Origin of the sequence: Haemophilus parainfluenzae (assembly GCF_014931375.1) — a bacterium.
Classification (GTDB): Bacteria; Pseudomonadota; Gammaproteobacteria; order Enterobacterales; family Pasteurellaceae; genus Haemophilus_D.
On record NZ_CP063117.1, the window covers coordinates 1,879,212 to 1,994,554 of the forward strand.

At 39.2% G+C, this 115,343-nt stretch carries 101 protein-coding genes, 3 tRNA genes, 3 rRNA genes, 2 CRISPR repeat arrays and 1 riboswitch (1 of these 110 only partly in view); of the genes, 27 read left to right on the plus strand and 80 right to left on the minus strand.

Annotation, left to right across the window (positions count from 1 at the left end; genetic code table 11):
• The first annotated feature begins 131 nt into the window (after positions 1–131).
• Positions 132–590 (plus strand): methylglyoxal synthase, encoded by a 459-nt coding sequence (gene mgsA / locus INP95_RS09050; protein ID WP_197560591.1) that lies wholly within the window; start codon positions 132–134, stop codon positions 588–590.
• Between the two features lie 71 nt (positions 591–661).
• Here mgsA and INP95_RS09055 read toward each other — a convergent pair whose 3' ends face one another.
• The gene (locus tag INP95_RS09055; RefSeq protein WP_197560592.1) at positions 662–2,164 is read right to left on the minus strand and encodes a YdgA family protein; all 1,503 of its coding nucleotides are present in this window, start codon (positions 2,162–2,164) and stop codon (positions 662–664) included.
• Between the two features lie 289 nt (positions 2,165–2,453).
• Between INP95_RS09055 and dnaK the strand changes: the two genes are divergently transcribed.
• The 3 genes from dnaK to dnaJ all read left to right on the plus strand — a co-directional run bounded on the left by dnaK (position 2,454) and on the right by dnaJ (position 7,157).
• Positions 2,454–4,355: a molecular chaperone DnaK gene (dnaK, locus tag INP95_RS09060; protein WP_197560593.1), complete on the plus strand. Its 1,902-nt coding sequence runs from the start codon at positions 2,454–2,456 to the stop codon at positions 4,353–4,355.
• Between the two features lie 256 nt (positions 4,356–4,611).
• Positions 4,612–5,880, plus strand: coding sequence for an O-acetylhomoserine aminocarboxypropyltransferase/cysteine synthase family protein (locus INP95_RS09065; protein ID WP_197560594.1), 1,269 nt, complete (start codon positions 4,612–4,614; stop codon positions 5,878–5,880).
• Between the two features lie 140 nt (positions 5,881–6,020).
• Complete coding sequence (gene dnaJ / locus INP95_RS09070) at positions 6,021–7,157, plus strand: molecular chaperone DnaJ (RefSeq protein WP_197560595.1); 1,137 nt, start codon at positions 6,021–6,023, stop codon at positions 7,155–7,157.
• Between the two features lie 59 nt (positions 7,158–7,216).
• Here dnaJ and modC read toward each other — a convergent pair whose 3' ends face one another.
• From modC to modA, 3 genes are all read right to left on the minus strand, one after another.
• A complete protein-coding gene (gene modC / locus INP95_RS09075; protein WP_197560596.1) occupies positions 7,217–8,272 on the minus strand; it encodes a molybdenum ABC transporter ATP-binding protein ModC in 1,056 nt (351 codons plus the stop codon).
• A complete protein-coding gene (modB, locus tag INP95_RS09080) occupies positions 8,259–8,975 on the minus strand; it encodes a molybdate ABC transporter permease subunit (protein ID WP_269475385.1) in 717 nt (238 codons plus the stop codon). Before modB ends, modC begins: the two co-directional genes overlap by 14 nt.
• A gap of 95 nt (positions 8,976–9,070) precedes the next feature.
• Positions 9,071–9,835: a molybdate ABC transporter substrate-binding protein gene (gene modA / locus INP95_RS09085; RefSeq protein ID WP_197561044.1), complete on the minus strand. Its 765-nt coding sequence runs from the start codon at positions 9,833–9,835 to the stop codon at positions 9,071–9,073.
• Positions 9,836–9,969: 134 nt separating this feature from the next.
• On the opposite strand from modA, the gene modE reads away from it, so the two are divergent.
• Positions 9,970–10,737, plus strand: coding sequence for a molybdenum-dependent transcriptional regulator ModE (gene modE, locus INP95_RS09090; RefSeq protein ID WP_197561045.1), 768 nt, complete (start codon positions 9,970–9,972; stop codon positions 10,735–10,737).
• A gap of 51 nt (positions 10,738–10,788) precedes the next feature.
• Here the strand turns inward: modE and yfbR are convergent, their stop codons facing one another.
• From yfbR to INP95_RS09135, 9 genes are all read right to left on the minus strand, one after another.
• Positions 10,789–11,385 carry a 5'-deoxynucleotidase gene (gene yfbR / locus INP95_RS09095; RefSeq protein ID WP_049366094.1) on the minus strand — a complete coding sequence of 199 codons (597 nt, stop codon included), beginning with the start codon at positions 11,383–11,385 and terminating at the stop codon, positions 10,789–10,791.
• 6 nt (positions 11,386–11,391) lie between these two features.
• Entirely contained in the window at positions 11,392–12,414 is a 1,023-nt protein-coding gene (gene degS / locus INP95_RS09100; RefSeq protein WP_049370235.1) for an outer membrane-stress sensor serine endopeptidase DegS, read from the minus strand.
• Between the two features lie 4 nt (positions 12,415–12,418).
• Positions 12,419–13,549, minus strand: a complete 1,131-nt coding sequence (gene ribD, locus INP95_RS09105; RefSeq protein ID WP_197560597.1) for a bifunctional diaminohydroxyphosphoribosylaminopyrimidine deaminase/5-amino-6-(5-phosphoribosylamino)uracil reductase RibD — start codon at positions 13,547–13,549, stop codon at positions 12,419–12,421.
• Position 13,550: 1 nt separating this feature from the next.
• The gene (nrdR, locus tag INP95_RS09110) at positions 13,551–14,000 is read right to left on the minus strand and encodes a transcriptional regulator NrdR (protein ID WP_005695670.1); all 450 of its coding nucleotides are present in this window, start codon (positions 13,998–14,000) and stop codon (positions 13,551–13,553) included.
• A 77-nt stretch (positions 14,001–14,077) separates the two neighbouring features.
• Positions 14,078–17,437 (minus strand): exodeoxyribonuclease V subunit gamma, encoded by a 3,360-nt coding sequence (gene recC / locus INP95_RS09115; protein WP_197560598.1) that lies wholly within the window; start codon positions 17,435–17,437, stop codon positions 14,078–14,080.
• 37 nt (positions 17,438–17,474) lie between these two features.
• A complete protein-coding gene (locus INP95_RS09120) occupies positions 17,475–17,741 on the minus strand; it encodes a DUF5374 domain-containing protein (RefSeq protein WP_197561046.1) in 267 nt (88 codons plus the stop codon).
• Between the two features lie 13 nt (positions 17,742–17,754).
• Positions 17,755–18,441, minus strand: a complete 687-nt coding sequence (locus tag INP95_RS09125) for a DUF2572 family protein (protein WP_197560599.1) — start codon at positions 18,439–18,441, stop codon at positions 17,755–17,757.
• Positions 18,438–19,154: a hypothetical protein gene (locus tag INP95_RS09130; RefSeq protein WP_420026393.1), complete on the minus strand. Its 717-nt coding sequence runs from the start codon at positions 19,152–19,154 to the stop codon at positions 18,438–18,440. Before INP95_RS09130 ends, INP95_RS09125 begins: the two co-directional genes overlap by 4 nt.
• Positions 19,151–19,669 carry a prepilin-type cleavage/methylation domain-containing protein gene (locus tag INP95_RS09135; RefSeq protein ID WP_197560601.1) on the minus strand — a complete coding sequence of 173 codons (519 nt, stop codon included), beginning with the start codon at positions 19,667–19,669 and terminating at the stop codon, positions 19,151–19,153. Before INP95_RS09135 ends, INP95_RS09130 begins: the two co-directional genes overlap by 4 nt.
• A 199-nt stretch (positions 19,670–19,868) precedes the next feature.
• On the opposite strand from INP95_RS09135, the gene suhB reads away from it, so the two are divergent.
• Complete coding sequence (gene suhB, locus INP95_RS09140; RefSeq protein ID WP_005695663.1) at positions 19,869–20,669, plus strand: inositol-1-monophosphatase; 801 nt, start codon at positions 19,869–19,871, stop codon at positions 20,667–20,669.
• 44 nt (positions 20,670–20,713) lie between these two features.
• On the opposite strand, the gene bioB is transcribed toward suhB, so the two are convergent.
• From bioB to ompA, 9 genes are all read right to left on the minus strand, one after another.
• Positions 20,714–21,730, minus strand: a complete 1,017-nt coding sequence (gene bioB, locus INP95_RS09145) for a biotin synthase BioB (RefSeq protein WP_049374926.1) — start codon at positions 21,728–21,730, stop codon at positions 20,714–20,716.
• A 73-nt stretch (positions 21,731–21,803) separates the two neighbouring features.
• Positions 21,804–22,433: a thiamine ABC transporter ATP-binding protein gene (gene thiQ, locus INP95_RS09150; RefSeq protein WP_197546866.1), complete on the minus strand. Its 630-nt coding sequence runs from the start codon at positions 22,431–22,433 to the stop codon at positions 21,804–21,806.
• Positions 22,426–24,030, minus strand: coding sequence for a thiamine/thiamine pyrophosphate ABC transporter permease ThiP (gene thiP, locus INP95_RS09155; RefSeq protein WP_197560602.1), 1,605 nt, complete (start codon positions 24,028–24,030; stop codon positions 22,426–22,428). The genes thiQ and thiP overlap by 8 nt, the downstream gene beginning before the upstream one ends.
• Positions 24,031–24,035: 5 nt before the next feature.
• Complete coding sequence (thiB, locus tag INP95_RS09160) at positions 24,036–25,034, minus strand: thiamine ABC transporter substrate binding subunit (RefSeq protein ID WP_049384486.1); 999 nt, start codon at positions 25,032–25,034, stop codon at positions 24,036–24,038.
• A 35-nt stretch (positions 25,035–25,069) separates the two neighbouring features.
• Positions 25,070–25,162: riboswitch (TPP riboswitch) on the minus strand.
• 144 nt (positions 25,163–25,306) lie between these two features.
• On the minus strand, positions 25,307–25,633 hold the full coding sequence (gene grxD, locus INP95_RS09165; RefSeq protein ID WP_005699458.1) for a Grx4 family monothiol glutaredoxin: 327 nt from the start codon (positions 25,631–25,633) through the stop codon (positions 25,307–25,309).
• Between the two features lie 75 nt (positions 25,634–25,708).
• Positions 25,709–26,509, minus strand: a complete 801-nt coding sequence (locus INP95_RS09170) for a TPM domain-containing protein (protein WP_197560603.1) — start codon at positions 26,507–26,509, stop codon at positions 25,709–25,711.
• Positions 26,502–26,951 carry a TPM domain-containing protein gene (locus tag INP95_RS09175; protein ID WP_049366776.1) on the minus strand — a complete coding sequence of 150 codons (450 nt, stop codon included), beginning with the start codon at positions 26,949–26,951 and terminating at the stop codon, positions 26,502–26,504. The genes INP95_RS09170 and INP95_RS09175 overlap by 8 nt, the downstream gene beginning before the upstream one ends.
• A 9-nt stretch (positions 26,952–26,960) precedes the next feature.
• On the minus strand, positions 26,961–27,542 hold the full coding sequence (locus INP95_RS09180) for a LemA family protein (RefSeq protein WP_197560604.1): 582 nt from the start codon (positions 27,540–27,542) through the stop codon (positions 26,961–26,963).
• Positions 27,543–27,643: 101 nt separating this feature from the next.
• The gene (ompA, locus tag INP95_RS09185; RefSeq protein ID WP_049366114.1) at positions 27,644–28,750 is read right to left on the minus strand and encodes a porin OmpA; all 1,107 of its coding nucleotides are present in this window, start codon (positions 28,748–28,750) and stop codon (positions 27,644–27,646) included.
• A gap of 399 nt (positions 28,751–29,149) precedes the next feature.
• Here ompA and ydiJ point away from each other — a divergent pair, with 399 nt between their 5' ends.
• Positions 29,150–32,227 (plus strand): D-2-hydroxyglutarate dehydrogenase YdiJ, encoded by a 3,078-nt coding sequence (ydiJ, locus tag INP95_RS09190; RefSeq protein WP_197560605.1) that lies wholly within the window; start codon positions 29,150–29,152, stop codon positions 32,225–32,227.
• An 82-nt stretch (positions 32,228–32,309) separates the two neighbouring features.
• Here ydiJ and valS read toward each other — a convergent pair whose 3' ends face one another.
• The 4 genes from valS to INP95_RS09210 form a co-directional block, all read right to left on the minus strand.
• A complete protein-coding gene (valS, locus tag INP95_RS09195; RefSeq protein ID WP_070592432.1) occupies positions 32,310–35,174 on the minus strand; it encodes a valine--tRNA ligase in 2,865 nt (954 codons plus the stop codon).
• A 31-nt stretch (positions 35,175–35,205) separates the two neighbouring features.
• Complete coding sequence (locus INP95_RS09200; RefSeq protein ID WP_049384492.1) at positions 35,206–35,847, minus strand: hypothetical protein; 642 nt, start codon at positions 35,845–35,847, stop codon at positions 35,206–35,208.
• 12 nt (positions 35,848–35,859) lie between these two features.
• A complete protein-coding gene (gene yqfB / locus INP95_RS09205; RefSeq protein WP_049384493.1) occupies positions 35,860–36,165 on the minus strand; it encodes a N(4)-acetylcytidine aminohydrolase in 306 nt (101 codons plus the stop codon).
• Positions 36,166–36,238: 73 nt separating this feature from the next.
• Complete coding sequence (locus INP95_RS09210; protein WP_049364362.1) at positions 36,239–36,670, minus strand: DNA polymerase III subunit chi; 432 nt, start codon at positions 36,668–36,670, stop codon at positions 36,239–36,241.
• 238 nt (positions 36,671–36,908) lie between these two features.
• Between INP95_RS09210 and fumC the strand changes: the two genes are divergently transcribed.
• Together fumC and INP95_RS09220 are read left to right on the plus strand one after the other, a co-directional pair.
• Positions 36,909–38,303 (plus strand): class II fumarate hydratase, encoded by a 1,395-nt coding sequence (gene fumC, locus INP95_RS09215; RefSeq protein WP_049366126.1) that lies wholly within the window; start codon positions 36,909–36,911, stop codon positions 38,301–38,303.
• A gap of 112 nt (positions 38,304–38,415) precedes the next feature.
• Complete coding sequence (locus INP95_RS09220; RefSeq protein WP_049374051.1) at positions 38,416–39,018, plus strand: chalcone isomerase family protein; 603 nt, start codon at positions 38,416–38,418, stop codon at positions 39,016–39,018.
• Positions 39,019–39,055: 37 nt separating this feature from the next.
• Here the strand turns inward: INP95_RS09220 and INP95_RS09225 are convergent, their stop codons facing one another.
• Positions 39,056–39,955 carry a RimK family alpha-L-glutamate ligase gene (locus tag INP95_RS09225; RefSeq protein ID WP_197560606.1) on the minus strand — a complete coding sequence of 300 codons (900 nt, stop codon included), beginning with the start codon at positions 39,953–39,955 and terminating at the stop codon, positions 39,056–39,058.
• Positions 39,956–40,085: 130 nt separating this feature from the next.
• Here INP95_RS09225 and INP95_RS09230 point away from each other — a divergent pair, with 130 nt between their 5' ends.
• Positions 40,086–40,349, plus strand: a complete 264-nt coding sequence (locus INP95_RS09230) for a GrxA family glutaredoxin (RefSeq protein ID WP_005695639.1) — start codon at positions 40,086–40,088, stop codon at positions 40,347–40,349.
• Between the two features lie 56 nt (positions 40,350–40,405).
• On the opposite strand, the gene INP95_RS09235 is transcribed toward INP95_RS09230, so the two are convergent.
• The 6 genes from INP95_RS09235 to rsgA all read right to left on the minus strand — a co-directional run bounded on the left by INP95_RS09235 (position 40,406) and on the right by rsgA (position 48,641).
• The gene (locus INP95_RS09235; protein ID WP_197560607.1) at positions 40,406–43,432 is read right to left on the minus strand and encodes a glycoside hydrolase family 2 TIM barrel-domain containing protein; all 3,027 of its coding nucleotides are present in this window, start codon (positions 43,430–43,432) and stop codon (positions 40,406–40,408) included.
• A gap of 121 nt (positions 43,433–43,553) precedes the next feature.
• Positions 43,554–44,753 carry a mannose-6-phosphate isomerase, class I gene (gene manA / locus INP95_RS09240; protein WP_197560608.1) on the minus strand — a complete coding sequence of 400 codons (1,200 nt, stop codon included), beginning with the start codon at positions 44,751–44,753 and terminating at the stop codon, positions 43,554–43,556.
• 73 nt (positions 44,754–44,826) lie between these two features.
• Positions 44,827–45,327 carry a PTS glucose transporter subunit IIA gene (crr, locus tag INP95_RS09245; protein WP_197560609.1) on the minus strand — a complete coding sequence of 167 codons (501 nt, stop codon included), beginning with the start codon at positions 45,325–45,327 and terminating at the stop codon, positions 44,827–44,829.
• A gap of 59 nt (positions 45,328–45,386) precedes the next feature.
• A complete protein-coding gene (gene ptsI / locus INP95_RS09250; protein ID WP_197560610.1) occupies positions 45,387–47,114 on the minus strand; it encodes a phosphoenolpyruvate-protein phosphotransferase PtsI in 1,728 nt (575 codons plus the stop codon).
• Positions 47,115–47,193: 79 nt separating this feature from the next.
• The gene (gene ptsH / locus INP95_RS09255; RefSeq protein WP_005695633.1) at positions 47,194–47,451 is read right to left on the minus strand and encodes a phosphocarrier protein Hpr; all 258 of its coding nucleotides are present in this window, start codon (positions 47,449–47,451) and stop codon (positions 47,194–47,196) included.
• Positions 47,452–47,603: 152 nt separating this feature from the next.
• Positions 47,604–48,641, minus strand: coding sequence for a small ribosomal subunit biogenesis GTPase RsgA (gene rsgA, locus INP95_RS09260; protein ID WP_197560611.1), 1,038 nt, complete (start codon positions 48,639–48,641; stop codon positions 47,604–47,606).
• 76 nt (positions 48,642–48,717) lie between these two features.
• On the opposite strand from rsgA, the gene orn reads away from it, so the two are divergent.
• The 8 genes from orn to glnE all read left to right on the plus strand — a co-directional run bounded on the left by orn (position 48,718) and on the right by glnE (position 57,488).
• Positions 48,718–49,266 (plus strand): oligoribonuclease, encoded by a 549-nt coding sequence (gene orn, locus INP95_RS09265; RefSeq protein WP_197560612.1) that lies wholly within the window; start codon positions 48,718–48,720, stop codon positions 49,264–49,266.
• Positions 49,267–49,359: 93 nt separating this feature from the next.
• Positions 49,360–49,435 (plus strand) — tRNA-Gly (locus tag INP95_RS09270).
• A 20-nt stretch (positions 49,436–49,455) separates the two neighbouring features.
• Positions 49,456–49,531: transfer RNA gene (locus INP95_RS09275), tRNA-Gly, on the plus strand.
• 116 nt (positions 49,532–49,647) lie between these two features.
• The gene (gene tsaE / locus INP95_RS09280) at positions 49,648–50,118 is read left to right on the plus strand and encodes a tRNA (adenosine(37)-N6)-threonylcarbamoyltransferase complex ATPase subunit type 1 TsaE (protein ID WP_049373343.1); all 471 of its coding nucleotides are present in this window, start codon (positions 49,648–49,650) and stop codon (positions 50,116–50,118) included.
• Between the two features lie 11 nt (positions 50,119–50,129).
• On the plus strand, positions 50,130–51,743 hold the full coding sequence (locus INP95_RS09285; protein ID WP_197560613.1) for an N-acetylmuramoyl-L-alanine amidase: 1,614 nt from the start codon (positions 50,130–50,132) through the stop codon (positions 51,741–51,743).
• A gap of 8 nt (positions 51,744–51,751) precedes the next feature.
• Positions 51,752–53,596, plus strand: a complete 1,845-nt coding sequence (gene mutL, locus INP95_RS09290; RefSeq protein WP_197560614.1) for a DNA mismatch repair endonuclease MutL — start codon at positions 51,752–51,754, stop codon at positions 53,594–53,596.
• A 1-nt stretch (position 53,597) separates the two neighbouring features.
• Complete coding sequence (miaA, locus tag INP95_RS09295) at positions 53,598–54,551, plus strand: tRNA (adenosine(37)-N6)-dimethylallyltransferase MiaA (protein WP_197560615.1); 954 nt, start codon at positions 53,598–53,600, stop codon at positions 54,549–54,551.
• Positions 54,552–54,554: 3 nt separating this feature from the next.
• Entirely contained in the window at positions 54,555–57,488 is a 2,934-nt protein-coding gene (gene glnE / locus INP95_RS09300; RefSeq protein ID WP_420026389.1) for a bifunctional [glutamate--ammonia ligase]-adenylyl-L-tyrosine phosphorylase/[glutamate--ammonia-ligase] adenylyltransferase, read from the plus strand.
• A gap of 158 nt (positions 57,489–57,646) precedes the next feature.
• On the opposite strand, the gene rrf is transcribed toward glnE, so the two are convergent.
• The 9 genes from rrf to gmk all read right to left on the minus strand — a co-directional run bounded on the left by rrf (position 57,647) and on the right by gmk (position 69,085).
• A 5S ribosomal RNA gene (rrf, locus tag INP95_RS09305) occupies positions 57,647–57,762 on the minus strand.
• Between the two features lie 143 nt (positions 57,763–57,905).
• Positions 57,906–60,803, minus strand: a 23S ribosomal RNA gene (locus INP95_RS09310).
• A gap of 182 nt (positions 60,804–60,985) precedes the next feature.
• A tRNA-Glu gene (locus INP95_RS09315) sits at positions 60,986–61,061 on the minus strand.
• Between the two features lie 112 nt (positions 61,062–61,173).
• Positions 61,174–62,713 (minus strand): 16S ribosomal RNA (locus tag INP95_RS09320).
• Together the 16S, 23S and 5S rRNA genes with 1 tRNA gene alongside form the textbook arrangement of a ribosomal RNA operon.
• 320 nt (positions 62,714–63,033) lie before the next feature.
• Positions 63,034–63,825, minus strand: a complete 792-nt coding sequence (gene murI / locus INP95_RS09325) for a glutamate racemase (protein ID WP_197560616.1) — start codon at positions 63,823–63,825, stop codon at positions 63,034–63,036.
• Positions 63,826–63,855: 30 nt separating this feature from the next.
• A complete protein-coding gene (gene recG / locus INP95_RS09330) occupies positions 63,856–65,937 on the minus strand; it encodes an ATP-dependent DNA helicase RecG (protein WP_197560617.1) in 2,082 nt (693 codons plus the stop codon).
• Positions 65,937–68,057, minus strand: coding sequence for a bifunctional GTP diphosphokinase/guanosine-3',5'-bis pyrophosphate 3'-pyrophosphohydrolase (spoT, locus tag INP95_RS09335; RefSeq protein ID WP_049367044.1), 2,121 nt, complete (start codon positions 68,055–68,057; stop codon positions 65,937–65,939). The genes recG and spoT overlap by 1 nt, the downstream gene beginning before the upstream one ends.
• 75 nt (positions 68,058–68,132) lie before the next feature.
• On the minus strand, positions 68,133–68,399 hold the full coding sequence (rpoZ, locus tag INP95_RS09340) for a DNA-directed RNA polymerase subunit omega (RefSeq protein ID WP_049367045.1): 267 nt from the start codon (positions 68,397–68,399) through the stop codon (positions 68,133–68,135).
• 59 nt (positions 68,400–68,458) lie between these two features.
• On the minus strand, positions 68,459–69,085 hold the full coding sequence (gene gmk / locus INP95_RS09345) for a guanylate kinase (RefSeq protein WP_049365014.1): 627 nt from the start codon (positions 69,083–69,085) through the stop codon (positions 68,459–68,461).
• A gap of 219 nt (positions 69,086–69,304) precedes the next feature.
• On the opposite strand from gmk, the gene gap reads away from it, so the two are divergent.
• Entirely contained in the window at positions 69,305–70,324 is a 1,020-nt protein-coding gene (gene gap, locus INP95_RS09350) for a type I glyceraldehyde-3-phosphate dehydrogenase (RefSeq protein WP_005695620.1), read from the plus strand.
• A 228-nt stretch (positions 70,325–70,552) separates the two neighbouring features.
• The gene (locus INP95_RS09355) at positions 70,553–72,370 is read left to right on the plus strand and encodes an AMP-dependent synthetase/ligase (protein ID WP_049383313.1); all 1,818 of its coding nucleotides are present in this window, start codon (positions 70,553–70,555) and stop codon (positions 72,368–72,370) included.
• A 45-nt stretch (positions 72,371–72,415) separates the two neighbouring features.
• Here the strand turns inward: INP95_RS09355 and selD are convergent, their stop codons facing one another.
• From selD to INP95_RS09370, 3 genes are all read right to left on the minus strand, one after another.
• On the minus strand, positions 72,416–73,453 hold the full coding sequence (selD, locus tag INP95_RS09360; protein WP_081279057.1) for a selenide, water dikinase SelD: 1,038 nt from the start codon (positions 73,451–73,453) through the stop codon (positions 72,416–72,418).
• Between the two features lie 62 nt (positions 73,454–73,515).
• Positions 73,516–74,784 carry an HlyC/CorC family transporter gene (locus INP95_RS09365; protein WP_197560618.1) on the minus strand — a complete coding sequence of 423 codons (1,269 nt, stop codon included), beginning with the start codon at positions 74,782–74,784 and terminating at the stop codon, positions 73,516–73,518.
• Between the two features lie 78 nt (positions 74,785–74,862).
• Entirely contained in the window at positions 74,863–75,648 is a 786-nt protein-coding gene (locus INP95_RS09370; protein ID WP_197560619.1) for a cytochrome C assembly family protein, read from the minus strand.
• Positions 75,649–75,787: 139 nt separating this feature from the next.
• Between INP95_RS09370 and ffh the strand changes: the two genes are divergently transcribed.
• Positions 75,788–77,179, plus strand: a complete 1,392-nt coding sequence (gene ffh, locus INP95_RS09375) for a signal recognition particle protein (protein ID WP_197560620.1) — start codon at positions 75,788–75,790, stop codon at positions 77,177–77,179.
• 76 nt (positions 77,180–77,255) lie between these two features.
• A CRISPR array of direct repeats spans positions 77,256–77,933; the repeat unit is 37 nt; unit sequence GTCTCAATCCCTTTCGAGCAGGGCGATGTCTTTCGAC.
• 416 nt (positions 77,934–78,349) lie between these two features.
• On the opposite strand, the gene INP95_RS09380 is transcribed toward ffh, so the two are convergent.
• The 16 genes from INP95_RS09380 to cas10 all read right to left on the minus strand — a co-directional run bounded on the left by INP95_RS09380 (position 78,350) and on the right by cas10 (position 94,594).
• On the minus strand, positions 78,350–79,210 hold the full coding sequence (locus INP95_RS09380; protein WP_197560621.1) for a hypothetical protein: 861 nt from the start codon (positions 79,208–79,210) through the stop codon (positions 78,350–78,352).
• Positions 79,211–79,283: 73 nt separating this feature from the next.
• Positions 79,284–79,646 carry a hypothetical protein gene (locus INP95_RS09385; RefSeq protein WP_197560622.1) on the minus strand — a complete coding sequence of 121 codons (363 nt, stop codon included), beginning with the start codon at positions 79,644–79,646 and terminating at the stop codon, positions 79,284–79,286.
• Positions 79,647–79,746: 100 nt separating this feature from the next.
• Positions 79,747–81,231 (minus strand): ATP-dependent DNA helicase, encoded by a 1,485-nt coding sequence (locus INP95_RS09390; RefSeq protein WP_197560623.1) that lies wholly within the window; start codon positions 81,229–81,231, stop codon positions 79,747–79,749.
• A gap of 14 nt (positions 81,232–81,245) precedes the next feature.
• Positions 81,246–81,710, minus strand: coding sequence for a single-stranded DNA-binding protein (locus INP95_RS09395; protein ID WP_070869034.1), 465 nt, complete (start codon positions 81,708–81,710; stop codon positions 81,246–81,248).
• A 253-nt stretch (positions 81,711–81,963) separates the two neighbouring features.
• A CRISPR array of direct repeats spans positions 81,964–83,151; the repeat unit is 37 nt; unit sequence GTCTCAATCCCTTTCGAACAGGGCTATGTCTTTCGAC.
• 179 nt (positions 83,152–83,330) lie between these two features.
• Entirely contained in the window at positions 83,331–83,621 is a 291-nt protein-coding gene (gene cas2, locus INP95_RS09400; RefSeq protein ID WP_070869033.1) for a CRISPR-associated endonuclease Cas2, read from the minus strand.
• Positions 83,622–83,656: 35 nt separating this feature from the next.
• Positions 83,657–84,709 (minus strand): CRISPR-associated endonuclease Cas1, encoded by a 1,053-nt coding sequence (gene cas1, locus INP95_RS09405; protein ID WP_232088515.1) that lies wholly within the window; start codon positions 84,707–84,709, stop codon positions 83,657–83,659.
• Between the two features lie 11 nt (positions 84,710–84,720).
• Positions 84,721–85,005, minus strand: a complete 285-nt coding sequence (cas2, locus tag INP95_RS09410) for a CRISPR-associated endonuclease Cas2 (protein ID WP_070869031.1) — start codon at positions 85,003–85,005, stop codon at positions 84,721–84,723.
• Between the two features lie 215 nt (positions 85,006–85,220).
• Positions 85,221–86,381, minus strand: coding sequence for a CRISPR-associated ring nuclease Csm6 (gene csm6, locus INP95_RS09415; RefSeq protein WP_197560624.1), 1,161 nt, complete (start codon positions 86,379–86,381; stop codon positions 85,221–85,223).
• On the minus strand, positions 86,381–87,523 hold the full coding sequence (locus INP95_RS09420) for a Card1-like endonuclease domain-containing protein (protein WP_197560625.1): 1,143 nt from the start codon (positions 87,521–87,523) through the stop codon (positions 86,381–86,383). Before INP95_RS09420 ends, csm6 begins: the two co-directional genes overlap by 1 nt.
• Positions 87,524–87,535: 12 nt before the next feature.
• Positions 87,536–87,826: a CRISPR-associated protein Csx16 gene (csx16, locus tag INP95_RS09425; protein WP_197560626.1), complete on the minus strand. Its 291-nt coding sequence runs from the start codon at positions 87,824–87,826 to the stop codon at positions 87,536–87,538.
• A 59-nt stretch (positions 87,827–87,885) separates the two neighbouring features.
• On the minus strand, positions 87,886–88,809 hold the full coding sequence (cas6, locus tag INP95_RS09430; RefSeq protein ID WP_197560627.1) for a CRISPR system precrRNA processing endoribonuclease RAMP protein Cas6: 924 nt from the start codon (positions 88,807–88,809) through the stop codon (positions 87,886–87,888).
• Positions 88,806–90,335 carry a type III-A CRISPR-associated RAMP protein Csm5 gene (csm5, locus tag INP95_RS09435; protein ID WP_197560628.1) on the minus strand — a complete coding sequence of 510 codons (1,530 nt, stop codon included), beginning with the start codon at positions 90,333–90,335 and terminating at the stop codon, positions 88,806–88,808. The genes cas6 and csm5 overlap by 4 nt, the downstream gene beginning before the upstream one ends.
• 9 nt (positions 90,336–90,344) lie before the next feature.
• A complete protein-coding gene (gene csm4 / locus INP95_RS09440; RefSeq protein ID WP_197560629.1) occupies positions 90,345–91,316 on the minus strand; it encodes a type III-A CRISPR-associated RAMP protein Csm4 in 972 nt (323 codons plus the stop codon).
• Between the two features lie 10 nt (positions 91,317–91,326).
• Complete coding sequence (gene csm3 / locus INP95_RS09445; RefSeq protein ID WP_197560630.1) at positions 91,327–92,019, minus strand: type III-A CRISPR-associated RAMP protein Csm3; 693 nt, start codon at positions 92,017–92,019, stop codon at positions 91,327–91,329.
• 16 nt (positions 92,020–92,035) lie between these two features.
• Positions 92,036–92,425 carry a type III-A CRISPR-associated protein Csm2 gene (gene csm2 / locus INP95_RS09450; protein WP_197560631.1) on the minus strand — a complete coding sequence of 130 codons (390 nt, stop codon included), beginning with the start codon at positions 92,423–92,425 and terminating at the stop codon, positions 92,036–92,038.
• Between the two features lie 9 nt (positions 92,426–92,434).
• On the minus strand, positions 92,435–94,594 hold the full coding sequence (gene cas10, locus INP95_RS09455; protein WP_197560632.1) for a type III-A CRISPR-associated protein Cas10/Csm1: 2,160 nt from the start codon (positions 94,592–94,594) through the stop codon (positions 92,435–92,437).
• A gap of 346 nt (positions 94,595–94,940) precedes the next feature.
• Between cas10 and INP95_RS09460 the strand changes: the two genes are divergently transcribed.
• The 5 genes from INP95_RS09460 to hda all read left to right on the plus strand — a co-directional run bounded on the left by INP95_RS09460 (position 94,941) and on the right by hda (position 100,588).
• A complete protein-coding gene (locus INP95_RS09460) occupies positions 94,941–97,184 on the plus strand; it encodes a nitric-oxide reductase large subunit (protein WP_197560633.1) in 2,244 nt (747 codons plus the stop codon).
• 182 nt (positions 97,185–97,366) lie between these two features.
• On the plus strand, positions 97,367–97,705 hold the full coding sequence (locus INP95_RS09465) for a PM0253 family protein (RefSeq protein WP_197560634.1): 339 nt from the start codon (positions 97,367–97,369) through the stop codon (positions 97,703–97,705).
• Positions 97,706–97,826: 121 nt separating this feature from the next.
• On the plus strand, positions 97,827–98,453 hold the full coding sequence (upp, locus tag INP95_RS09470; RefSeq protein WP_005695610.1) for a uracil phosphoribosyltransferase: 627 nt from the start codon (positions 97,827–97,829) through the stop codon (positions 98,451–98,453).
• Between the two features lie 120 nt (positions 98,454–98,573).
• Positions 98,574–99,821, plus strand: coding sequence for a nucleobase:cation symporter-2 family protein (locus tag INP95_RS09475; protein ID WP_197560635.1), 1,248 nt, complete (start codon positions 98,574–98,576; stop codon positions 99,819–99,821).
• A gap of 71 nt (positions 99,822–99,892) precedes the next feature.
• A complete protein-coding gene (hda, locus tag INP95_RS09480; RefSeq protein WP_197560636.1) occupies positions 99,893–100,588 on the plus strand; it encodes a DnaA regulatory inactivator Hda in 696 nt (231 codons plus the stop codon).
• A 55-nt stretch (positions 100,589–100,643) separates the two neighbouring features.
• Here the strand turns inward: hda and INP95_RS09485 are convergent, their stop codons facing one another.
• The 12 genes from INP95_RS09485 to ccmA form a co-directional block, all read right to left on the minus strand.
• Positions 100,644–100,964, minus strand: coding sequence for a hypothetical protein (locus INP95_RS09485; RefSeq protein ID WP_232087997.1), 321 nt, complete (start codon positions 100,962–100,964; stop codon positions 100,644–100,646).
• Positions 100,951–101,580: a DUF8095 domain-containing protein gene (locus INP95_RS09490; protein ID WP_232088516.1), complete on the minus strand. Its 630-nt coding sequence runs from the start codon at positions 101,578–101,580 to the stop codon at positions 100,951–100,953. Before INP95_RS09490 ends, INP95_RS09485 begins: the two co-directional genes overlap by 14 nt.
• Positions 101,564–101,962, minus strand: coding sequence for an SMU1112c/YaeR family gloxylase I-like metalloprotein (gene gloA2 / locus INP95_RS09495; protein ID WP_070776043.1), 399 nt, complete (start codon positions 101,960–101,962; stop codon positions 101,564–101,566). Before gloA2 ends, INP95_RS09490 begins: the two co-directional genes overlap by 17 nt.
• The gene (gene ccmI / locus INP95_RS09500) at positions 101,962–102,879 is read right to left on the minus strand and encodes a c-type cytochrome biogenesis protein CcmI (protein WP_049385006.1); all 918 of its coding nucleotides are present in this window, start codon (positions 102,877–102,879) and stop codon (positions 101,962–101,964) included. The genes gloA2 and ccmI overlap by 1 nt, the downstream gene beginning before the upstream one ends.
• Positions 102,879–103,343 carry a cytochrome c-type biogenesis protein gene (locus INP95_RS09505; RefSeq protein WP_197560637.1) on the minus strand — a complete coding sequence of 155 codons (465 nt, stop codon included), beginning with the start codon at positions 103,341–103,343 and terminating at the stop codon, positions 102,879–102,881. The genes ccmI and INP95_RS09505 overlap by 1 nt, the downstream gene beginning before the upstream one ends.
• Positions 103,343–103,888: a DsbE family thiol:disulfide interchange protein gene (locus INP95_RS09510; RefSeq protein WP_049364999.1), complete on the minus strand. Its 546-nt coding sequence runs from the start codon at positions 103,886–103,888 to the stop codon at positions 103,343–103,345. The genes INP95_RS09505 and INP95_RS09510 overlap by 1 nt, the downstream gene beginning before the upstream one ends.
• Before the next feature lie 62 nt (positions 103,889–103,950).
• Positions 103,951–105,900: a heme lyase CcmF/NrfE family subunit gene (locus INP95_RS09515; RefSeq protein WP_197560638.1), complete on the minus strand. Its 1,950-nt coding sequence runs from the start codon at positions 105,898–105,900 to the stop codon at positions 103,951–103,953.
• A complete protein-coding gene (gene ccmE / locus INP95_RS09520) occupies positions 105,900–106,430 on the minus strand; it encodes a cytochrome c maturation protein CcmE (protein ID WP_049385008.1) in 531 nt (176 codons plus the stop codon). The genes INP95_RS09515 and ccmE overlap by 1 nt, the downstream gene beginning before the upstream one ends.
• Entirely contained in the window at positions 106,427–106,630 is a 204-nt protein-coding gene (gene ccmD / locus INP95_RS09525; RefSeq protein ID WP_005699972.1) for a heme exporter protein CcmD, read from the minus strand. The genes ccmE and ccmD overlap by 4 nt, the downstream gene beginning before the upstream one ends.
• A 29-nt stretch (positions 106,631–106,659) precedes the next feature.
• Entirely contained in the window at positions 106,660–107,400 is a 741-nt protein-coding gene (locus tag INP95_RS09530) for a heme ABC transporter permease (protein WP_197560639.1), read from the minus strand.
• 67 nt (positions 107,401–107,467) lie between these two features.
• Positions 107,468–108,133, minus strand: a complete 666-nt coding sequence (gene ccmB, locus INP95_RS09535) for a heme exporter protein CcmB (RefSeq protein ID WP_049364995.1) — start codon at positions 108,131–108,133, stop codon at positions 107,468–107,470.
• Between the two features lie 6 nt (positions 108,134–108,139).
• Positions 108,140–108,781: a cytochrome c biogenesis heme-transporting ATPase CcmA gene (ccmA, locus tag INP95_RS09540; RefSeq protein ID WP_197560640.1), complete on the minus strand. Its 642-nt coding sequence runs from the start codon at positions 108,779–108,781 to the stop codon at positions 108,140–108,142.
• Positions 108,782–109,064: 283 nt separating this feature from the next.
• On the opposite strand from ccmA, the gene sodA reads away from it, so the two are divergent.
• Positions 109,065–109,712: a superoxide dismutase [Mn] gene (gene sodA / locus INP95_RS09545; protein WP_049369405.1), complete on the plus strand. Its 648-nt coding sequence runs from the start codon at positions 109,065–109,067 to the stop codon at positions 109,710–109,712.
• A 54-nt stretch (positions 109,713–109,766) separates the two neighbouring features.
• Here sodA and INP95_RS09550 read toward each other — a convergent pair whose 3' ends face one another.
• From INP95_RS09550 to rlmN, 7 genes are all read right to left on the minus strand, one after another.
• Positions 109,767–110,210, minus strand: a complete 444-nt coding sequence (locus tag INP95_RS09550) for a methyltransferase family protein (RefSeq protein WP_197560641.1) — start codon at positions 110,208–110,210, stop codon at positions 109,767–109,769.
• 51 nt (positions 110,211–110,261) lie between these two features.
• A complete protein-coding gene (locus tag INP95_RS09555; RefSeq protein ID WP_178411184.1) occupies positions 110,262–110,876 on the minus strand; it encodes a YfgM family protein in 615 nt (204 codons plus the stop codon).
• A gap of 18 nt (positions 110,877–110,894) precedes the next feature.
• Positions 110,895–112,166, minus strand: coding sequence for a histidine--tRNA ligase (gene hisS / locus INP95_RS09560; RefSeq protein WP_178164415.1), 1,272 nt, complete (start codon positions 112,164–112,166; stop codon positions 110,895–110,897).
• Positions 112,167–112,175: 9 nt separating this feature from the next.
• Complete coding sequence (gene ispG, locus INP95_RS09565) at positions 112,176–113,282, minus strand: flavodoxin-dependent (E)-4-hydroxy-3-methylbut-2-enyl-diphosphate synthase (protein WP_049363739.1); 1,107 nt, start codon at positions 113,280–113,282, stop codon at positions 112,176–112,178.
• Between the two features lie 18 nt (positions 113,283–113,300).
• Positions 113,301–114,329, minus strand: coding sequence for a RodZ domain-containing protein (locus INP95_RS09570; protein ID WP_049385012.1), 1,029 nt, complete (start codon positions 114,327–114,329; stop codon positions 113,301–113,303).
• Between the two features lie 73 nt (positions 114,330–114,402).
• On the minus strand, positions 114,403–114,945 hold the full coding sequence (gene pilW, locus INP95_RS09575) for a type IV pilus biogenesis/stability protein PilW (protein ID WP_049385013.1): 543 nt from the start codon (positions 114,943–114,945) through the stop codon (positions 114,403–114,405).
• A 69-nt stretch (positions 114,946–115,014) separates the two neighbouring features.
• Positions 115,015–115,343, minus strand: the end of a protein-coding gene (rlmN, locus tag INP95_RS09580; RefSeq protein WP_049385014.1) for a dual-specificity RNA methyltransferase RlmN. It continues 820 nt past the right edge of the window; the window shows 329 of its 1,149 coding nt (coding positions 821–1,149); the start codon falls outside the window, past its right edge; it ends in the stop codon at positions 115,015–115,017.

The window sequence follows — 115,343 nt, forward strand, 5'->3', positions numbered from 1 at the left end:
CTCTTCACTAAAAGTGCGGTCATTTTTAAAGGATTTTTGGCTTTAAGTTAAAGCATACTTTACATATTGCATTCCCTACCCGCTTTGATCTAAAGTGTTTGTATGCTTTTGAGTTTTTTAGAGGACAAAATATGAACACGACAACTCGCTCAATCTTTTCTCATAAACGAATAGCGCTCGTTGCACATGATAGCTGCAAACAAAACCTGCTCAATTGGGTAAAGAAACATAAAGAAGCTCTCGCTCCCCATCAACTTTATGCAACAGGTACAACAGGCCATCTATTGTCTAGAGAAACGGGACTTGAAATAGCCTCATTATTAAGTGGCCCGATGGGAGGCGATCAACAACTCGGTGGACTAATTGCTGAGAAAAAAATTGATATGATGATTTTCTTTTGGGATCCGATGAACGCAGCACCACATGATCCCGATGTAAAAGCCTTAATACGTATTGCAACTGTTTGGAATATTCCAGTGGCGATTAATCAAAGCACGGCCGATTTTCTTTTAACATCAAGCTTATTTGAGCAAGAAATCAATATTGATATCCCCGATTATGACGGGTATTTAAAAGCTCGATTGGATTAAAAGTTAAATAAGCTCAACCTAATAAAAAAGGAGATAAATTACTTTATCTCCTTTTGATTGTTTAGCCGTTATTACTTAGCCTGCATTGCTGCGCCCATTATTAACATAAATAATACGCCTTGAACCTGTTCTTCTGGAATCACTTGACCATTAAGTTTCAGTTCGCCCTTTTCAAGCACTAAGTTAAGTGTCACATTTTTATCATTATTCACCACAATATTTTGTGCTGCCGCTTGTTTAGCTTGCTCTTCAATTTTCTCTTTAACCAGCGCTTTATCTTCTTCTGGGGCAAATTGTGTCATGATTTTTTCTGCAGTTGCTTTATCTACATGAATATTTACTGAGAAATCAGTAAATTGTTTATATAAACTACCTGCCATTAAATCAAATTTTGGATCTTTCGCTAACGCCACGTTTAAATCCAATGACACTTTACCTTGATTATCTGAAATTGACACTGGGTTCAGTTTAATTTGAGGCTGATTATTAAAAATAGCCATACCATGATTTTCAACCCATGAACTTAAAATTTCAGATACAACTTCATCATTCACATTTTTATCATCTCTGACTGACTTAAAGACAGTGAAAAGTGCTTCAACCAAAGCATTTGCTGCGTTTGCTTCAATATGATTTAACTCGCTATTGTTAGTTAATTTTCCTAACTCTTTTCCATCTAACACGAATGAATCTACTGTACTTTCACTTTTTAAGTTTACAAAATCACCATTAAGTGAAATATCAGATGTTGCTTTTAAGCCTTTTTCAATAAGAGAGGTCGTTTTTCCAGCATAATCAGTGCTCGTCATTTCGAAGCTTTCAGTAGTATAAGAACCTTTCCCCGTATAAATATAAGCCCAATTTGTAGGATTGAATGAAGCGTCTAATTTCATGCCCTTCATCTTTGTTTTTACTGATTTAACCGCAGTAGCATCCTGGCTATCTTCCCCATCTGCACTATTAGGTCCTAAATCAGCAGTCACTTCATCTAAGGTCATGTCATATTTACCTGCACGATCTTTATCTACATCAAAACCGATGTTGACATTTGACCACGCTATTTTATTTTGTGGAGAATTTGGATCTGTCACTTCCCCTGCGGCTAATTCAACTTTACCTTTTGTTGCTAAGCTATAGCTAGTAGATGCTTGATATTGAATAGGCTTATCTGATTTAAGTAAATCAAATAAAGGTTGTGTGGTTTCATTTTTACCAATCACACCTTGTGCGGAAAACATCGTTGGTACAAAGTTAAATTTTTCCAACTGATTAAGTGGAAATGGACCATGATAAAGTTTAGTTGAAAACGGAATAGTAAATACTTGTCCTTCTTTTGGTAAAGAAATAACTACTTCATCTTCCACTTGAGAAGTAAAGAAACTGCGATCAAATTGCTTATTTTTATAAACAAGATTCACTGAATCTGACAAACCTAAACTTTGGAATTTTTGGTTTGCTAATTCAATTTGACGTAAATATTCAGTTTGTGCCTTTTCGCCAGTAAACCATGCACCACCGACACCTACAACACTAAGAGCAACAATGATACCTAATGCTACGGTTGATTTTTTCATTTTGATTCCTTTGCTAACTAATAGATGATTAAAATTGATGGCAATTTATCACAAATCACAATTTTTTTCTTATTTTTCAAAAATAATTTTATATCTTTTTCAAAAATAATTTTATATCCCCTTGAACTTCTCATCTCTGGACTTATTTTGTAAAACAAGAACGGAAATAACCGCACTTTAAAAGGAAGAAAAAATTTTAAATCTTGCCTCTTGAAATGCGAAAAAGCATCCACATCTTATTCATCGTAACAATTTACAACGAATTTAAAATTTACTTAGGAGTAACAAAATGGGAAAAATTATTGGTATTGACTTAGGTACAACAAACTCTTGTGTGGCAGTAATGGATGGTGATAAACCACGCGTAATCGAAAACGCAGAAGGTGATCGCACTACTCCGTCAATTATTGCTTATACAAATGATAACGAAATTTTAGTGGGTCAACCGGCAAAACGCCAAGCAGTGACCAACCCGAAAAATACACTATTTGCAATCAAACGTTTAATCGGTCGTCGGTTTGAAGATGCTGAAGTCAAACGTGATATCGACATTATGCCATTTAAAATCACCAAAGCAGACAACGGTGATGCATGGGTAAATGTAAAAGGTGACAAACTTGCACCTCCACAAATCTCTGCAGAAGTATTGAAAAAAATGAAGAAAACTGCGGAAGATTTCTTAGGTGAGCCAGTGACTGAAGCGGTAATCACTGTTCCTGCATACTTTAACGATGCTCAACGTCAAGCGACAAAAGATGCAGGTCGTATCGCAGGCTTAGAAGTTAAACGTATTATCAACGAACCAACAGCAGCAGCATTAGCTTACGGTTTAGATAAAGGCCAAGGCAACAAAACTATCGCTGTTTATGACTTAGGTGGTGGTACATTCGACTTATCTATCATCGAAATTGATGAAGTAGGTGGCGAAAAAACCTTCGAAGTATTAGCAACCAATGGTGATACTCACTTAGGTGGTGAAGACTTCGATAACCGTGTAATCAACTACTTAGTGGATGAGTTCAAAAAAGAACAAGGCGTTGATTTACGTAATGACCCACTTGCAATGCAACGTTTAAAAGAAGCAGGTGAAAAAGCGAAAATTGAACTTTCTTCTGCACAACAAACTGATGTGAACTTACCTTACATCACTGCAGATGCTACAGGTCCTAAACACTTAAACATTAAATTAACTCGTGCTAAATTAGAATCTTTAGTAGAAGATTTAGTGGCTAAATCACTTGAACCTGTAAAAGTTGCATTAAACGATGCGGGCTTAATTGCATCACAAATTGATGATGTTATCCTAGTGGGCGGTCAAACCCGTATGCCATTAGTACAACAAAAAGTAGAAGAATTCTTCGGTAAAGCACCTCGTAAAGATGTGAACCCAGATGAAGCCGTTGCTATCGGTGCAGCAGTTCAAGGTGGTGTATTAGCAGGTGATGTAACTGATGTATTATTGTTAGACGTAACACCGTTATCTTTAGGTATTGAAACTATGGGTGGTGTGATGACTACCTTAATTGAGAAAAACACGACGATTCCAACTAAAAAATCGCAAGTATTCTCAACAGCAGAAGATAACCAAAGTGCAGTAACCATTCACGTGTTACAAGGTGAACGTAAACAAGCATCAGCGAATAAATCTTTAGGTCAATTCAACCTTGAAGGCATCAACCCTGCTCCACGCGGTATGCCACAAATTGAAGTAACCTTCGATATCGACGCTGACGGTATTATCCACGTTTCTGCGAAAGATAAAGGTACGGGTAAAGAACAACAAATCACCATCAAAGCCTCTTCAGGTTTAAGTGATGAAGAAATTCAACAAATGGTTCGTGATGCAGAAGCAAACGCTGAAGCAGACCGTAAATTTGAAGAATTAGTACAAGCTCGCAACCAAGCAGATCACCTTGTACACAGCACACGTAAACAATTAGAAGAAGCCGGTGACAAAGTTCCAGCTGAAGATCGTGCAGCAATTGAAAGTGCATTAAGCGATTTAGAAACAGCTGCGAAAGGTGAAGATAAAGCGGCTATCGAAGCTAAACTTCAAGCGCTTGCAGAAGTTGCTCAAAAACTTGTTCAAGTGGCTCAACAGCAAGCTGATGCACAACAAGCTCAAAGCAACAGCAAACCAAATGATGATGTTGTTGATGCTGAGTTTGAAGAAGTGAAAGACAACAAATAATTTCACTTTAACCTAAATCAAAGGGCGTAGCGATACGCCCTTTTGGTGTATTCATTCATCAGTATTTTTCCTGACTTTATTTAAAAAAGTGAAGTCAGGAAAAATATGTTTGTAGGGTAAATCGCATGACTATTCTACTAAACCATGAGGTGGAAATTCACATCACTCATTTCTACACTATAAATCTAAAGTGTAAAAACATGATGAAAAATGACCGCACTTTATCCCGAAACGAACCCAATTCAAGGGGAAAATAATGAAATTCGAAACAAAATGTCTCCATGCCGGTTATAGCCCAAAAAATGGAGAGCCACGTGTTCAACCAATCGTACAAAGCACCACTTATACTTACGATTCTGCAGAAGAAATTGGCAAGTTATTTGATTTACAAGCAGCCGGTTATTTCTATACTCGCCTAGCAAACCCAACAACAAATGCTGCAGAAGAAAAAATCACGGCACTTGAAGGTGGTGTAGCAACAATGTGTACTGCTTCTGGTCAATCTGCGGTTTTCTATGCGATGTTGAATATTTTAGAAGCAGGCGATCATTTTATTTCCTCTTCTTATGTGTATGGCGGTACTTACAATTTGTTTGCCCATACATTCAAAAAAATGGGTATCGAAGTGACTTTTGTGGATCAAGATTTACCACTTGAAGAACTCAAAAAAGCGATTCGTCCAAATACAAAAGCCGTCTTTGCTGAAACCATTGCAAACCCCGCTTTACGCGTGTTGGATATTGAAAAATTTGCTGCCTTAGCGAAAGCTGCAGAGGCGCCATTATTAGTTGATAACACCTTTGCCACCCCCTATTTTTGTCGTCCAATCGAATTTGGCGCAAACGTGGTCATTCACAGCACATCTAAATATTTAGATGGTCATGCGATTGCCTTAGGTGGCTCAATTACTGATGGCGGTAACTTTAATTGGAATAACGGCAAATATCCGCAATTAAGCACGCCAGACCAAACTTATCATGGTTTGGTTTACACAGAAACCTTTGGCCCTGCGGCTTATATTGTCAAAGCACGCGTGCAATTAATGCGTGATTTAGGTGCTACACCAGCACCACAAAATAGTTTCTTATTAAATGTAGGTATGGAAACCCTCGCGCTTCGCATGCAACGTCATTATGAGAATGCACAGGCTGTAGCCGAGTTTTTAGAAAAACATCCGCAAGTCGTTAAAGTGAATTATCCTGGCTTACCAAGCTCGCCAGATTACGCACTCAAACAAAAATACTTACCGAACGGTTTGTGTGGCGTTATTTCCTTTGAGATTAAAGGTGATAAAGAAACCGCGGCAAAATGGTTAAACGCATTGCAAATGACCTCACGTGAAGTACACGTAGCCGACATTCGTACTTGTGCATTACATCCAGCGACTTCAACACACCGCCAATTAAGTGAAGCTGAATTAGAAAAAGCGGGGATTTCTGCAGGACTTATTCGCCTTTCTTGCGGTATTGAAAATATTCAAGATATTTTAGCTGACTTAGAGCAAGCATTTGCAGCAGCAAAATAAGTCATAAATTAACGAATTTACCCTTGATATTTCTGACTTCGACATTATTTTTATTCTTAGGTATGTTGTTAACGCAATACCATACAATAACAAAATAAAATTTTTTAAATTTATATTTTTAAACGGAAAACGAAAACATTATGGCAAAGAAAGATTATTACGACGTTCTTGGTGTTGAACGTGGCGCAGATGAAAAAGCAATTAAACGTGCTTACAAAAAACTCGCCATGCAATATCACCCTGATAGAACCAAAGGTGATAAAGCCAAAGAAGAAAAATTTAAAGAAATCCAAGAAGCCTATGAAATCCTAGGTGATAAAGAAAAGCGAGCGGCTTACGATCAACACGGTCATGCAGCCTTTGAACAAGGTGGCATGGGAGGCGGTGGCTTCGGTGGCGGATTCAGCGGTGCTGATTTCGGTGATATTTTTGGAGATATGTTCGGTGATATCTTCGGCGGTGGCGGACGAGGTCGTCAGCGTGTAGTACGCGGTGAAGATTTACGTTATGACATCCAAATTACGTTAGAAGAAGCCGTAAAAGGTACAACCAAAGATATCCAAATTAATACTCTTGCTCACTGTGATAGCTGCGATGGTACTGGCGCAGAAAAAGGATCAAAAGTTGAGACATGCCCAAGCTGTCATGGTTCAGGTCGTATTCGTCGCCAACAAGGTTTCTTCGTAACTGAAGCGGTTTGTCCTACTTGTCATGGTTCTGGTAAGAAAATTGAAAAACCATGTAAAAGCTGCCATGGCGAAGGTCGTGTTCACAAGAAGAAAAATCTTTCCGTTAAAATCCCAGCAGGTGTGGATACCGGCAACCAATTACGTTTAAGCGGCGAAGGTGCAGCGGGCGAAAATGGTGCACCAGCAGGTGATTTATATGTGGTTATTCATGTTAAAGAACATCATATCTTTGAACGTGATGGCAATAACCTCTACTGCGAAGTGCCAATCAGTTTCTCAATGGCTGCGTTAGGTGGTGAAATTGAAGTTCCAACCTTAGACGGTAAAGTGAAACTCAAAATCCCTGCTGAAACCCAAACAGGCAAACTCTTCCGTATGCGTGGTAAAGGGGTGAACTCTACACGTAGCGGCTACGCAGGCGATCTCATTTGTCGCGTAGTGATTGAAACACCAGTGAACTTAAATAAAGAACAAAAAGAATTATTAGAAAAACTGGAAGAAAGTTTGAAAGGACAAAAATCGCATAATCCGAAATCTTCAAGCTTTTTAGACGGTGTGAAGAAATTCTTTGATAACCTAGGTAAGTAAGCCTAAACAAAAAGTGCGGTCAATTTTAAAACTGTTTTGAAATTGACCGCACTTTTACTTTATACGACTGAAATGGCTTTTATTTGTACATAAACATCCATGCCTTGAGCAAAATGTAATTCATTAAATGCCCATTTACTGATACTTGCCCAAACTTTATGACCTTCCACCAACACCGCAATATCAATGCGATTCTCTTGTGGAACGATTTGTACAATTTGCCCACGTAAGATATTACGAATACTCGTTTGTTCTGGCTTGCTGAGAGTGAGTGATACATCGGAACTATAAATACAGACGCGCACTTTTTCATTCGCTTGATGATGCACTTCGTTAATCCAAAGCTGTTGTTCGCCTAAAGAAAGTGCGGTCATTTTATAGGTTGGATTATGCAAATAGACAGGCAACGCCAACACACTGCTCTGCTCCGATTCGCCTTTCCAAGGGGCAAATGACGGACTGTTCCACACATTTTCTAAGGTATCATAGGCTTTCACTTTGCCGTTTTCCATCAGCACTACACGATCGGCCAAGCGTAATAATTCATCTAAACTGTGCGTTACATATAAAATCGGCACATTAATTTCTTTAGATAAACTTTCTAAATATTGCATAAGCTCACGTTTACGAGGCACATCTAAAGCAGAAAGCGGTTCATCCATCAGCAAAATATCGGGATCCGTTAATAAGGCTCGCCCAATCGCCACACGTTGTTTTTCTCCGCCTGATAAAGTAAGCGGATAGCGTTTGAGTAACGGTTCAATACCAAGTAGCTGAACAATATAGTCAAAATCTTCATGGCTGACATGCTTCATGCCATAACGCAAATTACCTTTGACATTGTAATGCGGAAATAAACGTGCATCTTGGAATACATAGCCGATTTTGCGCTGATGCACAGGGAGATTCTCACCGTTCTCTACATCCACCAAAGTGCGATCATTTAAACGAATAAATCCTTGATCAGGATGAGTTAAGCCACTCACTAAATTAATCAATGAGGTTTTCCCCGACCCCGACAAACCAAAAATCGCCGTCACGCCTTGAGTTGGCAATTGCAGATCCGCACGTAAGGTCAGGCGGCCTAATTGTTGTTGTACATTAATGTGTAGCATCGCCTTGCCCCAATTTTTTCTGCATCCGTTTGCTTAAAGCTTCGGAAAGCAATAAGGAAATCAATGAAAGGATCACCGCAAACAAACAAAGGCGCGCAGTTTGTGATTCCGCACCTGGTGTTTGAATAAATGAATACATCGCTAAAGGAATGGTTTGAGTTTCCCCTGCAATATTGGAAACGAAAGTAATGGTTGCGCCAAATTCCCCTAAAGAGCGAGCAAAACCTAATACTAAACCCGCCAACACACCTGGGAGAGAAAGAGGCAACGTGATTGTAAAAAAGACTCGCCAAGGCGAAGCACCAAGCGTTTGTGCGGCTTGCTCTAACTTAAAATCAATGCTTTCTAAGGAAAGACGAATTGCCCGCACGACCAATGGAAATGCTACCACCGCGGAAGCTAATACTGCTCCCTTCCAACTAAAGCCAAAGGATACACCAAACCATTGATATAAATACTTACCGATAAAACCGTTACGCCCCATGGCGACTAATAATAAATAGCCGATTACCACTGGCGGTAACACCAAAGGTAGATGAATAATCCCTGTAATCAGTGACTTACCGTAGAATTCCTTACGAGCCAGCAGCCAAGCGATAAAAATCGCAAAAGGCAAACTCCAAAGCATAGAACTCAATGCGACACTCATGCTTAAGTGAATCGCATCCCATTCCATCGGGCTTAATTGAAACCAAGAGAGCAAAATATTTCCTTGTGTATATATCGATATGACGAAATTTCTTTAGAGGATAATAAAAAGGACAGTTTCCTGTCCTTTCTTTATAAAGTCTGAGCTCATTATTTCACAGAGAAACCATATTCAACAAATATTTTTTTTGCTGCGCTCGATTCTAAGTAATTAAGGAAATCACGGGTATCCGCATTGTCATGATCTTTTAAAATCGCAACCGGATATTCAACTGGTTTATAGCTGTCTTTCGGGAATACGCCGACTGTTTTCACGTCTTTACTCACTTTCGCATCGGTGCTATACACAATACCGTAAGGCGCTTCAGCGCGTTCAACTAAGGCTAACGCACCACGTACGTCTTTCGCTCGCGCTAATTTATCTTTAACTTGATCCCATAAATTCAATTTCGTTAATGATTCTTCTGCATATTGTCCTGCAGGAACATGCGCAGGATCACCCACAGACAAATAACTGTCTTTTAAGCCTTTAATCCATTCACCTTTAGCAATATCCACTGAATTAGCTGCACTTTTGGCTGGTGCAATTAACACTAATTCATTACCCGCTAATACTTTTTCAGTTTCTTTTACAGTGAGATTTTTATCTGATAAATATTTCATCCATTTGTTGCTAGCTGAAATAAATAAGTCTGCAGGTGCACCTTCTTCAACTTGTTTTGCAAGGGTAGAAGAAGAAGCAAAAGAGAAAACGACGGTATTATTTGGCTTTTCAGTTTGGTATTGATCCGCAATTTGTTGTAGCGCATCAGTCATTGAAGCTGCTGCAAACACAGTCACTTTTGCTGATGCCGCAAAAGATACGCCCATGCCTGCAATTAAAAGTGCGGTTGCAAATTTAGTTAATTTCATTATTTATCTCCTATATAAATGAAACTATATATAAAAAAATATACTACGAGTGAATTATAACTTGAATTTTTAAATAAGCATACAGAAAAACTTAAAGATCAAGTAAAATAGACAGAATTGTGTATTAGGAGGAGATGATGAAACAAACTGAAATTTTACTGACGGTCAAACTTCATCAAGAATTATTTATTGATCCAAAACGTGTTCGCCTCTTAAAAGAAATTAAAGAATGTGGCTCAATCAACCAAGCGGCCAAAAATGCCAAAGTGAGCTATAAAAGTGCTTGGGATCACCTTGAAGCGATGAATAAAATCAGCCCAAAACCGCTTTTAGAACGTAATATCGGTGGGAAAAATGGGGGCGGTACATCATTAACGACTTACGCAGAACGTTTGCTACAGCTTTACGATTTGCTCGAACAAACACAAGAGCACGCGTTCCATATTCTGCAAGATGAGACGATCCCGTTAAACAGCCTGCTTTCAGCAACAGCAAAATTCTCCTTACAAAGTAGTGCGCGCAATCAATTTTTCGGTAAGGTAGCAAGCCAACATATTGTGGACTCCCGCTGCATTGTTGCAGTAAACATTCAGGATTTAGCTCATCCATTACATGTTTCAATCACAATGCGCAGTGCTGAGCGCCTCAGACTCATTACTGAAAAAGAAGTGATGGTCATGTTTAAAGCCCCTTGGGTGAAAATTAGCGCCACCCCATTAGAAGAAAAAAATAACCTTTTCCAAGCGACGATTCTTTCTATGCAGAATGAAGAAGCGATTTTACAAATAAAGGACAGCTCAATTGAATTTTGTGCGAGTATTCATAGCAAAGATGGTTGGAAAGTGGGACAAGAAGTCTGGTTACACGTGGATCCTGAACAGATCATTTTAGCGACATTGAAGTAATATCAGAAACAAAAAGTGCGGTTAAAATTAACCGCACTTTTTTATTTTCGCTTACAACGCAATCTCATCAATCGATCGCCCAAAACTTGGCAAAAAGACCTGTAAAAAATAATCCATTTCTTGACTGTGCCATTGTTCCATTAAATTTTCTAAGCGTTTTTTCGCTGTTTTAAATTCATGGTTACCATGCTCTAATTCAAATTGAGCTTTAATATAGGCACAAATCAAATCTGCTTGTTTTACTAAATGCTTTTCTTCTGGGCTAAATTGCTCACTATCTAAGTATGGCGCAAAACTATCTTGCAACTCAGTCGGAAGCAAGCTAATTAAATGTAATTCGGCTGCCGCTTCAATGTCTTTATAAGCATGAGTTATTTCAGAATTGAAATACTTAATTGGGGTCGGCAGATCACCCGTAAAAATTTCAGAGGTATCATGATACATCGCCATCACCGCAATACGCTCAGGATTCACTTCCCCACCAAAAAATTGATTTTTAATAATGGCTAAGGCTTGTGCCACAAAGGCAACTTGCAGACTATGCTCTGCCAAGTTTTCCTTTTCAATATTGCGCATCAATGACCAACGCTGAATTAAGCGAAGACGATCTAAACAGGCAAAAAAGTGACTGGTTTTAACTTCCACGATATATCCTTAGTTAGATGGTAACTCTTCAATAACTACAGGGAGATCAATCACTTTACCTAAGCGAGAAACAGTAACAATAACTTCTGTATTCGGTTTAGTATCACTAATAATTTGCATCATTTCACGAATAGATAAGTTATCTTGTTTATTTAAACGTAAAATCACATCGCCCACTTGAATCCCCGCTTTCGCTGCCGGGCTATTGGCGGTCACACCTGTAATCACAATGCCACCGTTTGAGTTAGCGGTGATTTCACTTTGTACCCCAAAATAACCACGAATCACACGACCATCGCGAATAATTTTATACAACACATCATTAGCAATACTGATTGGAATCGCAAAATTCAGACCTTCCGCAATTTCATTGGCTGTTTTACCAATACTTAACGTGCTGATCCCCACTAATTCGCCAGCTGAGTTAATTAAAGCGCCACCAGAGTTACCGCGGTTAATTGATGCATCTGTTTGAATAAAGTTTTGACGACCTAAAGAATCGCCAACTGCACTACGTCCTACCGCACTGATAATCCCTTGTGACACACTTTGCCCAAGGTTATATGGGTTACCAATAGCTAGAGCAATATCACCTACTCGTACTTGGCGTTCTTTATTTTGTGGAATCGTCGAAAGATTGGTTGCTTTAATTTTTAATACCGCAAGATCCGTCAAATTATCCGAACCGATTAAATTCGCTTCATAAATATTACCGTTTTGCAGTGCCACCACAATTTGATCAGCATTTTGGATAACGTGTTTATTGGTAAGAATATAACCGTCTTTGGTCATAATCACGCCAGAACCTAAGTTATTTACCTGTAATTGATCGCTATCATTAATACTGGCAGAAGAAAAAGATCGGTTGTACACATTCACCACGGCAGGAGAAGCAATTCTCACGGCGCTATTGAACGAAACGATATCATCAGCAGAGAAAAGGCTGCTGTTATTGAGCTTAGGAACGGCAAATAAAATAACACCTGCCGCAGCAAGCCCCCAAAGGGCGGAGTGGAAAAGTTTTTTAAGCATTTTTTTATTCTTTTATTAATAAGTTAGGTAAATAACTGAGCTTTAAATCATCCCCAATTCTTTCACATTCTTGCAGTTGCCACAATGGGGCATCCGCAAGTTTTTCCAAATGCGAAAGTTGGCATAATCCTCGAGCGTTATCTCCCAAGAGTTTCGGGGCAACATAAATGATTAATTCATCTACAGCATGTTGTTCAATCAAGCTACCCGCTAAATTGGCGCCCGCTTCTACCCAAACGGAATTCACTTGTCTCTTGCCGAATTCTGTCATCAATAGATCAAAATCATAGTTTTCTGGCAGTAAAATTTGCTCACAAAAATCAGGGAATACAGACATATCTCGTGGAATTGAACCCACAAGCCAAACTGGCGAATGGGTATGGAATAATTGATGGCTTGGTTGAACTCGATTTTTAGAATCTAAGATTATGCGAATAGGCTGACGCACAGTATCTTCCGCATATTCCGCTTTTAAATCATCAGGGAATTGATTCCAACGCACGTTCAAGCTTGGATCATCGGCTAACACGGTAGCACTTGTTGATAAAAGTGCGGTCGCTTTAGCTCGCATTTTTTGCACATCTGCACGGGCTGCGTCACCCGTGATCCACTTACTTTCACCGCTCGCCATAGCTGTTCGTCCATCTAAACTCATGGCTAATTTCAGCTGTACATAAGGCTTGCCAGTTCGCATACGTTTGAGAAAACCTTTATTTAAGACTTCCGCTTGTTCATTCAATAAATTGACCGCACTTGGTATGCCTGCATCGGCTAACATTTTTAAGCCCTTGCCAGCCACTTGAGGATTAGGATCCGCCATAGCAGCCACTACTCGACTGACCCCCGCCTCAATTAAACCTAATGCACAAGGCGGTGTGCGACCATAATGAGAACAAGGCTCAAGCGTCACATAAGCAGTTGCGCCTTTCGCTTTCTCACCGGCATCGGCCAACGCCATTCTCTCTGCATGAGGCTGACCCGCTTTAAAATGAAACCCTTTCCCGACAATTTCACCGTTCTTAACTAACACACATCCTACGGATGGATTCGGCGTAGTGGTGTACTGCCCTTTTGCCGCAAGCTCAAGAGCCAGTTGCATAAATTTCACGTCATCAGGGGAAAAGGTGTCACTCATATTAATCCTTTAAGCTTTCAATTTCTTTGGTGAATTCATTGATATTATCAAAGCTCAGGTAAACGGATGCAAAACGGATATACGCCACTTTATCTAATTCTTTCAGCTCATTCATGGCTAATTTACCCACGAGATGACTTGGCACTTCGCGCTCCCCCGTAGCACGTAATTGGATAATAATATGGCTAATGGCTTTTTCCACATCATCCGAACTTACAGGGCGTTTTTCTAACGCATGTTGAATACCGCTACGCAATTTATCTTCATTAAACGGCTCGCGTGACCCATCATTTTTAATAATTTTTGGCACCACTAATTCGGCCGTTTCAAAGGTGGTAAAGCGTTCATGACAATTCCCGCATTCCCGACGACGACGCACTTGATACCCATCAGAAACCAAACGGCTGTCAATCACCTTAGTTTCTTCAGTTGAACAAAACGGACAACGCATTTTAGCTCCTTTTCAAAATGATTCTTAAGTCAGTATCTTATCAAAAATCCAAGATCTTTTCGATCTGAAGATCCTCTTTAAGATAACATTTCTCCAAACCAAGATGTGGTTTGTTTCACCAATTGTAAAAGACCATCCTGCGATTTAAATTGTTCCGTTTGCCCCCACACCCTCGCCCAATAAGGATCGGCTTTTCTATAACCATAGTTATCATCTTTCGCTAGAGATTCGATATTCGTTAAAACATTGTCAAAATTGACCGCACTTTCATCTTTTTCAATAAACTTCACTATATTTTCCGTTGGAATGAGCTGAATTTGTTGCTGGCTTTGTAAATAGGCCTCAACGTACATTTTCAATTTCTCAAGTGCGGTTGATTTTTCTATTGTTTTTAATGTTAAATCCTTATCTTTAGCGATAATGCGTGGTGGCTGAGCGTTCTCTTTTGTCGCCAGTTGAATGAGATAATAAAGCCATGGGCGAATACGATAACGATCTTTATATTTTGCAAATCGCCATTCGATTATCTGATTTTCATCGCCAAATAACGGCTCCATATAGCCAAACAAGCGAATATTGCCTTGTGCCGTTTCCACCACAAAATCGACACTCTCACTATGTGGTGAAGAATAATCCTTAATTTTCTCTTTAAAAGCCAATACATCAGCACGAATGGATTGTGCACAGACTTCTGCAAACTCGCCGCGAGGCATGATGCCTTTCACTCGCTGTTTGGCAAAATAATCGTTAAATTGCGCTTCCTCTAAATGCAATAACTCATTACTAATGCGATAATGATCCAAACCATTTAACGTGAAGTTTTCACTTTCTTCAATGCGATCGTCCTCATCTCGGAAATACACGCCAAGCTGCTTTTCAAAAAAGAATTTCACTGGATTTTCAACAAAACTCACAAAACGATCGAGCTCAATTTCCGCTATTGACTCTTGATTTTCCCCCATCGGCACAACAAATTCATGACATTTTCTTTCTTGAAATTGCGCAATCGGCAACCATTTTTTCGCAAAAGAGCGGTTAATTTTCCCTTCATTTTGGAAATTGCTTGGACTAAATGCCGTCATTGGATGTTGTTCAATTCTCAAACCATTGTCTGAATAATGATTAATATAATCAACCAATTGGCTCACCAATACTGAAGGCTCTTTGGGTTGATTATCAATAATTGAAGAGCCCACATAACTCACATAAAAATGGGATCTTGCGGCGAGCAGAGCCTCAAGGAATAAATAACGATCATCATCTCGACGAACACGATCGCCTTTTTGATGATGATATTGCATTAAGTCAAAACTATTTGGGGTATGACTGCGTGGGTAATCCGCTTCATTCATTCCGAGCAAACACACCACTTTAAAAGGAATAGAGCGCATTGGTAAAAGCGTACAGAAATTCACTTTTCCCGCTAAGAAACGAAGGCTATTTGGTGTTTCTTCTAAACGCGCAGACATCACTTCCGCAATGACATCCGCCTGCAAGGTTTCTTCAAAATTGACGGCCTGCAAATCATCGGCAAAGGCATTAATACAATCTTGAATATAAAACAAGGTATCCGCCGTTTCTTCATTTTGCACAAAGAAATCCTTCAAAAGTGCAGTCAATTTTTCACGCCATTTTTCAATGTTGTGTGCTTTTTGCAGATCTTGATGCCATTTATTTAAGACCGTAAAAAATTGATTCACTGCACCAACTAACTGCCCTTTCAATCCATAGCTACTATCAAGTCCAAGGCTGTCTTGCCAAACGCCTTGCTCTTCACGCATCGCATAACCTAAGGTCATACGCTCAAGCCCCGCCTGCCACGCGTTAAAATTCAGTGTATTCTGCCGTTTTTCTAAACCAAAGCGAATACCTGACTCTTTCACCCATTCACGGATTTGCTCGAGATCGGCAAGGGCAATATTAAAACGTTCACGGATAGCCGGAATATCCAATAAAGCCAGTACTTCTTCCGCGCCAAACTGACTTTCTTTTAAATTTAACAGGGAAAGATAGCTCGACACGATCACATCACTTTCAGACAATTTACTGTCAGAAATTGAGAACGGAATAACAGGTGCGTCCGCACTATTCGCCCCAAAGACAGCCTGAATATAAGGCGTGTATTGATTAACATCGGCCACCATGACCACCACATCTTTTGGTGTAATCTGTTCTTCTTTTGGTTTATACTGATTCTGATCGAATAAATCCAACAAATAATCATGTAGCACTTCAACTTCTCGCATCGCGCTATGACAAGATTTCATCACCAAAGAGCGGTCATTTTTCTCTATATTTAATGCGCCATGGCTCAACGTCAAAATTTGATTTTGGATCTGCCCTAACAACGTTTTTTCGGGAAGTTCGGCATAATAATCACGGGAAATGGCTTGAATATTTTCTTCATCACGCACTAATTGATAGAGAAAATCCCGTCCCATTTTTCCCCAAGAGGCTAAAAGCGGATTTCCGCTGAACAATTCTTCTTGTTGATTGGTGTAATCAAGATCAGCAGGTTCCCATAACACTTGCTCGGCTGAAATTAAAGGCTTCACATCGTTGGTTTCTTGCACGAAACGCTGTCTTTCTAATAAATAGGATTTACTCAGATCTCGCAAATCACCCCAATATTCTTGACATGGATTATTGAAGAATAAATGTACATCTGTTTTAGCTGAAATACCTTGGAAAATATTGAGATAAACCGTTGGCAATGCAGGGATACCAAAAATAAAAATACGTTCCGGCAAGTTGAGTGTCGCATTGGGATCAAGACATAATTCTAAAAATTGTTGATTGAGTGCAGCACGATGCTTTGCGTTTCCACCAAAATCACGTTGAACATCATCCACCAAGGCTCGCCATAAAATTCCCTGCCAGTGAATATTGCCTTTAATTTGAGAAAGAAAGGTAGGATTTAACGCCGAAAGGCCCTGCTTTTGCTGATTAATTTGAGCCAAGATTTTTTCATCATTATTTTCTTCCCATGCTGCAATCCATTCAGGGCGATAGACGAGATATTGGTCAAATAAATCGGCAACTTTTAGGCTTAATTGATAAAGTTTTTGCTGTTCTGATGCAGGCGAGGACGCTAAATATTTTTTTAATGGTTCAAATTCTTTTTGCTGTAAAAAGGTAGGGATTAACCTCATTAATCGCCATAACGTTGAATCTTTTTCAAAAGGATTTTGCGTGGAAACATTCGGCAAATTATCGGCGTAAAGTTTCCAAATAAAACTGGAAGGCATGGGGAATTGGAAATTCGCTGCAACACCGCGTTTTTTAGCAATTTCCATTTGTAACCATTGTGCCATACCCGGACTTTGCACTAACACAATGTCAGACTGAAACGGATCATGTTGAGGTAAATTTTCCAACAGCGAAACTAAAATATCCTTTTGAATTTCCAGTTGGTTTGAATAATAAGTAACGAACAAAGTAACGCCCTTTTGAAAGCAAAAACAATGCGTTATTTTACTCGGTTTTCAATAAAAATTCACCTTGAGGATAGCGTATATTCACTTGATGATGACTGCATTGAATTGTAAATTGAATACCATTTTGTTGTACGCTATTTTCACAAGACAAGCCTAAAAACTGACGTTGAGCCTGATTTTCAGCAATTTGAATCGCCTGAAATTCTTGAAAAATTCTGACCGCACTTTTCCGTTGCTCGGTCGTCCATCGGTTAAATATCAAAAATAACCCGCTGAAAATCGATAAGGCTAATAAAAGTGACATTAACGACATACCATTATTCACTTTGATCTTGCGCACTTAAATCACTCCAACTTTTATCTACCAAACGCCATTGGCTATATTCTTGTACGAGTTTTGTCACCACGGCTTTACCGTAAGCCACCGTCACGCCCTCCTCTAACTTAAGCGAACCACCTGTAATCACTGCTCCACTTATTCTTCCTTTGCCTGTTAAGGTTAAATCTCCTTCTGCTAGCAGAATACCATTCACATTCCCTTTAATTTCTAATTGGCTTTGCGTTATCCAATACACTTGTGGTGTTTTTTGAGCTGTTAAAACTGACACCACTTTCACAAAGTGCGGTTGAAAATCAGCTTGTTTTTCGCTGGAAATAAAATCTCGCAGCATATTTTCATTCATGCCTTTTGTGGGCGATTTCTTAAATAACTCTGCACGTTTACACCAAACAGAATAGGCCACTTTATCCTCTGCCCCATTAGACTCAAAAAAGACTTGTTTCACTTTTTCAGCACCATTTACAGGCAAGTTTTGGCAAATATGTTTTTGTTGCAGCTGACTGATTTTCTGTAGCGCAAGGCTTTGTTCTACATAATATTTTCGCTGACTCATTTGAGATCGAAAAAACGCAAAGATCTGTTCATCAAATAATAAGATCAGTGCCAATAAGCCTGAAAGTAAAATCAGTGCCGTCAGTGTCACAATCCCTTTTTTCATGATCATTCTTCTTGATTTAATAAAGGCACCACAAGCGAAGTTTCATATTGAATATGCTTATGTGTTGCAAGATTTCCCGCGAGTTTGATTTCAATCCCTTTCCCTGCCTTTAACCAGTCAAAACGTAATTGAGAAATCTCAAACTCTTTTTCATCCAATAAATCTGTCCATCCACCACCGGCGTTACAAGTAGATTGCGTTAAAGCACGCTGACACTCTTCTGAACGACAATCCGCATTTACCGCATTTTTATAAGTTTGTTTGGTTTCGATCATTTTCTCGTTAAGTTTGTAACCAAATAGCTCCTTTTCGATATTTTTTGCCACATTTTTAACGCCATTTACACAGGTATTTTTTGTGTATTTTTCACCAATACAACCATTACTATTTAAATCATAAAAAAATAAAACACAGCTATTTGACGGAGCATTGTCTGCTTGAGCAATGGTTATTGCAGTGCCCTTTTCATCCAATTCAAATAAAGCCAGATTATCTTCAATGAGTTTTTGGTTTGCGGCTCGAAAGCCTACACGACGCAGATCTTTCCCGATGAGTTGAATTGTACGTTGTAATTCCGTTTGTAGTTTGAGTTGTAACATTAAACGCTGATTCTGCTGTTGAGTTTGGGCATAAAATTGTGCAACCAATAGCAATAATAAAGCGGATAAGCCAAGTGAAATCAACAAACTCACCAATGTTTCGCCTTTTAATGGTTTCATCTTGTACATGCACTCGCCGCTTGATCAGACTTTAATTTGATACTGCCAACATTGAAAAAAGAGAACAATGTACGATGCTCTTCAGCCTGTAGCATAAAACAATTTGTTTCCATGGTATTTCTTACCCCATTAAATTTCACCGCCACTTCAGACGGATATAATTTAGGGCCTATAAGCATCGTTTTTCCTTCAAAATAAGGATAGTAAAAATGCGCATAAAGGTTTTTAGGACAATTCTGGGGATGAAAACAATCACAAAAATGATCGTTTTTTACTTGAGCAGTAATACACCAACGTTGATTCGCTCTATCTTGATTAGCCAAAATAAACCAAATCGCTGATGAATTTTCTGCCCTCGCTTGAATATTGCGTAAGAAAAAATAAAGCCGTTGTTGCTCTTTTTCGAGAAAATATTGGGGATCGTTTTTCTGCCATTTAGGCAATGTAAACGCCAACGTTAAGCTTAAAATAAATAATACAATCAAGGTTTCTAATAAAGTTATCCCTTTATACATAAAATGCCTTCTTTTTGACCGCACTTTAAAAGTCCTTTAGAAGAAAGCCAAATTGGCTACTTTATTTTTGCGATACTGATCGCAAATTTCCTTTAAAAAACGGGAAAAACCGTGAATTAAACATTTTCAACTGGCTATTTACTAAAACTCCCTTATAATAGGCGACCTATTTATCTGTTCTTTAAAATCTGGTGGAAATATGAATCCAATGTTAAATATCGCTATTCGTGCGGCACGAAGAGCGGGCAACGTGATTGCTAAAAACTATGAGCGCCGTGATGACATCCAAACAAGTAAAAAAGGTATTAATGATTATGTGACCAGCGTCGATAAAGCCGCTGAAGCTGAGATCATTGAAATCATTCAAAAATCTTATCCTGATCATACAATTATCAGTGAAGAACGTGGTGCATTAGAAGGCAAAGACAGTGATATTCAATGGGTGATTGATCCACTAGATGGCACAACCAACTTCGTGAAAGGTTTGCCACATTTCTCTGTTTCTATTGCTATCCGTGTAAAAAACCGTACCGAAGTGGGTGTGGTTTACGATCCTATTCGTAATGAATTATTCACTGCAGTGCGTGGTGAAGGCGCAAAATTAAATGAAGTGCGTTTACGTGTAGATAGCCAAAATGAACTTAACGGGGCGATTTTAGCCACCGGTTTCCCATTCAAACAACCAAGCTTAATGCCAACTCAATTTGCTATCATGAATAACTTAATTGATGAAGCTGCAGATTTCCGTCGTACAGGTTCTGCCGCATTAGACCTTTGCTATGTAGCATCCGGTCGCGTTGACGGTTATTTCGAAATGGGCTTAAAACCTTGGGATTGCGCAGCGGGTGATTTAATCGTGCGTGAAGCAGGCGGTTTAGTGTGTGATTTCAATGCGGGTCATGGCTATTTACGCTCAGGCAACATCGTGGCTGCACCAGCGCGTATTTTAAAAGAAATGCTAAATAAAATTCAGCCTTGCTTAACGGAACAAGTTAAGTAAGTCCCAATAAAAAGTGCGGTGAATTTCACCGCACTTTTTTATGACTAATTTCTGTCGAGTGGCTTTCTATTTTCTTCTGTTTCCGGCTCCAGATCCAATTTTGCCATGAGAAGTTGATCGCCATCTTCTTCTGGGTTACCTGTTACTAACAATTTATCCCCATAGAAAATGGAATTCGCGCCAGCCATAAAGCACATCGCTTGCATTTCTTCACTCATACCTTGACGACCTGCAGAAAGGCGAACATAACTTTTCGGCATAGTAATACGCGCAACCGCAATAGTGCGAACAAACTCTGTCCAATCTAAATCAGCTGCATCAGCCATTGGTGTGCCTTCCACTTTCACTAATTGGTTAATTGGCACGGACTCCGGCTGCGGATCAAGATTTGCTAAACTTGCAATAAGGCCTGCTCGCTCTTTACGGGTTTCATTCATGCCTACAATACCACCACAGCAAACTTTTAAACCGGCATGACGTACTTTTCCTAATGTGCTTAAACGATCATCAAAGCGACGCGTGCCAATGACATTGTGATAATTCTCTGGCGCGGTATCTAGATTGTGATTGTAATAATCCAATCCTGCATCTTTTAACTCTTCCGCCATACCATCTTGCAACAATCCAAAGGTGCCGCACGTTTCTAAGCCAATATCTTTTACCGCGCGAATAATCGCCGTGACTTTTTCCATATCTTTAGGCTTAGGACCACGCCATGCCGCGCCCATACAAAAACGCCCTGCACCACGTGCTTTAGCAATTTTGGCTTTTTCGACAATTTCATCAATATCCAAGATCTGCTGATTTTGCACGCCAGTTTGATAACGTGCAGATTGAGGACAATAACCACAATCTTCCGGACAGCCACCCGTTTTAATTGACATCAACGTCGATAACTGTATTGCTCCTGGGTTGAAATGCTCTCGATGCACTTGAGCCGCACGATAGACTAATTCTAAAAAAGGTGTCTCAAATAGCGCTTCTACTTTGCAAACAGACCAATACTCCACTGAAGGATGGGGCGTAATAGATGAAAGCTGTACTACATTTGTGGTTGTCATTATATTTTCCTCGTTTAAGCTACTTAGCTTTTATTAAGTTGAGCATATTACTCTGCAATATGATAAAAAGAGATCAGATCACTTTTCCTTGATGAATTTCAATCACTCGATCAATATGCCGTTCAATTTCTTTGGGTTGATGTGTCACCAATAACATGGTGAGCTTTTTTTCTTCGCATAATTGATCCATTAAATCCTGCATTTCAATGCGTAATTTAGGATCGAGGGCTGAAAAAGGCTCATCCAATAATAAAATAGGTTTATCTCGTAGCAAACAGCGTGCCAATGCCACTCTCTGTTTTTGCCCGCCTGAAAGTGCGGTCGGTTTTCTCGTTAAAAAATCCTGTAAATTGACCGCACTTGCGGCTTGTTCTACAAGCGCTTTTTCTTCTGCATTTAAGGCTAAATTCGGTTTTAAACCTAAAGCGATATTCTCTTCCACAGAAAGATGAGTAAAGAGATTGTTTTCCTGAAATAGCATGGAAACCGGGCGTTCAAAAGGTGCCGTTTTGGTATGATTTTCGCCATTTAGCCAAATCTCGCCACTATCAGCATATTCAAAGCCGGCAATTAAATTCAGCAAGGTACTTTTTCCTGCGCCACTTTCACCAATAATGGCAATTTTTTCCTGGGCTTGAATATGTAAATCAAACACCATCGGCATGGATTGATAATTGAATACTACATTATCTAATTTAATCATGTTGTTCTTTCTGCCCTTCAATAAACATAAATAAACCTAAACATAAGCCCAATAAAATCAATGCCGTCACTGCCGCTTCTTGGCTTCGATATTGCCCGATTTGTTGATAAAGCAAATGAGGCAACGAAGTAAAATCAGGGCTACCAAATAAGGCTATTGCCGTAAAATCGCCGAGTGATAAGGTCGTCGCGAGTGCCAAGGCATATTTCAACGGGGCTTTTAGTATCGGATATTCAATTAAACGAAAACGCTGCCAGCCTGTAATATTCAGCGATAAACAGAGTTTTTCATAATATTGCATCGATTGATTCATTGGTGTATTAAGAATTTTGATCACAAATGGCAAGGCAGCCAAGGCGTTACAAACAGATACTACCACAAACAAATGCCCTGCCGAGAAATCAATATCTTGCAACCAAAGGAATAAGCCGACTGCTAAAACGATCGTCGGAATGGCTAAAATCATCATTCCACCTGTTAAAATCAAGTGAGCTAATTTAGGGTGATATAACCATTGCAGTTGACGGGAGAGTAACAATAAGAAGAATCCAAATAATACTGATAAAATCCCGGCTGTCGGTGCCATGGTTAATGAATAAGCAAGCGCCTTCCATAATTGTGGATTTTGCCAATAGCCAAATAATTGGGTCGCAGACAAACCTTGGAAAACAATATTGAATAAGGGACTTAAAATAAATAAGCACACCGAGAATAAGACAAAAACATGTCCAAATTTAACCGCACTTGAAACAGGTAAAACCCAGCGATAACGCTGTGAAATCTGGGTTTCTGGTGCTTTTGCCCAATATTGTGAAAGCGAAAATAACGCAAAACAAAACGCAAATTGTACAAGCGCAAAAAGTGCAGCTTTGGGTAAATCAAATTCAAAGAAAATGGCTTGGTAAATGGCGACTTCTAGCGTGCTATTTTGTGGCCCGCCACCCAGTGCCAACACTATCGTAAAACTGGTGAAACACAGCATAAAAATCAATACAAAGGCTGACACGGTTTGGCTTTTCAAATAAGGCCATTCAATTAAACGAAAAAATATGGAACCTTTGATATTCAATTGTGCCGCAAGTTGGTGCTGTTCAGTCGGTACACTTTGCAAAGCCTGCAAACTCATTCGTGCCGCTAAAGGAATATTAAAAAATAAATGGGCAATGAGAATGCCACTTAAACCATAAATGGAGGGTTTCCACGAAATACCTAAGGTTTGCAGCAGTTGTACTAGCCAACCGGCTGTGCCATAAATACCAATTAGACCGAAAATAGCCAGTAATGCTGGCAAAACAAAGGTGAGAGAAAAAATGCGTAAAATGAGCGATTTGCCTTTGAAATCTAAATAGAAAAAAGCACGCGCAAATAAAGTTCCAATTACGCTAGAAAGCAAGGCTGACAAGAATGCCTGCCCGATACTAAAGGCGATAACTTGATGCAAATAATCGTCTTTTAAGAAATCAGATAAGGCATAATCACTTCCCACTGAAAAAACCGCAGAAAGTGAAAATCCATAGAGTAAAACAATGAAAAAAATGACTGCACTTCCGCCCAAATAATGGCGAGGACGAAAATGCGGATGTTGCAATAAGCGCATTAACACTACTTAGATAAGGCTTTTTGCCATTGATTGATCCAGCCTTTAAGCTGCTCACTTGTTACCGTTGTGGTATCTAAAATAGGCATTGATTTTGCGCGAGAATTAAGCGCATCAATATGACTTTCGATATTGGTCTCTACCACGGGTAACATGACATTATTTTTGGCAATATCCGCTTGAGCTTGCGGTGAAAGTAAGAATCCTAGAAACTCATCAGCACAGGCATTATTACGGTTAGCGACTTTTGCCGCGACTTCAACTTGTAATACGCTACCCTCTGCAAATTCCGTTGCCACATAATTGTCTTTTTGTTCAGACAGAATATGGTAAATCGGTGAAGTATTGACGCTTAAAACCACATCACCTTCACCTTTTAAGAAGGCACCATAAGACTCAGTCCAGCCTTTGGTGACAGTGACAGTATGTTTAGAAAGAGTTTTCCAGGCATTTGCTACGTCAGCTTCTGGATAAACCACATTCATCCAAAGCAATAAGCCCCGTCCAATACTGCTTGTACGCGGATCTTGATATAACACTTTAAGATCTTGACGCTCAACTAATTCTTTTAAGCTCTTTGGTGGATTAGCCAGTTTATTTTTATCATAAATAAACGCATATTGCGCATAATCGAATGGTAAGAATGTGTGATTTTCCCATTTAATTGGTAAACGTAACTGGCTTAAATCCACTTTATTTGGCTCAAAAATATTGAGTTTTTGTGCATCCTCAATTTGATAACTATCTAAACCGAGCACGACATCCGCCTTAATTTTTTTGCCTTCTAGACGAACACGGTTAAACAAGGTGCCATTATTGTCAAAAGCCACATAATTCAGCTTACATTGTGGAAATTGTTGTTCAAAAGCTGCTTTTACTTTTGGTCCAGCACTCCAATCAGCACTAAATGAATCATAAGTATAAACATCTAATGTTTGAGGTGCAGCTTGTGCGAAAGCGGAAGCGGTAAAAAGTGCGGTTAAAATGGGAAGTGTTTTGTTCATTATGCGTTCTCCTTATTTTTGCATAACGAAACAGCATAATGAGATGATTAGTTTCCTACGCCAGCATTATCTGTTTCAGGTTCACGGGTATTTCTCAGCCATTAATATAGGCACCCCGACTAACGCGATGTAGTCTATCTTAAGGAAATTTAATCAACAAGTTATTTCATTTAAAAATGTTAATCCGATCACACTTTTATATCTGGTTTATCATTTTTTGAGCAAAAGAAAACCTGCTAAAAAGCAGGTTTATCTTGGTAATCTATCGTCAATTAAGCTTGATGTTTAGCCGCTACTTCACTTAATAAAGTTTGAAGTTCGCCAGCTTGATACATTTCTAAAATAATATCACAACCACCAATTAACTCACCTTCTACCCATAATTGTGGGAAAGTTGGCCAGTTTGCATAAGCTGGCAATTCAGCACGAATATCTGGGTGTTGAAGAATATCAACATAGCCGAAAGGCACTTTGCAATTCATTAATGCTTCAGATGCACGCGCAGAGAAACCACAAGAAGGTAATTTTGGTGAACCTTTCATGTAAATTAAGATTGGGTTTTCAGCGATTTGTTTTTTGATTTTGTCTAACGTTTCCATAATGTTCCTTGTTCAAATAAGTCTGAATAGGGTGCTATTCTAACATAAGATAGAACCTGAGTGAAAGACTTGGTCTTACCAACTTCCACCAGCTCCGCCGCCGCCGAAGCCACCACCGCCAAAGCCACCACCGGAAGAACCACCGCCACCGAAGCCTCCACCAAATCCGCCTCCGAAACCGGAACCGCCACCATGGCGACGAGAAATCGTACTTTGACGAATGATTTTATTCAGTTGATCACGTTGATTCGGGCTAATATAGACTTCATCTTTGTGATATTGGAATTCACCAAATAATACAATAGCAATAAACGCCAATACCATTAAGAATGGGATGTACTTATCGAACGCATCTTCTTCAACTTGTGCCGCATCAAACTCGCCTTTACTTGCCGCAATAATTTGGTTTAAGCCGTCATTAATACCTTGCGCATATTGGCCTTGTTTAAATTGTGGCAAAATTGCTGAACGGATGACTTGCGATAAAAAAGCATCCGGCAATACACCTTCTAAACCTTGTCCAGTTGCGATAAAGACTTTGCGATCATTTTTCGCAATCAACATCAACACGCCATTGTTCAGATTTTTACGTCCTATACCCCATTTATCACCTAAAGCAAAGGTATAATCAGCGATTTCATATTCACCGGTTGTAGGAACCAAAACAACAGCGATTTGTGAACTCGTTTCTTTACTATAAGCAATCAGTTTATTTTCTAAAATTTGCTTATGTTCTGATGAAAGTGTGTTGGTGTAATCGTTTATGTAATGGAAAGGATTTGGTGCAGGCGGAAATTCTGCCGCAACAACCATTTGAGCAAAAAAAACAAGGCTAAAAACAACCGCACTTTTCATAAAAGATAAAAGCTTAGCCATTAATAATTACCTCATTAGATAATTCATTCACATCATCAGGCTGAATAGGGAAATGGCGAGATAAAATATCACTGATACGATCAATCGCATCGACAATGCCTTGTGTATAAGCTTTTTGTTTAAACTGCTCAATCATTAAATCGCATTGTAACTGCCAATAAGCCACATCAACAAATTGATGAATGCCTTTATCACCTACGATTGCACAGAGATGATTTTTATATCCCACATAAATCAACACAGCATTTTGTGCCGCTGTTTTATGCATTTCCAGTTCATCAAAGACTTCTAAAGCTCGTTCCATTGCAGATAGTTGTGCTGAAGCCTTTGGTACTTTGCGTTCAATATAAACACGTAACTCAGCCGAACTTAAGCTTTCGAGGCGACTAATTGCCGCCTCGATTTGCTTTTTATCTATCGGAATTCTGGAAAAGAATGGCATAGATAAACCTTAGTTAAAGTTTACAATCGGTGCGTTTTCAGCGCCTGCAGCTGATTTAAAGTAAGGTTTAGCTTTAAAACCAAAAATCATTGCCGCTAATTTAGTTGGGAATTGACGTACTTTTTCATTATAAATACGCGCTGCTTCATTAAATTTATTACGAGCGACATTGATACGGTTTTCAGTACCTTCAAGTTGCGCTTGTAAGTTCATAAAGCCTTCGTTCGCTTTTAATTGTGGATATTGTTCTACAGTAACAAGTAAACGAGATAATGCTGAACCTACTTGATTTTGGTTTTGTTGGAATTCGTTTAATTGTTCTTCCGTTAAATTAGACGGATCAATTTTAGTTTGTGTCGCTTTTGCGCGAGCTTCGATGACATTGGTTAATGTTTGTTGTTCAAAGTTAGCTTGACCTTTCACAGTATTCACTAAGTTTGGAATTAAATCTGCACGACGTTGATAAGATGATTCAACATTTGCCCAAACAGAATCAATTTCAGTTTCTGCTTTTACTAAGCCATTGTAGCTAGACATTAAGCCAAAACCTGCTGCAACGGCGATAATAATCAAGATAATCCACTTTTTCATTCAAAAATTCCTTCAATTATAGGTTTAATTTATATAAGAAAAGACCTAAACCGAAGTTTAGGTCTTCTAATGTTAATCCGTTAATGGATAACTAAATAAAATTATTTAGTACCGTTAACTGCGATTTCAACACGACGGTCTGGTGCTAAACAAGCGATAAGCGCTTTACGACCTTTAACCGCGTCACAAGTAGAACCTGTAACTGGGTTAGCTTTACCGTGACCAACTGCAGAGATGCTTTGAGCTGGAACACCTTTAGCTACTAAGTAGTTAGCTACAGAGTCTGCACGACGTTGTGATAATTTCACGTTTGGTGCATCTTTACCAATACGGTCTGTATAACCAGCAACTGCTACGTTAGCGTTGTTGATTTGAGCGATTTCACCATAGATACCGTCTAAAGTTGCTTTAGCTTGTGGTTTTAAGTTAGCTTTACCGAAAGCGAAAGTTACATCAGAGCTTAAGTTGAAAGTTTTGCTTACAACTTCAGGTGCAACAACTGGAGCAGCACCTTGACCGAAACGGTAAGATAAACCAGCGTTGATAGAACCGATCCATGGGTTATAGTCTTGAGAACTATTGTGAGTATCTTGAGTACGTAATTTACCTACGCGAGCTAACCATTGGTATTCTAAACGTAATGCTAACTCTGGTAATGAAGGTAATGCATATTCGAAACCAGCAGCGAACACTGGAGAAACGCGTAAGCTGTGACGACCTTCTTCGTGATCACGTGCACCAGTTGCTGTGTCATAGAATTTGTAGTCTGAACGTACTAAAGCTGCACCAGCACGACCGTAGAAGTCTAAACCTTCTAAAGCAGAAGTTAAACCACCAAGACCATAGCTACCTTTTAAGCTTAAGTGAGCACCGTGGTTAGTGTGTTTGAATGCTACTTTACCAGCATCTTTGAATTTAACACGACCGAAGTCATCATAACCTAATTCTACCGCTAAACCTAAGTTATCACGGTTTAATACTTGGTAACCACCAAATACACCGTAAGTAACAGAGTTACGGTTGTAACCAGCACCAAATTCAGAGTATTCGTTTGTTGGGTTAACTACAGTATTAGCTTTGATACCATCGTGGAAAGATGCTTGACCAGCTTTAACACCTGCATAGAAAGTGTTTTCTTGTGGAGCTGCTTGAGCTACAGAAGCTGCTGCTAAACCAGCAACGACTAATGCGATTGCAGTTTTTTTCATTTTGATGTCCTCTATTTAGTCATCGTTATTAATAAGAAAAGTTTCCTTGTTTATTGTGAACTTTATAAAAAAGAAACACTCTAAACGTTGCTTAACTAGGGTTTTGAATTTGCCCTAACTTATCCTTTTGACAAATTCAATTCCTTTGCCATAGCCAAAGGAACGTTCAAAAGTATGGTTATTATCCTATAAAAACACCAAAGATCAAACTTTTTTTGCCCTTTTTGGTTATTTTATAGACAAACAACCCCTAAAATGAACATTCATTCACAAAAATCGGGTTAATTTTTAACCCGATTTCTATTCTAACAAAAAATATCTTTTGTTCAAATCGACTTTTTTTTGAGCTTCATATATCATCAAATTCACTTTCTTCTCTATTTATATGTGAGTGATTTTATGTTGCCCCGTCTTTCTAATGTGCCACAACTTAATAACGTGGTAAGTGATTATCTTAGCGAACTCCAAAAACAGCATTTTGAAGGTGATATTGCCTCAAATTATGCCGACCGTTTAAGTCTTGCGACGGATAACAGCGTCTATCAGCAGCTTCCTCAGGCTATTTTATTCCCTAAATCTGTTGCCGATGTAGTACGTATCACCAAATTAGCCAATAAAGAGAAATACCTTCATCTAACCTTTACACCTCGCGGTGGTGGTACGGGCACCAATGGGCAATCTATTAATAACAATGTTATTGTGGATCTCTCTCGCCACATGACAGGCATTTTAGAGCTTAATATAGAAGAACGTTGGGTTCGCGCTCAAGCAGGTGTAGTAAAAGACCAACTAAACCAATTTTTAAAACCTCACGGTTTATTCTTTGCACCGGAACTCTCCACCAGTAATCGAGCAACCCTTGGCGGTATGATTAATACTGATGCCTCTGGTCAAGGTTCATTACAATACGGTAAAACCTCTGATCACGTTTTAGCATTACGTTCTGTTTTGATGAATGGTGAAATATTAGACACAAGTGCGGTCAAATCCGACGATGTTTTAGAAAACTACCCGCTTGCAGAAAATGGAAAAACACTATATCAAACGATTTTCCAACGTTGTAAAGAAAAGCGCGCCTCAATCATTCAAGATTTACCACAACTCAATCGCTTTCTCACTGGTTACGATCTTAAGAATGTCTTTAATAACGATGAAAGTGAATTTAATCTGACCCGAATTTTAACGGGGTCAGAAGGTTCACTTGCGTTTATCTGCGAAGCCAAACTCAATTTATTGCCGATTCCGAAATATCGCACCTTAATTAATGTGAAGTACAGTTCATTTGATGCCGCACTTCGCAATGCGCCTTTTATGGTGAAAGCCAATGCCCTTTCGGTTGAAACCGTCGATTCCAAAGTGCTGAACCTTGCTAAGCAAGATATTATTTGGCATTCAGTGAAAGAACTTTTAACAGAAGAAGAACAAAATCCAATTCTTGGTTTAAACATTGTTGAATATGCGGGCAACAATCAAGCTAAAATCGACAGCCAAGTGACCGCACTGTGTCAGCAATTAGATGAAAAAATTGCACAAGGCCAAGATCATATTATCGGCTATCAACTTTGTTCTGACTTGCCTTCTATTGAACGTATTTACGCCATGCGTAAAAAAGCGGTAGGACTATTGGGGAATGCGAAAGGTGCGGCCAAACCGATTCCTTTTGTGGAAGATACCTGTGTACCACCAGAACATCTTGCAGATTACATTACGGAATTTAGAGCCTTATTAGATAGTCATAATCTGCAATATGGGATGTTTGGCCATGTGGATGCTGGTGTATTACACGTTCGCCCCGCTTTAGACTTATGCGATAAAGAACAAGTAAAACTCTTTAAACTAATTTCAGATGAAGTGGCAGAACTCACCGTAAAATACGGCGGTTTGTTATGGGGGGAACACGGTAAAGGCGTCCGTTCTCATTATGGCGAGAAATTTTTTACACCTGAACTTTGGCAAGAATTACGTTATGTGAAATTTTTATTTGATCCAAATAATCGTCTGAATCCAGGTAAAATCTGTACGCCACTTAATAGCGATGCGGAACTCTATTCGATTCTCTCGCCAATGCGTGCTGACAATGATCGCCAAATCCCGATTCAGATGCGAAACGAATTCAAAGGCGCGATGAATTGTAACGGTAACGGGCTTTGCTTTAACTTTGATGAGCACAGCATTATGTGTCCTTCCATGAAAGTGAGTAAAAACCGCGTATTCTCGCCAAAAGGACGAGCTGCTATGGTGCGTGAATGGTTGCGATTAATGGCGAATGAAAACGTATCACCTGATCAATTAGATTTTCATAAAACACAAGTGAAACTGACCGCACTTGTGGAACGTTTCCGCAATAGCGTGCAGAAATGGCGTGGTGAATATGACTTCTCACATGAAGTAAAAGTAGCAATGGATACTTGTCTGGCGTGTAAAGCCTGTGCAAGTCAATGCCCGATTAAAATTGATGTACCAAGTTTCCGTGCGAAATTTTTCCATTTCTACCACAGTCGTTATTTGCGCCCTGCCAAAGATCATCTTGTGGCGAATTTAGAAGTTGCTGCACCTTATATGGCGAAACAACCGGCATTATTCAATTATTTCACCAAACTGAAAGTTACTCAAAGCTTGGTTGAAAAAACGCTTGGCATGACTGATTTGCCTCTCCTTTCAGAGCCAAACCTTCAACAACAATTAGTGGAAATTGGTTATCAAGGCAAAAAATTAGAAGAATTGGAAGGTCTCAGTGCAACAGAAAAAGCCAATATGCTCTTTATCGTACAAGATCCCTATACCTCTTATTATGATGCTAAAGTGGTCCGTGATTTTGTCGCTCTCACACAAAAACTAGGTTTTGAGCCAATCATTCTGCCTTTTAAACCGAATGGAAAAGCCATGCATATTAAAGGTTTTTTAACTCGCTTTAGTAAAACAGCAAAAACACAAGCGGAGTTTTTAAATCGCGTTGCTAAATTAAATGTGCCTTTGGTCGGTGTAGATCCAGCGATTGTGCTTTCTTATCGAGATGAATATAAAGAGGCCTTAGGGAATTCTCGCGGTGACTTCCATGTGCTCACAGCGCACGAATGGCTGACCAATCAATTAGAAAGTAACGCATTACAAAGTGCGGTGAAAAATATTGCCAAATCTGACCGCACTTCTGAGTGGCATTTATTCCCTCATTGTACTGAATCCACCTTTATGCCAAACAGCCCAAAAGAATGGCAGAATATTTTCGCGCAATTTGGACAAACCTTGAAGGTAGAAAAAGTCGGCTGCTGTGGTATGGCGGGTGTATTTGGTCATGAAGTACAAAATCAAACCATGTCGAAAGATATTTACGACGTATCATGGGGCAAAAAATTACAAGGTAAAGATCCAAATCATTGTCTCGCAACTGGCTATTCCTGCCGTAGCCAAGTGAAGCGATATGAAAAAGCCATCTTGAAACACCCTGTTCAAGCATTGCTTGAAGTATTGAATAACTAGAATAGATTTTCTACTTACCACAATATCGCAGAAAATAAAAAGCGGTCAGACTTTAAATCTGACCGCTTTCTTTATTTAAAAACTACAACGCTTCAATCGCTTTATACTGCTCTTGGATTTTTTCTAATCCAGATTGGTATTCTGCTTGTTTTTCACGTTCTTTCGCAATCACCGCTTCAGGCGCTTTAGCCACGAAAGCTTCGTTGCTAAGTTTGTTTTCGATACGTTTAACTTCATTTTGATATTTTTCAATCTCTTTGGTTAAACGGGCAAGCTCTGCTTCTTTATTGATAAAGCCGGCCATTGGCACAAGTAATTCAGCATTGCCAACGAGTTTCGCTACCGCAAGCGGTGCGGTTTCGTTTGTCGCTAACACTTGAACGTTATCTAATTTCGCCATGGCTTTTAAAAGAGCGGTCTGTTTTTCGAGAATTTTTGCATTTTCTGCACTTAAATTACGGAATAACAGATCTAAGCCTTTGCTTGGTGCGATGTTGCTTTCTGCACGGATATTACGCACCGCAACGATCACTTCTTTTAACCACTCAATTTCAGCTTCTGCTTCTGGATCAAAACCGTTCTCTTCCACTTTCGGGAATGGTTGTAACATAATGCTGTCAGCTGTAATACCCACAAATCCTTTCACTTTTTGCCAAATTTCTTCGGTAATAAATGGAATAAGCGGATGTGCTAAACGTAATAATTTTTCTAACACATGAACCAAAGTTTGGCTTGCCGCACGGATTTGTGCTGCATTGCCGTTGGCAAATACCGGTTTAGTCAATTCTAAATACCAGTCACAGAATTGGTTCCAAGTAAACTCATAAATCGCATTGGCACAAAGGTCAAAACGATATTGGCTTAATGAGTTACGGAAAGTTTCCACTGTGCGGTTGAATTCTGATTGAATCCAACGATCCGCTAATGAGAATTCGATCTCGCCTTCGCTTAAATCTAATTTTTCATTCGTAAGAACGAAACGGCTTGCATTCCATAATTTGTTACAGAAATTACGGTAGCCCTCTAAACGTTTCATATCCCAGTTGATATCACGGCCGTTTGAAGCCAATGCTGCTAATGTGAAACGCAATGCGTCTGTACCGTGAGCCGCAATACCTTCAGCAAATTCTTTGCGCGTTGCTTTAGCAATTTTCTCTGCTAATTGCGGCTGCATCATGTTGCCAGTGCGTTTTTCAAGTAAATCTTCAAGGCTAATACCGTCAATCATATCGATTGGGTCAAGTACGTTACCTTTCGATTTCGACATTTTTTGACCTTGTTCATCACGGATTAAGCCCGTTACGTATACCGTTTTGAATGGCACTTGTGGTTTGCCGTTTTCATCTTTTACGAAGTGCATCGTAAACATAATCATACGCGCAACCCAGAAGAAGATGATGTCGAAGCCGGTAATCAACACATCCGTTGGGTGGAACATTTTGAGCTCTTTGGTTTGCTCTGGCCAACCTAAAGTTGAGAATGTCCATAAGCCTGATGAGAACCACGTGTCTAACACGTCTTCATCTTGCTTGAGTTCAACCGCAGAATCTAAGTTATATTTTGACCGCACTTCTTCTTCGTTGCGTGCAACATACACGTTGCCTTCCGCGTCATACCACGCAGGAATGCGGTGTCCCCACCAAAGTTGGCGAGAGATACACCAATCTTGAATATCACGCATCCAAGAGAAGTAAAGGTTTTCGTATTGTTTCGGTACGAATTGGATTTCACCATCTTCCACCGCTTTAATCGCCACATCGGCAAGCGGTTTCACGCTCACATACCATTGGTCGGTTAACATCGGCTCGATTGGCACACCACCACGGTCGCCATAAGGCACTTTGAGATCGTGTGGTTTGATTTCGTCTAATAAACCAAGCGCTTCAAAATCTGCCACGATTTTCTTACGTGCAGCGAAACGCTCTAAGCCACGGTAATCAGCTGGAATAGTTGCTTCATAGCCAGCAAGTGGTTTGCCGTCTGTGCCGATAATTTCCGCTTCATCACGAATATCCGCATTTAAGGTTAATACGTTAACCATTGGCAAACTGTGGCGTTTACCCACTTCGTAGTCGTTGAAGTCGTGCGCAGGGGTAATTTTCACCACACCAGTACCGAACTCACGATCGACATATTCATCGGCAATAATTGGAATTTCACGGTTTGCCAATGGCAGAACCACAGTTTTACCGATTAAAGATTGATAACGTTCATCTTCAGGATGCACTGCAACAGCCGTATCGCCCAACATGGTTTCTGGACGCGTGGTTGCCACCACTAAATAATCTTTACCATCTGCCGTTTTCGCACCGTTAGCTAACGGATAGCGGAAATGCCAAAGGGAACCTTTGCTCTCTTTATTTTCCACTTCTAAATCAGAAATCGCGGTGTGAAGTTTCGGATCCCAGTTTACTAAGCGTTTGCCACGGTAAATCAAGCCTTCTTCATGCAAGCGAACAAATACTTCTTTTACCGCGTTAGATAAACCATCGTCCATAGTGAAACGCTCACGTTCCCAGTCGATAGAGTTCCCTAAACGGCGCATTTGTTGGCTGATTGTGCCACCAGAATAGGCTTTCCAATCCCAGATTTTGTTGATGAACGCTTCACGACCATAATCATGGCGTGTTTTGCCTTCTTCAGCGGCAATTTTACGTTCAACCACCATTTGGGTTGCGATACCCGCGTGGTCTGTCCCCGCTTGCCATAAGGTGTTATGCCCTTCCATACGGTTAAAACGGATTAAGGTATCCATTAAGGTTTGTTGGAAAGCGTGCCCCATGTGTAGGGAACCCGTTACATTCGGTGGCGGAATCGCAATGCAATAGCTCGGTGCGTTTTCATTTTCAGACGGTTTAAAATAACCGCTCTCTTCCCAATGTTGATAAAGGGCTTGTTCTACCGCAGACGGATTAAAACGGTCTGCCATTTCGAATTTTTGTGTCATTTATTTTCTCTTTAACTAACTTACAATCTAACTACTCACATTCAGGAAGATCCCATTTTTTTGCGGGAATTTCATTCTTATAACGAATAATAGTATCATTTTCGCTGAGTAATCCATCTAATGTATAATGTCTCTTTGTTGTTTCACTATAGGTATCCTTTTTATAAGTCCCATTTTTATCCGGTAAAAGATAGAAAATCTCATTAATATCCTCATCCATCTTTAAAATTGGTATAGGTTTATTAGCTATTCGTTGAAAATAATAATACCCTTTATTCTCAACAATAAATTTAAAAGTTTGAGAGCTTATATTGGAATTATTAGATCTTTTTGTTAATTGCACATAGGATCCAGCCTTTACTCTACTTTCAGATAAATATTTTTCGGAGTCTTTAAATGGTGAATTATTAAATACTCCATTTTGAAAATCAGGTAGAAAAAGCTCACGTAAAACTAAAACTCTTCGAGGGCCATCTTGTACTAAACATTGCTTAACATCATCTTTCTTATAAATAGTTATAAGATGAGTTGCGTAATTTTTTACACTTAATGTGCCATAGTCACTACCTGCATAATCTTTATACTTCGGATATATCCCATCGAAACTAAGACATGCAGACAACGACTGAAAAATAGGAAGTAATAAAATCAGTCTAATATATTTTATATGCATGATTCCCTCTGATTATTTTATCTTAAAATTGATTAATACGAACTTATCTTCACTAGGATAAATCGCCTTAATCACCTCTTTCAATTCCGCCAAACTCATATTCTCCTGCTTCGCATGTTGTTCTGTCAGTTCATCAAGAGTAATAGGCGATACACTTAACACTTCAATCGTGCAGAAATATTGATTATCCTCAAATCGACCAACACGTAAGATATCACCTGCTTTAAAATGGCTTTCGGATTTATCTCGAATCGTGATGGTTTTACGCCCTGCGAGAATATCGGCTTCGAAGCGTTGATAAAAGGTAATATCGTTCATAAAGTGCGGTCAATTTTTAAGTGTTTTTTGTAACCATCCCCCTCTTTGGCAAAGAGGGGTGTTTTTTATATCGTTATACCTGCTCCGTGCTCAACGTCCAGCCTAACTGTCTCAGTTGTTTATAACGTTCACGCGCTTGGGCTTTTTGCGTTTCTTCTACCGGTACAAAATCAATTAATTGTGTAAAGCTGTGGCTAAAATCCGGCACTTCCATTTGTAAATTGATCAGCAAATCTCGACGTTGGGCATTGCGTTTGCCTTTCCAACTAATCTCAATTGGCGGTGCATATTGTGTTGCTTCGCCCGAAAGATTATGAGGAACAAACTCATTTGGATCCCGTTGCCATAATGCTTCATCAATTAAAAATGCTTGCTCTTCTGTTTCGCAAGCGATTAACACTCGCTTGCCTAAACGCCATGCTTGAGCGGCAAGATCACAGGCAAGTTGCTCAACTGTTATCTTCTTTTCTGGATTTAAGAGATAAAATTGTGCGTTTTTTGCCATGATTGCGACTTCCTCATTTATCGTTTTGTAAACTGGCGGATTTTATCAAAAAAGCCCTAAAAAATAAATCATCAACAAAGTGATTAACGAAAATAGAAAAAACACGAAAATTTTTTACCGCACTTTTATGATCTACATCACAAAAATAACTTTTAACCTTTATGTTACATTCCATTCATAACTCGTAGGTGTTAGAATTTTCGAGATTTGTTTTTATTTTTGATGATAGGAGTATCACATGGCATTTCGTATTGAAAAAGACACTATGGGCGAAGTTCAAGTTCCTGCAGATAAATACTGGGCAGCACAAACCGAACGTTCCCGTAACAACTTCAAAATTGGTCCGGCAGCCTCTATGCCGCACGAAATTATTGAAGCGTTCGGTTATTTGAAAAAAGCCGCTGCTTTCGCAAACTGCGATTTAGGTGTATTACCTGCAGAAAAACGTGATTTAATCGCAACTGCCTGTGATGAAATCCTTGCAGGAAAATTAGACGACCAATTCCCATTAGTCATTTGGCAAACCGGTTCAGGTACACAATCAAACATGAACGTGAACGAAGTAGTGGCAAACCGTGCTCACGTTTTACATGGTGGTAAATTAGGTGAAAAATCATTTATCCACCCAAATGATGATGTGAACAAATCCCAATCTTCAAATGATACTTTCCCAACTGCAATGCACATTGCGGCATACAAAAAAGTAGTTGAACACACCATTCCTTGTGTAGAACGTTTACAAAAAACTTTCGCTAAAAAATCAGCGGAATTTAAAGATGTGGTAAAAATTGGCCGTACTCACTTAATGGATGCAACCCCATTAACATTAGGTCAAGAATTCTCTGCTTATGCAGCACAATTGGATTTCGGTTTACGTGCACTGAGAAATACTCTTCCACACTTAAGCCAATTAGCACTTGGTGGTACTGCAGTAGGTACTGGTTTAAATACACCAAAAGGCTATGATGTGAAAGTGGCAGATTACATTGCAAAATTCACTGGCTTACCATTCGTGACAGCAGAAAACAAATTTGAAGCATTAGCTGCACACGATGCGATTGTGGAAACTCACGGTGCAATTAAACAATTAGCGATGAGCTTATTCAAAATTGCAAACGACATTCGTTTATTAGCATCAGGACCTCGTTCTGGTATCGGTGAAATCTTAATTCCTGAAAATGAACCAGGTTCTTCAATCATGCCGGGTAAAGTGAACCCAACTCAATGTGAAGCATTAACCATGGTATGTGCACAAGTATTCGGTAACGATACCACTATCTCTTTCGTTGGCTCACAAGGTCACTTCCAATTAAACGTATTTAACCCTGTCATGGTGGCAAATTTCTTACAATCTGCACAATTATTGGGTGATGCTTGCGTATCATTTGATGAACACTGCGCAACCGGTATTCAACCAAACTACCCTCGCATTAAACAACAATTGGAAAATTCATTGATGTTAGTAACCGCACTTAATACACACATTGGTTACGAAAATGCAGCAAAAATTGCGAAAACTGCACACAAAAACGGTACAACCTTACGTGAAGAAGCGATTAACTTAGGCTTAGTTTCAGCCGAAGATTTCGACAAATGGGTTCGTCCAGAAGATATGGTCGGTAGCTTAAAATAAACTCCCCCAATAATTTGATGTCAAAGGCAGGTATTCCTGCCTTTTTATTTGTGTTTTTTTAGAGGGCTTTTTTGTTATAATCACGGCAATATTTTTGATATGAAAAAAAACTATGAAACTGAAATTTATTATTGCTGCTATTTCAGCCTTATTTTCCACCGCACTTTTTGCCCAATGGCAACCAGTTGGCAATGCTGAATACACATGGGGGCCATTCCATGTTTACACTGTCGGCTTGTATTCTGAAACGGGGTCATATGAAAAGAATGAACGTCCGTTAATGTTTTCGATTAAATATGAGAAACCAGTTGAAGGGAAAAATTTCGCCATTGCTTTAACTAAAGAAATGGAAGCCCAAAACTTAAGTAAAGATGACACCACCGCATGGCTGAAAAAAATGCAGGAAATCTTCCCTGATTTTTCACCAAGCGACATTTTAAATTTTGTTGCCTTAGCGGATAAAGGCTATTTTGTGTTAAATGACACCGTGTTAGATCACGAATTCGATCAAAAATTTACACAAGCGTTTATTGATGTGTGGCTTTCAGATAAAAGTAGTTTTATCAAATTGCAACCGCAATTATTAGGTAAAGAAAAACCGGCTCACGATAGCAAAGAATTTCAACATCAACCGGCAAGCGAGCCTTTTGATGAAGAAAATACGATGCCGGAATTACCACCAAATTACGATTTTAAACAAGACGCAAAAGGATAAACAACAAGGGCGAACATGAATAGTTCGCCCTTTTCTTTTATTGTTTCACTTGCTGTTCTAAAAACAAGATCATCTGTAAGGCAATATCAATGCCACTGGTTTTCTCAATCATTTCTAACCCCGGGCTAGCATTTACTTCAAGCACCAATAACCCTTCTTTTGAACGAATCAAATCAACACCGGCTACAACAAGCCCTAAGGCTTTAGTTGCTCGAATAGCGATGGATTTTTCCTCTTCAGTGAGTTTAACATTTTCTGCAGTGCCACCACGATGAAAATTTGCACGAAACTCGCCATCTTGTCCAATACGCTGCATTGTGGCGACGACTTTATCACCGATCACAAAACAGCGAATATCTGTCCCTTTTGCCTCTTCTATAAAATCTTGCAATAAAACAGGCACATTCGCATCTTTTAACGTTTCTAAAATACTAACCGCACTTTGTGGACGTTCGGCTAAGATCACACCAATACCTTGTGATCCTTTTAAGATTTTAATAATCATTGGGGAGGTTGTTTGCTTAATGGCTTGTTTCGGCTCAACTTCACAACCCGATAAAACTGAACTCGGTACTGCAATACCTTGCTCTAATAACATCTGCAAACTTCGCCATTTATCGCGAGCAGCTAAAAACGCTTGTTCTTTGTTAAGGCAATAGACACCTTTTCCTTGGAAATGACGCAATACCGCACAGCCCATTTGGGTACTTGTCGTCCCAAAGCGAGGCAACACTGCATCATAATCAGACAATAAATAAGGTTCACTTTCTACATTTTGTTGATAATACAAAGAAAAGTGCGGTTGATTTTTGTAGAGTTTTAAAATGCAACGATTAGGATCCAAAATATCCATTTGATGCCCGCAACTTTCCGCTGCTTCTTTTAAACGCTGGCAGCTATAAAGGCGAGGCTCACGGCAAAGCATCAATAATTTCATTCAGTTATATCCTTAGGAAAAGAGGAGTTGATATATTACACCAATCACAATAATCCTGAAAAATGATTTCTGCTTTTGTGGAAATAGAGTAAAATCATTAGGAGTTTTGTTTAAATAAAAGGAAAATTTTATGTTCGTAGTTATTTTTGGTCGTCCTGGCTGCCCTTATTGTGTACGTGCAAAAAACCTTGCTGAAAAATTAAAAGGTGAAGTAGCGGATTTCGATTATCGCTATGTAGATATTATCGCTGAAGGCATTTCTAAAGCAGATTTATCAAAATCTGTCGGTAAAGAAGTGGAAACTGTACCACAAATCTTTATTGATGAAAAACCAATCGGCGGTTGCACTGACTTCGAAGCATTAATGAAAGAACAATTTAACGTTGTTGCTTAATTTTTGCTAAGAACATAAAAGTGCGGTTAATTTTAACCGCACTTTTTTATTTCATCTTAGTTAATTTGTAACGAGATCGACCAATCCCACTCCGTCTCATTCAAACGATATTGTTCCTTTAACACGGGTCCACAAGAATTGGAGCCAACCCCACTCATTTTGTAATCTACACACAAGATCGTACTGCCACTTTTTTCCAAATCATATTGGTGCTTTTTACTGCCCAATTCTTCTTGAGAATAAGGGGAAACATTCATACTAAAAGGCATATCACTTTGCACGGTAAAGTAATCAGCCGAATTCGCCACCTTCACTTCACGACAACCATAATGACTGCCATTTTCTTGTGGTTTTAAATAAGGTACATGATTGCTTTCTGGCGTTGTCTTATAATGTCCCAAAGCCGTGGCGTAATGTTTATCCAGATAACTTTCCGTTGGGCCATAGCCCACATACTCCACTTGGTTAAATCCTTGATTGAGGAAAAAACGCAAACCAAAGCGAGGTAAGAATGGCAAGTGCGGTTGTTTTTCAGCATGAATATTAATCTGAAGCAACCCATTTTGTTCAATACGATACACCACATTCAATGTCAAAATTCGCGCTTTTGATACGGCAACCAGCCCCAATTTAAAGCTAATTTCAACCGCACTTTCCTGCTCGATTAAACGGTAATCATAGACTCGACTCGTCGCACGATCGTAACCTGCAGCAAGCCAATGTGCTTTCATTAAACTATCATTATCTAAAGGCGCTCGCCAAATATTGAAATCAGTAGGTTGATTCAACCAAGGCTTGCCATCTTTAGTAATTTGTTGAATAGTGCCTTTATATTGATCAAACTGGTATTCAATATCTGCCGCTTTAACTGAAATTAAATTGGCATGTTCTGAAACAGAAATCGGTTGGTGATTGGATTTAAGCTCATCAGCGAATAAATGTGGTTGCTCCGACAAAATAATCTGATCAAATCCCAAACTATACCCTTGAGGAATTAAACCAGCTTCTATTTTTTGATAATAGGTCAATGTTAAAATTTGTAATGAACCGTTATTTGCTGGTAATGGTAAAGGCAAAAGTGCGGTTGATTTTGGCGAAATGTTTAAATTATCTATTTGGCCTTCTTGTATAACAGCAAAATCTTCGGTGATTTGATAATGAATCGAAATAGCCTCTGCCGCATCCGTAAAATCCAAATAATTTTTGAGTTCAATATGACCATTTTTTAAGGTAGCGCGAAGTGGACGATACACATTTTTGTATTCCAACACATTGCTTTGAATTTGGCGGTCTGCCGTCACTAATCCATCAGCACAAAAATTACCGTCATTCGGTGTGTCATTAAAATCACCGCCATAGCCCATCTTACTTGAGTTTGGTAAATAAGGGGAATGATTACACCACTCCCACACAAAGCCACCACAAGCGCCTGCATGTCGTTCCATGGCTTGAAAATAATCTTCCGTGTCTCCGCAAGAATTCCCCATCGCATGCAAATATTCGCAGAAAAGATACGGCTTTTGATTTTTGGTACCAGAAAAATAAGCATCTAATTCTTCCGTACTGGTGTACATTTCGCTATGAAAATCTAAATTGGATGTGTCATTTTGATGTGCTGAATGTTGAAAGATCGCATTTTCATAATGCACTAAGCGACTTGGATTGCGCTGTTTCATCCATGCAGCTGCTTGCTCAAAATTCTCACCATAACCACTTTCATTTCCTAATGACCAAATCACAACTGAAGGACGATTTTTATCTCGCTCAACATTGGCATAAGTGCGGTCTAAAATGGCTTGATTAAATTCAGGGCTTCGAGCCATATAGCAATAATTGTCGATTGTTTTTTGACGAATTGCGTCATGATCAATCTCTGTTTTTACCCCTAACAAAATGCTTGTTTCTGGCGACTCTACATAAACTGCATTCGTGCCGTGTGATTCAATATCACTTTCCGCAATCACATAAAAACCATATTCATCGCATAATTCAGTAAACCAAGGTGCATTAGGATAATGCGCTGTGCGAATAGCATTAAAATTATGCTGTTTCATTAAGCGTAAATCTTGCAACGCTTGTTCTCGACTAATGACATAACCGGTTTTCGGATCGCTATCGTGACGATTAACGCCTTTAAACTTAATCGCTTGCCCATTAAATAACATGACACCATTCTTCACTTCGATATGACGCAAGCCGACTTTTTGGCAAATCACTTCTGATCCATATTGCAAAATCAACGTGTATAAGCGAGGGTTCTCTGCATGCCATAATTGTGCATTTTCAATTTCAGCATGAAATGCATGCCCTTTTTGTTCAATTATCAATTTGCCTTGAGGATCAAATAATTGCCAAGAAATGGGTTGTTCGCGTTCTGCAAACTGACAAGCTACATGCAATTGAGCCTTGGTAAAGGATTGATTAAATTGTGTTTGAATGAAGAAATCTTGTAAGTAATTTCTTTCTCGCTCTAACAGATAAACATCTCGAAAAATACCGGACATTCGGAATTTATCTTGATCTTCCAAATAACTGCCATCACACCATTTCAACACAAGAACATGTAAGTGATTTTTCCCTTGTTGCAAAAAGTCAGTAATATCAAATTCACTCGTGCAATGACTAATTTGGCTGTAGCCTACAAATTGTTGATTCACATAGACAAATAAGCAGCTGTCTACCCCTTCAAAATTTAAGAGATACTGTTTTTCGGCATTGATTTCGACATTAAAAACTCGATGATACAAACCACAAGGATTTTCAATGGGCACATAAGGCGGATCAAAAGGGAATGGATAATTTACATTAGTATATTGATGATTATCGTAACCATAATTTTGCCAGTTGGATGGAACGGGGATTTTATCTGTAAAGGAAAAACGAAGAAAATCTTGAGGTAAGTGAGTATAGCTTTCAAAATAAGCAAAATCCCATTCACCATTTAGTAAGGTAAAGTAAGGGGAAAATTCTCGTGTCTTTTTGACCGCACTTTCTATTGAAGAAAAAGGAATAAAATAAGCATGATGTGGTGTGGTATTCACGTGCAAGGTTTGCGGATCTTCAAAATAGCGAGGCAACAACATAAAAACTCCCAATGCAATTTAGACACATAAAAAAAGGGCGCCTGAATGGCGCCACTATACCTAAAATCTTCGGCTAATCTAGCGATAAGTTTACAAATTGTGATACTTATCACATTAATTTTTATGGCAATTTTGCCAAGAAAGCATAACCGCCTTTTTCACTCATTATTTCAACATTAGAATCCGCTGTAATGAATGCTGACTCACCTTGTTTCAAGGTAAGTGCGGTTAATTTTTCTTGTATTTTTAGCTCGCCTTGCATCACCAATAAAATACCTGCACTTTGAAGATTTAATTCAGTATGTTGTTGTGGTTCAACACGAATTTGAGCTAAAGCAAAATCTTTTACTGGCGTTTTATAAGTAAATTCTGACTGATTTTGATGTGCCGCTGAAATAATTTGAGGTGTTACTTCGCGACAATCCACAATTTTTAATAATTCGACAATATCGACATATTTTGGTGTTAAGCCACCACGAATCACATTGTCAGAACATGCCATTAACTCCACGTTTTGTCCGCGAAGGTAAGCATGAGGAATACCCGCATCTTGGAAAATGCCCTCTCCTTCTTTCAAATACACGATATTAAAGAGATAAAAACACACAAGGCCGGCATCTAATTTTTCAGGCGAAATCGCCATGGCTTCCATGGTATAAAGCACCCAATAATCCGGGTTATCTAGCGCCAACTCGCCATTTCTATAAGGCTGTTGGTTAGCTTCAATAATAGGTAATAGCCAATTTGCGAGCGTTGATTGATCCGCCAACATAACATCTGCATAAAATTCAGCAAGGCTTTGTGTGCCAAGTTTTTCAGTCAAAGGTTGCAAAGAGGGGCGTGCACTTAATGTGGCAAGGATTTGAGCTTTTGTTTTAAAACCATGTAAAAGCCAGAAATCAGATAAGGCAATCATCATTTCTGGTTTATGATTTCTATCTTTATAAGTCCGCGTGCTGTCTGTTAATGCCACGCCTTTTGCATTTTCAGCCTCAAAGCCCTTTTCAGCTTGAGACTTAGTCGGGTGCAATTGAATCGACAATGGCTTTTCAACATCTAAAATCTTTAATAAATAAGGCAGTTCATCACCAAATTGCTGACGGCTCGCCTGTCCAAGTGCGGTCGGATTTTGCAATAAAAATTCAATAAGGGATTGCTTACCTGTTACATCCTCAATTTCAGAAGGTGCTGATGGATGAGCTCCTAACCACCACTCTGCACAAGGTTGATCTTTCGCTGAATGTAATCCAATCAATGATGCAATATAGTTTTTTCCGCCCCATGCATAATGCTGTACTTGGCCAGTTAATCGATAAATCATCTTTACCTTCTTTAAAAAAGAATAAGGATAAAAAAATCCGCTTATTTAAAGCGGATCTTTTAGTCTATAAATCTTATTTTGTTAAACTTAAAACAACCGATTCTCCAGCAATCACTTCACCTGATTTTTTCTCGATAGATGAAATTTCATCCATGTTAGAGATAACCACTGGTGTTAAAACTGATTTTGCTTTTGATTCTAATGTTGCTAAATCAAATTCGATTACTGTATCGCCGCGTTTTACGCTTTGACCTTCGTGTGCGATGCGAGTGAATCCTTCACCTTTCAATTCAACGGTATCAATACCGAAGTGAACGAATAATTCAACACCCTCTTTTGATTCCATTGAAAATGCATGGTTGGTTTCAAAGATTTTACCAATTACACCATCAACAGGCGCCACAATTTTGTTACCTGTTGGGCGAATCGCGATACCATCACCTACGATTTTTTCAGAGAAAACAACATCTGGTACATCTTCGATATTCATAATCTCACCAGAAAGTGGCGCATAAATTTCGACTTCCACTGTTTTGTTTTCTTTTGAACCAAATAATTTGTCAAATAAGCCCATTTTAATCTCCTATCTATTAAAGATGGCTAGTATTTTAACGTAAAACTCTGTTTTTGTATCTAGTTTAACGATTTTTCTGCTAAAAAAGCTTGAATTAATTGCTCAATTTCAGCAGAGGTTGGTTTTTGTAATGCTTCATCAGCTAAGGCTTTCACCTCTTGATAATTCACATGACGAATTAATTTTTTAATACGTGGCACAGAAATTGCACTCATACTAAATTCATCTAAGCCCATACCGAGTAACAATAAGGTTGCTCGTTCATCACCGGCTAACTCACCACACATACCTGTCCATTTGCCTTCTGCATGAGAAGCATCAATCACTTGTTTGATCAAGCCTAATACTGAAGGAGACATTGGATTGTATAAGTGAGAAATTAATTCATTACCACGGTCAACAGCTAGAGTATATTGCGTTAAATCGTTTGTACCAATACTAAAGAAATCTACTTCTTTCGCTAAGAATTTCGCATTCACCGCTGCAGATGGTGTTTCAACCATGACACCCACTTGAATATTTTCATCAAAAGCTTTACCTTCTGCGCGCAATTCTGCTTTTAAGGTTTCAAGCACTGATTTTAATTCACGAATTTCTTCTACCGAAATAATCATCGGGAACATCACGGCAAGTTTACCAAATGCAGACGCACGTAATACCGCTCTTAATTGTGCGTGTAAAATCTCACGACGATCAAGGGCGATACGCACCGCACGCCATCCTAAGAATGGGTTCATTTCTTTTGGTAAATTTAAATATGGAAGCTCTTTGTCACCACCGATATCCATGGTACGTAATACCACTAGACGCCCTTCCATTGCTTCAACCACTTCTTTATAAGCAATGAATTGCTCTTCTTCGCTTGGTAATTGATCACGATCCATAAAGAGAAATTCAGTACGGTATAACCCCACCCCTTCTGCACCATTACGGTGTGCGCCTTCGCAATCACGAATCGTACCAATATTGGCTACCACATCGACTTTGTGACCATCAAGGGTCACCGCTGGTAAATCTTTTAATTTTGCTAACTCTGCTTTTTCTTCAGCGAGTTTTGCTTCTAATGTTTTTAATTCATCAATTTCAGCTTGGGTCGGATTCACGTAAACACGGTTGTTTACCGCATCCAAAATAAGATAATCACCTGTATTCACTCGTGCAGTGACATCATTTGTCCCTACAATGGCTGGCAATTCAAGTGAACGAGCCATAATAGAGGTGTGTGATGTTCTACCACCAATATCCGTGATAAAACCTAATACTTTTTCTAAGTTTAATTGAGCAGTTTCTGATGGGGTTAAATCGTAAGCCACAAGGATAGACTCTTCGGTAATATCACCAAGATCTACGATGTGCATACCTAAAATATTTTTGATTAAACGATTACCGATATCGCGAATATCACCTGCACGTTCTTTTAAGTATTCATCATCAATTTCAAACAACATTTCAACTTGTTGATCGATGATTTTACTTGCTGCCACACTCGCATTCACTTTGTTTGAACGAAGATAATCAATAATTTCCTCTTCTAACTCTTCATCTTCAAGGATCATTAAATGGCCTTCAAAGATAGCCGCTTTTTCTTCACCTAAGGATTTTAATGCACGTTGATGAATAGAATTAAGTTGCTCAACGGCCGCTTCACGGCCTGCATAAAAACGGGCAACTTCTGCCTCAACTTGATCTTCTGAAATTTTTTGCGTATCAAGAACAATTTTTTCTTCTTTTAATACTAAGGCTTTACCAAAAACAATACCTGGTGACGCTGGAATACCTGTAATCATACTTTTACCTTCCGAGATAATTTATTAAAGGTTAGATAAACAATAGCCATAGAATAGAAATCCTATGGCTAATCGTAAATTATTCTAAAGTAGGAATTAATGCGACTAAATGTTCAACGGCTTGTTGTTCGTCTTCACCTTCCGCCGAGATGGTGATTACAGTTCCTTGCGTTAAGCCTAAGGTTTGTAGCTTAAATAGGCTTTTCGCACTTGCACTTTTACCACCAGAAGTCACTGTTACATCAGAAGCAAATGCTTTCGCTTCTTTCACAAATTGCGCCGCTGGACGGGTGTGTAAACCATTAGGAGCTGTAATTTCTACATCTTTTGAGAACATAATGTTACCTCTATAGTAATTGTAAAATTTAGTCTATAAATCCGCTGTAGTATCTCTATTAAATGCCCAATAATCAAGGTTAAACACAAAAAAACTTGAGCTACATCACGAAATTCGGCGTAATTTATACCTAATTTACAGTAAATTGTCTACTACACAGAAAAATGACGTTGTGATTTTGTCTCACTTAAACTTTCAATTAAGCGATGATAATTCTCATAACGTATCGGTGAAATCCGACCTGCTTCTACCGCTTCACGTAAGGCACAGCCTGGATCATTCAAATGTTTACAATCACGGAACTTACACGTGCCTAAGACATATTGAAATTCACGATAGCCTTTGGTGATCTGCTCTGGCTCCAAATGCCATAAACCAAACTCACGAATACCTGGTGAATCAATCAAATTGCCGCCTTGTGGCAAATGATATAAACGAGAAGAAGTTGTGGTATGTTGTCCCAAGCCTGAGGTTTCACTGATGCCACCGACTTGCGCATTGACCGTTGGTAAAATATGGTTAATTAAACTGGATTTCCCTACCCCTGACTGCCCGACAAAAATGGATGTGCCATCACTTAAAAGTGCGGTCAATTTTTCCATATTTTTTCCGGTTTCAGCAGAAATGATGATGGTCTGATAACCAATATCACGGTAAATCTGTAACTGGCTTTCCACTTCCTGCTCTTGCTCAGCATCCAGTAAATCGCCTTTATTCACCACAATGACAGGTTCAATCCCCGCATTTTCACACACCACTAGATAACGATCAATAATATTGAGTGAAAGTACAGGTACCACCGCAGAAACAATAATAATACGATCGATATTCGCCGCGATGGGTTTCAACCCATCATAATAATCTGGGCGAGCAATTTCATTTTGTCTTGGATGAATAGCTTCAATCACGCCACTCACCCCTTGGAGCTGCTCATTGCCTTGTCGCCAAATTACTTTGTCTCCAACCACGAGACTAGAAAGTGTACGACGTAAATTACAACGGAAAATCTCGCCTTGTGCATTTTCCACATCAGCATGAACTGAATAACGCGTAACGACTACCCCATCTTGGCTTTCACCTAGCATATCATCTTGCCATTCCACTTCTTTCTTCTTGTGGCGATGCAAGGCTTTCGCGTTATTTGATTGAATTCGACGAGTTTGATTTTGCGTTAGTTTACGTTTGCTCATAAAGTGCGGTCGTTTTTTCCGATGTTTTTCGTTAAAATAAACGGGATTAAAAAATGTTCATAGGATACCTTATATTATGCAATTAGATAAACAAAATCTGATTTGGATCGATTTAGAAATGACAGGATTAGATCCTGAAAAAGAACGAATTATTGAAATCGCAACCATCGTGACAGATAAAGATCTCAATATTTTAGCGGAAGGACCTGTGATTGCGGTGCATCAAAGTGATGAATTATTAAACAAAATGTCGGAATGGTGTGTAAAAACCCATACAGCAAATGGCTTAGTTGACCGTGTCAAAGCGAGCAAACTCACCGAACGTGCAGCTGAATTACAAACATTAGATTTTTTAAAACGATGGGTACCGAAAGGTACTTCACCGATTTGTGGCAACAGCATCGCACAAGATAAACGCTTTCTTTATAAATATATGCCTGATTTAGCGGATTATTTCCATTATCGTCATGTGGATGTCAGCACATTAAAAGAATTGGCTTCTCGCTGGAAACCAGAGATTTTAGAAGGATTTAAAAAAGGCAATACTCATTTAGCCCTTGATGATATTCGTGAATCAATTAAAGAGTTAGCTTACTACCGTGAGCACTTTATCAATCTGGGTTGATGAAAACTTAGGCAAACTCAATCATTTGCAAAATCTACGCTTGCGTTGAATAAATTTTTTCGTATAATGTTGCCTCATTCACCAATGTGAAATGCGGGAATAGCTCAGTTGGTAGAGCACGACCTTGCCAAGGTCGGGGTCGCGAGTTCGAGCCTCGTTTCCCGCTCCAAATTTTCACATGAATACCCTGCGGGAATAGCTCAGTTGGTAGAGCACGACCTTGCCAAGGTCGGGGTCGCGAGTTCGAGCCTCGTTTCCCGCTCCAAATTCTCAATCCGTTGCTGAAAAGCAGCGGATTTTTTTATTGTATTTTCCCTACATATTCCCTTCAAAATACGATAAAATCCCCCAGAAACTTTAACCTAAAAAATCACTCTAAGAATGACCGAATTAACCCAATACATTCCTGATGAAGGCACAATGCTCCGTTTTGGTAAAAAACTCGCAGAAGTGCTTGTAAAACAACCGAAAGATAACGCTATTGTGCTTTATTTTAATGGCGATCTTGGTGCGGGAAAAACCACCCTGACTCGTGGAATGGTGCAAGGTTTAGGCTACCAAGGCAATGTCAAAAGTCCTACTTATACCTTAGTGGAAGAGTATAACATTGCAGGAAAAATGATTTATCACTTTGATTTATATCGTCTTGCCGATCCTGAAGAATTGGAATTTATGGGCATTCGTGATTATTTCAGCCAAAATTGTATCTGCTTAATCGAATGGGCAGAAAAAGGTGAGGGCATCTTGCCTGAAGCTGATTTATTGGTGAATATTGATTATTACGACGATGCTCGCAACATTACGCTAATTGCTCAAAACTCAGTGGGCGAGCATATTTTGACACAACTATAAAATTGATTTACATGAAAGCAAAATTTTCGTTTCTTTTTGGAATATTTTCTCTAATTTCTACTACCGTATTTGCCGCGCCACAATGGACAATTGCCATTGATCCTGGTCATGGCGGTAAAGATCCCGGTGCTATCGGAAAAAATTTAGGCATTTATGAAAAAAATGTCACCCTTTCTATCGCGCGAGAATTAAAAGCCTTATTAGATAAAGATCCTAATTTCAAAGGTGTTTTAACACGCAGTAGCGATTACTACATTTCCGTGCCAGAACGTTCTGAAATCGCACGTAAATATAAAGCAAATTTCCTTGTGTCTATCCATGCTGACTCCTCTCTCAATGCAGACCAACGTGGCGCATCTGTTTGGGTGCTATCCAATCGCCGTGCCAACGATGAAATGGGTCAATGGTTAGAAGATGATGAAAAACGCTCTGAGCTTTTAGGTGGCGCAGGAAAAGTACTTTCCAATAACAATGACAAATATTTAGATCAAACTGTACTCGACCTACAATTTGGTCACAGCCAACGTACAGGCTACGAACTTGGTAACAGCATTTTACGTCGCTTTGCTCGCGTAACCTCCTTAAGTCGCAGCACGCCACAACATGCGAGCCTTGGCGTATTGCGTTCACCCGATATTCCTTCTGTTCTGGTGGAAACAGGTTTCCTTTCCAATATGGAAGAAGAACAAAAACTGAATACCATTGCTTATCGTCGTCGTATTGCTTATATGATTTATGAAGGTTTGGTTGCTTATCGTAATGGTAATTTAAAAGCGATTGCCGTTCCACCTAGTGATGAGCAAGACAGCAAATCTACAAAATCAAACGATAAAAACAATGAAAAATCTGACCGCACTTCAGATGTCAAAGACAGCGGTATTCGCCATAAAGTGAAATCCGGTGAAAGCATTGGTAGCCTGGCTAATAAATATGATGTCAAAGTCAGCGAAATCATTGAGTTAAATAAACTGAAACGCAAAGAACTTTGGTTAAATGAAACCATTAAGATTCCTGATAATGGCAAAGGCAAAAAAGCGGAAGAGCCAACTAAACAAGAAGAGAAAAACACTGAAAAATCAGACCGCACTTCCGATGTCAAAGACAGCGGCGTACGTCATAAAGTGAAACCAGGTGAAAGCATAGGTAGCCTGGCGAACAAATATGATGTAAAAGTCAGTGAAATTATTGAATTAAATAAACTAAAACGTAAAGAACTTTGGCTGAATGAAACCATTAAAATTCCTGATAACGGCAAAGGTAAAAAGGTAGAAGAAAAACCTAAAGCAGATGATAAAGCCAAAGCCGATAATAAAGGAAAAAACAGCAAAATTGTTGAAGCTGAAAAAGCGGTTTCTAAAAAAGATCAAAAACAAGAAAAAGCTGAGAATAAAAAAGAGCCGGAGAAAAAAGGTAACGATAAAAAAGATACTTCTTCAAAAGGAAATGAGAAGAAAGATGATGGCAAGAAAGAAACCCCGCTTTACCATACTGTGAAAGCCGATCAAACTATCTATGCTATCTCTCGTGAATACAATGTACCGGTTAATCATCTTTTAAAACTGAACCCAACATTGAAAAACGGCAAAGTCGTGACTGGGCAAAAAATCAAACTTAAAGAAAAATAAGGAATCCTATGGCAATCAAAATTCTTTCTCCACAGCTGGCTAATCAGATTGCCGCCGGTGAAGTGGTCGAACGCCCTGCTTCTGTGGTGAAAGAATTGGTGGAAAACAGCCTTGATGCCGGTGCCAATAAAATTCATATTGATATTGAAAACGGCGGTGCCAGTCTGATTCGTATTCGAGATAATGGCAGCGGTATCCCTAAAGAAGAATTAAGCCTTGCGCTGGCTCGACACGCAACCAGTAAAATTGCCGATCTTGATGATCTAGAAGCCATTTTAAGTTTAGGTTTCCGCGGTGAAGCCCTTGCCAGTATCAGCTCGGTTTCTCGTCTCACACTTACCTCTCGCACAGTGGAGCAAAATGAAGCGTGGCAAGTCTATGCACAAGGGCGAGAGATGGAAACCACAATCAAACCCGCCTCCCATCCAGTCGGCACCACAGTTGAAGTGGCGAATCTCTTTTTTAACACGCCTGCTCGTCGTAAATTCTTACGTACCGATAAAACAGAATTTGCTCATATTGATGAAGTCATTCGCCGAATTGCTTTAGCAAAATTTAATATCGCTTTTACGCTCACACATAATGGCAAAATTGTTCGACAATACCGCCCTGCGACGAATGAAGAACAACAACTAAAACGTGTTGCCGCTATTTGTGGCGATGATTTTGTTCAACATGCCTTACGCATTGACTGGAAACATGATGATTTACATCTTTCTGGCTGGGTGGCGACACCTGAATTTACCCGTTCTCAAAATGATTTGAGCTATTGCTATATCAATGGACGAATGGTGCGCGATAAAGTGATCACCCATGCAATTCGTCAAGCTTATACGGAGTATTTACATACTGAGCAATACCCTGCATTTGTACTATTTATCGATCTCAATCCACATGATGTCGATGTCAACGTGCATCCAACAAAACACGAGGTGCGTTTCCATCAAGCTCGATTAATTCATGACTTTATCTGCCAAGGCGTAACAAATGCGCTCAATGCCATTCCTCAAGCTGCATTGGATTTAGCGCCAGCGATAAATGAGGCAAGAGAGCCTTCGGCTTCGTATCAAACGCACTATGAAACAAAACCGAATCGTGCAGCGGCAGGACACAATATTTTCGCTTCGAATTATCATCAGCCTCGCGAAAAACAATCAGAAAATCGACCGCACTTTTCAAACCGTAATGAGTACCTTCCGTCATATAGTTATCGCGAACAACCTACAAAGACGGAACAACGCTTATATGGTGAATTAGTACGTTCAACAGAAGATTCTCAAGTTTTAACAACACCTGTCGTTGAACAACACCCACAGACAAGTGAAACGGGTTATTTACGTGCATTAGCATTAATTGAAAATAAAGCGTTGCTTTTACAACAAAATCAGCAGTTTTATTTGATGTCATTAGCTAAATTGCAGACCTTAAATTATGAATTAACCTTACAACAAGGTGAAATTTCACAACAGCCGTTGCTCATTCCGATTATTTTCCGCTTAGATGAAAAACAATTTGAACAATGGCAAAAACAAAAAGCCTTTTTTCAGCAAAGTGGTTTTGAATTTATTGAAAATAAAGCCCAGCTACGTCTCACTCTAAACAAAGTGCCTACGGTTTTACGTACACAAAATTTACAAAAATGTGTGGTGAGCCTACTTGCTGAACATGTAGAAAATATGCCTGATTTTCTGACTGCACTTTGTCGGACGCTAGAGATGAAACCGATTGAGGTGTTAGCGGATGCAGTCAGCTTATTAAGCGAAACGGAACGCTTACTGAATAAAACTCATCAAGAAAAATTTAATACATTACTGAAACCGATTAACTGGCAGCCTTTTTTAAGCGATTTGTAATATGACACAAAAAACTGACTCCAAACCAACCGCACTTTTTCTAATGGGACCGACGGCCTCAGGAAAAACAGATCTTGCTATTCAATTACGTCAAAGCCTGCCAGTTGAAGTGATCAGTGTCGATTCTGCATTAATTTATAAAGGCATGGATATTGGTACGGCAAAGCCTTCTAAAGAAGAACTTGCTCTTGCTCCTCACCGCTTAATCGATATTTTAGATCCCGCTGAAAGTTATTCTGCGATGAATTTTCGTGACGATGCGCTCAGAGAAATGGCTGATATTACCGCGCAAGGCAAAATTCCACTTTTGGTTGGCGGCACGATGTTGTATTACAAAGCATTGATTGAAGGACTTTCTCCTCTTCCATCAGCTGATGAAAATTTACGCTTAGAAATTGAAGAAAAAGCGCAAAAATTTGGCTGGCCAGTACTTCATCAAGAATTACAAAAAATTGATCCTATTTCTGCTGAGCGTATCAATCCAAATGATTCACAACGCATTAATCGTGCATTAGAAGTATTCTATTTAACGGGCAAATCATTAACGGAATTAACCGAACAAAAAGGCGAAGAATTGCCTTATCAATTTTTGCAATTCGCTATTGCACCAGAAGATCGTGCGGTATTACATCAACGTATCGAACAACGTTTCCATAAAATGATCGAATTAGGTTTCCAAGAAGAAGTGGAAAAACTCTACCAACGAGAAGATCTCCATCCTGATTTGCCTTCTATCCGCTGTGTGGGCTATCGCCAAATGTGGGAATATTTACGTGGTGACTATGATCATGAAGAAATGATCTTCCGTGGCATTTGTGCAACTCGACAATTAGCCAAACGACAAATAACCTGGCTACGCGGCTGGAAAACACCATTAAATTGGCTAGATAGTCTGCAACCGCAACAAGCCAAAGAAATCGTACTACGCAAGATTGACGAACATTTTAAGGGGTAAATTATGGCGCTTTCACTTCCGCTTTCGACTGAAAAACTCATTCAACTTGGCGAAGTGCTTTGCCAACATTTCCCTGAAATGAATCTTGATGAAATAACCCAACAAATCGAGCGGGACGCGACAGATCTCACGACACCAATCGGACAAATAAACTATGCCATCAGTCTGTCTGATTTCTTGGAAAAAGTCTTAAAAAAACACCCGCATTTTTTAGCCCAATGTTGGCAAACACCTCCTCAATTTTCAGATTGTCAACATTATGCTAGCCGTTTAGCTGACCAACTCTCCACTATCCAAAACGAAGAACCGCTTTACAAAACGCTACGAGATTTTCGTAATCAAGAAATGGCAAAACTTAGTTTCTGTCAAAGCTTGAATCTTGCCACCGTAGAAGAAATTTTTATTCGTCTTTCTCAACTTGCTGAAAGTCTTATCATTGGTGCGAGAGATTGGCTGTACAAACAAGCTTGTGAAGAAATGGGCACACCTTGCGATGAAAATGGCAACCCACAGCAACTCTATATTCTTGGCATGGGAAAATTAGGTGGTTTTGAGCTAAATTTCTCCTCTGATATTGATTTAATTTTTACCTATCCTTCACAAGGCGAAACTGTTGGGGCAAGACGAGCCGTTGATAACGCCAAATTTTTTACGCGTTTAGGACAACGTCTGATTAATGCATTAGATCAATTTACGCCAGATGGTTTTGTCTATCGTACAGATATGCGCCTTCGCCCTTTTGGCGACAGCGGTGCACTTGCCTTAAGTTTTTCTGCGATGGAGCAATATTACCAAGATCAAGGGCGAGACTGGGAACGCTATGCCATGATAAAAGGGCGTATTTTAGGCGCCGACGAGCAAGATCCCAATGTAAAAACCTTACAACAATTACTTCGCCCCTTTGTGTATCGACGCTATATTGATTTTAGTGTGATTCAAGCTTTACGTGAAATGAAAGGTAAAATTGAGCGTGAAGTGCGTCGTCGTGGCTTAAAAGACAATATTAAGTTAGGTGCTGGCGGGATTAGAGAAATCGAATTTATTGTGCAAGTTTTTCAACTGATTCGTGGTGGACGTGAGATCAAACTTCAACAACATGAATTGCTTAAACTTCTTCCTGAAATACAAGATCTTGGTTTAATTACGCCTCAACAATATTATGAATTAAGAGAGGCTTATATCTTCCTTCGTCGCACTGAAAATGTGCTACAAGCCATTGATGATCAACAAACTCAACTACTGCCAACAGATGAAGAAAATCGTCTTAGATTAATAGTTGCTTGTCAAGAATACACTTATTTAGATGAGAACAATCAGCCTACGATAAAATCTTATCTAATTGAAAACTGGGATGATTTCTATCAAACATTACAGGCACACCAACAAAAAGTGCGGTCGGTTTTTGATGTATTAATTGGTGAAGAAAAAGATGAACGTAGCGATGGCAATAATCAGTGGATTGATTTTTTAGAAAGTGACCTCAATGATATTGAACAAATGTTGGTTGATAACAACATTGATGAGGATGCGATTTCCGATATCTTAGATAAACTTATTCAATTCAAAGAGGGGCTTGCTCGCCGGGTTATTGGCTCTCGAGGTCGAGAAGTTTTAGCTCACTTATTGCCAAATATCTTCACCCAAATATTTGAACAAAAAGATTACCGCACTTTATTGCCACGCATCCTCAATATTGTCGATAAAATTGCGAGTAGAACGACTTATTTGGAATTGCTCTTAGAAAATCCTCAAGCCATTGAGCAGCTTATTGAACTATGTGCGCAATCACAAATGATTGCCGAACAAGTCGCTCGTCACCCTATTCTACTCGATGAATTATTAAATACTGAAGCGCTACGTAATCCATTGCCATTCACACAGTATTCTGACGAATTAAAGCAATATATGCTGCGATTACCGCAAGACGATGAAGAGCAATTCATTGACGGTTTACGCCAATTCAAGCAGTCTATTTTATTACGTGTTGCAGCCGCTGATATTCTCGGCGTATTGCCTGTTATGAAAGTAAGCGATCATCTCACTTATCTGGCTGAAGCAATTATTGATGCCGTTGTCAATTTTGCCTGGCAACAAGTCAGTCAACGCTTTGGGGTTCCCGAACATCTTGTAGATAAAACTGAAAAAGGCTTTTTAGTTATTGGCTACGGCAAATTAGGCGGAATTGAACTCGGTTATAAATCTGACTTGGATTTAGTCTTTTTATATCAAGCGGTTGAAGGCCAAACTATTGGAGGGAGAAAATCCATTGATAGCAATCAATTCTATTTAAGATTGGCTCAAAAAATTGTCAGTATTTTTAGCATGAATACGAGTGCAGGCGTACTTTACGATGTTGATATGCGCTTACGACCTTCAGGCGATGCAGGTTTATTAGGCTGTTCACTTCAAGCATTTGAAAACTATCAACTCAATGAAGCATGGACTTGGGAAAAGCAAGCACTTGTCCGCAGTCGTGCCATTTTTGGTGAAACAGAATTAAAAGCAGAATTTGAAAAAATTCGCTGTAATGTACTTTCCGCTCAAAGAGATATTAATCAGCTAAAAATCGAAGTAAGAGAAATGCGTGAAAAAATGTACGACCATTTATCTCATACAAAAGACGGCTTTTTTAATATCAAAACCGATCGTGGCGGCATTACCGATATTGAATTTATCGCCCAGTATCTGATGCTTGCGAATGCTCCAGCTAATCCAATATTAACAAAATGGTCTGATAACGTCCGCATCTTTGATTCAATGGCAGAATATCACATTATTTCTCTAGCTGAGTGTGAAAAACTCAAATCCTGCTACGTGACACTACGTAATAAAATCCATCACCTAAACTTATTAGGAAAGCCTGTCATTGTTGATGATTCGGAATTTATAGAAGAAAGAGAATTTGTTTGTTCTTTCTGGCATAAGCTCTTTTCTTAAAAGATTAAAGGAGTCTATCCCCAGATAATGGGGATAAACTCCTTTTTATATATTATCTACGTAAAAACAGTCTAACTTTCTACCGCACTTTTTATTTATTAAAATAAAAATCTAAAAACAAAAACCCCAAGCCATTCAGCTCGGGGTTCACATTCACTACCTGGCGGTGTCCTACTCTCACATGGGGAAGCCCCACACTACCATCGGCGCATCGGCGTTTCACTTCTGAGTTCGGTATGGGGTCAGGTGGGACCACCGCTCTATCGCCGCCAGGATTATTCCTTTAATAACTTCTTCTATCTCTTTCTGCTCTCACTATCTCTAGTGTCTCACAACCAAACAAGCTGATTAAACTTCAAAACTTTCTCTTTCGTCTCTGAGTTTCGTCTTACAACACCCAAAACCCTTGAGCGTTGTATAGTTAAGCCTCTCGGGCAATTAGTATCTGTTAGCTCAACGGCTCGCACCGCTTACACACCAGACCTATCTACGTCTTAGTCTTAAACAACCCTTACTGTCTTAAAAACAGGGAGAACTCATCTCTTGGCAAGTTTCGTGCTTAGATGCTTTCAGCACTTATCTCTTCCGCACTTAGCTACCCGGCAATGCGTCTGGCGACACAACCGGAACACCAGTGGTGCGTCCACTCCGGTCCTCTCGTACTAGGAGCAGCCCCAATCAATTCTCCAACGCCCACGGCAGATAGGGACCGAACTGTCTCACGACGTTCTAAACCCAGCTCGCGTACCACTTTAAATGGCGAACAGCCATACCCTTGGGACCTACTTCAGCCCCAGGATGTGATGAGCCGACATCGAGGTGCCAAACACCGCCGTCGATATGAACTCTTGGGCGGTATCAGCCTGTTATCCCCGGAGTACCTTTTATCCGTTGAGCGATGGCCCTTCCATTCAGAACCACCGGATCACTATGACCTACTTTCGTACCTGCTCGACTTGTCTGTCTCGCAGTTAAGCTTGCTTATACCATTGCACTAACCTGACGATGTCCGACCGTCATTAGCAAACCTTCGTGCTCCTCCGTTACTCTTTGGGAGGAGACCGCCCCAGTCAAACTACCCACCAGACACTGTCCGAGACCACGTTTCGTAATCTTCGTTAGAACATCAAACGTTAAAGGGTGGTATTTCAAGGTCGACTCCATAATCACTGGCGTGACTACTTCTAAGTCTCCCACCTATCCTACACATCAAAATTCAATGTTCAGTGTCAAGCTATAGTAAAGGTTCACGGGGTCTTTCCGTCTAGCCGCGGGTACACCGCATCTTCACGGCGATTTCAATTTCACTGAGTCTCGGGTGGAGACAGCCTGGCCATCATTATGCCATTCGTGCAGGTCGGAACTTACCCGACAAGGAATTTCGCTACCTTAGGACCGTTATAGTTACGGCCGCCGTTTACTGGGGCTTCGATCAGGAGCTTCTCTTTCGATTACACCATCAATTAACCTTCCAGCACCGGGCAGGCATCACACCCTATACGTCCACTTTCGTGTTTGCAGAGTGCTGTGTTTTTAATAAACAGTTGCAGCCAGCTGGTATCTTCGACCGGTTCAACCTTCGCCCGCTAGGGACTACAATCTACGCCGGCGCACCTTCTCCCGAAGTTACGGTGCTATTTTGCCTAGTTCCTTCACCCGAGTTCTCTCAAGCGCCTGAGTATTCTCTACCTGACCACCTGTGTCGGTTTTCAGTACGGTTTAGATAAACCTGAAGCTTAGTGGCTTTTCCTGGAAGTGTGGTATCGGTTACTTCAGCTCCGTAGAGCCTCGTCATCATCTCTCGGTGTGATAGAAGTCCGGATTTGCCTAAACTTCTCACCTACCAACTTAAACGCACATATCCAACAGTGCGATAACCTAACCTGCTCCGTCCCCACATCGCAGTTTATCCAAGTACGGGAATATTAACCCGTTTCCCATCGACTACGCTTTTCAGCCTCGCCTTAGGGGCCGACTCACCCTGCCCCGATTAACGTTGGACAGGAACCCTTGGTCTTCCGGCGAACGGGTTTTTCACCCGTTTTATCGTTACTTATGTCAGCATTCGCACTTCTGATACGTCCAACAGCCCTCTCGAACCATCTTCATCCGCTTACAGAACGCTCCCCTACCCAACAGACTTTCGTCTGATGCCGCAGCTTCGGTGCTATATTTGAGCCCCGTTACATCTTCCGCGCAGGCCGACTCGACTAGTGAGCTATTACGCTTTCTTTAAATGATGGCTGCTTCTAAGCCAACATCCTAGCTGTCTAAGCCTTCCCACTTCGTTTCCCACTTAATATAGACTTTGGGACCTTAGCTGGCGGTCTGGGTTGTTTCCCTCTCCACGACGGACGTTAGCACCCGCCGTGTGTCTCCTGAGTATCACTCTTCGGTATTCGTAGTTTGCATCGGGTTGGTAATCCGGGATGGACCCCTAGCCGAAACAGTGCTCTACCCCCGAAGGTGTCCGCTCAAGGCTCTACCTAAATAGATTTCGGGGAGAACCAGCTATCTCCCGGTTTGATTGGCCTTTCACCCCCAGCCACAAGTCATCCGCTAATTTTTCAACATTAGTCGGTTCGGTCCTCCAGTTAGTGTTACCCAACCTTCAACCTGCCCATGGCTAGATCACCGGGTTTCGGGTCTATACCTTGCAACTATTCGCCCAGTTAAGACTCGGTTTCCCTTCGGCTCCCCTATTCGGTTAACCTCGCTACAAAATATAAGTCGCTGACCCATTATACAAAAGGTACGCAGTCACCCTTAAAGGGCTCCCACTGCTTGTACGTACAAGGTTTCAGGTTCTATTTCACTCCCCTCACCGGGGTTCTTTTCGCCTTTCCTTCACAGTACTGGTTCACTATCGGTCAATCAGGAGTATTTAGCCTTGGAGGATGGTCCCCCCATCTTCAAACAGGATATCACGTGTCCCGCCCTACTTGTCGTTAGCTTAGTACCATGACCTGGACTTCGAGTACGGGGCTATCACCCTGTATCGCCAAGCTTCCCAGCTTGTTCCTCTGTCTCTGTCATTATCACTAACAGGCTCCTTCGCGTTCGCTCGCCGCTACTAACGAAATCTCGGTTGATTTCTTTTCCTCGGGGTACTTAGATGTTTCAGTTCTCCCGGTTTGCCTCACTTACCTATGGATTCAGTAAGTGATAGTAGATTCTTCATCTACTGGGTTTCCCCATTCGGACATCTTGGATTAAACGCCTCTTATCGACTCATCCAAGCTTTTCGCAGATTAGCACGTCCTTCGTCGCCTCTGATTGCCAAGGCATCCACCTTGTACGCTTAGTCACTTAACTATACAACCTCAAAAATTCTTGATGTTGTGTTTTCAACTAAACACTTGATTGCTTTTGTTCAATCAAGATTTTTTTCTTACTCAGACTTTTTCTTATCCTTTAAAAGGACTTGAAAGTCTCTTCAGTTTTTCAGCTTGTTTCCTGGTTGTTAAAGAACAGAAGATAATAAAGTTATCTTTATTTGGCGTCCCCACGGGGATTCGAACCCCGGTTACCGCCGTGAAAGGGCGATGTCCTAGGCCTCTAGACGATGGGGACAACAAATAAAGATACTCTATCTTACATTTTGCTTACGCACTTTTCTCTCTTCATTCATTTTCTACAATATATCAATCAATCTGTGTGGACACTTATTGTCTCTCGTTTTTGGTAAGGAGGTGATCCAACCGCAGGTTCCCCTACGGTTACCTTGTTACGACTTCACCCCAGTCATGAATCATACCGTGGTAAACGCCCCCCCGAAGGTTAAGCTATCTACTTCTGGTACAACCCACTCCCATGGTGTGACGGGCGGTGTGTACAAGGCCCGGGAACGTATTCACCGCAACATTCTGATTTGCGATTACTAGCGATTCCGACTTCATGGAGTCGAGTTGCAGACTCCAATCCGGACTTAGACGTACTTTGTGAGATTCGCTCCAGCTCGCACTCTCGCTTCCCTCTGTATACGCCATTGTAGCACGTGTGTAGCCCTACTCGTAAGGGCCATGATGACTTGACGTCATCCCCACCTTCCTCCGGTTTATCACCGGCAGTCTCCTTTGAGTTCCCGACCGAATCGCTGGCAACAAAGGATAAGGGTTGCGCTCGTTGCGGGACTTAACCCAACATTTCACAACACGAGCTGACGACAGCCATGCAGCACCTGTCTCAGAGTTCCCGAAGGCACCAATCCATCTCTGGAAAGTTCTCTGGATGTCAAGAGTAGGTAAGGTTCTTCGCGTTGCATCGAATTAAACCACATGCTCCACCGCTTGTGCGGGCCCCCGTCAATTCATTTGAGTTTTAACCTTGCGGCCGTACTCCCCAGGCGGTCGATTTATCACGTTAGCTACGGGCGCCAAGCTCAAAGCTCAACCCCCAAATCGACATCGTTTACAGCGTGGACTACCAGGGTATCTAATCCTGTTTGCTCCCCACGCTTTCGCACATGAGCGTCAGTACATTCCCAAGGGGCTGCCTTCGCCTTCGGTATTCCTCCACATCTCTACGCATTTCACCGCTACACGTGGAATTCTACCCCTCCCTAAAGTACTCTAGCGACCCAGTATGAAATGCAATTCCCAGGTTAAGCCCGGGGCTTTCACACCTCACTTAAGTCACCGCCTGCGTGCCCTTTACGCCCAGTTATTCCGATTAACGCTCGCACCCTCCGTATTACCGCGGCTGCTGGCACGGAGTTAGCCGGTGCTTCTTCTGTAGTTAACGTCAATCACCTAGTTTATTAAACTAAATGCCTTCCTCGCTACCGAAAGAACTTTACAACCCGAAGGCCTTCTTCATTCACGCGGCATGGCTGCGTCAGGGTTGCCCCCATTGCGCAATATTCCCCACTGCTGCCTCCCGTAGGAGTCTGGGCCGTGTCTCAGTCCCAGTGTGGCTGGTCATCCTCTCAGACCAGCTAGAGATCGTCGGCTTGGTGAGCCTTTACCTCACCAACTACCTAATCCCACTTGGGCTCATCCTATGGCATGTGGCCCGAAGGTCCCACACTTTCATCTCTCGATACTACGCGGTATTAGCTACAGTTTCCCGTAGTTATCCCCCTCCATAAGCTAGATTCCCAAGCATTACTCACCCGTCCGCCACTCGTCATCAAAGAAGCAAGCTTCTTTATGTTACCGTTCGACTTGCATGTGTTAAGCCTGCCGCCAGCGTTCAATCTGAGCCATGATCAAACTCTTCAATTCAAGTTCAATCGCTCAATACTGCTGACATAAAATGTCACTACTTAAAAAAGTATTATGAATTTCTAGTTAGCACCTATTAAGACTTCAAAATTAAAAAATATTTTTAAAACAAGTCAATCAACAAGTGCCCACACAGATTGTCTGATATATTGTTAAAGAGCAAAAAACAACGACGCACTGGTTTTACTAAAGCTTCACAACAGCGCGTCGTTGTGTGGGGCGTATTATAGGCATTTCAGATGCCTTTGCAAGATCTTTTTGTAAAAAATGTAAATTTTTTTGCTATTTGCTTACAAACTCACCAACATGATGAGAAAAAATCATTTTAAAACGGTAATTCCATCAAATCCCCAGAGAGCCAACGCTTGTTCTAATTGGTGTTTATTCTCTACATCCTGCGTACAAAAAACCTGATTTTTCATCTCTAATTTTGACCGCACTTCTAATTTATCAAGTAAGAACTGCAACCGCTTGGCAATAGCAAATCCTGGATCCATAAAATTCTTCACTTGAGGTAAGCAAATTTGAATTTCATCTTTAATTAAAGGGAAATGGGTACAGCCTAAACAAATCGTATCTAAATTCTCTATTAATGCCCAGGGACTTAATTCATTTTTCAATGCAATCAAATCAACCGATTTCCCTTGGATTTTATGCTCCGCGATTTCAACCAATTTAGTGGAGCCTAATCGTTCAACTATACAATGGGTGGCAAACTGATGGATAAGATCATTAACATAAGGGCGTTTAACCGTGCCCTTTGTCGCCAATAGACCAATATGTTTCGTTTGTGAGATTTCTGCTGCTGGCTTAATGGCTGGCACGGTGCCTACAATCGGAATAGAAAATTGTTCACGTAAAGGCGGTAACACCACCGTACTCGCGGTATTACAAGCAATCACAATGGCATCAAGTGGATAATCCTGATTAATTTTTTTACAAATATCCAATGTTCGCTGAATGATTGTTTCTTCTGATTTTTCTGAATAAGGAAAACCTGCATTGTCAAAGCAATACAAATAATGGTTATCTGGCATCAGCTTTTTCGCTTCTCGATAAACGCTTAAGCCCCCCATTCCAGAATCAAAGAAAAGTACCGTTGATTTATTCATTTATAAAACTCTTTCAAAAATAACCGCACTTTAGGCATTCGAATAAATTTCTCGATTATTTAGCCAACGGCGGATTAAACTTTCTGCCACATCCGGATATTTTACAATTAATGCCTTAGCATAATGTTGAACGGTTGGAATCATTTTACGATCGCGCATCAAATTCGCCACTTTAAATTCGGCGATCCCTGTTTGTTTAGTACCTAACACCTCACCTGGACCGCGAATTTCTAAATCTTTCTCTGAAATTACAAAGCCATCTTGGCTATCACGCAATACCTGTAAACGTTTTTGCGACACTTTACCCAACGGCGGTTTATACATTAGGACACAAAAAGACGCCGTACTGCCACGCCCTACTCGTCCACGTAACTGATGGAGTTGTGATAAGCCCAAACGCTCTGCATTCTCAATGATCATTAGACTGGCATTCGGCACATCTACGCCCACTTCGATCACAGTTGTAGCCACAAGCAAATCGAGCTCTGCATTTTTAAAGGCAGCCATAATATCTTGTTTTTCTTGCGGTTTCATTCGCCCATGTACAAGGCCAATTTTAAGCATCGGCAAGGCTTTCGTTAAATCTTCCCAAATGGCCTCGGCTGCTTGCGCTTCTAGCACTTCAGACTCATCAATTAACGTACAAACCCAATAAGCCTGACGTTTTTCATTAATACAGGCATTTTTGACTCGAGCAACGATTTCATCACGACGCTCTTCTGAAATAACCACTGTCGTAATCGGTGTTCTACCTGGAGGTAATTCATCAATAATCGACGTATCAAGATCAGCATAAACCGTCATCGCTAATGTTCTTGGGATTGGTGTTGCTGTCATAATCAGTTGATGTGGATAAAATCCTGCTTTTTCACCTTTTTTTCGCAACATCAAACGTTGATGCACACCAAAACGATGCTGTTCATCAATAATCACCAAGGCTAAATCAGCAAATTCTACTTCTTCTTGGAATAAAGCATGTGTGCCCACTACCATTTGTACCGCACCGGACTTAATTTTTTCCAATTCCGCTTGGCGAGCTTTTCCTTTTACCTTACCCGCTAACCAGCCTACTTCAATACTAAAAGGTTCTAACCAACGGCGGAAATTATTTGCATGCTGTTCCGCTAAAATCTCTGTTGGCGCCATTAAAGCCACTTGTTTGCCATTATCAATCGCTAATAAGGCGGCTAAGGCTGCCACTAACGTTTTCCCCGAACCTACATCCCCTTGAACAAGTCGCATCATCGGATAATTTTTTGCTAAATCCTGATCAATATCTGCTACTACTCTATTTTGAGCATTCGTTGGTTGAAAAGGTAAAGAAGCTAGAAAACGTTGCTTCAAATCAGTTTGATAATGCAATGGCAACGCTAAAAACTGCTGCGTACCCAACCGCACTTTTTGCATCGCAAGATTATGAGCAAGAAGCTCTTCAAAGATAAGTCGTTGCTGTGCGGGATGTTGTCCTTTCTCCAAAATATCTAATGAGATATCTGGCGGCGGACGATGCAGAAATCGAATAGCCTCCTTTAAGCTAAAAGGATGTGGATTAAATTCATTAGGTAAAATTTCCGTTAATTGGATTTTATCGAGTAAAGCCAATGCTTGATCGGTTAGCTTACGTAATGAATTTTGTTTTAAACCTTCCGTTGTGGAATAAATAGGCGTGAGCGTTTCCTCTAAAACCAATGGCGCATTATCCCGTATGATTTGATATTCAGGATGATGAATTTCTGCCATAAAACGCCCGCGTTTAATTTCACCAAACGCTTTGACGCGCGTACCAATCTGAAAACTGTTTTTCATCCCCGCATTAAAATTGAAAAAACGGAGCATAATCTTGCTCGTTCCATCAGAAAGACTTACGGTTAAAATAGGACGGCGCCCAAAGGCAACTTCACAGGTTTGGACAACCCCTTCAATGGTGGCATATTGTTCAGGACGAAGATCAGCAATGGGTGTTATTCTCGTGCGATCTTCATAACGGATAGGTAAATGAAAAAGCAAGTCTTGGAGATTATGAATTCCAAGACGGCTTAATTTATCGGAGATTGCCGCGCCTACACCAGATAAAGTGGTTAGGGGAACGGCATCGAGAAGTTGCGTGCTCATTATGCTTCATTAATATTGCGCTTCAAACGAATCACACTGGTAATTTGTTTGATTTTTCGCATAATGTTTTCTAAATGATAGATATCTCTCGCGCCAACTTGGATAATGACTAATAGCAGATTATTCTCTAATTCTTCCGTCCAAATACTTTGAATATTACTTTCACAAGTCGCGACCGCTGTCATGAGGCTACCTAATACATTTTGTTCATTAAGCATTTCAATGTGTAATTCAGCATCAAAATTGACCGCACTTTCAGCCTCTTCCCATTTTGCCGCGGTGAAATCTTTGGCATTACCTGACGTTAAATTAGAACAAGCTTGATGATGTACAACCACACCTTTCTTCGCCGTACTTAATGCCACGATCGGATCACCCGGAATTGGATGACAACATTGAGCGAAAGACGCTTTCATTTCGCCATCTCGGCTCAATGTTAGTGTACTTTGTGTATTTTCAGACACACCATCCACATCAATTTCAATAGCTTCATCCATTAATTGATGAGCAATGACACTCGACATTTGGTTACCTACGCCGATTTCCTCAAAAAGCTCATTGAGGCTTGAGAGATTCAATTCATTTAGTAACGCTTGGATTTTCTCTTCAGAAACCTCAGAGAGATAATGTGGTTTTAGGGCCATTTCTAGCTGTTTTTTACCAGTTTGAACGGCATCATCTGCACGCAATAATTTTAAGAAATGACGAATACGAGTTCTTGCACGAGCAGTTACTACAAAGTTTAACCAGCTAACGTTTGGATGAGTATTTTCACTGGTCACAATCTCAACGGTTTGACCAGACTCTAAAGCTTGTGATAACGGATAAGGTTTATGCTCTACTACTGCCGCAACACAATGATTTCCCACATCAGAATGCACTGCATAAGCAAAATCGACAGCTGTTGCGCCCATTGGTAATTCAACGATACGACCTTTCGGCGTAAAGACATAGATTTCTTTCGGGAAAAACTCAGATTTTACGTTCTCAATAAACTCAAAGGAGTTACCCACGTTTTGTTGAATATCCACTAAGCTTTGCAACCAACGTTGCGCACGTACTTGAGCGGTGGTGCTATCGTTTTTACCACCTTCTTTATACACCCAATGGGCGGTAACTCCCATTTCAGCAACCTGTTCCATTTCTTCAGTCTGAAGATGAACTTCTACGGGCACCCCATGAGGGCCAATCATTGACGTTTGCAGTGCTTGGTAGCCATTTGCACGAGGCACAGCAATATAATCTTTCACTTTACCAGGGCGAGGTTTATACAAACTATGCATTTGCCCCAACCCGCGATAGCAATCATCAACCGAATTCACAATAACGCGGAAAGCATAAATATCCATAATAGAATGGAATTTCTGATCTTTCGTGCGCATTTTTTGGTAAATTTTATAGAGATGTTTTTCACGTCCCCAAATACGATTTGTAATGCCTACATTATCAAGACGTTGTGAAATATCATTAGATATGCGTTGAATCAATTCTTGACGAGAACCACGCGCTTGTTCGACGAACTTTTTAAGTACTTCATAACGGCGGGGGTGCATAGCTTCAAAAGATAAATCTTCTAATTCATTCTTGATATGTTCGATGCCTAAACGGTGGGCTAAGGGACAGTAAATCTCTAGAGTTTCTTTTGCGATACGACGGCGTTTATCCGGACGCAATGAACCCAACGTTCGCATATTATGGGTACGGTCAGCCAGTTTGATTAAGACGACGCGAATATCTCGAGTCATCGCTAAAATCATTTTGCGGAAGTTTTCAACCTGTGCTTCTTGGCGGGTACGGAATTTCAATTTATCTAGTTTCGATACGCCGTCAACAATTTCGGCTACGCTAGCACCAAATTCATCTTTTAATTGGGATTCGGTATAAGGGGTATCTTCGATAACATCATGCAATAATGCAGCCATGATTGCTTCATGGTCTAAATGCATTTCCGCAATAATTGAAGCTACTGCAACAGGGTGAGTAATGTAAGGTTCGCCGCTTGAGCGAAATTGTCCTTCGTGAGCATCTCGCGCAATGACGAATGCACGTTTGATTAATTCAATTTTATCGGCGGGCAAATACCCCTGAATAATTCGATCTAAATCTGCAAACAATTCCAAAGGACACCTGACTTTTTGTAGAGAGAAAGACTAGGCGATCAAAATAGCTTTAATTTTGACCGCACTTTAATGAGATTATTCTGCGATTAACGCTACAGCCACTTCTTCGCTACGTTGAGAAGCTGCCGCATCTAAATACTCTTTTGCATCCATGATTTCTTGGTTGATTAACCCTTTTTCGATTTCACGTAATGCGATTACAGTTGGTTTATCGTTATCTTCCGGCACTAACGGCTCACTTTGATGTAACTCTAATTGTCTCGCACGACGAGCGGCGGTTAAAATTAAATCAAAACGGTTACCAATTTTTTCTACTGCATCTTGCACAGTCACTCGAGCCATGTTTTACTCCGATGTTAAAAATAATGTCTATAAGGGGAAATATTGTACTCAATTCAAGGTTATTTTGCTAGTAGCTGGTGAATTAAGTCTGCATTTTCTGTTTGTTGATAAGCTTTGGTCAAGCGTTCTGCCTGCAAAATGCTTTGTAAATCTGCCAATGCCTGTTCAAAATTATCATTCACAATAACGTAATCATATTCATCATAATGCGAAATTTCGCTGATTGCTTTTGACATTCGCTCAGCAATCACCTCTTTGCTATCCTGTCCGCGTCCAATCAAACGACGTTCTAATTCTGGCAATGACGGTGGCAAAATGAAAATACTTTTTACAGAAGGTACTTTTTGACGAATTTGCTGTGCACCTTGCCAGTCAATATCTAAAAACACATCAATGCCTTTTGCTAAGTTTTCTTCAATTGCTGGCAATGAAGTGCCGTAATAATTACCGCCAAACACTTTTGCATATTCTAAGAAGTGGCCTTTTTCAATTAAGGTTTCAAATTCTTCTACTGAAACAAAATAATAATGCACACCATGACTTTCACCTGGTCGAGGTGAACGTGTTGTGTGTGAAATAGATACCATTTTTTTCGTGCCTTGATTCTTCTCTAATAACGCCGAAATTAATGATGACTTGCCCGCCCCACTTGGTGCAGAAAGAATATATAAATTACCTTGAGACATAATTGAAACCTCTTCTTGTTGTTTGTTTTTATTATACAAAAAGAAAACGAAAAGTGCGGTCAAATTTTCATTTGTTTTACCAAATTGTTAAAAAGTGATCGAGATCACAAAAAAGTGGTATATACCCTTTTTTTTATCAAAATGCCCATGCTATAATCGACGGGAACTCGTTAGAGCAACGATTTTGTTTAACTTAAAAAAATAGAAGGTGAAAATCTTATGGCTATTAAAATTGGTATCAACGGTTTCGGCCGTATCGGTCGTATCGTATTCCGTGCAGCACAACATCGCGATGACATCGAAGTTGTAGGTATCAACGACTTAATCGACGTTGAATACATGGCTTACATGTTGAAATACGATTCAACTCACGGTCGTTTTGACGGTACTGTTGAAGTTAAAGACGGTAACTTAGTCGTAAACGGTAAAACTATCCGTGTTACTTCTGAACGTGATCCTGCAAACCTTAACTGGGGTGCGATCGGCGTTGATGTTGCAGTTGAAGCAACAGGTTTATTCTTAACTGATGAAACAGCACGCAAACACATCACTGCTGGTGCGAAAAAAGTCGTATTGACTGGTCCTTCTAAAGATAGCACACCAATGTTCGTACGTGGTGTAAACTTCGGTGCATACGCAGGCCAAGACATCGTGTCTAACGCTTCTTGTACTACAAACTGTTTAGCACCTTTAGCACGTGTTGTTCACGAAACTTTCGGTATCAAAGATGGTTTAATGACTACAGTTCACGCAACCACAGCGACTCAAAAAACTGTTGATGGTCCATCAGCTAAAGACTGGCGTGGTGGTCGTGGTGCGGCACAAAACATCATCCCTTCATCTACCGGTGCAGCGAAAGCTGTGGGTAAAGTATTACCAGCATTAAACGGTAAATTAACTGGTATGGCGTTCCGTGTTCCTACTCCAAACGTTTCTGTAGTTGACTTAACTGTAAACTTAGAAAAACCAGCAACTTACGAACAAATCAAGCAAGCAATCAAAGATGCAGCTGAAGGTAAAACTTTCAACGGCGAATTAAAAGGCGTTTTAGGTTACACTGAAGATGCTGTAGTTTCTACAGACTTCAACGGTTGTGCTTTAACTTCTGTATTTGATGCTGATGCGGGTATCGCATTAACTGATTCTTTCGTTAAATTAGTATCTTGGTACGATAACGAAACTGGCTACTCAAACAAAGTATTAGACTTAGTTGCACACATTTACAACTACAAAGGCTAATCAAAAATAGCTAAAAAATTAACCGCTCTTTTTAGAGCGGTTTTTTTATTTCCAATCCATTTCACTTAATCAATATTTTTAAATTCTTTATTTCTCATCCAGAGATAAAAATAGAAAAATAAATATGTCTATTATTTATTCTATATTCACAAAATAACAACATTTCACTAGATTTTAAATTTATTTCGTTTATATTAGCGTACAGTTGTTCGCTCAAATAAGGCTTATATGAATTTAGAACGTCATTTCGTCAATCGAATTCGTCAACAGGCAAAAATTCGTCAAAATGCAACCGCACTTCGCCATAAAATTAATGGCTTATGGAAAGATATTTCATGGAACGCATTCCAACAACAGCTTGATCAGCTTTCATTAGCTTTTCTTGCTTGCAATATTCAAGTACAAGATAAAATTGCAATTTTTGCACACAATATGTCACGTTGGACTATTGCCGATATTGCGGCACTTCAAGTCCGCGCCATCACCGTTCCCATTTATGCAACCAATACGGCACAACAAGCTGAATTTATTTTAAATCATGCCGATGTCAAAATTCTGTTTGTTGGTGACCAAGAACAATATGATCAAGCGTTAGAAATTGCGCATCAGTGTCCTCAATTACAAAAAATTGTGGCCATGAAAGAACAAATTAAACTGACTGAAAGCACCCTTTCCTGCCATTGGGACGATTTAATTCAATTAGGTACAGCCGAATTTCAGGCTGAATTTGAAACTCGCTTAGCAAATAAGGCAATGGATGATTTATTCACGATCATCTATACCTCTGGCACAACAGGTGAACCCAAAGGCGTCATGCTCGATTACAGTAACTTGGCGCATCAACTTGAAGCCCATGATATTGCATTAGATGTTAATCAAGATGAGGTTTCACTTTCTTTTTTACCATTTAGCCACATTTTTGAGCGTGCTTGGGTTGCCTATGTGTTACATCGCGGAGCAATCCTTTGTTATCTCGAAGACACCAATCAAGTACGTGAAGCATTAACAGAAGTGCGCCCGACCTTTATGTGTGCGGTACCACGTTTCTATGAAAAAATTTATTCTGCTGTACTGGATAAAGTACAAAAAGCCCCTTTCATTCGTCAGATGATTTTCCACTGGGCGATTGCAGTGGGGCAAAAACGTTTTGATCTTCTCTCTCAAAATAGAAAAGTCTCCTTCTTCTTGCAAAAACGCTATGCACTTGCCGATAAATTGGTACTGTCTAAACTGCGTTCATTGTTAGGTGGACGCATTAAAATGATGCCTTGTGGTGGCGCAAAATTAGAACCAACCATTGGCCTTTTCTTCCATAGCATTGGGATTAATATCAAACTCGGTTATGGCATGACTGAAACCACGGCAACTATTTCTTGTTGGGATGATCATCATTTTAATCCAAATTCTATCGGTAAACTGATGCCAAACGCCGAAGTTAAAATTGGTGAAAATAACGAGATTCTGGTGCGTGGCGGTATGGTGATGAAGGGTTACTATAAAAAGCCTGAAGAAACTGTCCAAGCCTTCACCGAAGATGGTTTCTTGAAAACGGGAGATGCCGGTGAGTTTGATGCTGAAGGTAATTTATTTATTACCGATCGTATTAAAGAATTGATGAAAACCTCTAACGGCAAATACATTGCGCCACAATATATCGAAGGTAAAATCGGTAAAGATAAATTTATCGAACAAATTGCGATTATTGCTGATGCAAAAAAATATGTTTCAGCGTTGATCGTGCCTTGTTTTGATAGCGTAGAAGAATATGCGAAAAAACTGAATATTAAGTATCAAGATCGCATGGAATTACTCAAACACTCTGAAATTATCAAGATGTTTGAACAACGTATCGAAAGTCTTCAAAAAGAATTGGCGCACTTCGAGCAAGTGAAGAAATTTACGCTACTCTCTCAAGCATTTAGCGTAAAACTTGGTGAAATAACACCTACACTCAAATTACGCCGAAAAGTGATTATGAAACGCTATCGTCATATTATTGACTCGATGTATTCCAACAACAAAGAAAACAAGGAAAATAAAGAATAAAAAAGTGCGGTGAATTTCACCGCACTTTTATTTTGACGAAATGATTTATTCGACTTCAACCAATACACCTTCTTGATGAGGTTTTAATACACCGACCTCGCTAAGCTCAATACCGGCTTTTTTCGCAATCTCTAAGATTTCCGCCTCACTTTCTGGTTTAACCGCAATCAACAAGCCACCAGAGGTTTGAGGATCGCAAAGTACCGCCTTTTGATAATCCGTTAAGGGACCAATTTTATGACCATAGCTTTCAAAATTACGGTTGGTTCCACCTGGTACACAACCTTCTGCAATGTAATCTGCTACGCCATCTAATAATTTGATTTTATCAAAATGCACAACCGCATTAAGATTTGAGCCTTCACAGATTTCAGCTAAGTGCCCTAATAAACCAAAACCAGTTACATCTGTCATGGCGGTTACACCTGCAACTTCTGCAAATTGGCTGCCAATCAGGTTCATTTGACACATGGCTGCCGTTGCCAAGCCTTGATGTTCTGGTTTTAATTTGCCTTTTTTCTCTGCAGTAGTCAGCACACCGATACCTAATGGTTTGGTTAAATAAAGCTTACAACCTGCTTCTGCTGAGGCATTACGTTTTACACGATCCGTTGCAATAACGCCTGTTACCGCTAAACCAAAAATGGGTTCTGGCGCATCAATCGAGTGTCCACCAGCCAGTGAAATCCCCGCTTGATGACAAGCAAAACGGCCACCATCAACAATCTTCTGTGCCACTTCTGCCGGCAATTTATTAATAGGGAATCCTAAAATGGCAATCGCCATAATCGGCTTACCGCCCATTGCAAAAATATCACTAATGGCATTGGTGGCAGCAATACGACCAAAATCAAAAGGATCATCCACAATCGGCATGAAAAAATCCGTGGTACTAATAATTGCAGTACCATTACCAAGATCATAAACCGCAGCATCATCCGCTGTTTCGTTACCGACCAATAAATTGGGATCAGCAAATTTTTCGAGTTTAGTCTGTAAAATTGTCCCTAACACCTTAGGCGAAATTTTACAACCTCAACCTGCGCCGTGGCTGTATTGTGTTAAACGAATCTCATCTGTCATATTCAATCCTTTGTAAAAATAACGTACTTCTTAAACAAAAGAGCGGTTAGAAAAAGCCACATTTAAGAGGCCAATTTCTCTACTTTTGCTTGTTTAATCATATTATCGCTGACTTCTAAAATGGTAATTCGTAAGCCATTGATTTCACAAACCGTTCCTTCATCAGGAATATCCTCAAGATGTTCGAGAATCAAACCATTAAAGGTGCGTGCATCCTCTGTATCTAATTCCCAACCAAACATTTTATTCAAATCACGAAGATTTGCCGAGCCTTCAATAATCATCGAACCATCAGATTGCTGAACGACTTCTTGTTCAATAGTCGGTGCAGTAGTGGTTGTAAAATCACCCACAATTTCTTCTAAAATATCTTCAAGCGTGACTAATCCTTTAATGTCACCATATTCGTCCACCACTAAACCAATACGTTCTTTTTTCGTACGGAAATTCGCTAATTGTGTTTTCAGTGGCGTCCCTTCTGGAATAAAGTACACTTCATCGACGGCACGTAATAAGGTTTCTTTAGTAAATTCATTTTTTTCTAATAACAAACGAAACGCTTCACGCACACGCAAAATCCCTAATACTTGCTCATCAAGGCTGCCTTTATACAACACAATTCGGTTATGTGGTGCATGATTAAGCTGGCGCATAATGGCTTTCCAATCGTCATCAATATCAATCCCTGCTATTTCATTACGTGGCACCATGATATCGTCGACAGTCACGGTTTCCATATCTAAAATAGAGAGCAACATTTGTGGATGCTGTTCATCGGGTGTGGCTTCTCCCGCTTCTGATACAATACTACGGAGTTCTTCACGACTAATCACTTGCTTTTGCATATCAGGTTTTAACCCCACCATTCGCATTAATGTCTTCGTGAAAAGATTCATTAACCAAACTAATGGATAGAATACTTTTAACAATAACGACAAAATGTGACTTGAAAATAAACCTACTTTCTCTGGATGCATCGCTGCAACGGTTTTAGGGAAAATCTCAGAAAAAACGAGCATCGTAAAGGTTAATAAACCCGTTGCAATTGCTACCCCCGCATCACCATATAAACGCATACCAATCATGGTTGCAATAGCTGACGCACTAATATTCACAAGGTTATTAAAGATCAGAATAAAACTTAACAAGGTATCAGGCTTTTCAAGCAGTTTTTCTGCTTTTTGCGCGCCTTTATTGCCTTGTTCCGCCAGAAAGCGAAGACGATATTTATTGAGAGAGAGTAATCCGGTTTCTGAGCCGGAAAAATAGGCTGATAAAACTAAACAAATAATGAGTGTAATAAATAAAGTACTAAGGGGGATACTGTCCAAGGGTCAATCCTTTTGTTTGTTAATCAACAAAAAGTGCGGTCATTTTTACCGCACTTTTTACCTGTTCTTTGATTTTGATTAAATCAAACGGCTACCAAAATAGCCAATCGTGAGCAGAATGATACCCGAAATTGCGTAAATAATCATCCTTTTTCCACGCCAGCCTAATCGCCAATGACCAAAACAAGCAATACCAAAACTAATCCAAGCAAGGAAAGAGAAAATTGCTTTGTGCAGATTTTCTAGAGTCACCGCTTGTAATACATGATAAGTACCCGAAATTAAAGTCAGTGTCAGTAATACTTCTCCCATCGCAAATAAACAGAAGAAATGACGTTCTACCGCCATTAATGGTGGAATCGCTGGCGAAAATTGAATTTTACGTTTTTTCAAATTACGGTCTAACCAGACCAACTGAATCACATAAAGCGTTGCAATAAAACAAACTGCATAGGTAAACAGCGACAAGCCGATATGGAACAGCATCAATATATTTTGATTAAGCATTTGAATAATATGGCTTGATAAGAATGTCGCAAAGATCAAGCTAATGATCGAAAACGCATACACGATCGGTAAAACAAACCACATCGTGGAAACCAGAAACATTGAAAGCGTCGCCAATGCGGCAATAATTACACTCATTAAGGAAGCGATTTCCATTAGAGTAAAACTTTGTCCTGAGGCCAAATCCTCTAACAAAGGGAAAGTGCTAACAGCATGCAGAATAATTGCTGCAAGTGCGGTCAGAAAAAATGGAGTTTTGCTTTGACTCAACTTCCCTTCTGATGAGTTCATCAAAAATGGAGCGATCAGCAATAGACTAAGAATATAAAAAATAATCGAAAAAAGGGCAAACCACATAATGCGTTCTCTTTACTAGGAATTATTCTTATTTTAACGGATCTTTTCTCTAGATCGCCATAATTTTATTTGAAATGATGAAAAACGCCCAAATTTCGGTATAATCACGGCAATTTTTTAAGAAAAAACAGGATTTAAAATGTTTGAGAATTTATCGGATCGCCTTTCCAAAACGCTACGCAACATTAGCGGTAAAGGTCGCTTAACTGAAGATAATATTAAAGAAACCCTACGCGAAGTGCGTATGGCGTTATTAGAAGCTGACGTTGCGTTGCCTGTCGTACGTGAATTTATCGCCAAAGTAAAAGAAAGTGCATTAGGCGAAGAAGTCAATAAAAGCTTAACACCAGGCCAAGAGTTCTTAAAAATCGTTCAACGTGAACTCAAAAAAGCCATGGGGGAAGCCAATGAGAGCTTAAACTTAGCAACACAGCCACCCGCAGTTATTTTAATGGCGGGTTTGCAAGGTGCGGGTAAAACCACCAGCGTGGGTAAATTAGCGAAATTCTTACGCGAACGTCATAAAAAGAAAGTGCTTGTAGTCTCTGCCGACGTATATCGTCCTGCTGCGATCAAACAGCTTGAAACCTTAGCGCAGTCTGTTGGCGTGGATTTCTTCCCATCTGATGTTAAACAAAAACCGGTAGAGATTGCAAAAGCAGCACTTGCTGATGCGAAACTTAAATTCTACGATGTATTAATTGTGGATACGGCAGGTCGCTTACACGTTGATAGTGAGATGATGGATGAAATCAAGCAAGTTCACGCAACATTAAATCCAATTGAAACGCTTTTCACGGTTGATGCAATGACCGGTCAAGATGCGGCAAATACTGCAAAAGCCTTCAATGAAGCTTTGCCTCTTACCGGGGTTATCTTAACCAAAGTGGATGGTGATGCACGTGGCGGTGCGGCTTTATCTATCCGTCAAATCACAGGCAAACCGATTAAATTCCTTGGTGTGGGTGAAAAAACAGAAGCCCTCGAACCATTCCATCCTGATCGCGTAGCGTCGCGTATTTTAGGCATGGGCGATGTGCTTTCCCTTATCGAAGATCTGGAACGTTCTGTGGATCGCGAAAAAGCGGAAAAAATGGCACAGAAATTCAAGAAAGGTGATGATTTCACCCTAGACGATTTCAGTGAACAGCTTCGTGAGATGAAAAAAATGGGTGGCATGATGTCGATGCTTGAAAAATTACCGGGTGCGAAAAACTTACCGGATCATGTCAAAAATCAAGTAGATGACAAAATGTTTATCAAAATGGAAGCTATCATTAATTCCATGACCTTAAAAGAACGCGCCAATCCAGATATTATCAAAGGATCTCGCCGTCGTCGTATTGCATTAGGTTCTGGTACACAAGTGCAAGATGTGAATAAGTTGCTGAAACAATTTGACGAAATGCAACGCATGATGAAGAAAATGCGCAAAGGTGGAATGGCGAAAATGATGCGTGGCATGCAAGGCTTAATGGGCGGAGGCGGCTTAGGTGGCCTTGGTGGTTTAGGCGGCATGTTTAAACGTTAATCCCTTCTTCAAATAAAGTGCGGTCAAAAATAAATAGGTTTTTGACCGTTTTCTTTACCTTTACAAAATAAATCCTTACAAAATCCCTTTCAAACAGGGCAATGTCTTTCGACCTATTAAATACCAACCAGATCGCAATCCAACAGGCGTGTCTCAATCCCTTTCGAGCAGGGCGATGTCTTTCGACTGATGACGAGTGCCGAAGCAATGAACATTTTGATGTCTCAATCCCTTTCGAGCAGGGCGATGTCTTTCGACAGGAACAGTACCAACTGGTATTGCTACTATTGCTGAGTCTCAATCCCTTTCGAGCAGGGCGATGTCTTTCGACAAAAATCATACGACGAATTAAAACCACTTTGGGTCTCAATCCCTTTCGAGCAGGGCGATGTCTTTCGACGTGAATGGAAGAAAGAACGTCAATTACAGATGTTAGGTCTCAATCCCTTTCGAGCAGGGCGATGTCTTTCGACGTAATATGCCGATGCCAAGTCTTACGCAGTTGAGTCTCAATCCCTTTCGAGCAGGGCGATGTCTTTCGACGTCACCACTGATGGCTTTGTTTGGCCTTTGGCGTCTCAATCCCTTTCGAGCAGGGCGATGTCTTTCGACAAAAGGACAGAGAAGTCCAAGTATTCGAGAATCAAGTCTCAATCCCTTTCGAGCAGGGCGATGTCTTTCGACATAACGTTCAAGGCGTGTTAATTGATCCTCTTCGTCTCAATCCCTTTCGAGCAGGGCGATGTCTTTCGACTGCAGCGGTATGCTGGAGGCAGGAATCATGCGGCCTTTCAGACCCACTTCCCAATTTTTTTGGAAGGTTAAGGAGTTGGCTCTTGATTTGAGCAAATAATGAGCAGATTGCATGTTTTTTTCCTTTCTAAACCAATCGAAAGTGCGGTCTATTTTACCGCTATTTTTTTATTTTTTCTAGCTTTAGAATATCAGCCTTATTGGTAAAATTGAAAATAACTTATTGAAATACTTTATTAAAATATAAACCAGATAAAGAAAATGCCTTAAGGCAAGAAATTGAAAATGATGCGTGATATATAGAAATCAATTGATGGGGACTTTGTAAGGCTTGTAGATTTTGGTTGAAGATTTAGATGTTACCCTCACACTTTCAAATAAAGTGCGGTCAAAAATAATAGGGGTTTCAGCATTTATTTACCACTCGGCTAATAAATGCTTGCAACATCCCTTACAAGGTTGAAACCCTGCTAATTCTAAAATATGCAAAGGAATATCCGCGCCTTCTTTAAAAAGCTTTTGGAAATAAAAATTAAGAATGCGCGCATAAATCTGCTTACGCTCTTGCTGGATAGTCGTAATCATGGCACGCTCTTCCTCTGATAAAACCTCTGAATTCTGGCGATAATAAGCCGAACGAACCTCTCTTGGTTTGCACTTGGATACTCTAGTACTAAAACGATCAATCATTTCTTGAATGTTGATTGCTTCTTTTTCAAAATCAAGGGTGTGATTAAACTCTACCACTTCTGAATTGTCGTAGTTTGTTCTACTGAAATGATGCATCTCCAAATCAACAAGTTCTTCGGATAAATTAAATTTTTCTTGTAATAGGCGACAAAAAACAATTGGTGCAACCTTATTTTCAGTACGGCCGTAACGATCCTTATGTGCTAAAAAATAAGTACGATATTCTTCACGACGTGACTCTGGGCAGGATTCTGGAATTAAAAAATTCTCAAAATCGCTCGATAACAAATTACACTTTTTATGTGAATGAAATGCGGGTAGCACAATTTTTTCAACCCATTTTTTTTGCTCAGCATTACAACGTGCAATCTGGACTTCAGTTGCAACAAATTTAATATCTTTAACAAGTTTATCCGCAATAACTAATGCTCGCGCTTCATCCTTTGTAAAGAAATGAAGATCGAGATCAAAACTCGCTAAGCGGTATTCTGAATAATAGTTATCATAAGCCTCTGCATAATTCATTGGCAGATCCAAATATAATGCACCTAATAATTTACCAAAATTGTGATTTGTTAAATAATACATATTAACTCCTAATAATTAACTTATGCTTATAATAAAAGAATTAAAAATAAATCGAGTGAATTACAAATTTGTATTAATGAGAAAGACTCACTTGTCTCATTAATTCTTTAAAATCATTTGTTTTCGACACAGCTTTTACTGGCACAACGCAATGCTCAAAATAAGCTGTAACATCATAGCCAAAGCCTTCCGGCTCAGATGCTTCTAGCTCTTCATCGGTAATATAACGACCATATTCACGATTTAATTTATGACGTAATGCATCTAAGTTATGGATCCACTTTTTCCCATTGAGAATAAAGTAGCGTTGATTATAAGAACGTGAGTGAAATACTTCTTTGTAACCTAAAGAAATAGCAAGTAATTCACTTGAAGTGTAAGGAAGAGAATAACCACCTTTTAAATAATGATTAGTATTTTGTTGAATATTTAACATGATTCTCTCCTTGTTTTGATAAAGGCATCATAACAAGCAGAGCATTTAAAAGAGGAAATTACAAAATTGTAAAAATAAAAGTGGGTTTCCCCACTTTTTATTAGATGAAATGAACTTGATTTTTCGCTCGAGTAATCGCAACGTATAACAGTTGATAATACAGCTCTAAATCAATATTTTTCGCAGCGGCAAAATCTGAAGTATAAACAAATGAAGAATCTAGCGTGGTACCTTGTGTTTTATGCACGGTTGAGGCGAAAATAGATTTTGTCGAAATAAAAAAGACGCGATCTTTCCACCAATAATGCCACATAAAACCGGCTTCTTGCCCTTTCAATAAACCTTGCCGTTTTGCAATTTTTAGTTGCAATGCTTCAAATGAAAGCGCTTTTTTAAACTCTTCATATTGTTTTTCATCAGGGATGATATTTAATTTCACCAATCTATCTTTCTGCTCATCATCATATAAAATGCGAACCTCAATCTCAGCATAATTCACAGAAAGATTTTGTTTACTAAAATTAAAACAAAAATTTTTATTTTTTTCTTGAATAGTCACAACTTCTAAAATCTCACCATTACTAATCATCACCTTTTTAATATCATCCGGATCTCTTACTGGCTCCTGTAAGATTAAATATTCTCCTACAATTAAAGGTTCATTCGTTTTATGAATTTGCTGACGAATATAGCGATTAATCTCATTCACCTTATTATTCGTAAATGCCAAAATACGGCAATCCAGTGCATCTTTAGCCGAATGAACTCGTTCTAAATAAGCATCTGCAAATGCTTTTATCGAATGATATTGAATAATACCAACACCTTTTGAAGACATTTCTGGGGTTAATGTATCACGCTGCATTAAACGAATTTCTTCACTTTGTTTAATAATCGGTGAGCCAATAGATTGTCGCATCACCCCACTTAAATGCACTTGGCAAAATGCGCTATCCGTGAAGAAACGTGATTTCTCTACTATTTTGTGATCTTCTTGATATACTGGTGGAAGCTGATAAGGATCGCCAATACCGATAATTTTTACATGCTCGGGGATAACTTCTTTCATATGAGTAAAGACTTGAGAATCTACCATTGAAACTTCATCAATAATTAAAAATAAAGTCTCCCTCTCTTCATGATTACTTTCTAAAGTCGTCACATCGTCATTTAACTCAAATACAGCAATAGATTTACTCCGTGGAATAAAATGTAATTTATCCTCCTCTTCTTCAGGTTTTAAGTCTAAAAGGCTATGCAGTGTCACACAGCCAAAACCACCCAAGCTTTTACTCAGTACACGTTTAGCTTGATGGGTTGAGGCCGCGGCATAGACTGAATCCGGGTAAAGTGACACTAGAATATCTTTCAAGATCCCCGCTAAATAACTTTTCCCACTACCCGCAGCACCTTGTAAACAAACATGCTTTGGTGTTTCTTCTAAAATATAGAGCATTTGCCATAAAGCCTCCTCTTGGGACGGAGAACAACTTTGAATTTTGTTTAAAAGGTTACTATATTGTTGTGGTTTCAATTTCTCTTTTAATCTTTGTTCAATCGTTAATTTTTTTTCTTGATACTGCATATCATTAAACCTTCTTAAAATGGCCAATCTTTTTCATCTGAACCATCAAGGAATGGATCATCGCTATGATGTTTATTTAAATAATTTGATGTCGGCTTCTCTTGATTTACCGATGGAATAGATGGGTCAATCTGATTATTTTCCGCCTTACTTCCTAGCATTTCCAAATAACTACCAATAATTTCTGTCACATAATGAGTTTGCCCTTTCTCATCTTGCCATTGACGTGTTTTCAGTTTCCCCTCAACATAAACTTTTGATCCTTTACGTAAATATTGACCTGCAATATCGGCTAATCGACGATAAAGCACAATGCGGTGCCATTCGGTATTTTCACGTTTTTCCTGCGTATTTTTATCCACCCAGCTTTCAGATGTCGCCACACTTAAATTAGCAACCGTATCACCATTTTGCATCGCCCGAATTTCTGGTGCATTCCCCAAGTTACCAATAATAATTACTTTATTAATTCCAGCCATTTTCATTCCCTCATATTTTTTAATTAGAACAATTTTTATGTGCCAATAATTGCTTAATTCTCTATTTTTTCTGTATAAATTCTTAACAAATTAAATTAGTGCTCAACCCTCTGAGCTAAAAATCAATTACTGACGCTGTGAATTATAAAAAAGTAATAGATAGAAAGGTGAAAATGCAAATTTGTAAAAATGAAAGGAAATAAAAAGTGCGGTCAATTTCCAATTTATATTGAAAACTAACCGCACTTTAGCGATATACATCCCTTTAAAACAGGGCAATGTCTTTCGACTTATGAAAATGAGTGCAAGTCAAATTACAGACGAGGTCTCAATCCCTTTCGAACAGGGCGATGTCTTTCGACAACGTGCAAGGTATTAGTATGACAATCTCCAAGGAGTCTCAATCCCTTTCGATCAGGGCAATGTCTTTCGACAACGTGCAAGGTATTAGTATGACAATCTCCAAGGAGTCTCAATCCCTTTCGATCAGGGCAATGTCTTTCGACCAAAGAAGCAGGCAAAGGCTTCTTCAAACGTCTACAGTCTCAATCCCTTTCGAGCAGGGCGATGTCTTTCGACAACAACAGCTGGGCAAGGTGGATTTGTCACACTGTCTCAATCCCTTTCGAACAGGGCAATGTCTTTCGACTAAACCACCATGAAAACTTTGTTAAAGCAATCGAGTCTCAATCCCTTTCGAACAGGGCTATGTCTTTCGACGACTTAGCAACTTCAACTGTAACCGCACTTGCAACGTCTCAATCCCTTTCGAGCAGGGCGATGTCTTTCGACATGGTGAGGGTGAAGACGCAGTTGAGCGTTTTGTGTCTCAATCCCTTTCGAGCAGGGCAATGTCTTTCGACCAATGGATCGCGAGTGGTTAGCCAACTATCAAAAGCGTCTCAATCCCTTTCGAACAGGGCTATGTCTTTCGACAATAAAATGAGATACGCAATTATAAATAAAAAGTACGGAGTCTCAATCCCTTTCGAACAGGGCTATGTCTTTCGACTAAATCTACATACCAGAAGGCAATAAAACAGCATTGTCTCAATCCCTTTCGAACAGGGCTATGTCTTTCGACGAAGGCTTAGAAAGCTATGCAACAGAATGGCGTAAAGTCTCAATCCCTTTCGAACAGGGCTATGTCTTTCGACACTAATAAGGCTAAAGAGAGTGGATTAACTGAAGGTCTCAATCCCTTTCGAACAGGGCTATGTCTTTCGACATTTCAAGGTAATTAAAATCAATGCCTGTTTTATCTGTCTCAATCCCTTTCGAACAGGGCGATGTCTTTCGACGGCAGGTTTGGGACTATTACGGAGCTTATTGTCTCAATCCCTTTCGAACAGGGCGATGTCTTTCGACCTACGTGGCTAAGATTAGATTCGGTGTTTACACCGTGTCTCAATCCCTTTCGAACAGGGCGATGTCTTTCGACTGCAGCGGTATGCTGGAGGCAGGAATCATGCGGCCTTTCAGACCCACTTCCCAATTTTTTTGGAAGGTTAAGGAGTTGGCTCTTGATTTGAGCAAATAATAAACAATTTGCATACTTTTCCTTTCTAAATCAATCAAAAGTGCGGTCTATTTTACCGCTATTTTTGATTTTTTCTAGCATTATAATGTCAAGCTTGTTGGCAAGGCTGTCCAAATAATACCTTCTGGCAAACTTGATTTTCCTAGTCGCCATTGTGTTGTATTGGTAGGCAAAGGATAAACTCTTAAATCATCCTCTTTCTTATTAAAGATTAACATAATTTCAGCCAAACATTGTTTGAGCAATTTCTCTGAGCCATCTAATAAAAAAATGCTGTATTGAATTGGCGTCGCATAATGTGTCATTTTACGATAAATTCGTTGCAATCTTTTGGGATCTGAAATGTCATAACCAATTAAATATTGAGCCATGCTTTACTCCTAAAATTGGAAAATAATGTCTTGCATCATAGTTTGTTGATTAAATGATTAAAGTAATAGCGTTCTAACAAAGTTTGCCATTGTTTTTCATGAAAACCTGAAAAATGCTGCAAATCACTCTCACGGCGTTGAGGTGAACTGACAAAATCAGCTTGTTTGATAAGGCTCACAAAATCAAGGCTGTTTTCAGTTAACATTTTGCGCCAATTTCCGACCGCACTTTCATAAGCTTTATAAAACTGCACTCGTCCTGTTTTACCTAAAAAGCAACCTTCTTGTGTTGTTGAGAAATATTCTTCTCTTAAGATTTCTTTTCGAAATAAACCTAAACACCAGTTATCAATTAAAGGGCGAAGAGGTTCAATGAGATCGCAGGCAAGTGATTCACGAGAAAAATCAAGTGCGTGATAAAAACCAATATAAGGATCTAACCCTGCACCATAGATAGCTAACACGGCTTCACTATGGATAAGTGTATATGTTAAAGAAAGAAGAGCATTAAAAGGATCTCTTGGTGGGCGACGATTTCGTCCTTGAAATCGCAAAGCTGGCGGCAAGTAAAGACTTAAAGCGGTAAAATAGACAGAAGCGGCTCGACCTTCAATTCCTCGCAACGAGGCAAGGTTGGTTTGTTCATTAATTTTTCGAATGAGAGAATCCATTTCTGTCGCTTTTTCAGCTAACATACTTCTCTTCTCTGCTCGCGCATTGCTCGCTTGCCATAGCCAATTTTTCTGTGTCACCAATTTTAGTAACATCAGTTTTTTCGAGAAGGCTAAACAAAATGGTTCATTTTTGGCGAGCTCATATTGGCTGAGTCGTCGAAATGCATCGTTATGAGGTTGAGCCAGAAAAAGCGTCGGTGTATTTTTTCTGCCTGAAAGAAAGATAATTCCAATGCCTTTCTCGCCTAATTTAGCGAGTAAAGAAGCTTGCACAGTAACATCACTTTTTAAATAAATTCGCTCAATCGGTGCGAGTGGAATGGTTCCTATGCGTTCACCATTTTCATAACACACAAGAGCTTCACCACTTAATTTAAGTTCAGTACCTTTTCTATCAATATACAAACTAGACATATTTCCACCTTTCAGATCAGTAAAAATGGGGATATTGATTGCAATGTCGCCTTGCCAAATAGCTGCGGCTCTACATTATCTGGAATACGAAAAATAAAAACTCTATCCTCTAATGGCTCTATTAGTTCATTCACCTCTTGCTTGAATCGTTCCATTTCATGTTCAGTAAGCCAACATTCATAGAAAGATTTTTGCCCTCCAATAGCATAGGTTTCGACTTTTTTGTGAGCTTGATAAAGTCGTTTATGATCAGAAATATCGTAAGCAATAAGATATTTATGGCGGGTGGTTTGCATCTTTTCTCCGTATCAATATGGAAAATATTGATGGGATTATTCATCCCAATACCATTGTTGGTTTTCTAAATATTGCATAACTTCTTCTAAAACCATTATTAATACCTCTTATCCAATGAATTGTTGGAATGAGGTTATTATAGATACAGAATAAAAATGAGGGATGAAATACAAATTTGTATAAAAAGAAAACCGCTCCAAAGAGCGGTTGGAATTTAAAGTAGATTAAAGTGAATGAGTTCAGATTCAATTTCCGATATATCAATATTATCTAAGTTTATATTGAGCTCATAATTGCCTGTTTTGCGGTTAGAAGAAGGAATATAATCGCTTCTTGCTCCCTTTCCTAAAGAAAAATTCGCCATCACTTTTTTATTAATATCGGTACGAGATTCCGATAAAACATTTTTTAAATCGTTGTTTGCACCTTTTAAGCGATTCTCCATTTCAACATCATTTTTCATTTGGCTATAGATGTTTAAATAAGTCGCAATGGTTCGAGCTTCTTCACGATTGCCCGTTCCAACATTCCAGCCTTGTTTTTTCGCAAGAACAAGACTTAATAGTAAGGCGTAGCCTCTCGGTGCAAGCTTTAACAATTTTGTCCCAAACATCACACCACGCTCTTCCATTGGAGACAAGAATGTTAATGATGGCATATCCAATAATGCTTGTGCATTTTTTACAGAATCACTATAAGAAATAGTCTGCTGTTTCAAATCTTCAGGTACACCTAAGCCTAATCGCACCCAAGGAATTTCAGCTAGCATTACTTTTCCATCTTTAGCATCAATTTGCGTACCATCGTTCTTATTGATTAAATGTGGATAAGGCTTTGGATAGTAAAAACTCGCCAGACTTTCATATTGAGAATCCACTAGAACATGTGAAAGAGAATCTTGTTCTCGCCCATAAAGTGAGAGTGCATATCCCATAAAAAAGCCCATTGTTTTGCGCCCGCCGGCAATGGAAACATGCAATTGCATCTCTTCATCTTGGCACAAATTACCCACTAATTGCACTATACTATTAGCCGCATGTTCATTTTCTTCCGGTGTGCGAATATCTGGTAGATTTTGACCGCGCTCGTTTGTAATAATATTAATACAACTTTCATCAAAATGGATTGAAGAAAAGCTATATTTCTCACCGTAATCTTCAATAAACTCTTGCAATGCCCCTTTACGCTCTTTACGTCCACCTTCAATCCCTAACAAGGCTTCTAGCAACTTGTTTTTGCCTTGCTCAGTAGTTATCACTTGAATTTCAGTAGGAATAAAACCTTTTTCTGTGACTAATGCATACAATGTTTCTGTTACAACGGCAGGAGACATGCCGGTCACAGAAAGTAAAATGCGTTTATTGTAAGTATTCATTATTTTAGGATCCAGTTTTGAATTCTTTCTTTTAAATTTTTAATACGGTAATCATCAATAATTTCAATATTATCTTTTTCTGCTCTACGTTTTGCAGCTTGTGGTATTGGATAGAAACTCACTAAACAAACTTTTGTTAATGAACCGCCATAATCTTTTAAAGACTTTAATTTATCTAAATAACCCTGTAATTTATCCTTATTTTCTGGAATATCAAAATTTATCGTTTTACATTCAATAATATGACATTTATTTTTTGCCATAAAGATAACATCTAATTCATTATTTACACCAATTTTATTTTTCTCATATTTTGAATTAACTACTTCTACATTCCAATCAGCATCAATAACATCTGCAATACTATTAACTTGTTTATAAGTGAAATACTCCAACCAGTTTCCATTTAAAAAGCTTCTTGTTGATTCATTCTTAAAATCTACGACATCACCATTCAATCTTACTAGCTCTTCATCTGCAAGATCCTCCAAGATTAGTTTAAGATCATGACTATAACCTGCAAAATTTGCCTCTAATTTGCTATTATCAGCATTAAGTGCTAATGAATTCAATTTTGAAATAATATCTTTATAACTTCCTTGTCTTATAGCAAAACGCTCAGTAAATAAACCTAGCTTATGGAAATTAAAATTATCTTTATTTTTTAATATACTGACGCCATAACTTGAAAGATAAGTATTTATTAGAGTTTTAGTGTTTAACTTTTGTACAGGTATATATTTACCATTTTCTTTAGAGATAAAAATAATTTCTTCTTTATCTGTGTTTATATAAAAAATAGGCTTAACACCTGAAAAAACATTTTGGGCAGCTATTGCCATTAATTTTGTTCCACCAGTTACATTCAATGCAATGTTTTCATTTTCATACTTTGATAATAAATCAAATAGTTCGGTTTCCATACTTTGGAAATCAAATTCATTTGAAAGCTCTAAAATCTCTACAGAAACGCAATTTTGATTAAATGCTAGTTTAAGAGAATTTGCTTTTTCTTTAATTTCATTTTTGGTAGAAACAACAAAAATCGCTCTTTGGGGTTTAAATTCACTATCTAAAATAGGTAATAAGTTAGGTGCTGCTTGAGCTGAAACTAAACACACATGAATATCGTATTTTTGCATAAAAAAAGACCTCTATAATTTTTCGATCCAAAATGGTTGAATTGAGCATTGCTGCTCAATTAATTGCTCACAAGTAAGCTCTGTCCCACGTTGTTCATACGTGACATTGGCAGATAAAAAATAAAATTTTGCCCCTTTTTGGCAGATTTCTGCTGCCAAGTGAATAGGGAGTGTACCAATAACTACATCACCAGCTTGCACAAGTGAAGTGTCTAAATGACTTTCAAAACGATCAATCAGGATATTTTGTTTTTTTACCCATTCAATCGCACCTTGATGTCTTGAAATAAACCACGTTGTCATATCTACTCCCTAAAACGTTAAAATTAGATTGTAACAAGCGGTTTATTTTTTAATATAGATTACAAATTTGTAATTCGATATTTACCTAATCCAAAGGTTGCATTTTTTCCACAATGTAGCCATTGACCTATATAAAGCAATTGAGCTAATTCAAATGAAAGATGATTAAACTGCCACGTTCCAATTACTCCCCCCAATTTCATTCTCTGGTCTTGTCGTGAAGAATAGCGAGTCCAATCTTGCCATTTCAATGCTTTACTATCTTGAATCAATAAAATTTGCTTCTTTAAGGATTCAAAGTCTAAATTTGATGGAATAAAGTGAAAATCACTTAGTAGAGAAAAACGTTTTGCTAAAGAAATAAAAAAGCGTTCAACATTTATCTGATGCTCTCTTAATGGCTTACCATTATCTTGTAAACGTAGTGGCGTAACAATGCGAATTATTGCGGTATCAGGCAGTTTAGTGGGTAAAGTTAGCGTTTTACTATGTTCAATAATATTTCCATTCACTAATATCGGTTGATATTGTCCTGTATTTTCATCAAACACAGTTATATTCAATAGGTTTGCCTTTCCATGCCCAACGTTATATTCAAAGGCACGCTTAAAGGCAAAAGCAATAAGAGGTAGTTGTTCAATTAATTTTCCAAATAAAACAAGAGAAAATTGAAACACCTCATTTGGTAAATAAGTCTTCTCACCCCATTCTGGTGGCTCAATAATATAACCGTTAGGCACTTGACTAAATTTTTGTATCTGATGTTCTGCTGGGGCAGGCGTTTCAAAGATGTTAGTATATGGACAGGTACGATAAAGCGGACAGCTTTTGCAATCCGTTTGTTTTGTCATACAAGCAATTTTACGCAACGCACGCCCAAAGGCTCCACGCAAGGTAGAGCCTGCATATTCAGGTAACTGAATCGCATCAGTTACCTGAAAGGTAAATTGGTAGCGAGCAATAGGAAGTGAATTCAGATTCATTCCGTCACCAATTTATTGAGCCACTTTTTAACATTTTTTTCTGTATCTTTTTTCTTGAAATCCACTTTTGATTTAAGTAATTCAACTGTAATTTGAGATTTTATAAATTGGCGTTCAGAAATATCCCAATTTTCAACCGCTCTTTCAATTAAAGCTTGAGCTTCTTTCAATAAAATAGAACCAGTATTATCTGCTTGACGTTCTCGTGTATTTTGTACTTTTTCCACAAAATCTATCACAAGACGTTGATTATCTGATAACGAATTTAGAAGAGCCTGTTTTTCTTCTGCTGCTTTCTGTTCAGCTAAGCGTTTTGCTTCGACTTCTGCTTGCAAGCGAGCTTGTTCTATTTTTTGAGCCTCACGTTTCGCTAAAATTTCAGAACGATCAAATTTTGATTTTGGTTGTGCTTCACACCAAGTTTTAAGCATTTCATTATCTGAGCTCGGATTAAACTCTAATAATGCCCATCCAAATGGAAGTAAGTCACTTTGTTGAGCTTGATTGGTCCCTGCAAGCCATACTGTGGTGCTGCTATCTTTAAATACTGGAGGTGAACCTTTTGCTCCCATAATTTTAATTTGAGCAATATTTTCTCCTTGATAAGTTTTGCTATCAGCACCATTTTTCCCAAGGCGGATTAATACAACATTAGGAAGTGAACACAGTTTTTCAATAGATTTTAAATATTGCGTAGAAACAAGATTTCTGCTCTGCAATAGCTCCATCTCCTTCCTAAAAACTGGAAGATAAAATGCATTGAGGGATTTTTGTAAATCACTAATTGAATAAAAAGAATCTTCCATTAAGGTTAAATCACTTTTAAAAGTACGGTATTGCCCAGCAGTAATACATTCTCTGCGAAGAGCCATCTCTCGTTTAGAGCCCCCTGTTTTACCGACTCTCTTTTTAAAGTTTAAGGCATAGTAGATTTTACTTTCAGCATGATGAAGTGGTATAAAATCACTAAATTTTACATGTCGTAATTTACTTTTTTCAAATTCCCCTATGTATTCTTTAAGCAATTTTCCGTGATCTTTCATTCCCACTTTAGGATTATTTTTATTTTGATGAGCTTGATCTAATAATGCTGTGGCTACTGCACCTTTAAACCCACTTCCTGGTATATAAGGTAAATGCTGAACAGGTAAAAATGCGGTTCTTTCAATCGAAAGATTGTTAATGACTTTATTTCCGTCACTTTCTCGTTGAGCAACTTTTCCTACACTATTTTTGTAATCTTGCGCAAGACCTTCAGAAACGTCTGCAAAATGATAAGAACAGGCTATTGCTTTATCTTTTTGATTTAGGAAAAAACGCTGAATAGCTAACAAATCCAATCGATTAATTGCATTCACTAATTCCGTTTTTTCTCTCTCATTTAATACTAGCTGGCTCGGCTCAAAATTAAATAAGGTAGTACCATCAATAACATAATTAGTTGGCTCAAAATCTTCTCCGCAACCAATATGGATAGGACTTAATGGCGTTAAATAAACTTTATGAGTTTGCATAAATTGTTTCATTTGTGATCCTTATTTTCCAAAATCGACAAATAAATTTAAAACAGGCGCATAACCTTGATGTACTGCATTTGGCTGAGCATAGGAAATATTTCCTAATCCATTCCCTAAAAATAAACGAGGTTCATAGTTTTCAGGGGTAAAAATGGCGGCAGATTTTGCAAGAATAATCGGCTTTTTAAATGGGCTAGAACTTAATGCCTGAATATCTCCGTGGCGTCCAAATCTTGTGGAGACTTGATAATAGCTGCACTCTTTATCCAATCCTAAATTTTGCGGTGCAGAATTTGCCAGTGTTAAATAGCAATTTGCATTCTGTTGGCAAAAATTAACCTCTTGTGGATTATTACAACGGAATTTACCTAGCCCGATTGAAGCATCTCGCCCAAAGCCAAAAGTGCCCACATCATCTAAAATTTGCTGTAATTCTTCCAATGAAAAACGTACTTCATCAAGTACGATATAAAGATCAAATTCTTGCTTACTACCAAACCAAGCAATCTCCGTTGAATACGGTGCAAATTGCCCTTCTCCAGTAGTATTTGTTTGACGGTCAATGGTATTGTGAAATTGATCCTGCGTTGTTTTTCCCCATTTCTTTTTTTCTTCTTCCGTCTTATCATTTTTTATCTTCTCTTGTAATTGAAGATATTCAGATAAGGCATACCCTTGCCAATTTTTTACATCATTTTGTTGAGCATCATCAACCTTTATAAATTGGGCTTTCTTCAATTGTTTTCTGTCATGTTCTAACTTTTCCCAAAATGTAGAAGGCAAAGTTGGCAAAGGTAAAAAACCTTGTGGAAATGCATCGGACACTACTATAAAGGGACGTTGCTCAGTATAACCTTCAAGCAGTTCTATTAAACGAGCCTCTCCAAAACGGTTTCTCACAGCCCAACAGAACTGTCCAAACAAGGTGTCGCCTACTAACGGTGTACCCATTGCACTTTGGGGCGTTAGCGTAAAACGATATAACTTCATAGTACCACCCTTATTCGAAAGGTTTAATGTCATCTAAATTGCATGCTTTACCATCAACGGTCAAATCAGTAAATTTCACTTTACCATACCCACGGGAACCTGAACCTCCAAGACTATCAAGCTCTAACAGTTTTAAACCTTTTAGCACTAAATCTAAAAGTTCAGGTTTATCTCCTTCAAATTGACGTAAAGTAAGTTTGAAATCAAATTCTGCACCTGCTGGTACACGTTCAGTTTGGCGAGGATTTCCGGCTGTCGAAGTAATACGATCAATGGTATTTTCACTTTTTGCTTCGGTTAAGAGTTGGTTGTCATCACGAATCGCATTTTCCCAGGCTTCATTTAGTGCGCAATCCCAAAATGCTAAGCGAGAAACACCAATTTCTGCGACTTCTTGCTCGCTATTTTTAGTATCACCACTTATACCAAATAGGCGTAAAATGTTTTTTACTTCTTCAGGATTTTTTGAAATATCTTTTAATGATAATGGTGCGCTTTGAACTGCTCCTGAGCGCCATTCTAATAAGGTTCTAATTTTTCCCTTTAAACTTGAACCAGGAATATATGGTGATTGAGTCATCGGATGTTTAATCACTGAATTATCAATCCCACCAATATGCATTTCACTATCACCCGCGCCAATATGTAAGCCAGTTTGTAATACTAATTTTGCTTTAATTTCTACAATATTCGTTAATTTCATGCTCATATTTCCTATATTAAATTTCTTCTAACTTACAAAATCCCATTACTGCTTCCATAAATAATTTAGCATCTCTGAGAGTTTCTACATTATTTGCCTGATCAATACAGCGATTAAAAACCTCTAAAAAATGATTATCTACATGGTTACGACCACGCGCATAAGCCACTTTCGCTTTTAACATTTTGATAAAAGGTACTAATTCCTTAAATTTATTCTCTTTATTTTCACGTGCTAATTGCACGCGATCATTCCACATCGCTAATTCATCATAAAACTTGCGTAATTGTGTCGTTTTATTTACGTTCTTTGATTGCTTAATATGTTGTGCTGCTCGTTGAGCAATATCAGAGAAAATTTCAGTTGGTTTTTCTCCACCAAATTTAATTTCATTAATATTTAACATAAGTGTTCCTTATCGTTTTTGATAGAAATAATTGGTTAATGGAATTGCAAAATTAATCTTATAACTTGCAATTCCTCTGTCTCCTAATGAAGTTGTAATTTCACTCAAAGCTGTAGTTCTAGCTCCTTTTTCTAATTTATCAATCACGTAACGCGCTGTACGGTAATAAAAACGACTCCGCCACATAGTACTTTCAATATTCTTAGTATTCTCAGCCTGCTCGCATAGCTGAATCAAAGAATACAAATAAGAAGTAGAAATCTTATATCTATCTGCTAAACGATGAATTTCCTCTTCTAATTCGCAAAGTTTCTGCCAATCATGCCATTTCACTGTTTTATTAAAAATTGTTACTGCATTTTTATCTATATCAATGCCTTTTGACTTCTCAAGAGACTCTTCAGCTAAATCACCTAAACGAGGTACTGGAATACCCGATTTACTCATCACCATTCCTACAGAAAAATGAATTTCTGTATTTTCTGCTACATAGCGTTTAAAAGCTTGTTGCATTGCGTGTGCCACTTTTTGTGTAGAATACCAAGGTCCAATTAAGAAGAAATCATCACCACCTGCAAAGACGGTATACATATTTGGGCTTTGCTCTGCACAATAGGCTGGTAACCATAAACTGAAGAATTGGTTGAATTGACGAGAAAGTGCCGTCATTTTTGCTATATTGGCAGTTTTAATTCCCTTTTGGAAAATAGAACCTAAATTATCTACATCACCCTTCAAGGTCATTAGCGCCTTTTGTCCTATATCTGTACATTGAATATCTTCAAAAGTAATAATTTGGCCTTGCTTATCTCTTGGTACATAAGCATTAATGTAACGACGAGCATAACCATTCCAAATTGACGCATTGGTATCTTTGGGTAATGAGAAATCCCAAAAACGATGAATTTGTAATAGTTTCACTGGGTAACTAAATTCTTTCGTATCTTCTCGACCATCAGTAAAAATCACTTTAAAGCCAAAAATTGGAAGTCTAAGTATCTGTGTTTCATATCCATGGCTTATATCCGCATTAATGTCTGCAATAATAATGCGTTGTTTTTTTGCAAGCATTTCACCGATTTTTATTTGATCTTCAGAAATCTTTGAAAGTGTTTTTCCTGCCTGAGCTGGGAAAAAGCGATTCATTTCACAAATCCCATTTGAATAATCCACTTCTTGTACACTTTGCGTAGAATGAGTTAAATCTAAGCGTTTGAGCTTTTGAGATTCCAAACTTTCAAATAACTTTTTCACTAATTGAGTGTAATTCTCTTGCTCAAACTCTTTTATATCTGCTGGTTGAATAGCAATTCCTACGCCAATCAAGCCATAAGTTTCTTTAATAAACCATTGATTTAATTGTGATTGAACCTGTTTTATTGCATTTTTAACAACTGTGGTATTTGGTGCAACAATTAAAAACTTTCCTGCTGCATTCATCACTTGAGACGTAGCCGGTAACCCACAAGCATGTAATACTTTTAATGCAGCCAGTTCAGTAAACAATGAAACTTGGAAAGAACGTCCTCGCAAGATTTTTGCCGCCCCCTTATTTGATTCACGACCACCTGAAAAAATAAAGTCTTGAATGCCAAAAAAATCACCTTGAACCAATAAAAGAGGCTCTTCCTTAGAAGCCAAATTATCTGCTAAAGCCACTACAAAAGCGCTAACCGCTTTAGTAAAATCATAGAAAGAAATATCGCGGCTATAAGGACTTGGTATCTGTGACATAAAACATTGCATAGCAGTATCAAAATGATCTAGCCACAAATTCAAGTTTTCTTGGTGGGATGTAGGGATTTCCTCAATTCCTTTTGTAAATTTATTCCATAATTCAAATAATGAAGAGGAGGCCGTATTTGGGGTGGGAAAAATAGAGTTCGCAGATAATTCTCTATACTCATAGGAAAAAATATTAGAATCAGGCTTATGCTCATCTTTTAAACTTATATTTTCAAATAAACTAAATAAGCTTTCATTCCCAAGATATTTTTTTGATGATTGTGTGCCCAATACTATTATTTCTGCTTGAGAAACAAAAGGAAGCACATCAACCAATTGTAAATTTTTAGGAAAAGATGGTAGAGAGAATTGATGTTTTTCAGCAAATCCATTCAAATAATAATGAAACACTGAAAAAGCAAGAGAAATTCTGTAATTTGACATAATCACTCCATATAATAGAATTTAAGTGAGTATAATCAAAATATAAGCAATTGTCATCAAATACAAATTTGTAAAAATAAGATAAAATGCCACAAAAGAAAGAATAAATAATTTTCATAAAGTGCGGTCAAAAATCAATAGGTTTTTGGCCGCATTTTTTATCTTTTTAGTTAGCATTTCCTATTACCCGATTAAATTACTCAGTTTTAGGTAATATTTTCATCACTTGATAGTCGATATAATTGCTCAGGTATTTTACTTAGCGTAAAATCTAGCCCTTGATGGCTATTCTCGGAATAGTTAACCATCATGGCATCATATTTTCTAATAATCTAGGAGTGATAAAATGGGACAGTATAAAAAGTTCTGGTACCTATTAGTCGCCGTATTGATTGGGGCATTCTCTATTCTCGGCTACTACGGGTTCGAAGTTTATCGTGAAGCACCACCAATTCCGCAACAATATGTTTCTGAATCAGGTGAAAAAGTGATTACTCACGATGATATTTTACATGGTCAAACCGCTTGGCAAACCACTGGTGGTATGCAAGTGGGTTCTGTTTGGGGGCACGGTGCATACCAAGCACCAGACTGGACGGCAGATTGGCTACATCGTGAATTAACCAACTGGTTAGATATCACCGCAAATAAAGAATTTGGTAAAAATTTCTCTGATTTAAATGATGAGCAACAAACTTTATTAAAAGCGCGTTTAACCAAAGAATATCGTGGTAGCAAAGTTGAAAACGGTACTGTTGTGCTTTCAAACACCCGTTTAGCGGCAATGGAAAAAACTGCACAATACTACATTTCTTTATATGGTGATGATCCTGCAACTAAAGTCACTCGTGAACACTTCGCCATGAAGGATAATACTCTTCCTGATTTACAAGCTCGTAAAGACTTAGCTAAATTCTTCTTCTGGACAGCATGGACTGCATCAGCTGAACGTCCAAACACTCACGCAAGTTACACCAACAACTGGCCACATGAACCGTTAATTAATAACGTACCAACACCAGAAAACGTGATTTGGTCTATTGCGAGTGTGGTATTCCTCATTGCAGGTATTGGTTTTGTTGTATGGATTTGGTCATTCAAAAAACGTGAAGATGAAAAAGAACCGCCAATGCCTGAGTTCGATCCACTCACGAAATTACAACTTACTCCTTCTCAACGTGCGTTAGGTAAATACCTCTTTACTGTGCTTGCTCTTTTCGTATTGCAAGTCACATTAGGTGCGGTTGTAGCACACTATACGGTTGAAGGTCAGGAATTCTATGGTATTGATATTTCTCAATACTTCCCATATTCATTAGTGCGTACATGGCATATTCAAGCTGCCTTATTCTGGATTGCAATGGCATTCTTAGCCGGTGGTTTATTCCTTGCACCAATCATTAATGGCGGTAAAGATCCGAAATTCCAAAAATTGGGTGTGGATGTTCTCTACTGGGCATTAGTGGTATTAGTCGTTGGTTCATTCACTGGTAGCTACTTAGCAATTGCTCATATTCTCCCTGAAGAATGGAGCTTCATGTTCGGCCACCAAGGCTATGAATTCATTGACTTAGGTCGTTTCTGGCAAGCAGTGAAATTCGCAGGCATCTTATTCTGGTTAGTCTTAATGCTTCGCGGTACAGTGAATGCATTCAAACAACCTGGTGATAAAAACTTATTGGCATTATTCTTCGCCTCAGTAATTGCGATCGGTTTATTCTATGGCCCAGCATTATTCTATGGCGAGCACACTCACATTTCTGTGATGGAATACTGGCGTTGGTGGGTAGTTCACCTATGGGTAGAAGGTTTCTTTGAAGTATTCTCTGTAGCGGCACTCTCATTCATCTTTGTAAGTTTAGGTTTAGTTTCACGTCGTACTGCAACTGTGGCAACTATTACTGAAGCAGCGTTATTCTTAATCGGTGGTATCCCTGGTACTTTCCACCACTTATACTTCGCAGGTGCAACCACTCCAATTATTGCGGTAGGTGCATCATTCTCTGCGCTTGAAGTGGTACCTTTAGTGTTACTAGGTCATGAAGCTTGGGAACACTGGGCGATGCAACAAAAAACACCTTGGATGGAACGCTTAAAATGGCCTCTTTACTGCTTCGTTGCCGTAGCGTTCTGGAATATGTTAGGTGCTGGCGTATTTGGTTTCTTAATCAATCCACCAATTTCGCTTTACTATATCCAAGGCTTGAACACGACTGCCGTTCATGCTCACGCCGCATTATTCGGTGTGTATGGCTTCTTAGCACTAGGCTTCGTCTTCTTAATCGCTCGTTATTTACGTCCGGATACACCATTTAACGATAAGTTAATGAAATGGGGCTTCTGGTTATTAAATGGCGGTTTAGTATTAATGATCGCATCAAGCTTATTACCTATCGGTATTATCCAAGGATATGCAAGTATCTCTGAAGGCTTATGGTATGCACGTAGTGAAGAATTTATGCAACAACCTCTATTCGATACCCTACGTTGGGTTCGTTTCGGTGGCGACGTTGTCTTCATCTTCGGTGCTCTCGCTTTCTTCTGGCAAATCTTTACGATGGTATTCTTTAAACCTAAAAAAGCAGCATAATTAAATTTATTATCGTGCAAAAGCGGCTAAGTAACTGGCCGCTTTTTATTTGTGAAAAATCCGTTAAATTTTCTGACCGCACTTTGATCTCCATCAAACCATTTACCTTCTTTTAAGTATGATTAAATTTGTCTTTAGATCTATACTCTTCATACTTTCAACTTTTTTTATAACATTTCAACATGAGTGACAATCCATTCAACGCGAGTTGGTCATCAAAGGGCAATACGCTATGTCTAGGTCATTGGGACATTACTTATCTCGGTTTACCTGTAGTACTGCCACTTGAACGCCGTGATAAAGATATGGGAACAAATAATATTTATAATTTTATAGATCCCGAAGATGAGCTTTACCGAGAAGGCTTAATGGAAGATGATTGGATTGTGGAAAACATCGATTGGCTTTCTGATGTTTTTATCGAGCACAATATCCCTTTAGAAGAAGAAACCATACGAGCATTCTATAAAGCGGTGAATAAGGAAGATTGGCGCTGTGGGAGCTGTGGTGGATGTATTTAATAGCAAAGTGCGGTCAATTTTATCATTGTTTTTATACCGAACTGTCATAATAAAAACACTAGGAAATTCAATATTTCTGATATAGAATTCTCCGATTTGTTTTTTAAAAGGGAGAAAAAAGATGAAACTCGTTGAAGTTAAACATCCGCTTGTTAAACATAAATTAGGCGTGATGCGCGAAGCTGATATTGATACCAAAAAATTCCGTGAGCTTGCAACTGAAGTGGGTAGCTTACTTACCTATGAAGCCACTGCCGATCTTGAAACAGAAAAAGTGATTATTGAAGGTTGGAATGGCCCAGTTGAAATCGAACGTATCAAAGGTAAAAAAGTTACTGTTGTACCAATTTTACGTGCTGGCCTAGGCATGATGGATGGTGTATTAGAACATGTTCCAAGTGCTCGTATCAGTGTGGTTGGGATTTATCGTAATGAAGAAACCCTTGAACCCGTTCCTTATTTCCAAAAACTCGCGAGCGATTTAGAAGAACGTTTAGCTATCGTTGTGGATCCAATGCTCGCAACCGGTGGTTCAATGATCTCCACAATTGATTTATTAAAAGCAAAAGGTTGCCAACACATCAAAGTATTAGTATTAGTCGCGGCGCCTGAAGGGATCAAAGCATTAGAAAAAGCACATCCAGATATCGAACTTTATTGCGCATCGATTGATGATCACTTAAATGAACAAGGCTACATCATCCCTGGCTTGGGTGATGCTGGCGATAAGATTTTTGGGACGAAATAATTCCCTTTTAATAAGACGGCATTTATAGCCGTCTTTTTTCCGTGCGTGAAAACACAAAAGCTAAAAAAGCATTAAAACCGACCGCACTTTCAGTTAATTCAAACCGAGAGTTGAAACTAAATGAGTAATCAAACTACAACCGCACCTGTTGAGGTGCAAAGCATGGGCAAACAAGCGTTTGTCGGTTTACAAATGTTATTTGTGGCCTTTGGCGCCTTAGTATTAGTTCCTTTAATCACTGGATTAAATTCTAATACAGCCCTTCTTACCGCCGGTATCGGTACACTACTTTTCCAACTTTGTACTGGTAAACAAGTCCCTATTTTCTTGGCCTCCTCTTTTGCCTTTATTGCGCCTATTCAATATGGCGTACAAACTTGGGGCATCCCAACCACAATGGGTGGACTTGCTTGTGCAGGCTTAGTCTATTTCGCACTATCAACCTTAGTAAAATTACGCGGTAGTGCTGCACTTGAGCGCATCTTCCCGCCTGTTGTTGTTGGTCCCGTAATTATCATTATTGGTATGGGGCTTGCCCCCGTTGCTGTGGATATGGCATTAGGTAAAAACAGTGCATATAGCTATGAGCACTCTGTATTGGTTTCTATGATTACTTTAGTCACTACCCTTTCTGTTGCGGTATTTGCTAAAGGTATGATGAAACTGATTCCAATTATGTTTGGTATCGTTGCTGGCTATGTGGTTTGTCTATTCCTAGGCTTAATTAACTTCCAACCTGTTTTAGACGCAAAATGGTTTGAATTACCCCAATTAACTAAACCAGAATTTAATTTAGAAGCCATTCTTTATATGCTACCCATTGCTATCGCACCAGCCGTTGAACACGTTGGCGGTATTATGGCAATCAGTTCTGTAACAGGTAAAGATTTTCTTAAAAAACCAGGTTTACACCGCACCTTATTAGGCGATGGTATCGCAACGGCTGCAGCGTCATTAGTAGGTGGTCCACCAAATACCACTTATGCTGAAGTAACGGGTGCTGTAATGCTAACTCGCAACTTTAATCCAAATATTATGACTTGGGCTGCGGTATGGGCAATTGCAATTTCCTTCTGTGGTAAAGTAGGTGCATTCCTTTCTACTATCCCGACCATCGTAATGGGCGGGATTATGATGTTGGTATTCGGTTCAATTGCCGTTGTCGGGATGAGCACCTTAATTAAAGGTAAAGTGGATGTGACTGAACCTCGTAACCTTTGCATTATTTCTGTGGTGATGACTTTCGGGATCGGGAATATGTTTGTCAACGTCGGCGATGTTGTTTCCCTGAAAGGGATTAGCCTTTGTGCTATCGTCGCGATTGTACTGAACTTGATTTTGCCAAAAGCAAAAAATGAAGTAGAATAAAACTTCCCAAACAAAAGGGTTAAATGAAAATTTAGCCCTTTCTTTTTTATTTTAAATCAACTCGTTAATCCGTGAATCAGCAACTTTCTTTACCTATTCATCAAATTGATGATGAAACGCTTGAGAATTTTTATAGCGATAATAATGCGTTATTGCTTAATTCTTTACGTCAAAACATGACTGATTTACAACAACAATTCTTCTACCTTTGGGGCCGCCAAAGCGTTGGGAAAACCCATCTTTTGCGCGCACTCTGTAATGAATATATTCAGCAACAACAGAGCGCCATTTATGTCCCGTTGAGCAAATCACAATATTTTTCCACGGCGGTTTTTGAGAATTTAGAACAACAAGAACTGGTTTGCTTAGACGATTTGCAAACAATTATTGGAAATTCAGAATGGGAAATTGCCTTATTTGATCTTTTTAATCGCATTAAGGCTAATGGTAAAACCTTATTAGTTGTCAGTGCCGATCAATCTCCAACTGCCCTCCCCGTTAAATTACCGGATCTTGCTTCTCGCTTAAAATGGGGAGAAAGTTATCAATTGATTCCACTCAGCGATGAACAAAAATTTGCGGTATTGAAACAGAATGCCCATCAACGAGGTATCATACTTTCAGATGATACTGCCAATTTTATATTCACGCGTTTAGATCGTGATATGACAACACTAAAAGAAGCATTAGTAAAACTCGATGAAGCCTCACTACAAGCCAAACGAAATCTGACGATTCCTTTTGTGAAATCAATTTTAGGCTTATAAACAAGCAAAAAAATAACCGCACTTTTTCAAGCGCGGTTATTTTGTATCAATTTAATTACCAACAGTGACGACAATAGCCAACACCGACACTCGGCATTATCGCAACAGGTACACGAGAATACCCTCTCTGTTTAGAGCGATGATCACTCGCATTCATTTCATTTGGAATACTGTCTCTTTGTGCAACTTTCGCTTTTTCTTGAGCGCTTACCGTATTACCACTTGTTACTCGAGCATTATAATCCTGCACGGTATTCATATCGTACGCTGCAGCCCCATTTCCAATAGTTGATGCCTCTTGGGGAGCTGTACAAGCTGTTAAAACAGATAGAGCTGCAATAGAAATTAATTTTTTCATAACGCTACCTTTTATCACAAACTACTTTATTAAGTGTTTCTCTGCCTTCTTTAATCCGAGCATTGGCTTTTTTTCTAATGTTCGGGTCCTCATTTTGCTCAATGTATTTTGCTACATTCGCATTTCTGATTGCATAAACAGGCACATACTGTGAATGTTTTGTCTCGCCTTTTTTATAAATCGTTGCACCTAACACACTGCCATAATATTCGCTGGCATCATTAGGTTTAATGTAATAATTACTGGTGTTAGTAACATCTACGCCATCATCACTTTTAAAGCCACTACAAATCCCTGCGGGTGAAAGAAACGTTGTTTTTGATGCCGCCGTTTCGTTAAATTTATATACTTCAAATTCAACGCTATTGGCCAGCTCTTCCATATCTTTTTCAGATTTAGGATCTAAACTTCTCTGTCCTTTTCCATCAATATATTTCACTGTTTCAGAAATATTACTTTCAGAAACATTAACTGAAAGATTATTTTCAGGCGTTTTTACCTTTGTTGCATATACAACACTACTACCTTCGGCTGAAACAACTGACGCTGCTAAAATACAAAAAGAGTAAATCCCAATTTTTTTCTTAATATGACTCATAATAATTTGATTTTCTACGTTAATAATTATTTTCATATAACTCAATAGGTAAATAATCTGGGTCTCGGAAGAAAGTGTACTTCATTCCAGTTAATTCATCAACTCTAATTGGTTCACAATTAATACTGTTTTCCAGAAGATAAGCAACATATTCATCAATGTTATCGACTTTAAATGCCAAATGCCGTAAACCGCAGGCTTCAGGGTTGGTGACTCTTTGAGGCGGATTTGGGAAAGAAAATAGCTCTATTTGACTCCCATCCGGAAAACTTAAATCTAATTTATAACTATCTCGTTCTGCCCGATAAGTTTCATTTAGCGGTTTTGCCCCTAAAATCTCCATATAAAAATGCTTCGAACGTGCATAGTTCGAAGCAATAATCGCAATATGGTGAAAACCTAATAATTGAGGTTTCATTATTTCTCCGGGGTGACGCTTTTTGCTTTTTCTTCTTCCTGTAAAGCAAGGGCATCACGTGCAGCACGAATACTCTTCTCAAGCATTGGCACTCGAGGATCATCTGGTTCCAATAAACGTAACATCATTGCCCAGGTTACTGCCGCCATTTTATAATCCTCACCTTCAAAATAACTGAAAGCAAGTAAACTTAATGCTTCAGGGTTAGAATGATCTTGACGAATAATCTCACGTAAAAGCTGATTACCTTTCAGTTTATCCGTTTGATCTTCAGAAGACATTAACATACGCGCATAAGAAAGCTTATAATCTAAATTATCCGGCTCAAGCTTATTCGCTTGTTGGTAACTATCAAAGGCTAATTTTCCATTACCTAAATTCATCCCTACCTGACCTAGCAACCACCATTTTTTAGCATCCTTTGGTGTTTTTTGTAAATCCAAACGAAGTGCGGTAGAAAATTGTTGCATTTCTGCATCCGTCATTGGGTTTGTGTCTTCTTCTTTGATTCGTTCAAAGAAATAAGGTAATTTTGCCAATGTTTTTTCCATCATATCTTCGGCTTTCCAAGATCCCAAAGGGAAATAAGCCCCGCCAGCAATAATAGCCAAACCTAATAAACCAGAAACAAACCATAACTTACCGTAATTTTTGGCATTTTTATCGAGCGTTTGTGTTTCTTGTTGAGGAATATCTTCCAACAATGTTTTTTGTAGCTCTTGTTTAAGTTGTTCAACGTTCTCTACTAAACCTTGCTGATTATCTTGCTCAATCTCTTTTAAGCGAGAAAAATACAATGCTTTATTTAATTCATCACGCTTTTTGTCTTCTTTCGCTTTAACTGAACGCAACAAGGGATAAAAACAAATCAATGCCACCACTAAAGTGAGCACAATAATACTTAATGCAAAATTCATTATTTATCCTTTTTTTTGAGTAAAGCCGATAAACGCGCATTCTCTTCGTCATCTAAAATCGCATCAGAATTAACCGCACTTGGGCTTTTTGATTTACGTTTAAATACAAATAAAATGCCAATCAACACTAACAAAATTGGGGCAATCCATAATACGATTGTTGACGTCGTCATTGGTGGATCATAAGTCACAAAATTGCCATAACGTTGAATCATATAATCGACAACTTCACTTCGTTTTTTGCCTTCTTGTAACAACTCAAACACTTTGCCACGCATATCTACCGCAATGGTTGCATTCGAATCGGCAATATTGTTATTTTGACATTGTGGACAACGTAATTCTTGTGTTAATTGATGATAGTCCTTTTCTTGCTCTGGTGAAGCAAAATTCAATGCATCAATGGAAGCTGTCGCCGAGATACTCACAAAAAGTGCGGTTAAAAAAAGCCATGATTTTTTCATTATGGTTTCTCCGCGAGTTTGTCATAAATCGGTTTTAAGGTCTCATTCCAAACGCGTTCATTCACATCACCCGCTAAGCGATAATGAATCACACCTTTGCCATCCACGATAAATGTTTCTGGTGCGCCGTAAACCCCCAAATCTAATGCAAAAGAACCTTTTTCATCTTTAAGCACAAGACTATAAGGATTGCCTAAATCTTTCAGCCATTTTATCGCTTTTGGTGATTCATCTTTATAGTCGATACCAATGATTGTTACACCTTGTTTAGCCAATTGATTCAAGTATTGATGCTCGGCATAACAAGTTGGACACCAAGTTGCCCACACATTTAATAGAATCGGTTTGCCTTGTTGGAAAATTTCATTACCGTAGGTTTTATTTTCCAATAAATCCGTTAATGTTTTCTGTGGCACTGGTTTTCCCACAAGCGCAGATTCTAACGCTTTTGGATCATCACCTTGCGCGTTACGTCCTAACTGAACTAAAAAAGCAGCAGCCACAGCAAGAAAAATAATAAGTGGGATAAGTAATTTTTTATTCATAACACTATCAATTTCACATCTATTTCACATCTATTTCTAAGGGCATACGCCCCTTATTACAATTAAGACTGTTTAACTAATCGACTAAAACGATAACGACGGTCAAACATACAGAGCAAGCCACCTAATGCCATAAACAATCCGCCAATCCAAATCCAACGGATAAATGGTTTATAGTAAAGACGTAGTGCCCATGAGTTATCATCTATTTTTTCACCTAAAGCGACATAAAGATCGCGAGTAAAGCCCCAATTAATTGCCGCTTCCGTCATTGGCATTTTACTGACGGTATAAAAACGTTTTTCAGCAAATAATGTTGCTTCTGGTTTACCCGCTTTTGAAATGTCGATTTGTGCTTTACCGCCCATATAGTTAGGACCATTTGCATCACTCACGCCAGCAAATTTAAAGTCATAATTAGCAATCTGCACTGTATCACCCACAGCCATTCGCACATCACGTTCTACACTGAAGTTTTGACTAAAGGCAATTCCCCAAACGGTCATCGCTACACCAAGGTGAGCCAAAATCATCCCCCAATGGGAACGAGAAAGTTTGGTAATACCTTTAAAGAAAGATTCGCGGTGTGTTGCCCGTTGTTTCATTTCGTAGAGACTGAGTAACACAATAATGACAGACATCATGGTGCCAAGCACAGCACTGACGGTGAGTTTATTTTGTAAGAAATACGGTAAAGCAAAACCTGCAATCGCCATCACAATGACACTCACAACAACCGGTGTACGAATTTCAGAGAACTGATCGCGACGCCATTTTACTAACGGTCCAATACCCAGTAATAAGGCAAACGGAGTCATAATAATCAAGAACATTTGATCAAAGAATGGCGCACCGATCGAAATAGATCCCAAACCTAATTGTTTATGAACTAACGGCAATAACGTTCCTAAGAACACCACACAAAGTGCGGTCATTAATAGGATGTTATTTAATAATAATAACGTTTCACGAGAATAGCGCTCTGCATTATCATGCGAACGAATTTGGTTGCCTTTATAAGCATACAAGGTTAACGAGCCACCTATCACTACAACCAAATAAGCAAGAATATACAAACCACGTGTTGGATCTGAAGCAAAGGCGTGTACTGACACTAAGATACCGGAACGAACTAAGAATGTACCCAGTAAGCAAAGGGAGAACGCCAAAATCGCTAAAAGCACAGTCCAAGCTTTAAAAGAGCCACGTTTTTCAGTCACCGCTAAAGAGTGGATTAATGCGGTTCCCGCAAGCCAAGGCATTAAAGAAGAGTTTTCTACTGGATCCCAGAACCACCAGCCACCCCAGCCGAGCTCATAATATGCCCACCAAGAACCGAGCACGATCCCGAGTGTTAAAAACACCCAAGCAGCGATCGTCCAAGGACGTGACCATCTAGCCCAAGCTGAGTCTAATTTACCCGTCATTAATGATGCGATCGCAAAGGCAAAAGCAACAGAAAAACCAACATATCCCATATAAAGTAATGGTGGGTGGAAAATTAAGCCCACATCTTGCAACATTGGATTGAGTTCTCTGCCATCTACTGGGAAGTCAGGGAATGTACGGGTAAACGGATTTGAGGTAAATAATACGAAGAGTAAAAAGCCGATGCTAATAATCCCCATAATACCTAATACACGAGCTACTGCTTCCTGTGGCAAGTGTTTGCTAAATAAGGCTACTGCTGCACCCCAAAGTGTTAATAACCAAATCCAAAGTAATAATGACCCCTCATGTGAGCCCCAAACTGCAGATAAACGATAATAAATCGGCAAGCTGCTGTTAGAGTTATTTACCACATATTGCACACTGAAATCATTTACAGCAAACAGATAGAACAATGCTGCAAACGCAATGGTTAAAGTAAAAAATAAACCATAAGTCATTGGACGAGCCAATGACATAAGTTGAGGATGACCTTTTTCAGCTCCCCATAATGGGAGAATGGCTAAAAAGAATGAAACGGCAAGGCTTAAAGCAAGCGCATAATTTCCTAATTCAGCAATCATTAGCGACCTTCTTGCGATTTTTGCTGGGTTTCTTTATAACGACGATCGGCTTCACTCTCGCCTTTTAGTTCTGCCCCCATTGGTTTATGCATTTTCTTCATTTTCTCACCTAATTCTGGCGGCACATAATTTTCATCATGTTTAGCAAGCACTTCTGTTGCTTCTAATAAGGTTGGTTCTTTTAACACACCTTGCGCAACAATACCCTGTCCCTCACGGAAAAGATCCGGCAGAATACCTTCGTATTCAACTGTAATTGATGGACCAATATCATTCACATCAAAGCGAACTTTGAGACTTTTCGGATCTCGACTAACAGAGCCTTCAACCACCATACCACCAACACGAATACGTTGCCCAACTTCAGGTTTTTGATCAGGATTTCCGTCTTTCCCTTCTACAACTTCCGAAGGGGTATAAAATAAATCAATATTTTGGCGAAGCGCATAAAGCACCAAACCTGTCGCAATCGAAATACCTAAAATCACAAAGATGATGATCGAAAGTCTTGATTTACGTCTTGGATTCATAGCGTATTTCCTTTATTTGCTTGGTTTAAACGAGCTTCACGTTGTTGCTCGCGTAACACCTCTTTTAATACTGCTTTACGCCCCTTGACGCTTTGTATCGCCAAAATGATCATTGCCACGAGGCTAATGCCATAGGAAAGCCACACATAAAAACCATAGCCTCCCATATTGATAAAATCACTCCAACTTTGGAAAAACATTTTCCGCTCCCTAAAATAAAAATAAAAAACTATTTCAGCTTACTTGCTAACTCTTTTACCCATGGACGTTTACTGTCTTCTTTTAGCAATTCAACGCGGTAACGCACAAGCGTAAACCAAATGGATAAAAATAAAAATCCAAAAATACATAAAATCAGTGGAATTAACATCGGCGTTGCAATCGACGGTTTTTCAAACTTCGTGATACTTGCCCCTTGATGTAAGGTATTCCACCACTCTACGGAAAAGTGAATGATTGGTAAATTCACTACACCAACAATACACAAGATACCCGCTGATTTTGCACCCACAGCACGATCAGAAAATGCAGAATAAAGCGCTAATACACCAATATATAAGAAGAAAAGAATCAGTTCAGCGGTTAAACGTGCATCCCACACCCACCAGGTTCCCCACATTGGTTTACCCCAAATTGCGCCTGTGACTAACGCGATAAAGGTAAACATCGCACCAATAGGCGCCATGGCAACCATCGAAAGATGAGCGGCTTTAATTTGCCAAACTAACGCAATAATGGCCGCAACGGCCATCGAGCCATAGACGCCCATTGACCAAATCGCTGCCGGCACATGAACATACATAATTCGGAAACTATTGCCTTGCTGATAATCTGCTGGAGCATAAGCTAAGCCCCATACGATGCCAACAGCCAATAATAAAACCGCAATCACACCAAAGAATGGGCTCAATTTACCACATAAATGATATTGGGTTTCATGTTTTGCGTAAGGATGTAACCACTTCCACATAAAAGATCCTTAATTCAAAAAATAAAAAACAGTTAAAAATCTGACCGCACTTTCACCGTAATGATGATTAATTATCTAAACTAATTCGTAGTGCCGCTGCAATAGCGAAAGGCGATAATGTTATCGCGCCAGCCAAAATTGCACCTAAAATAGCAAGCTGTCCGCCATAAGGGAGATTTAATGCGGCGGCATCTAAAATTGCTGAAGCAAAAATTAAAACCGGAATAAATAATGGTACCACAAGTAAACTCAGCAATACGCCACCTTTACGCAACCCCACCGTCAATGCCACACCAATTGCGCCAATGCAGCTTAAAATCGGTGTGCCCACTAAGAGTGTAAGCACCAATGCCCACCAAATATTCACTTCCAACGAAAGCAATAAAGCCGCAATAGGTGAAAGTAAAATCAACGGCAAACCTGTTAATAACCAGTGTGCAACAACTTTTGCAAGTGCCGTTAGCGCTAAAGGTTGAGCCGTGAGCATCAATTGTTCTAAAGAGCCATCAATAAAGTCATCTCGGAATAAGCGTTCAAAAGACAGCAACGCAGAAAGCAATGCGGCCACCCAAGCAACTCCAGGTGCGATGCGAGAAAGTAATTTAGGATCCGGCCCAATGACTAATGGAAACAGCGTAATCACGATTAGAAAGAACCAAAGCGGGTTCAGTATTTCCGCTTGTTTACGAGTCGCAATCTTCAGTTCACGCTTTATAATCTGTAAAAATATCATAAAAATCTAAGGGTTATATTTATAATCAGCAAGATTGATTTTCTTTAATAGGCTACTTGGTACTTCTTGATGACTCGTTAAAATCACCATTCCACCTTTTTTAGCATGATTTTCAAAAAGTGCGGTCAAAACTTCAACCCCTTTTTTGTCTATTGCTGTAAAAGGTTCGTCCAAAATCCAAAGAGGTGCTTCTGAGATCCATAATCTTGCCAAGGCAATGCGCTTTTGCTGACCAGCTGAAAGTTGGGCAGCCGGTAAATCTTCACGTCCAAGTAAGCCTACAGTTTCAAGCACATCCCATAAGATATCAGTGCCTTGCTGACTTTGACTAATCTGCTGATAAAATTTTAAATTTTCCCATGCCGTTAATTCAGGCTTTACGCCAGAATGATGGCCGAGATAAAGTAGCTGATGATGGTATTCTTCGCGTTGTTTTGTAATCTCGTCTGAATTCCACCGCACTTTACCTTCTACAGGCTGTGCAAGGCCAGCTAAAATGCGCAATAAACTTGTTTTGCCGATACCATTGTGCCCTTCAATTTGCACGAAATCACCGCTTTGAAATTGCAGTGAAAGATCAGTGAACAATATGCGATCGCCACGTTGACACGCTAATTGTTCTAATTGAAGTTGATGAGCAGGAAACATAGTCTCAGCCTTAAAAATAAAACCTTGTTAAAAATCAGCGGGTATTCTACCACAAGGGGAAATTTTGACGAGATTTTAAGGGCTAAAAGGTATAACTATTTAGGCGTAGATCGGTGTATTTATTGATTTAAAACAAATTAAGCTTTTCTAGCCTATTCATCGGATAATCAAATAATTAAAAGATTTACTGATCTAAATCAAATTTTCTGCTACCATTTATCTACTTTTTGATGTTGTTTTATCAAAAACATTACCTTAACTTTATTTAAAAAAGGAACATATTATGTCTTATACTCTACCTGAATTAGGTTACGCTTATGATGCGTTAGAACCACATTTTGATGCGCAAACAATGGAAATTCACCACACTAAGCACCACCAAGCTTATGTAAACAATGCAAACGCGGTGTTAGAAACTTTACCTGCTGAATTTTCTGAAATGTGCTCAGGTCAATTAATCAGCCAATTAGACAAAATCCCAGCTGAAAAACGTACTGCATTACGTAACAACGCAGGCGGTCACGCAAACCACAGCTTATTCTGGAAATCATTGAAAAAAGGCACCACTTTACAGGGTGATTTAAAAGCAGCTATCGAACGTGATTTCGGTTCTGTAGAAAACTTCAAAGCTGAATTTGAAAAAGCAGCAGCGACTCGTTTCGGTTCAGGTTGGGCATGGTTAGTGATTAACCAAGGTAAATTATCTGTTGTTTCTACAGCAAATCAAGATTCTCCATTAATGGGTAAAGAAATCGCAGGTTGTGAAGGTTTCCCACTTTTAGGTTTAGATGTTTGGGAACACGCTTACTACTTGAAATTCCAAAACCGTCGTCCAGACTACATCAAAGAATTCTGGAACGTAGTGAACTGGGATTTCGTTGCGGAGCGTTTAGCTAAAAAATTAGCAGATTGCGGATGTGCAGCTAAATAATCACTTCTCAAAATATATAAAAAATCGCCTATTTTTAGGCGATTTTTTTATTGGTTAAATCCAACGTCTGACTTTTTTCTTATAAGCCAAATAAGACTCACCAAACTTCTTCTCTAGCCAGTATTCTTCAGGTTTAATTTGCCATTGTGTGATGAGATAAATAAATAGAAAAACACCTAAAAAACTAACCGCACTTTGCAAATAAAACGCCCATGCCACTAACAAGCCAGCTAAACTTAAATACATTGGGTTACGACTAAAGCGATAGATACCACTTACCACAAATACTTTGCTTTTCTCTAAATGGATGGGATGAATATTAGCTTTATTTTTGTAGAATTGCCAAACACTGAAAAAACCAACAAAAGATGAAGCCAACGCAATCAGATAAGTAATCACGATATTGATTGTAACAGGGTAAGGATTAGGTAAGCATATCATGATAAGTGCACAGCCAATAAAAATGACGGGTGGCGGCACAATAGGTTTCTGAATCATAAGATCAAAAATCCAATAAAAAAGCCCGAGCAATTCGGGCTAATTAAAATATTACAGATTATTTAATTTCATCTGCGCCATTTGTTTTTCTAACGGGTTACCGCTTTTTTGTGCATTCTCAAAGCTTGCTTTAGCACCATTCACATCGCCTTTTGCGACTTGAATATCGCCCGCTAAAAGATCTTTACGTGCACTAAAGCCTTGGCTTTTCACTTGATTTAGACTTGCTAGTGCTGCATCAAATTGACCTTGTTGGAATTGCACTGCAGACAAACGAAGCGCTGCAAGAGACGTTAAGATATCATCTTGTGATTGAGCAATCGCTTGTTTTAAGCTATTTTCTGCAGAGGCGTAATCTTGTTTTGCAACAAAACCTTTTGCTTCATCTAATAAGCTAAATACCGCATAGCTGGTTTTATCATGCGCTTTCACAAATTCAGCCACTTTAGCTTGTTGTGCCGCGGCATCTTTGTTTGTGGTATAAACTAAGGCATCATATTCAGCAGACGCCTGCATGATTTGATTGGCTTGATAAGACTGCCAATAACGCCAGCCCAACATCCCGCCTACACCAAGAATAAAAGCGGCAATAATGGTTTTGCCATTGTCTTTCCACCATTCTTTTAACTGGTTCAGTTCTTGTTCTTCTTCAATGGTATATGCCATTTTCCTATCCTTCTAAAATTAAAATTGGGCTTTCACGTGTTCAATCAAATTGTCCACATCAATGGTTTGCTGCTCTGCTGCGCCAAGTAAGTGTTTTACCACAACTTGATTATTTTGCACTTCACTTTCGCCAAGTACAAGGGCTAGAGTCGCACCAGACTTATCTGCGCGTTTAAATTGTTTTTTAAAGTTACCGCCGCTGCAATGCAACATTGTGCTTAAGTGCGGTAATTCTGAGCGAAGTTTTTCCGCTAGTTGGAATGCGGCCAATGTCGTGCCTTCACCTTGATAAACAACGTAAATATCTACCGCACTTTTTACCGGAATCGATTTATTCACTTCTTGAACGAGTAGCACTAAACGCTCTAAGCCCATTGCGAAACCAACACCACTTGTTGCGTGGCCACCAAGTTGTTCAACTAAGCCGTCATAACGTCCACCACCACATACAGTACCTTGAGCACCTAATGCTGATGTCACCCATTCAAATACGGTTTTATTATAATAGTCTAAACCACGTACCAATTTTGGATTGATTTCATATTGAATGCCAACCGCATCTAATAGACCGCATAACTGTGCAAAATGCTCGCGACTTTCATCATCTAAATAATCCAATAATTTTGGCGCGCCGTCCAATACATCCTGTAATGCTTGATTTTTAGTATCCAAAATACGTAATGGATTTTTTACAAGACGTTCTTTCTCTTCTTCGCTCATTAAATCTTGGTGATTTTCTAAGAAGGCCACTAATGCAGAACGATAGTTTGCACGTGCTTCTAGTGAACCAATCGAATTTAATTGAAGTGAAACATGTTGATCAATACCTAAGGCTTTCCATAAACGTGCCGTTAAAATAATTAACTCCGCATCAATTTCAGGGGTTGCGATACCAAATACTTCGACACCTGCTTGGTGGAATTGACGGTAACGACCTTTTTGTGGACGTTCATGACGGAACATCGGTCCCATATACCATAAACGTTGTTCATTGTTGTAAATCCAACCGTGTTCAATCGCAGCTCGCACGCACCCTGCAGTACCTTCAGGACGAAGTGTTAATTGCTCATCATTATCCCAAAATGTGTACATTTCTTTTGAGACGACATCTGTGACTTCACCGATTGCACGAGCAAATAATGGCGTACTTTCCACGATTGGCATACGCACTTCTGAATAGCCGTAGCTGCTTAAAATTTGGCGAACCTGCCCTTCAATCCATTGCCAAAGTGGAGATTCAGTTGGGGAACAGTCATTCATCCCACGAATTGCTTGAATATTTTTTGCCACGAGTTTTCCTTAAATAATTCGATTTTTTGGATCTTGTTGTGCAACTTTGGCACGAATTTTTGCTTCTAATTGGTCAATAATCGCGTCGTTATCAAAACGTTCTTTTTGACGCTCGCCATCTAAATAATAGCCACTTTTCTTATTACCACCGGTAACACCGAGGTCAGACACTAATGCTTCACCTGGGCCATTTACCACACAACCAATAATAGACACATCCATTGGGGTGATAATATCTTCTAAACGTTGTTCCAGTGCATTCACCGTGCCAATCACATCAAACTCTTGACGTGAGCAAGTTGGACAAGCAATAAAGTTAATCCCGCGAGAACGAATACGTAACGATTTCAAAATATCAAAACCAACTTTGATTTCTTCTACAGGATCGGCGGCTAAAGAGACACGCAAGGTATCACCAATACCTTCCGCTAACAACATACCTAAACCAATTGCAGATTTCACTGCTCCTGCACGTGCACCGCCCGCTTCCGTAATCCCTAAATGTAATGGTTGTTTAATGGCTTTTGCCAGTAAACGGTAAGATTCCACCGCAAGGAAGACATCGGATGCTTTTACGCTTACTTTAAATTGATCGAAGTTTAAACGATCTAAAATCTCAACATGGCGTAATGCTGATTCTAATAAGGCTTCTGGTGTTGGCTCACCAAATTTCTCTTGGATATCTTTTTCTAATGAGCCAGCATTAACACCAATACGGATAGGGATATTTTTATCGCGTGCGCAATCCACCACTGCACGAATACGATCTTCACGACCAATATTGCCTGGATTAATACGTAAGCAATCCACCCCATATTCAGCCACTTTTAACGCAATACGATAGTCAAAATGAATATCCGCTACTAATGGCACATTCACTTGCTGTTTAATGATTTTAAACGCTTCGGCGGCATCCATGGTAGGTACAGAAACACGCACGATATCTGCGCCGACGCGTTCCAACGATTTAATCTGTGCAACGGTCGCCTCAACATCAGTTGTGCGAGTATTTGTCATGGATTGTACAGCAATCGGTGCATCACCACCGATTGGTACATTGCCCACATAAATTTTTGTCGATTCACGACGTTTGATAGTAGGTTTTACTGCAGACATTCTTTTGTAAATTATTCGTTAAGGTTTTGGTAATTTAAATTTAGCCACACGGCCATCAACGGTAAGCGGATACGCCTCGCCTTTATAAGTAATACGAACGTTACCCGGCGCACCAATAATCAATGCATAGTCATTACCATTAAAGGTTAAGACTTCGCCTTGTTTATATTCTTTTTGCGCTAAAACTTTACGATTTTGGTCTTTCACACTAATCCAGCTTGAATTTTTGGTAATCTCAATAACAAGATCGCCTTTTGCTGTGGTTGGCGCTTCAGAAATGGCTGGATTTTCAACCGCACTTTGAGCATCTGGTACGGTTGGCTCTGTTGTAGGTTCTGTGTTAGGTAAGGTTTGTTCCACAACAGGGGCTTGAACTTGTTCAACGGTAGGGGCCGAAGTTGCGCCAGTTGAAACTTCTGCGTTTACTGGTTGAACTTGATTCTCTTGAGTATTTGAAACAACAGGTTCAGCAGCATTATTTTTTGCTTCCGTTACAGGTGCTGTTTCATTATTTGACGTTAAAGGCTGGTTATTCACCGCGACTGGGATGTCATTCGAATGAGTAACCGGTACCTCTGCTGTTTTTTCTTTTTCAACGTAGGTTTGCACTAAATTATCACGTTCTTCGTTTGATTTTTGATAATTCTGCCACCACCATAAGCCTGTCATCCCAACAGCTGCGAGTAAAATAATGGTTGTAAGTGTGCCGACCCAGCGACTATGAGAAGAGTATTGGTTTACTGAACGCGTCGCGCGTGCATTTTTACTTAAATCGTTTTTGTATGCTTCACCAAAGGTTAAATGCGCCCATTCGCTCTCAGGAATACGTAAAAATTTTGTATAACTACGCACATATCCTTTCATAAAAGTTGATGGCACATTTTTTTGGACAAATTCATTATTTTCTAATTTTTCCAAAATGCTTGGGCGCAAAGAAATTGCCTTTGCCGCATCTTCCAGAGAAAGATTTAACGCTTCGCGAGCTTGACGAAGTTTATCCCCAAAGGAGATGTCTGTTTTTTCGGTTTGTTCAAGGATTGTATTCATAGGTATAAAAAAAGAAATAGCAATAAAAAACTAAATGCTAAATTTTAAAGTCGAAAGGGGCTTTTGGCAATGATTATTTGAGTGAACGGAGCTTTTCCGCTCTAGAAGGATCAACTTGACGCAATTTATCCAATGCCTGTTGATAAACATCGGTTTGTTTTCCAGCAAAAGCACAAAGCGCTATGTTTTCGTAAGTATCCGCTTGATGGTAATAATTCGGCGCAGCGAGTGCCGCATTAAATTGTGAATAAGCTTGTTCAAACTCACCTTGTCCACATAAAAATGCACCGAAGTTGTTATACACATCGCCTTGCTTATCATCTAACTTGATCGCCTGTAAATAAGCTTGCTTCGCTTTTTCCGTATCGCCTTGTAATTGATAAAAATGCGCAAGTGCTGAGTGCACAAGATAATATCGCTCATCATGTTCAAGGGCTTTATCTAAATTAAGTTTTGCTTGAACAAAATCATTTTGTTGAAGATAGCCTAATGCCAGTTCAACGCGAGCTTTTGCGGCTTGTTGTTTATTAAAGTCAACGGAAGACTGAGAGACACAAGCCGAAAAAACAAAAGGAAAAATGACCGCACTTAGAATGTTAATTGGGATTAATTTCATCTTATCACTCCTCTCTCTTATCACTCTTCTCTAGGACATTTTTCCTTTACAAGTATTGCTATATTTAGCTTAGTTAACCGCTTTTACGTCAATGCCTTCACCAAACTTACGCTTTATTGCTGTACGTTTGGTTCGGTCGATCACATCCCCCGCCAACTGGCCACAAGCGGCATCAATATCATCACCACGAGTTTTGCGTACAATCACCGTAAAGCCATATTCCATTAAGGTTTTTTGGAAGCGATCGACACGGCTATTTGAGCTTTTACCATAAGGCGCTTCTGGGAACGGGTTCCATGGGATCAAGTTAATTTTACATGGCGTATTTTTTAACACTTGAGCTAATTGATGCGCATGCTCTGTGCCATCATTCACGTGATCTAATAACACATACTCAA

Coding starts and splice junctions, on each gene's coding strand:
- mgsA (WP_197560591.1), top strand. CDS start 132: ATGAACACGACAACTCGCTCAATCTTTTCTCATAAACGAATAGCGCTC.
- INP95_RS09055 (WP_197560592.1), bottom strand. CDS start 2,164: ATGAAAAAATCAACCGTAGCATTAGGTATCATTGTTGCTCTTAGTGTT.
- dnaK (WP_197560593.1), top strand. CDS start 2,454: ATGGGAAAAATTATTGGTATTGACTTAGGTACAACAAACTCTTGTGTG.
- INP95_RS09065 (WP_197560594.1), top strand. CDS start 4,612: ATGAAATTCGAAACAAAATGTCTCCATGCCGGTTATAGCCCAAAAAAT.
- dnaJ (WP_197560595.1), top strand. CDS start 6,021: ATGGCAAAGAAAGATTATTACGACGTTCTTGGTGTTGAACGTGGCGCA.
- modC (WP_197560596.1), bottom strand. CDS start 8,272: ATGCTACACATTAATGTACAACAACAATTAGGCCGCCTGACCTTACGT.
- modE (WP_197561045.1), top strand. CDS start 9,970: ATGAAACAAACTGAAATTTTACTGACGGTCAAACTTCATCAAGAATTA.
- degS (WP_049370235.1), bottom strand. CDS start 12,414: ATGCTTAAAAAACTTTTCCACTCCGCCCTTTGGGGGCTTGCTGCGGCA.
- ribD (WP_197560597.1), bottom strand. CDS start 13,549: ATGAGTGACACCTTTTCCCCTGATGACGTGAAATTTATGCAACTGGCT.
- nrdR (WP_005695670.1), bottom strand. CDS start 14,000: ATGCGTTGTCCGTTTTGTTCAACTGAAGAAACTAAGGTGATTGACAGC.
- INP95_RS09120 (WP_197561046.1), bottom strand. CDS start 17,741: ATGTCACTTTTATTAGCCTTATCGATTTTCAGCGGGTTATTTTTGATA.
- INP95_RS09125 (WP_197560599.1), bottom strand. CDS start 18,441: ATGATCATGAAAAAAGGGATTGTGACACTGACGGCACTGATTTTACTT.
- INP95_RS09130 (WP_420026393.1), bottom strand. CDS start 19,154: ATGAAACCATTAAAAGGCGAAACATTGGTGAGTTTGTTGATTTCACTT.
- INP95_RS09135 (WP_197560601.1), bottom strand. CDS start 19,669: ATGTATAAAGGGATAACTTTATTAGAAACCTTGATTGTATTATTTATT.
- suhB (WP_005695663.1), top strand. CDS start 19,869: ATGAATCCAATGTTAAATATCGCTATTCGTGCGGCACGAAGAGCGGGC.
- bioB (WP_049374926.1), bottom strand. CDS start 21,730: ATGACAACCACAAATGTAGTACAGCTTTCATCTATTACGCCCCATCCT.
- thiQ (WP_197546866.1), bottom strand. CDS start 22,433: ATGATTAAATTAGATAATGTAGTATTCAATTATCAATCCATGCCGATG.
- thiP (WP_197560602.1), bottom strand. CDS start 24,030: ATGCGCTTATTGCAACATCCGCATTTTCGTCCTCGCCATTATTTGGGC.
- thiB (WP_049384486.1), bottom strand. CDS start 25,034: ATGAACAAAACACTTCCCATTTTAACCGCACTTTTTACCGCTTCCGCT.
- grxD (WP_005699458.1), bottom strand. CDS start 25,633: ATGGAAACGTTAGACAAAATCAAAAAACAAATCGCTGAAAACCCAATC.
- INP95_RS09170 (WP_197560603.1), bottom strand. CDS start 26,509: ATGGCTAAGCTTTTATCTTTTATGAAAAGTGCGGTTGTTTTTAGCCTT.
- INP95_RS09175 (WP_049366776.1), bottom strand. CDS start 26,951: ATGCCATTCTTTTCCAGAATTCCGATAGATAAAAAGCAAATCGAGGCG.
- INP95_RS09180 (WP_197560604.1), bottom strand. CDS start 27,542: ATGAAAAAGTGGATTATCTTGATTATTATCGCCGTTGCAGCAGGTTTT.
- ompA (WP_049366114.1), bottom strand. CDS start 28,750: ATGAAAAAAACTGCAATCGCATTAGTCGTTGCTGGTTTAGCAGCAGCT.
- ydiJ (WP_197560605.1), top strand. CDS start 29,150: ATGTTGCCCCGTCTTTCTAATGTGCCACAACTTAATAACGTGGTAAGT.
- valS (WP_070592432.1), bottom strand. CDS start 35,174: ATGACACAAAAATTCGAAATGGCAGACCGTTTTAATCCGTCTGCGGTA.
- INP95_RS09200 (WP_049384492.1), bottom strand. CDS start 35,847: ATGCATATAAAATATATTAGACTGATTTTATTACTTCCTATTTTTCAG.
- yqfB (WP_049384493.1), bottom strand. CDS start 36,165: ATGAACGATATTACCTTTTATCAACGCTTCGAAGCCGATATTCTCGCA.
- INP95_RS09210 (WP_049364362.1), bottom strand. CDS start 36,670: ATGGCAAAAAACGCACAATTTTATCTCTTAAATCCAGAAAAGAAGATA.
- fumC (WP_049366126.1), top strand. CDS start 36,909: ATGGCATTTCGTATTGAAAAAGACACTATGGGCGAAGTTCAAGTTCCT.
- INP95_RS09220 (WP_049374051.1), top strand. CDS start 38,416: ATGAAACTGAAATTTATTATTGCTGCTATTTCAGCCTTATTTTCCACC.
- INP95_RS09225 (WP_197560606.1), bottom strand. CDS start 39,955: ATGAAATTATTGATGCTTTGCCGTGAGCCTCGCCTTTATAGCTGCCAG.
- INP95_RS09230 (WP_005695639.1), top strand. CDS start 40,086: ATGTTCGTAGTTATTTTTGGTCGTCCTGGCTGCCCTTATTGTGTACGT.
- INP95_RS09235 (WP_197560607.1), bottom strand. CDS start 43,432: ATGTTGTTGCCTCGCTATTTTGAAGATCCGCAAACCTTGCACGTGAAT.
- manA (WP_197560608.1), bottom strand. CDS start 44,753: ATGATTTATCGATTAACTGGCCAAGTACAGCATTATGCATGGGGCGGA.
- crr (WP_197560609.1), bottom strand. CDS start 45,327: ATGGGCTTATTTGACAAATTATTTGGTTCAAAAGAAAACAAAACAGTG.
- ptsI (WP_197560610.1), bottom strand. CDS start 47,114: ATGATTACAGGTATTCCAGCGTCACCAGGTATTGTTTTTGGTAAAGCC.
- ptsH (WP_005695633.1), bottom strand. CDS start 47,451: ATGTTCTCAAAAGATGTAGAAATTACAGCTCCTAATGGTTTACACACC.
- rsgA (WP_197560611.1), bottom strand. CDS start 48,641: ATGAGCAAACGTAAACTAACGCAAAATCAAACTCGTCGAATTCAATCA.
- orn (WP_197560612.1), top strand. CDS start 48,718: ATGCAATTAGATAAACAAAATCTGATTTGGATCGATTTAGAAATGACA.
- tsaE (WP_049373343.1), top strand. CDS start 49,648: ATGACCGAATTAACCCAATACATTCCTGATGAAGGCACAATGCTCCGT.
- INP95_RS09285 (WP_197560613.1), top strand. CDS start 50,130: ATGAAAGCAAAATTTTCGTTTCTTTTTGGAATATTTTCTCTAATTTCT.
- mutL (WP_197560614.1), top strand. CDS start 51,752: ATGGCAATCAAAATTCTTTCTCCACAGCTGGCTAATCAGATTGCCGCC.
- miaA (WP_197560615.1), top strand. CDS start 53,598: ATGACACAAAAAACTGACTCCAAACCAACCGCACTTTTTCTAATGGGA.
- glnE (WP_420026389.1), top strand. CDS start 54,555: ATGGCGCTTTCACTTCCGCTTTCGACTGAAAAACTCATTCAACTTGGC.
- murI (WP_197560616.1), bottom strand. CDS start 63,825: ATGAATAAATCAACGGTACTTTTCTTTGATTCTGGAATGGGGGGCTTA.
- recG (WP_197560617.1), bottom strand. CDS start 65,937: ATGAGCACGCAACTTCTCGATGCCGTTCCCCTAACCACTTTATCTGGT.
- rpoZ (WP_049367045.1), bottom strand. CDS start 68,399: ATGGCTCGAGTGACTGTGCAAGATGCAGTAGAAAAAATTGGTAACCGT.
- gmk (WP_049365014.1), bottom strand. CDS start 69,085: ATGTCTCAAGGTAATTTATATATTCTTTCTGCACCAAGTGGGGCGGGC.
- gap (WP_005695620.1), top strand. CDS start 69,305: ATGGCTATTAAAATTGGTATCAACGGTTTCGGCCGTATCGGTCGTATC.
- INP95_RS09355 (WP_049383313.1), top strand. CDS start 70,553: ATGAATTTAGAACGTCATTTCGTCAATCGAATTCGTCAACAGGCAAAA.
- INP95_RS09370 (WP_197560619.1), bottom strand. CDS start 75,648: ATGTGGTTTGCCCTTTTTTCGATTATTTTTTATATTCTTAGTCTATTG.
- ffh (WP_197560620.1), top strand. CDS start 75,788: ATGTTTGAGAATTTATCGGATCGCCTTTCCAAAACGCTACGCAACATT.
- INP95_RS09380 (WP_197560621.1), bottom strand. CDS start 79,210: ATGTATTATTTAACAAATCACAATTTTGGTAAATTATTAGGTGCATTA.
- INP95_RS09385 (WP_197560622.1), bottom strand. CDS start 79,646: ATGTTAAATATTCAACAAAATACTAATCATTATTTAAAAGGTGGTTAT.
- INP95_RS09390 (WP_197560623.1), bottom strand. CDS start 81,231: ATGCAGTATCAAGAAAAAAAATTAACGATTGAACAAAGATTAAAAGAG.
- INP95_RS09395 (WP_070869034.1), bottom strand. CDS start 81,710: ATGGCTGGAATTAATAAAGTAATTATTATTGGTAACTTGGGGAATGCA.
- cas2 (WP_070869033.1), bottom strand. CDS start 83,621: ATGGCTCAATATTTAATTGGTTATGACATTTCAGATCCCAAAAGATTG.
- cas1 (WP_232088515.1), bottom strand. CDS start 84,709: ATGTCTAGTTTGTATATTGATAGAAAAGGTACTGAACTTAAATTAAGT.
- cas2 (WP_070869031.1), bottom strand. CDS start 85,005: ATGCAAACCACCCGCCATAAATATCTTATTGCTTACGATATTTCTGAT.
- csm6 (WP_197560624.1), bottom strand. CDS start 86,381: ATGAATACTTACAATAAACGCATTTTACTTTCTGTGACCGGCATGTCT.
- INP95_RS09420 (WP_197560625.1), bottom strand. CDS start 87,523: ATGCAAAAATACGATATTCATGTGTGTTTAGTTTCAGCTCAAGCAGCA.
- csx16 (WP_197560626.1), bottom strand. CDS start 87,826: ATGACAACGTGGTTTATTTCAAGACATCAAGGTGCGATTGAATGGGTA.
- cas6 (WP_197560627.1), bottom strand. CDS start 88,809: ATGAATCTGAATTCACTTCCTATTGCTCGCTACCAATTTACCTTTCAG.
- csm5 (WP_197560628.1), bottom strand. CDS start 90,335: ATGAAACAATTTATGCAAACTCATAAAGTTTATTTAACGCCATTAAGT.
- csm4 (WP_197560629.1), bottom strand. CDS start 91,316: ATGAAGTTATATCGTTTTACGCTAACGCCCCAAAGTGCAATGGGTACA.
- csm3 (WP_197560630.1), bottom strand. CDS start 92,019: ATGAAATTAACGAATATTGTAGAAATTAAAGCAAAATTAGTATTACAA.
- csm2 (WP_197560631.1), bottom strand. CDS start 92,425: ATGTTAAATATTAATGAAATTAAATTTGGTGGAGAAAAACCAACTGAA.
- cas10 (WP_197560632.1), bottom strand. CDS start 94,594: ATGTCAAATTACAGAATTTCTCTTGCTTTTTCAGTGTTTCATTATTAT.
- INP95_RS09460 (WP_197560633.1), top strand. CDS start 94,941: ATGGGACAGTATAAAAAGTTCTGGTACCTATTAGTCGCCGTATTGATT.
- INP95_RS09465 (WP_197560634.1), top strand. CDS start 97,367: ATGAGTGACAATCCATTCAACGCGAGTTGGTCATCAAAGGGCAATACG.
- upp (WP_005695610.1), top strand. CDS start 97,827: ATGAAACTCGTTGAAGTTAAACATCCGCTTGTTAAACATAAATTAGGC.
- INP95_RS09475 (WP_197560635.1), top strand. CDS start 98,574: ATGAGTAATCAAACTACAACCGCACCTGTTGAGGTGCAAAGCATGGGC.
- INP95_RS09490 (WP_232088516.1), bottom strand. CDS start 101,580: ATGAAAATAATTATTAACGTAGAAAATCAAATTATTATGAGTCATATT.
- gloA2 (WP_070776043.1), bottom strand. CDS start 101,962: ATGAAACCTCAATTATTAGGTTTTCACCATATTGCGATTATTGCTTCG.
- ccmI (WP_049385006.1), bottom strand. CDS start 102,879: ATGAATTTTGCATTAAGTATTATTGTGCTCACTTTAGTGGTGGCATTG.
- INP95_RS09505 (WP_197560637.1), bottom strand. CDS start 103,343: ATGAAAAAATCATGGCTTTTTTTAACCGCACTTTTTGTGAGTATCTCG.
- INP95_RS09510 (WP_049364999.1), bottom strand. CDS start 103,888: ATGAATAAAAAATTACTTATCCCACTTATTATTTTTCTTGCTGTGGCT.
- INP95_RS09515 (WP_197560638.1), bottom strand. CDS start 105,900: ATGATTGCTGAATTAGGAAATTATGCGCTTGCTTTAAGCCTTGCCGTT.
- ccmE (WP_049385008.1), bottom strand. CDS start 106,430: ATGAATCCAAGACGTAAATCAAGACTTTCGATCATCATCTTTGTGATT.
- ccmD (WP_005699972.1), bottom strand. CDS start 106,630: ATGTTTTTCCAAAGTTGGAGTGATTTTATCAATATGGGAGGCTATGGT.
- INP95_RS09530 (WP_197560639.1), bottom strand. CDS start 107,400: ATGTGGAAGTGGTTACATCCTTACGCAAAACATGAAACCCAATATCAT.
- ccmB (WP_049364995.1), bottom strand. CDS start 108,133: ATGATATTTTTACAGATTATAAAGCGTGAACTGAAGATTGCGACTCGT.
- ccmA (WP_197560640.1), bottom strand. CDS start 108,781: ATGTTTCCTGCTCATCAACTTCAATTAGAACAATTAGCGTGTCAACGT.
- sodA (WP_049369405.1), top strand. CDS start 109,065: ATGTCTTATACTCTACCTGAATTAGGTTACGCTTATGATGCGTTAGAA.
- INP95_RS09550 (WP_197560641.1), bottom strand. CDS start 110,210: ATGATTCAGAAACCTATTGTGCCGCCACCCGTCATTTTTATTGGCTGT.
- INP95_RS09555 (WP_178411184.1), bottom strand. CDS start 110,876: ATGGCATATACCATTGAAGAAGAACAAGAACTGAACCAGTTAAAAGAA.
- ispG (WP_049363739.1), bottom strand. CDS start 113,282: ATGTCTGCAGTAAAACCTACTATCAAACGTCGTGAATCGACAAAAATT.
- INP95_RS09570 (WP_049385012.1), bottom strand. CDS start 114,329: ATGAATACAATCCTTGAACAAACCGAAAAAACAGACATCTCCTTTGGG.
- pilW (WP_049385013.1), bottom strand. CDS start 114,945: ATGAAATTAATCCCAATTAACATTCTAAGTGCGGTCATTTTTCCTTTT.